The organism is Sinorhizobium sp. Y406 (assembly GCF_058732025.1).
On sequence record NZ_CM178974.1, the window covers coordinates 507,784 to 617,569 of the forward strand.

Below are 109,786 nucleotides of genomic sequence, written 5' to 3' on the forward strand. Positions count from 1 at the left end.
TTTCGGCAGCCGCATTGGCGCGCGGACATTCATCTCTGGCAACAGGTCCGGACGCGGTCATGACCGGCACGATCTCGCGCATGAAGCGACCGGCAGCCTCCGCCGAAACGGCGCGCCGATGGCTTTCAAGAGCAAACTGGTCCTGGCGCTCCCGGGAGATGGCGCAGTCGGTCGCGACATTTTCGGCGGCGACCCCCATGTCCGGATCGCCGATGAAATCGGGCGCCATGCGTGCGCGCTTCACCGGCTGTAGTTCCTCGCCTCGCGCAAGCGGCGGCCGCAGCCGAATATGGGCGCGGCTCGCGCTCTCCGCGCCGCCGGCGAGATAGAAGCGTCCGGCGCCGGCCTGGATTTGACGGGCGGCAAGCACGATGGCTTCGAGCCCCGAGCCGCATTGGCGATCGACCGTGACGCCCGGGACGGAGACCGGCAGATGGGCCTCGAGCGCGGCCAGTCGGGCAAGATTGCCGGCGCTGTTGGCGGCGTTGCCGAGGAGCACGTCGTCGATCTCGCCCCGATCTACGCCTGTATCGGCAATGATCCTTTCGATCAGCACGGCGGCAAGGCCCGCGGGCTCCACCGCGGCCAAGCTACCATTGACGCGGCCGATCGGCGTGCGCAGCGCAGCGATGATGACCGGTGTGCGGAACGGATCAGATGAGGCGCTCAAGGGCAGGGTGCTCCTCCGCGATCCATTGCCGAAGTTCCTTGACCGCGACCTTGCCAGAGGCGGTCATCGGCATCTGCCGGCAGAGCCAGATCTTCCGCGGATGCTTGTAGCGCGGCAGCGCGTCAGCAAGATGGCGAGCGAATGCGGCCGGATCGAAGCTGCCGTTCGGCTGGATGATCGCCGCCAGTTCGCTGCCGAGATCCGGGTGTTCGAGGCCGAAGACATGAACCGCCTCGACGCCGGCCACTGCCATGATTACCGTTTCCACTTCGGAAGGGTAGATATTGTTGCCGCCGGATAGCACCATGCCGCCGGCGCGGCCGATCAAATGCAGCGTACCCTCCGCATCGAGGAAGCCGAGATCGCCGACCGTGGCGAGGGGGCCCTGCCTTCGAAAACCCGCTCCGTCGCCGTCGCCCATATATCCGTCCGAGATCAGTTCGCTTTCGACGAAGATCGTACCGGTTTCGCCCTGGGGCAGTGCGGTGTCATGGTCATCGAGGATCGCCAGTCGAACGCCGGGGAATGCCCTGCCGACGGCTGTCGGGCCGTGCCTGTCCGCGGCACCGGAGACGGTGATGAAGCCGAGTTCCGATGCGCCGTAATATTCCGTAACCGCCGCAGAGGGGAAAGTGCGGTCCGCGGCCTGCCGGTCGCCGGGGGTCAGCTTGGCGCCGGCGACGGTGATCTTCTCGACCGAATTCCAGGCGAGCCCGCGCGCCTCGGCGCAGAGCCGCCGCAGCATGGTCGGCACGAGCACGAGCCGCTTGACGTTTCTCTCGGCGATCTCGTTCAGTGCCTGATGTGGATCGAAATGCCTTGCGCCGATGAATTCGGCGCCGGCCCAAAGGCACTCCGCAAGGGCGTAAAGCGTCAGCCCATGCGCCAGCGGTCCGGGCGCATAGGTCGTCGTCTCCGGCCCAATGCCGAAGAAGCTCTGGCCGGTTTCGAGGCTGATGCGCCACGAGCGGCGATCGCGGACGATCGCCTTCGGTTCGCCTGTCGTGCCGGAAGTGAAGACGACGAGGAACGGCTCCGCGCCATCGCCGCCCTGAAGCGGCGAGGAGCCGGCGAAGGCATCCAATGCGTGGCTTTGCCCGGCCGACGGCACTTCGAGGCGCAGCAAATCGCCATTGGGGAGGATGACGATCTCGGGACGCAGTTGCGCCTTCATCCGCCGGCGCGTGGCTTCCGGCAGGTGCGGATCGATGAGTGCGGCGCAATTGCCACCGGCCGTTGCGGCGATGAAGGCCGCGGCAAAAAGCGGGTGGTTGCCGATCTCGAGCGCGATGAGGCGCGCGCGGCCGGAAAGGACGCTTCGCTGGGTTGCCCGTGCGGCTGACCGCTCGATTGTATACAGAAGGCGGCAAGCGTCCGCGGACAACTCTTCGAAGCAGAAGAGCCGGTCCTCCATGCGGAAAGCCGGGGCATGCGGGCGCTCAGCCGCATGAAGCGCGATCGCGCTGGAAAGCGGCATCGGCTCAGGCGCGCGCCGGCAGCAACGGGTAGCCGGCGTAGACGGCACGCGCCGCCAGCGTGGCAATCGCGGCCTTTACGAGGTCGCCTGGAATGAAGGCCAGCGAACCGCCCGCGGCTGCGATGAGCGGCGTGCCCGTGACGAAGGAAAGCCACGGCACGCCGATTGCATAGAGCACGAGAATGCCGCCGACCACCGAAGCGAGAAAGAAGCCGATGAGCTGACGTCCTTCCGAAACACCCGGCCGAATGGCGCGCTCGGCGATGAGGCCGGTGACGTAGGCGGCGACCGCCCAGCCAAGTATGAAGCCGCCGGAAGGGCCGGCGAAGATGGCAAGGCCGCCGCGCCCGCCCGACAGGATCGGCAAACCGATCGCGACCAGGAGGACGAAGAGCAGGAAGGAAAGCGCCGCGCGCCTGGCGCCGATGATGCAGCCGGCAAGCATGACGCCCATCGACTGCGCCGTGATCGGAACCGGGATGAAGCCGAGCGTAATCGGTGGAATGAGGCCGAGTACGACGACGATCGCGGCGAAGAGCGCGATGAGGACGAGGTCTCTGGTGTTCATGTGGTCCTACCCTCTATTAGCAATCTCGAATTCATTGACGGCGAAACCCGCGGGCGTCAATGGCGGCCGCAATCGTATCCGCATCTTTCAACGTCAGGATGATCAGCGGACCGATGATCGTCAGCGGCCTGATCGGCACGCCGCGTGCGCGATGCGCCTCCCTGATGGCCTGGTAGCGGGCGAAGATATCGGGAACGAAGCGCAGCACGAGCCCGAGCGCGAGGCTGACATCGGCCGCTCGAACCAGGCCCAGGCGCTCGATCGGCCCCAAGAGAACCGTCACTTCGTCCATGAAGGCGCCGATTGTCGTCGTCGCCGTGACGGCCGCGGCAAAGAGGACGAGCGCCATGAGCCTGAGGACGAGGGCAAGCACCTCAGGGACGGGAACGAGGAAGAGATTGACGACGGCGAGCACCAGGATGGTGAAGAAGACGAAGCCGACGCGCGCGAATGCCTGGCGAAGCGTCAGGCCGAGCGAAAAATAGAGCCCGCCGCAGAGGAGAAAGGCCGGCAGCAGCAGCAATAAAGAGTTGGTCGTAAAGAGCGCGATGCTGAGGGCAAGGAGGGCAATCAGCTTTGCCCGCACCGGCGCGCGGTGAAACCAGGTCCGGCCCTCGACATAGAGGCTCGTCAGCATCCGGCGACCTCGTGATAGTGCCGGATGGTCTCGCCCGGGCTTCCATCGGCGATCAGTCTTCCCTCGTGAAAGAGCAAAAGCCGCTCGACGCCTTCGACGAGCCCGAGATCATGGGTGATGACGATCGTGTCCTCGTCGAGCGCCTCGATCGTCTCGGCGACCATGCGGCGATTGCGCAGGTCGAGTTGGTTGGTCGGCTCATCGAGGATGAGGATTTTCGGCCCGGTGACGACGACGCTCGCCATGGCGACGAGCTGCGTCTCGCCCCCCGACAGCTCGTGCACACGTCGCCTGGCGAGATGGCTGATGCCGAAGCGCGCCAGCACCGCCTCCGTTCGAGTTGAGATCTCTTTGGCCGGCAAACCGCGATTCTTGAGGCCAAAGGCGATGTCGTCGGAGACGATCGGCATGATCAACTGGTGCTGCGGGTTCTGGAAGATGAAGCCGGCCTCGGCGAGCACGGCCCGGTCGTCCTTGACCGTATCGAGTCCGTTGACCTCTACGCGCCCCGTCGTCGGCTTGACGAGGCCGTTGATCAGCCGCGCGAAGGTGGTCTTGCCGGAGCCATTGAGACCGATGATGCCGATGCGCCGTTCATGGAGGGCGAGGGTCAGCGGGTGAAGCGCCTCCCTATCGCCGAAGCGGACAGAACAATCGGTAAGGCGGATATCCAATCTTCGTATCCTCGCGCATTTCGTGCTCGCTCTATAGGCAAGTCGATCGGCAAGGGCAATGCGGCTTGCCCGGACGCAGGCGGCGAAAGGGGCATTTGAAAAAATGGGAATATAAGCCTATCCTCGGACGCATGACGATTCGCCTCTCCAATCGCGATGCCCGGCGCATCTTTCTTTCCAGGCAGGGACTCTCTGCCGCGCCGCACCGCGCGCTCGGCAAGGAGGGGCTGCTGCAGCTCATCCATGACATCGGCTTCGTGCAGGTGGACAGCATTGCGACGGTCGAGCGCGCCCATCACCAGATCTTGTTCTCCCGCAACCAGACTTATCGCCGGGAGCACCTGACGGAGCTTCTCGAAAAGGACGGCGAGCTCTTCGAGCATTGGACGCATGACGCCTCGATCATTCCGAGCAGGTTCTTCGTCTATTGGAAGCACCGCTTCAAATGGGAGGCCGAGACGCTTGGCGAACGCTGGCGCAAATGGCGCGGGGACGGTTTCGATGCGGGCTGCGACGAAACCTATGAACGGATCGCCAGCAACGGCGCGGTCATGGCGCGTGATCTCAAGGAGGAGGAGCACGCATCCGGCGGCTGGTGGAACTGGCACCCGTCGAAGACGGCGCTCGAAGTGTTGTGGCGGCAGGGCAGGCTTGCAATCGCCCGGCGCGAGAACTTCCAGAAGGTCTATGACCTCACCGAACGCGTCATTCCCGCGCATCATTACGACGGCGATGTCGGCCACGAGGAATTCGTCGACTGGGCCTGCCGCAGCGCGCTCCAGCGGCTCGGTTTTGCGACCCATGGCGAGATCGCCGCTTTCTGGGATCTCGTGTCTCCGGAGGAGGCCAAGGCGTGGGTGACAGCCCATCGCGACGAACTCTGCGACGTCGCCATCGAGACCGCCAATAGCGGAAAGCCGCGCCCGTCCTACGCCTTCGCAGGCTTTCCGGACACGCTCGGCGCGATCGCCGATCCGCCCGGCCGCATTCGAGTGCTGAGCCCCTTCGATCCTTTGCTGCGCGACCGCAACCGAACTGAACGTCTCTTCGGCTTCTTTTATCGCATCGAGGTTTTCGTGCCGGCTCCGAAGCGCGAATATGGCTATTACGTTTTTCCGCTGCTCGAAGGCGACCGCCTGATCGGCCGTATCGACATGAAGGCCGACCGCAAGCGCGGCAGCCTCGACGTGCGCCGCCTCTGGCTGGAGCCGGGCGTGCGGGCCGCGTCGGGTCGGATGGAGAAGCTTGCCGCCGAACTCGATCGCATCGCCCGCTTTGCCGGCGTCGGCGAGGTCGTGCTGCTCGACGGGTGGGACGCCGGCTTTTCCCCATGAGCTTTTTTCTTGGCTTGCGGCACCGCGCTCCCTAAATGGAGCAGGAATCCTTCTTGATGCGGAGCAGACGATGGACACCAACCTGATAAGCCTCTTCGACGCGGATGAGGTGACGGTCCGCAAGGTTCTCGCCGAGACGCTTTCCGGAGCCGATGACGGGGAGCTCTTCCTTGAGCACTCGCAGGCGGAGGTGCTCTCCTTTGACAATGGTCGCCTGAAGGGTGGTAGCTTCAATACCGACCAGGGCTTCGGCCTCAGGGCAGTCGCCGGCGATGCCGTCGGCTACGCCCATGCCGGCGAACTGTCGCTTTCGGCTTTGAAGCGTGCGTCGGACGCGGTCGGGCAGGTGACCCGCGGTTATTCCGGCAGCTACGCCGCGGCCCCGCAGCGCACCAACAAGAAGCTCTACGGCGACGAAAACCCCATCGGCGAACCGACCTTCGATGCCAAAGTCAGGCTGCTGCAGGAGATCGATTCCTATCTCCGCGCCAAGGACCCGAAGGTCCGGCAGGTGACTGCGACAGTCTCCGCCAGCTGGCAGGTGGTGGATATCCTGAGGGCCGATGGCCATCGCGTCCATGACGTGCGGCCGATGACCCGTATCAATATCTCCGTCGTCGTCGGCGAGGGCGACCGACAGGAAACCGGCACCTTCGGCTCGGGCGGGCGGCGCGGCTTCGGCGATCTGGTCGTCGAAGAAAACTGGAAGCGAGGCGCCGACGAGGCGTTGCGCCAGGCTCTCGTCAACCTGTCGGCGATCGACGCGCCGGCTGGCACCATGGATGTCGTGCTCGCCTCCGGCTGGCCGGGCGTGATGCTGCACGAGGCCGTCGGCCATGGCCTGGAGGGCGACTTCAATCGCAAGAAGACGTCCGCCTTCGCAGGCCTGATTGGCGAACAGGTCGCCGCCAAGGGTGTGACCGTCGTCGACGACGGCACTATAGAGGCGCGGCGCGGCTCGATCTCGGTCGACGACGAGGGCACGCCGTCGGGCTACAACGTGCTGATCGACGACGGCAAGCTCGTCGGCTATATGCAGGACCGGCAGAATGCCCGCCTCATGGGTATGGAGCCGACCGGCAACGGCCGCCGCCAGGGTTATGCGCATGTGCCGATGCCGCGCATGACCAACACCTACATGCTTGCCGGCGACCGCACGCCGGAGGAGATCATCGCCTCGGTGAAGAAGGGCATCTACGCCGTATCCTTCGGCGGCGGTCAGGTCGATATCACCTCCGGCAAATTCGTGTTCGGCTGCACCGAGGCCTATCTCATCGAGAATGGCATGATCGGCGCCCCGGTGAAGGGCGCGATGCTGATCGGCAACGGGCCCGATGCGATGCGGCGAGTGACGATGGTCGGCAACGACATGAAGCTCGACACCGGCATCGGCAATTGCGGTAAGGGAGGCCAATGGGTGCCCGTCGGCGTCGGCCAACCGCATCTGCGCATGGATCAGATCACCGTCGGCGGCACGCAGGCGTGAAAACGGAGACGCCCGCCCTGTTTGTTGGTGAGCGAGACATGCGGCATTCCGTTCGCGTGGATCAGCTGCGTCCGGGAAGCAGCAGGCAGTCGTAGGAATGCTTCTTCAGAACGTCGCAGGCCGAGGCTGCGGCCTCGCGAGTGGGAAAACCGACAAATCGCGCACGGTAACGGGTGGCCGAACCGGTCCCGGTTGCGTCCGTGTGGGGTGAAACGCCGAGCAGTGCTGCGCCTCCGTCGGACTGGGCCTCGATGAGGATTCGACGTGCGCCTTCCGCAGACGGCGTCGTGGAAATCTGGATCTGCCACTTGCCGCTCGGCTGTTCCGCATTCGCCACTTCCGTTACAGCGGTTGGCCTGTCCTGCGGAACCGCAATTGCGGTCGCTGCCATGATCGCTGATTCGGCCTTATCGAGCCTGTTGATTTCATTCGCGTAGGACAGCGAAACTCCAGGCAATGTCGGCACTTCTGCCTTACCGCTCGCCTTCGCTGCGGCAACCGTGGTCGCCACCTTCGGTGACGAAATTCTTCCAAGATGCTGGTCGAGGAGGGCCGCCATCTTGTTGTCGCGACCTTTTGCAGTCCGCCCGCCGAGTACCACACCGATAATGCGGCGATCGCCGTCGCGGACGGCGCTCACGAGATTGAAGCCGGACGCATTGGTATAGCCGGTCTTGATGCCGTCCATGCCGTCGTAGCGGTACATGAGATTATTGTGGCCGCGGATCGTGCGGTCGCGGAAAGTGAAGCTCTGCATCGAAAAAAGCCGGTATTCGGACGGAAAATCCCTGATGAGCGCGACGGCGAGCTTTGCCATATCGCGTGCCGTCGTCACCTGCTGGCTCGCGGGCAGACCTGATGCATTGACGAAGAAGGTCCGGTTCATGCCAAGCCGGCGGGCCTTCGTGTTCATCATCCGGGCGAAGTTCGCTTCAGAGCCGCCTAGTTTCTCGGCCATGGCTGCCGACGCATCATTGGCCGATTGCACGATCATGCCATAGACCGCGTCTCGGACGGTGATCGTGTCGCCAGCCTTGACGCGCAACTTCGTCGGCGGCTTGCGGGCAGCCTCCTGCGACATCGGTACTTTGGTTTCCCAGCCGATTTCGCCTCGGCGCAGTGCTTCGAAGGTGAGGTAGAGCGTCATCATCTTGGTAAGCGACGCCGGATGATTGAGGTCGTCGGCATTCTCGGCGGAAAGCACCCGGCCGCTGCGGGCGTCCAGAACGAGAGATGCGTTGCCGGCAAAGGCCGAAGCTGTGGCAAGGAGGAATGCCGCCAACGTCGCCAAGGCAATATGCAAGTTCTTCATCGAAGCCCCCATCGAGGCGGCTGCTTTGGCCGCTCGCGTGTCATTGTTCCATTATGTGCCAGCAGGGGGCTTTGCCGCAACATTGAGGCGAAAACCGGTCGGGGGACTGTCGGCGCCGCCAATTCAGGGCTGAGAGCGCTTGCGGCATGGTTTCTACGGTCGCGGCCGGACTTCCTGCGCCCGAATGATCCACAGGATTCAGCAAGACTTAACGCCGCCGGCTTAGCCTGCCGCCCGTGGTGGGGTGCCGCGACTTTTTAGCCGTCTCCCGCTTCGCGACTTGCAAGGCAGATCCCGACGGTCCCGTCTTTCGGCGCCGGTGCGGGTTCCGGATGGGATCGAGGGAAGATGAGACACGGCCTCGCGCGGCTGGTTCTAAACCATGTCAGACGCACCGCCATAACCGGCGGCCTCGAGACGGCACATCTTCTTTCGCGTGCCGGCCTGTTGGCGGAGGCCCGCGGGCGCGGCGCGATCTTCACGCTCCATCATGTACGCCCGGCCTGCAAGCGCGCCTTCGCCCCTAACGCGCACCTCGAAATCACGCCGGATTTTCTCGAGGAGGCGATTGTCGCGTTGCGGCATGCTGGTTACCGTTTCGTGGCGATCGAGGACCTGCCCATGCACCTCGCTGCTGGCGACACGCAACCGGTCGCCTGCTTCACGCTCGATGATGGCTATCGCAACAATCTCGTTCACGGGCTGCCTGTCTTCGAGCGGTACGCCGTTCCCTTCACTGTTTTCGTTACCGCCGGCTATGTCGACCGCACCCATACCCTCTGGTGGGAGACGCTCGCCGACTGGCTCTCCGCCTGCTGCGAAATCCGCTTTGATTTTGGCCAAGGCGAGGAGGAAATGGCGATTGCGTGCCTTTCCCGAAAACAGGCGGCATTCGACCGCATCGCCGCTCACATCCACAAGACGGAAGAGACGGGTGCGATTGCCGCATTGGACAGGACTGCGGCAAGGGACGGCATCGATGCGCTGGCGATCACGGAGCGGCTGACGATGGACGAGGCCGGTCTGCGCGCCTTGCTTGAAAGCCCGCTCGCAAGCCTCGGTGCACACACGGTCAGCCATCGCGCCCTGGCACGACTTGGCGACGACGAAGCGAAGCGGGAGCTTCTGATTTCCTCGGAGCGCGTCGAAGCGATCGCCGGCCGTCGGCCGCTCAGCTTTGCCTATCCCTACGGCTTCCGCCCCACCGTCTCGGCGCGCGATTGTCGCCTGGCCGCCGATCTCGGCTTCGCAGTTGCGGTGACGACGGAGCCGGGCACCCTCTCTTCCGGCGCAAACCTTCACGCTCTGCCGCGGATATCGCTCAACGGCTACTTCCAAAGCACCCGTTATGTTTCGGCGCTCGCATCCGGGATTCCGTTCCGGTTTGCCGTGGCGTAGCGCCCGGGACCTTCAGGGATACATGCGCACCTTCACCCAGCCGCCTTCCGGCGCCGGCCGGCTGAACTCGATGCGGTCGTGCAGCCGGAAGGGGCGGTCGTGCCAGAACTCGATCGAGGTCGGGCGAATGCGGAAGCCGGACCAATATTCCGGGCGCGGGATCTCGCCGATGGCGTAACGCGCGGTGAACTCAGCGACCGCCTTTTCGAGCGCCAGGCGGCCCTCGAGCGGGCGGGACTGCTTGGAAGCCCAGGCCCCGATACGGCTGCCGCGCGGCCGGCTCCTGAAATACTCGTCCGCCTCTTCTTCCGATACGGTCTCGACCGGACCGCGCAGGCGCACCTGTCTGCGCAGCGATTTCCAATGGAAACACATGGCGGCTTTGCGCGTCGCCAGGATTTCACGCCCTTTCCGACTTTCGAAATTCGTGTAAAAGGCAAAGCCGCGTTCGTCGAAACCCTTGAGCAGGACCATGCGCACATTGGGCATGCCATCCGGGTCGACGGTGGCGAGGGCGACGGCGTTCGGATCGTTGACTTCGCTTTCTTCGGCGTCCTTCAGCCATGTGCCGAAAAGGGAAAAGGGTTCGCTTGCATCCGTGAAGTCACTGCTTGTTAACTCATTCGAGGTCATATTGGCTTCCAATGCCCGTATATCTGGTGCGGGAACCCGTCGGGAATGATCCCGTTCCGGTGTTACCGCATTGAACTAGGTCAGAGCTGCCCTCGGGACTTCCCCAGCATCGGTTCGGCTCTGGCGACTCTGACAGGATTGCCGTGCAAGACATAGCAAAGTGGATCGAAGGCAAGAAGGATTTTTCCTTCGCACGGCTGCGCGGCACGGCCGTTTGCCTGATGATGCTCGTGCTTTCGGGCTGCATGGGCGGCGGCCTCGACATGTTCGGGAAATCGGATGTCGACCGCTCTGTCTCGACGGGAACCGTTCCGGTCGCCAAGACGTCGGACGGGCTCTCCGACGCCGTTACCGTTCGCAATGCGGTTTCCTCCGCCGACATCAGTCAGGGCGGCAACAATGCCATTCCGTGGGCAAACACAACGTCGGGAAGCGCCGGCGTCATCAGCAGCATCGAGGAAGACAGCGCATCGGGCGTTCTCTGCCGCCGCTTTACCACGACCCGCCACTCCTTCGAAGGCATAGCCAAGTTCGACGGCAAGACCTGCCGGCTCGAGAATGGCGAATGGTATCTGACGAGCTTCGGCCCACGCAGTTGAAATGGCCGGTTAACCACGTTTCTCGAAAGCCCTGGGCATCCGGCCCGCAAGGACAAGCCGAGCGTATCGCGGGCGCCGCCGACTAACCGATATTTAGCAACTTTCCCCGATCATCTCTCTAAGAATTGCAGCGACGGCGCGTCTGACCAGACACGCAGGGATCGCTGTCGGACTTTGAATTGCTACATGTCTCCTTAGGCCGAGATCGATCTATGGAGACATGCAGAAGGGCCTTTCTCGCGGTCTTCCTGCTGTCGCCACAGCATTGGCACGGGCAGTCGGGAAAGATCGTCGATCAAAATGGTGACAAGCCATGCGCGATCCTTATGCAATCCTCGGCGTGCGCCGAAATGCCAGGCAGGAGGAAATCAAGGCCGCCTGGCGTTCTGTCGCCAAGGCGATCCATCCGGATCACAACCAGAACGACCCTCTGGCCACGGAGCGCTTCGCCGAAGCAGGCAGGGCCTACGAACTTCTGCGCGATCCAGTACGCAGGAGCCGCTATGACTGGGCACGGCGCGAGGCGGAACTGCGACGCATGGAGGCCATGAAGGCGAAGATGCGCGGGACGGAGACGTTCGAAGAGTCGGTCGGTGCCGAAACGGCCGAGGACGCGGTCTCGCGGATCTTTGGCGTCGAGCCGCAGGCAAGCGGTCCCCGGCCGGAGCCGGCCGCGGCGCGCCCGACCGAGAAGGCGGCAGATCCAAAACCGGAGACGGCGGCGGAGGCAAAGCCGGAAAGTCCGAAAGCGGAACTCTCCGTCTCTCGGCGCTCCGCCGCGAATGCGACGGAACTGGTTGCAGCGATCGTCCGTCGCATTCGCGATCGCATCACGAGGTCGGCGGAGAAGGTGCCGGACCTGGTGGTCGACATCCCGGTGAGCGTCGACGAGGTCATGAACCGGGCACGCCTTTCCGTGGAGCTTCCCGACGGCGAAACGGCGAAGCTCGCAATTCCGCTTGGTGCGCGGGACGGAGAGGTGATTCGGTTGAAGGAGCAGGGCTACCGGGTCGCGGGCATGACGCGTGGCGACGTCGTCGTGACCTTGCGCATTGCCCAGGACGGCCCCTTCAGGACCCGGGGTCTCGATCTGGTCACCACACTGCCCGTCAGCCTCCAGGATGCGGTACTGGGTTGCGAGACGCCGATCGAAACGCCGAACGGACCCGTTGCGGTCATCGTGCCGGCCTGGTCGGGTTCCGACAGGGAGATCCGCATTGCCGGCAAGGGGATGAGGGGCGCCGACGGCGAGCGGGGAGATCTTGTTGTGGAACTCCGTCTCGTACTCCACGAAAAGCCAGACGACAGGATCACGGACCTGATGCGGGCGCAGCGTGACGGCCTGTATTTGTGAAAGTTCTCTGACAAACTGAACCAATATTACGGGGACTAACAGTTCCTGATCCGCGGCGCGCTTGAACCGCTTTGACGGCTATGCCATAGGCAATTCTCGACATTTTGCCGCACCTCGCGGGTGTGCGGAGTCGTTGAGTTTCAAGAACGGCAACCGGCACCCGCCGGTGCAGGCAGACAGTATTGGGGACATTCCATGGCTCAGGCATCGGGTCTGATGAATGGCAAGCGTGGCGTCATCATGGGCGTTGCAAACAATCGCTCGATTGCGTGGGGCATTGCCAAGGCTTTGTCGGAAGCCGGCGCTGAGATCGCGCTGACATGGCAAGGCGATGCGCTGAAAAAACGCGTCGAGCCGTTGGCGCAGGAACTCGGTGCCTTCATGGCCGGTCATTGCGATGTCACCGACCTTTCTACGATCGATGCGGTATTCTCAACATGCGAGGAGAAGTGGGGCAAGATCGATTTCGTTGTGCATGCGGTTGCCTTCTCCGACAAGGACGAACTGACGGGCCGCTACGTGGATACGAGCCGCGACAATTTCGCCCGCACAATGGATATCTCCGTCTATTCCTTTACGGCGGTCGCCGCCCGCGCCGAGCGCATTATGAATGATGGGGGCTCGATCCTGACGCTGACCTATTACGGCGCCGAAAAGGTGATGCCGCATTACAACGTCATGGGCGTTGCCAAGGCGGCGCTCGAAGCGAGCGTGCGCTATCTGGCGGTCGATCTCGGCAATCGCGGCATTCGCGTCAACGCCATATCGGCCGGGCCGATCAAGACGCTTGCCGCTTCCGGCATCGGCGACTTTCGCTATATCCTCAAGTGGAACGAATACAACGCGCCGCTGAAGCGCACCGTTTCGATAGAGGAGGTCGGTAACTCGGCGCTCTATCTTCTCTCCGACCTGTCTAGCGGCGTCACCGGTGAGGTGCATCACGTCGATTCCGGCTATCATACGATCGGCATGAAGGCCGTCGACGCACCGGACATTTCCGTTCTCAAGGACTGACCGCCACGCGTCTGTTCGGCGGCGATTACAGCGCCGTGCGTCTTATTAGCCAGACGCGCAAGGTCGCTGTAGCACATTGAATTTCTGCATGTCTTTGTCCTTTAATCGAGGTCGATTAAAGGAGACATGCAGTAGGCTGTGTCCGGAGTGAACACTGTGCTCATCTACATGGTTCGCCACGGCCAAACGGATTGGAACGCCGAGGGTCGTCTCCAGGGGCAAAAGGACATTTCCCTCAACGAAACCGGTCGTCGGCAGGCGACCGGCAATGGCCTGGCTCTCGCGGCGAAGCTCGGGCGCGAGGCCGCCGCTTACGACTTCGTGAGCAGCCCACTCGGCCGCACCCGCGAGACCATGCAGCGACTCAGGCAGGCGATGGGGCTCGATCCGCTTTCCTACCGTATCGATGAACGGCTGAAAGAGGTCTCCTTCGGCGATTGGGAGGGCTATACGCTGCCGGAACTGAAGCGCCGCGTGCCGGAGCGGATCGCCGCTCGCCGCGTGGCCAAATGGGATTTCATCCCGCCCGGCCCGGAAGCCGAAAGCTACGAAATCCTGTCCTGGCGCGTCGGCGCCTGGCTGAAGGATCTAAGGAAGCCCACCGTATGCGTCAGCCATGGCGGCGTCATTCGGGCGCTGTTCAAGCTGCTTGGGGAAATGGATGGCGACGAAGCGGCCGCGGCCGCGATCCCGCAGGACCGGCTCCTGAAAATCGCCGACGGCTCCATCCGCTGGCTCTGACCGGGTGCATAGCGCGACTACGGCGCCGCGCAAATTGCTGCGCGCTTTGTAAGCCCTGGCGCATCGGGCCGAAAATCGTATCCGATTTTCGGAAAAGATCGATCTACAGTTTCAAAGAGTTACAGCGATCCTCGCGCGTCTGAATGCGTCTGTCTGAAAAGACGCGCGGGGCTATAAGATATGCACGGGTGCAGTGGAGGATCACTGCACGATCTCAAGATCGTCGATGACGCGCTTGCCGTCGATCTCCGTATAGAAGACAACAACCTTGACGCCGGCCTTCAGCCCCTCGAAATTGAACTCCTCCGGTGCCTGGTAGCTCTTGCCGTCGTCGAGCGAGAGGCTCAATTTCTCCGTGTCAACATTGGTGATCACCGCCTCGACATCCGCGCTTTCGGCCCGGGCGGAAAGCGGCGACAGCAAGCCTGCAGTAGCCAAGAGCGCGGCGATGACGAATCGCATCTTTCCCACCTTCAATGATTTTGCGAACATTCCTGCCATCACCTTTGATCCCCGATTGTGGCAAAAGTAGCCATGTGCCGTCGCCAGCGCATCGGCCGAAAATCGTACCCGATTTTCGGAAAGCTCGATGCGCAGTTTCAAAAAGTTACAGCGACCTTTGCGCGTCTGAAAGCACGCGGCGCTGTAAGCAGGTTCCGCAAGAGTTCCCACGATCTTGCGATCAGAATCTGCGGCAACCCCAAGGAATCTAAGCAGATAAGCGTGAGTGAACCCATGAATATCTGCTTAGCCGCGCTTAGGGGAGAGTGAATGCGGCCTCGGCAGAATACAAGCGAACCATATCGTGAACCCTTCTTGCTGCAGTCGTCTCACCGGCTTTTCCCACTGCAAATTAAGGAGCGCAGACCTGCCGTCTCCGTCGCTCCGACGCTGAGGCATGGCGGCGCTGTGATTTTATCTTCAAATCGGTTCCGCTTTGGAGATTCATGCAGTAAGAGAGGGCGCGCGATTTTCGCGCGGGTTTTTCAAGAGCGGGATGGAAGCCATTCCTGTCCGGCTCTCGCTCAACATCCCGGTAGCCGTCATGTCGCACAATACCTTTGGTCATCTCTTTCGAGTCACCACCTGGGGCGAAAGCCACGGTCCGGCGCTCGGCTGCGTCGTCGACGGATGCCCGCCCGGGCTTCGCTTTACGCTCGCCGAGATCCAGGCGTGGCTCGACAAGCGCAAGCCCGGCCAGTCTCGCTTCGTCACTCAGCGTCGCGAAGACGATCTCGTCAAGGTGCTGTCCGGCGTCATGCTCGATGATGACGGCGAGACGATGATTGCCACCGGCACGCCGATCTCGATGCTGATCGAGAACACCGACCAGCGCTCCAAGGACTATTCCGAGATCGCCAAGCGCTATCGTCCGGGCCATGCCGACTACACTTATGACGTTAAGTACGGCATCCGGGATTATCGTGGCGGCGGCCGCTCTTCGGCGCGTGAGACCGCCGCGCGCGTCGCCGCCGGCGCCATTGCCCGCAAGGTCGTGCCGGGCCTCATCGTGCGCGGGGCTCTCGTCCAGATCGGCAAGCACAGGATCGACCGCGGCAATTGGGACTGGGCGGAAGTCGAGAACAATCCCTTCTTCTCGCCGGACCCGGCGATCGTTCCGGTCTGGGAAGACTATCTTGACGGCATCCGCAAGGCCGGCTCGTCGATCGGGGCCGTGGTCGAGGTGATCGCTGAGGGTGTACCCGCCGGTATCGGCGCGCCGATCTACGGCAAGCTCGACCAGGACATCGCCTCGAACCTGATGTCCATTAATGCGGTCAAGGGCGTGGAGATCGGCAACGGCTTCGCCGCCGCCGAGATCAGCGGCGAGGAGAATGCCGACGAGATGCGCATCGGCCCCGGCGGCGAACCGGTCTTTCTCTCGAACAACGCCGGCGGCATCCTCGGCGGCATTGCCACGGGACAGCCGGTCGTCGCCCGCTTCGCCATCAAGCCAACCTCTTCCATCCTGACCGAGCGCCGGTCGATCGACAGCGACGGCAATGAGGTCGATCTCCGCACCAAGGGCCGCCATGACCCCTGCGTCGGGATAAGGGCGGTGCCGATCGGCGAAGCCATGCTTGCCTGCACGATCGCCGACCACTATCTGCGCGACCGGGGCCAGACCGGCCGGCTGAAGTAATATGCGGGAGAGAAGCATGTCCTATGACCAGAAGCGTGTCGTCGACGCCATTCGCGCTTTCGAGGCCGGTGAGATCGTCGTCGTCACCGACGACGGCGGCCGCGAGAACGAAGGCGACCTGATCGTCGCGGCCGTTCACTGCACCCCGGAAAAAATGGCCTTCATCGTCCGCCACACTTCCGGCATCGTCTGCACCCCCATGCCGCGCGACGAAGCAAAGCGGCTCAATCTCAATGCGATGGTTGCCGAGAACGATTCCGCCCACACGACCGCATTCACGGTATCCGTCGATTTCAGGCATGGAACAAGCACCGGCATTTCCGCCGACGACCGGACGCTGACGGTGCGCAACCTCGCCAATCCGAATATCGGGCCGGGCGATTTCGTGCGGCCGGGCCATATCTTCCCTCTGGTGGCCCGCGAGGGCGGCGTACTCATGCGTTCCGGCCATACCGAGGCGGCCGTCGATCTTTGCCGGCTCGCCAGCCTGCCGCCGGTCGGCGTCATTTGCGAACTCGTCAATGACGACGGCACCGTCATGCGCGGTCCGCAGGTGGAGACCTTCGCCGAGACCCACGGTCTGAAACAGGTTTCCGTAGCCGATCTCATTGCCTACCGCCAGCGCAAGGAAACCCTGATCGAGAAGGGCAATTGCTTCGAAATCGAAACGCCCTACGGCAAGGCGAAGGGCCATGCCTATTCTCTGCCCTGGGACCCGATGCAGCATCTCGCCGTCGTTTTCGGCGACATCCGCGACGGTGTCGACATTCCGGTCCGCCTCCATCTCGAAAATGTCGGATCGGATGTTTTCGGCAGCGATCGTCCGGTCGACGAGGTCATGAAGCGCATCGCCGCGGAGGGCAGGGGCGTTATCGTCTATCTGCGCGAAGGTTCGGTCGGCGTCGGCATCTCGCAGACCGCGCGCAAGGGGAAGCAAGAGCGTGAAGTGCACGAGGAAGCGCAGGCGCGAGAAAGCGAATGGCTGGAAATCGGCCTCGGCGCCCAAATCCTCAAGGACCTCGGGATCACCTCCATCCGCCTTCTTTCCTCGCGCGAGCGCCATTATGTCGGCCTCGAGGGTTTCGGCATCAATATTGCCGCGACCGAGATTCTGTGAATCAACGGCGCGATCCCGGCTCTGGATCTGCAGTGAAAAAAGCCGCGCATCCAAGGAAGCGCGGCTTTTGATTCGGCAACTTCTGGCCGATCAGGGCAGCGCGTCGTACCCCTCGCCGAAGCCCTTGAGGTCGACCGGGATGCCGATGCCTTCTTCCGGAGACTGGAAGACGATGAAGGTCGCCGTCGCGCCGGCCCGGAACGTCTTCAGAAGTTCGTCCTCCAGCACGACTTCCGCATAGCAGCCATCGGTGAAACAGCGAACGAAATAGGCGCGGCCGATATCCTTGCCGTCGACGTTGAGTCCAAGGCCGTTGGGCAGAAGCACGCCGAGGGGGGCGAGAACCCGAAGGATCTTCGCTTTGCGGTCCGCCGTCTTCAGAACGACGACGGAAAGCCCGACCTCCGGCCGGTCTTCGGCGATGACGTTCTGCATCAGCGCGCATTGTTCGGTCGAGGCGCCCGCAGGCTTGTCGCAGACGATCGACCACGCGCCGTGGTTCGACTTCACCGTTCCCGGTGTTCCGCCGGATTGCTGGGCCATGCTTGCTGTGGAGAAGGCGCAGGCGGCAATTCCGAGGGCGGCCAGAACGGGCAGCCGGGAGAAGAGGGACAGGCCCATGTAAACCTCAAAACGTCGAATCAGTCGGGCTATTCTTGAAGCGCGGAGCGGCAAATGAAAAGCCCTGCCCACTACATTCCAATGCCATATGGCCGAAATTGGGCCCGAACTGCCCGGAACGACAAGTCCGAACCTGCTTTGGGCGTGCTTCGCCACTGTGCGTCGTATATAGAAGAGGAAACCATGCTCATGCGACGGGCTAGAGAGTTTGGTGCAGATCCCGGTGCGGCGGCCTGTGCGAAAAACCCCTCTTTGCGCAAAAATGCCGCACGAGGTTGCTTGGTCAGATGTTGCGGCGCTCACCAAACTGTGGTTTGAAGCGCTGCAGTATCGCAGGGATTCTGCGTTCCGGGTTTGATCCTGATCAAGCGCATTGGGGAGACGTCATTGTGAAGAATAAGGCCTATGCAGTTCTGGCAGCGCTTGCCTGTCTGCTCTTTGCTTCGAGCGCCTTTGCTGACAAGCCTGTCGACTGGCAGACCGGCTTTCAGCCGGCGGCGACGGGCATCATGGAAGCAATCACGTGGTTCGAGCAATACACACTGTGGTTCATCATTCCGATCACGCTCCTGGTCCTGCTGCTGCTGATCATCGTCGTGGTCAAATTCCGCGAGGGCGCCAATCCGGTGCCGTCGAGGACCAGCCATAACACGCTGATCGAGGTCATTTGGACCGTGGGTCCGGTGATCGTGCTCCTGTTCCTCGCCGTTCCGTCCTTCCAGCTTCTGACGGCGCAACTGACGCCGCCTGAGAATCCGGATCTGACCGTGAAGGCCACCGGCAACCAGTGGTACTGGTCCTATGAATATGAAGTGGGCGAGAATCCGCTTTCCTTCGACAGCCTTCTCTTGAAGGACGAGGATCGTGCAGGCCTCGGCAAGGAAGACAAGGCCGCGTATCCGCGCCTTCTCGCCGTCGATAACGAGGTGGTCGTTCCGGTCGGCAAGACCGTCCGCGTCCTGGTTACGGCTGCCGACGTGATCCACGCCTTTGCCATGCCGGCTTTCGGTGTGAAGATCGATGCCGTACCTGGTCGCCTCAACGAAACCTGGTTTAAGGCTGACCGCGAAGGCCTCTATTACGGCCAGTGTTCCGAGCTCTGCGGCAAGGATCATGCCTATATGCCGATCGCCATCCGTGTTGTATCGCAGGACAATTACGACGCCTGGCTCGCTGCCGCCGCCACCAATCTCGGCGAGGCGAACAAGGCGCTCATGGCGTCCATCGACGGCGCGGCCAAGGCCGTTGACGTCGCCGAAAACGCCGCACAGTAATCGGAAGGGGAGCTCGACCCATGGCTGGAACAGCCGTTCATCACGATCAACGGCATGATCATTCCGATCATGCCCATGCCGACCACGAACACAAGCCGCTGAGCTTCTTCCAGCGCTGGTTCCTCTCGACCAACCACAAGGACATCGGGACGCTCTACCTGATCTTCGCGATCATCGCCGGCATCATCGGCGGGACGCTGTCGGTGTTCATGCGTGCCGAGCTGCAGGAGCCGGGCATCCAGATCTTCCATGGTCTGGCGCAGATGGTCTACGGTTTCGAGGGTGATGCTGCCATCGATGGCGGCAAGCACATGTTCAACGTGTTCACGACCGCGCATGCTCTGATCATGATCTTTTTCATGGTCATGCCTGCGCTCATCGGCGGATTCGCCAACTGGATGGTGCCGATCATGATCGGAGCGCCGGACATGGCCTTCCCGCGCATGAATAACATCTCGTTCTGGTTGATCGTCCCGGCCTTCCTGCTGGTCTTGCTTTCGATGTTCGCCGAGGGCCCTGCAGGTGCCTATGGTGCGGGCGGTGGTTGGACGATCTATCCGCCATTCTCGACTTCGGGCATGCCGGGGCCGGCCATGGATCTTGCGATCCTCGGCCTGCATGTCGCCGGCGCTTCGTCGATCCTGGGTGCGATCAACTTCATCACGACCATCCTCAACATGCGTGCGCCGGGCATGACGCTGCACAAGATGCCGCTCTTTGCCTGGTCGGTGCTGATCACGGCATTCCTGCTGCTGCTCTCGCTGCCTGTTCTGGCAGGCGGCATCACCATGCTGCTCACGGATCGCAACTTCGGCACGACCTTCTTCGCGCCTGAGGGCGGTGGCGATCCGATCCTGTTCCAGCACCTGTTCTGGTTCTTCGGCCATCCGGAAGTGTACATCCTGATCCTGCCGGGCTTCGGCATCGTCAGTCACATCATCTCGACCTTCTCGCGCAAGCCGATCTTCGGTTATCTGGGCATGGCCTATGCCATGGTCGCGATCGGCGCCGTCGGCTTCATCGTGTGGGCGCACCACATGTATACGGTCGGCATGTCGCTCGAGACGCAGCGCTATTTCGTCTTCGCGACCATGGTCATCGCCGTTCCGACGGGCGTGAAGATATTCTCCTGGATCGCGACGATGTGGGGTGGCTCGATCCGCTTCTCGACGCCGATGGTCTGGGCGATCGGCTTCATCTTCCTCTTTACGGTCGGCGGTGTGACGGGCGTGCAGCTCGCCAACGCCGGTCTCGATCGTTCGCTGCACGACACCTACTACGTGGTCGCCCACTTCCACTACGTGCTGTCGCTCGGCGCCGTTTTCGCGATCTTTGCGGCCTGGTACTACTGGTTCCCGAAGATGAGCGGCTACATGTATTCCGAGTTCATCGGCAAGCTGCATTTCTGGGTGATGTTCGTCGGCGTGAACCTGATCTTCTTCCCGCAGCACTTCCTCGGGCTTGCAGGCATGCCACGCCGCTATATCGACTATCCGGATGCCTTTGCCGGCTGGAACATGGTTTCCTCCTACGGCTCCTACATCGCGGCCGTCGGCGTGCTGATCTTCCTCTTCGGCGTCGCCGAAGCTTTTGCGAAGAAGCGCGTTGCGGGCGACAATCCGTGGGGCGCGGGTGCAAACACGCTGGAATGGCAGCTGTCGTCGCCGCCGCCGTTCCATCAGTGGGAGCAGCTCCCGCGGATAAAGTGACGGACAGCGAACAGAAGCCGCCGGCATCGGCGGCTTCTCCCCGGCGACTTGCCGGCACGATATGGCCTTTGCGGCCGCGACAGGACCAGGGACCAGACATGGCGCTCATCAACAATCACGAAGCAGTCGGCATGGACGGTACGCCGCGCCTGTCCGAAGCCTCTGCGCGCGATTATTTCGAGCTGCTGAAGCCGCGCGTCATGTCGCTGGTCATTTTTACGGCCTTTGTCGGCCTCGTCCTTGCGCCAGGGCAAATCAATCCCGTTATTGGTTTCATCGCGATCCTCTGCATCGCCGTGGGCGCCGGTGCCTCCGGCGCGCTGAATATGTGGTATGACGCCGATATAGACGCCGTCATGAGCCGCACCGCCAAGCGCCCAATTCCTGCCGGCAAGGTCCTGCCGCAGGAAGCGCTCGCCTTTGGCCTGACGCTTTCGGCATTTTCGGTGACGATCCTCGGTCTCGCCGTGAACTGGCTCGCAGCCGGATTGCTCGCATTCACGATATTCTTCTACGTGGTCATCTACACGATGTGGCTGAAGCGCTCCACGCCCCAGAACATCGTCATCGGCGGTGCGGCCGGAGCCTTCCCGCCCATGATTGGTTGGGCCTGCGTGAGCGGCGGCGTGTCGGTCGAAAGCATCGTGCTGTTCCTCATCATCTTTCTCTGGACGCCGGCGCATTTCTGGGCCCTGGCGCTCTTTAAGATGGGGGATTACGAGGCCGTCGGCGTGCCGATGATGCCGAATGTCTGCGGCGAGGCGACGACCAAGAACCAGATCGTCGTCTATGCGCTGCTGACGGCACTGAGTGGTATCTGTCCTACCTTGCTCGGCTTTGCGAGCCTCGGCTATGGGGCATTCGCGACGGCCATGGGGCTCGGCTTCATCTGGTATTCGCTTGGCGTTTTGCGCATGGAGAGTGATGATAGACGGATGGTGCCGGCCAAGAAGCTCTTCGCCTTCTCTATCGTCTATCTCTTCGCGATTTTCTCGGCCCTGCTGGTCGACCATGTCGTCGTCGAGATGTGGCTCATTGCCGGAGGTACGATCTGATGGAAACCGTCGAACTCAGCGTCGCCCAAAAGAAGTCCCGCCGCAGCCGAAACATGGCTCTTGGCCTGGTGCTGGCCGGACTCGTCGCGCTTTTCTACGTCGTGACGCTGATCAAGTTCGGCGGCGGCGTGGCCCATTGAGGAGCGGCTCATGACAGATATTCCGCGCAAAGGCCCGAAGGAACGAGCGAATGGCGCCATTGTCGGCGCCTGCCTCGCCTTTGTCGTCGGCATGGTCGGCATGGCCTACGCGGCCGTGCCGCTCTACAACATGTTCTGCCGCGTAACCGGCTACAACGGCACTACGCAGCGGGTCGACCAGGCCTCCGACGTCGTCCTCGACCGGAAGATAAGGGTGACCTTCGATGCCAATGTCGCGCCGGGTCTGCCCTGGGAGTTCAAGCCCGTCCAGCGTCACGTCGACCTCAGGATCGGCGAAACGGTCAAGATAAACTACCGCGCCAAGAACCTATCGTCGAAGCCGACGACCGGGCAGGCGGCATTCAACGTCACGCCATTGGAAGCCGGAGCCTATTTCAACAAGCTCGAATGCTTTTGCTTCACCGAGACGACGTTGCAGCCCGGCGAGGAACTAGAAATGCCGGTCGTCTTCTTCGTCGATCCGGAAATCGTTAAGCCGGTCGAGACGAAAGACATCAAGACCTTGACGCTGTCCTACACCTTCTATGCGCGCGAGCCGTCCAAGCCCGTCGCGGCAGTGAAGGCGAAGGAAGGGCAGGATCAGAACAAACTTTGACATGCGGTCCATTTCGGCTATGCCGGACGGGCTAAAAGAGAGGACTATCGGGGATTACTGACATGGCCGGTGCGCATCAGAAGAATCACGACTACCACATCATCGATCCGAGCCCGTGGCCGCTGCTTGCCTCCATTGGCGCCTTCGTCCTGGCTCTCGGCGGCATCGGCTACATGCGCTATCTTTCCGGCGGCTCGTTCAAGATATTCGGAATGGAGCTTGCCAATCCGTGGATATTCCTGATCGGTCTCGCCATCATTCTCTACACCATGTTCGGCTGGTGGTCGGACACGATCAAGGAAGGGCGCGAGGGGCACCACACCCGCGTCGTCTCGCTGCACTTGCGTTACGGCATGATCATGTTCATCGCTTCGGAAGTGATGTTCTTCGCCGCCTGGTTCTGGGCCTTCTTCGATGCGAGCCTTTTCCCGGGAGAGGCTATTCAGGCGGCGCGCGCGGAGTATACGGGGGGAGTCTGGCCGCCGCAGGGCATTGAGGTGCTCGATCCCTGGCACCTGCCGCTCTACAACACGGTCATCCTGCTGCTGTCCGGCACGACCGTGACTTGGGCCCATCATGCTCTGCTGCACAACGACCGCAAGGGCCTCGTCTACGGCCTGATGCTGACGGTGCTGCTTGGCGTGCTCTTCTCCTTTGTGCAGGGTTACGAATACGCCCATGCGCCATTCGCCTTCAAGGACTCGATCTATGGCGCGACCTTCTTCATGGCGACCGGCTTCCACGGTTTCCACGTCCTGGTCGGCACGATCTTCCTGCTGGTCTGCCTGTTCCGTGCACTCGCCGGCGGCTTTACTCCACAGCATCACTTCGGCTTCGAGGCTGCCGCCTGGTACTGGCATTTCGTTGATGTGGTCTGGCTGTTCCTCTTCTTCTCCATTTACATCTGGGGTGGTTGGGGCGCGCCGATCGCTCACGGCTAAGACGGATATCTCGTGATGATGACGGGCGGTTGCGGCAACGCAGCCGCCCTTTCCGCTCGACAGCGATTGTGACGATTTGGACTATTCGACTACGGCTTCGTCGCCGCCGCGTCGACATTCTCGTCAATGCTTTCGTCGCATGCTGTGAATACGGCAGACAGGGTCTGGAACCGCCCGGACGGAACATGGAAGCTGCCGTAGAAGCGGCGCCGGTCCGGGGACAGACCAGGGTCATCGGCCAACCGGATCGCTTCGGCTGGCTGGCGCTCTTGACGCAGATGATCGATTGGACGGCGGGCTGTATAGACGTTACCGTTGGAGAGATGAACGAGATCGGCGATATGGTTCCCGACAATCCGGTGATGAGATCAATCCATGAATGACGACAAGGCCCTCTTTCCGCCGGTGGACCCGGTCATCACCGGTGCCAAGGGACTTTGCCCACGCTGCGGCCAAGGGCGCCTCTTCGACGGCTTCTTGAAGGTCCGGCCGTCCTGCACCGCTTGCGAACTCGACTACCGTTTTGCGGATGCGGGAGACGGGCCCGTCGTCTTCGTGATCCTGATCGTCGGCTTCCTTGTCGTTGGGGCCGCGCTCTGGATGGAGGTGAACGTCAATCCGCCTTTGTGGCTGCACTTCCTGCTCTGGGTCCCGCTCGCGACGGTCTTGAGCCTCGCGCTAACGCGGATACTCAAAGGCGTGCTGATCAATCTCCAGTACCGAAGCAATGCACGTCAGGGTGAGATCGATCGTGGCTGACGCGCGCAAGCCCGCGCCGGGCGGCGGTCGTCGGTTCCTTACAACCCTTGTTCTCGCGGGTCTCGCCTTCGCCGTTCTGATCGGGCTCGGTACCTGGCAGATGCAGCGGCTAGAGTGGAAGGAGGGGCTGATCGCCGCCATTGCCGAACGGCGGGCTGCGCCGCCCTTGTCGCTCGGCGAAATTGAGGCCATGGCAGAGGAAGGCACCGATATCGACTACCGTGCCGTAGGCATTACGGGAGTCTTCGACCACGGCAGGGAGCGCCATTTCTTCGCCACCCATCAAGGGCGTACCGGCTACTACGTCTTCACGCCGCTGATGTTGAGGGACGCCCGCGCGCTGTTCGTCAATCGCGGCTTCGTGCCCTTTGAAAAAAAGGACGCTTCGACTCGTCCCGAGGGCCAGCTTTCCGGAACCGTGACCATCACTGGCCTTGCACGGCCGAAGCTCGCGGAGAAGCCGTCTTCGCTCGTGCCCGACAACGACATCGCCAAGAACATCTTCTATTGGAAGGACCTCGACGCCATGGCGACGTCTGCGGGCATCACCGCCGATCACGTCCTGCCGTTCTTCGTCGACGCGGACGCCTCGCAGAATCCGAGCGGGTTGCCCATCGGCGGGGTGACGCAATTCGACCTGCCGAATAATCACCTGCAATATGCGCTCACCTGGTACGGCCTTGCTGCCGCGCTCGTCGGCGTCACGGGAGCTTTTCTCTACCGGCAGAATAGAGGGAGCCGTACGGGGCATTGAAATGGGGGTACTATCATTCGTTCTTATCGCGCTGACCGTCTTGCTGCATCTCGGGTTTCTTGTGCTCGAAATGCTTCTCTGGATGAAACCCGAGGGCAGGGCGGTCTTCCGCATGACGCCGGAACGGGCCGAGGCGACGCGGGTGCTCGCGGCCAATCAGGGCTCTATAACGGATTTCTGGCCGCGGGCCTCGTCTGGTCGCTCATCGAGGCGGACCCAATTTTCGCCTTCAAACTGAAGGTCTTCTTTCTTGTGTGCGTGGTCGTTGCCGCTATATATGGCGCATGGTCGGTCAAGCCCCACATCCTTCTCGTGCAGGGTGGACCGGCGATGCTCGCGCTCCTGTTCCTTCTACCGGCGTCCTGATCCATGGCCTTATCCACGGCAGCAAAATCCCCGATTATCATTCGTCTCTGCGGGCCGCGCGGCTTCTGCGCCGGTGTCGACCGGGCGATTCAGATCGTCGTGCTGGCGCTCAAGGAATTCGGTGCCCCGGTCTATGTTCGGCACGAGATCGTGCACAATCGCTATGTCGTAGAGGGGCTCGAAGCCAAGGGCGCGATTTTCGTCGAAGAGCTTGACGAGATCCCGCTGGAACACCGCAAGCAGCCGGTCGTCTTCTCCGCGCATGGCGTCCCGAAATCTGTGCCGGCCGACGCCGACATGCGCAACCTCTTTTACCTCGATGCCACCTGCCCGCTGGTTTCGAAGGTGCACAAGCAGGCAATGCGTCACCATCGTCAGGGGCGGCACGTCGTGCTGATCGGGCACGCCGGTCACCCCGAAGTCATCGGGACCATGGGGCAATTGCCGGAAGGCGCCGTCTCCCTTGTCGAGACGGTGGAAGATGCGGAAGCCTATGAGCCGTCGGACCCGGACAATTTAGGTTTTGTCACGCAGACGACGCTCTCGGTCGACGATACCGCCGGGGTGATCAAGCGGCTGCATGAGCGCTTCCCGAAGCTGACGGCACCGGCCGCCGATTCGATCTGCTATGCCACGACGAACCGCCAAGAGGCCGTCAAGCAGGCGGCGCCCGGCTGCGACCTTTTCCTGATCGTCGGTGCGCCGAACTCGTCGAATTCCAAGCGCCTCGTCGAAGTGGCTTTGAGAGCGGGGGCGAGGCAAGCCGTCCTCGTTCAGCGCGCCGCGGAAATCGACTGGGACCGGCTTGGCGAGATCTCGACGGTCGGTCTGTCGGCCGGTGCGTCGGCGCCGGAAGTGATTGTCAACGAGATCATCGAAGCATTCCGCGCGCGCTATGACGCGACGGTCGAACTCGCCGATACGGTCGAGGAACACGAGAACTTCCTCGTCAACCGCGAACTGCGCCATGTCGAACTGACCGCCGCGGACATGGCCTTCGTCAACGGCGAGTGAACCGGTCGGACGAACCCTTCTAAAGTGCATCGCTGGAAAGTAGCAAGCCTTGGCAGTTTACACCGATATCGCGGAAGACGATTTGACCCGCTTCCTTGCGGCCTACGACGTGGGCTCGCTGACCTCCTACAAAGGCATTGCCGAGGGGGTGGAGAACTCGAACTTTCTCCTTCACACCACAAAGGGCTCCTATATTCTCACGCTCTATGAGAAGCGGGTGAATGCGGACGACCTTCCGTTTTTTCTGGGGCTGATGCACCACCTTGCGGAGCGGGGTCTTTCCTGCCCGCTGCCCCTGCCGCGCACCGATGGCGCACTCCTGGGGACGCTATCCGGCCGGCCGGCCGCGGTGATTTCCTTTCTCGAAGGCATGTGGCTCAGAAAGCCCGAGGCGCAGCATTGCCGAGAAGTGGGGCGTGCGCTGGCCTCGATGCACAAGGCCGGAGAGGGATTCCCATTGAAGCGCGCAAACGCGCTTTCGGTGGAGGGCTGGCGGCCGCTTTGGCAGAATTCCGAGGCGCGTGCCGACGAGGTGCAAGCCGGATTGCGGGAGGAAATTGCGGCGGAACTCGCCTATCTCGAAGAGCACTGGCCGAAGCGTCTGCCGCAGGGCGTGATCCACGCGGACCTCTTCCCCGACAATGTCTTCTTTCTCGGAGACCGTCTTTCAGGCCTCATCGACTTCTACTTCGCGTGCAATGACTTTCTTGCCTTCGACATTGCGGTCTGCCTGAATTCCTGGTGTTTCGAGAAGGACGGATCCTACAACATCACCAAAGGAATGGCGCTGCTTTCGGGTTACGAGAGCGTGCGCAAGCTCACGACGGAAGAGGTTGTTGCGCTGCCGCTGCTCGCACGCGGCGCGGCACTACGCTTCTTCCTGACGCGGCTCTATGACTGGCTGACGACGCCAGCTGGCGCGCTGGTGGTCAAGAAGGATCCGCTTGAATATCTGACGAAGCTTCGCTTCCACCGCGCCGTGGTCTCGAGCGCCGAGTACGGCTTGAGACGCGAAGGGGCCTCGGCATGAAGCACGTCGATATTTTCACCGACGGCGCCTGTTCGGGAAATCCCGGCCCAGGCGGGTGGGGCGCGATCTTGCGGTATGGCGAAGTTGAAAAGGAGATGTCCGGCGGCGCGGCCGAGACGACCAATAATCGCATGGAATTGATGGCGGCGATTTCGGCGCTGAACGCCCTTAAACAGCCCTGCGAGGTCGACCTTCACACCGACAGCAAGTATGTGATGGACGGCATCTCCAAATGGATCCACGGCTGGAAGCGCAATGGTTGGAAGACCGGCGACAGGAAGCCCGTGAAAAACGGCGAGCTGTGGCAGGCGCTCGACGAAGCGAGGGGGCGCCATCAGGTGACCTGGCACTGGGTCAAAGGCCATGCCGGACACCCGGAGAACGAACGCGCCGACGAACTGGCGCGCATGGGCATGGAGCCGTTCAAGATAGCGCGGCGCTCTGATGCGATGCCGTCGGATAACTCGGGCTACTGACCCGCCGGAGCCAGGCCGCGAAACACTCGGAATTTGCCTTTGCTCCAAGCCCTCCTACAGGCGCGGAGAGGTGAGCGTGATTTGACGCGCGTCCCTTTGAAGCTGCCGGTCCAGCCGCAGCAGCTGCAGCGCAGCTGCTGCGGCGGCCTATCGGAAGATGCTACAGCCGTTCACGGAGCGTCGAGCTGCTCCAGCATCGTGGCGGCCCCGGAAACGATCGCCTGGCTCGGGGCGTCCTCGACGTTGAGGTTCTTGACGACGCCATCCTCCACCAGCATCGAGTAGCGCTTGGAGCGGATGCCGAGCGTGCCGGCGGAAAGGTCGATGTCCATGCCGAGCGCCTTGGTGAAGGCGGCGTTCCAGTCGGACAGGAAATGGATCTTGCCCATGCCGCCGGTCGCCGTTGCCCAGGCGCCCATCACATGCAGGTCGTTGACCGACACCACGGCGATGTCGTCGACGCCACGGGCGAGGATCGCGTCGCGGTGCTCGAGGTAGCCAGGTAGATGGTTGAGCGAGCACGTCGGCGTGAAGGCGCCCGGAACGGCAAAGAGAACGACGCGCTTACCCCTGAACAGATCGTCGGTGGTCACCTCCACCGGGCCGTCCGCGGTCTTTTCCTTGAAGGTTGCGCTGGGCAGTCTGTCTCCGACGGCGATGGGCACGGTTCTCTCCTCGTTTGGTGTGTCGCCTCGGGCAGGGCACGCGGGACTAAATGCGCGCCACCCGAAACTGTGCGGCGGTTTGGGGCAACGATATGCACACAACGCTGATCTACAGCATTTTGCTGCCAGGTGGAATCGCCTGAAATCGCACAACTCGTTCCTTTGCTTGGGACCGCCTCAGTTAATCGCAAGGGTCGCTTCCATGCTGCGCCCGCCGGCGCGGACCGTGAGCGTGATTGCCTTTCCGGCGAGGTCACGGTTCTTGCCAAAGCGCTTCACCGGGACCTCTACGTGGCGAATGTTGCCTGAACTGCCAGCGATGATCGGCTGACCGAAGTAGAATCCGGAGGGCCCGGCGAGGAAGAGATCGGGGTCACCGCTCCCCGCCTCTGCCGGCAGCCGGAGACCGAAGCGGATCAGCCCCGCACTCGCGTCGAACCGCGCCCCGTCCAGGCGGAAATCCTTTGAGGGCGGCTCAGGCAGCATCGTGAGCGCTTTTTCGATGCGGGCACCGTCGAGAGGGTCGTCGAACTCCCCGCTCTTGACCGTGAGTTCCAGGGTTCCCTGGACCGGGATACAGATACTCTCGCAGACGCCGAGGAAGACAGATGCCCGGATCCTCACGTCCTTTCGGTCGCCTCGGCGCTTCAGCTGCAACGGAAATGCGACGGGCGCATCGTAGCCGGCATAGCGATCCGCTCCGTCACCGAACGACTTCGGCGCAGGAAAGCGCATCGCCTCGAGCACGGCGTCTCCTCCCCGATCAAGCGTGATCTGCGGCGGGATTCCGCTTGCCCCGGGCTCGCGCCAATAGGTCTTCCAGCCGGGCTCGAGCTTGATTTCGAGAATGGCGGGAATGGAGCCGTCCGGCTCGGGCTGCAAGGCGACTAGACGGATCGCGCCGCCCTCAGCCCTGATCCATTCGCTGGAGGCGGCGTGAGACTCCCCCGTGAGTAAAGACGTAAGAGCCAGGGTCGCCGCCGCAATCTGTCGGCGCATTTTGGCGCGTGTCGTGCGTTTGCTCATGAGCGTAGCAGTAGCGCCTTTCTCGCCTGCGCTCCAGCGGCGCCAGCGCTCTTGACCAATCATATTTGCTTGAACGCTGCACATCTTCTTGAACGATCGCGTTTTTTTCGGCGGATGGCCGCTGGGAAAAGGTACGAATTCGAGTTGGCTTGTCCGAAATGCGCAGGGCTAACCGTCGTACGTGCATATTTCGGCGGCCGCCACGTAGAGACGCTTTTCATTTCGTGGCGAATTGATAGGCTATCTTCATTATGGCGACGAAGGTATTGGACAACACGCGCGAACGCGGATTCCTTGACGGTCAATTCCTGATCGCCATGCCGGGCATGTTCGATTCCAATTTTGCCCGCACGGTCATCTTCGTCTGCGCCCATTCCGAGGACGGTGCGATGGGTTTCGTTCTGAATCGGCCGCAACGCCTGACCTTCCCGGACGTTCTGCTGCACCTCCAGCTTCTCGATCCGGACGAAGCCATTCGGCTTCCCACGACGGCGCGCGAATTCCAGATCCAAGCCGGCGGTCCCGTGGAGACAGGGCGCGGCTTCGTACTGCACTCGGATGATTATTTGAGCGATTCCAGCATTCCCGTCAGCGACGACATTTGCCTGACGGCGACCCTCGACATCGTCAAGGCGATTTCCCGTGGTGAAGGGCCTCTCAGGGCGACCATGCTGCTCGGCTATGCGGGATGGGGCCCGGGGCAGCTCGAAAACGAAATCACCCAAAATGGATGGCTCACCTGCCCTGCGCGCGAAGAACTGATCTTCAGCCGCGACCTGGACGAAAAATACGACAAGGCGCTTGCGCTGATGGGCATTTCTCCCGCCATGCTCTCGCCGGACGCGGGTCACGCCTGATCAGGGCGAGACCACCCTCTCGACCTGTACCGATATTGCCCGAAATCGCCCGGCCCTTTCGATGGGCCGTCTGCTGGCCTGTCCCACGCAATCGGTCAACATCGGTGCAGGTTGGTATCAGGCCCGCTTCATGAGTGGAAACCGCTCCTTGAGCAGCCGCAGGGTTGAATCCGATCCAATCGGCGGACCGAAGAGGAAGCTCTGACCATAGTCGCAGCCCATCTGCGCGAGCTGGATCGCGTCTTCCTCGGATGCGATTCCCTCGGCGACCACCTGCATGTCGAGGTCACGTGCCATGGCGATGACGGAGCGCAGCACGACGGCGCGCTTGTCGCTGGGATCACGCACCAGCGCCTTGTCGATTTTGATCGTCTCGAAAGGAAAACGGGTGAGATAGGAGAGGGAGGAGTGCCCCGTGCCGAAATCGTCGAGCGCCAGGCGCAAGCCCGCTTCCTTCAGCTTTTCGAGTACGAGCCGCGCCTGTTCCGGGTTTTCCATAACCAGCGATTCGGTTAGCTCCATCTTGATCTGGGCGGGGTCGCAGCGGTTCTTGATGAGCAGCGCACGCACGTCCTCATACAGTTCGTTGTTCAAGAGCTGCGCGCTCGATAGGTTGACCGATACGAATATCGGCAGATCGCCGGTTTGCGTCTGCCATTCGGACAGATCGCTCGTTGCCCTGTCGAAGGCGAACATGCCGAGCTGGTTGATGATGTCGGAGTTCTCGGCGATCGGGATGAATTCCGTCGGCGAGATGTTGCCGCGCTTCGGGTGATCCCACCTCATGAGCGCCTCGAAGCCGGCGATCTCGCCATCGCTCAGGCGCACGATCGGCTGGTAGACGAGCGAAAGCTCTTTGCGCTCTATCGCCCGTTTCAGGTCCGCTTCGAGTTGCAGGCGATCCGATCCGGAGGTGCGGAAGGATGGGCGGAACGGTTCGACGCGGTTTCCACCTTCCTTCTTGGCGCGGAACATTGCGAGTTCCGCATCATCGAGCAGGCCCGGTGCACTCTGCTCCTGGTCGAGCCAGGAGACGAGACCAATCGACGCGGTGAGGTTGATTTCGCGATTGCCGTAGTTGAGCGGAACCATGATCGCTTTGCTGACGGCGTCGGCGAAGTCGGCGATCTTCGTCGGATCGCGCTCGGACATGAGGATAAGGCCGAACTGGTCGCCGCCGAGGCGCGCCAGCGTATCCTGCGGGCGCAACAGCCGCCGCAGCCGCCGGGTCAGCGCGATCAGGACGTTGTCGCCGGCGGCGATGCCGAGCAGTTCGTTGACCTGTTTGTAGCGGTCGATGTCGATGGCGAGCACCGTCGGTCGCGTTGCATTCGTCCCGTCGGACATCAGCAGGATCGCCTGCAGACGGTCGAGGAACACCTGCCTGTTCGGCAGGCCGGTCAGATTGTCGAGAAGCGCATTGTGCAGGAGACGTTCGACGGAGTTGCGCTGTTCCGTAATGTCGACGATGGTTCCGACGCAGCGGATGATCTCGCCGTTGGCACCGAGTACCGGCCGCGCCCGGATCGACAGCCAGTGATAATGCCCGTCCTCGGCGCGCACGCGGAATTCATGGTTCAGACGCCCCCGCCGATGTTCCAGCAGAACATCAAGGGTCGCGCGGAAGCGGTCGCGGTCGTCCGGGTGCAGCCGCGGCACCCAGTTGCGCACCGGCCCGTTCATCGTTCCAAGGGAAAGCCCGAGCTGGTGCGAGACATCGGGGAGGGTGATGACGCGGTCACGCGCCACGTCCCAGTCCCAGACAGTATCGCCCGAACCGGTCAGCGCCAGAGCCTGGCGTTCGAGGTCGGAGAAGAGTCCTTGCTGGTAGGCGCCGCCGGAAAAGGCGTGCTGCATGACCGTGAAGCCGATCAGAAGCACGATCAGCACGAGGCCGCCGCCAAGCGCCGGCTGGACAATGTCGTTGGCGAGTTGCCCCGTCACGGCAAGCCACGCTCCGAAGAGCCAGACGAGGATCAGCAGCCATGCTGGAACGAGAAGGATGGCACGGTCGTAACGATTGAAGCCGAGATAGGCAATGAGCACAATGCCCGCCGTTGCCGTCAGCGCGAAGGAGAGGCGCGCTATGCCCGCGGCGATCGCCGGATCGTAGATGGCAACGCCGAAGAGCAGCGCCAGGCCGAGTATCCAGGCGAGCGTCGCATAGCCGAGATGCTGATGCCAGCGGTTGAGGTTGAGATAGGTGAAAAGGAAGATCACCAGACCGGCCGCCAGGAAGACTTCGGTTCCGGCGCGCCATATGCGCTCGTCATCAGCCGTCATGCTGATCAGCTTGGACAGAAAGCCGAAATCGACGCAGATATAGGCGAGCACCGCCCAGGCAAGCGCCGCCGTTGCCGGCAGCATCGAGGTACCCTTGACGACGAAGAGAATGGTCAGGAACACCGCCAAGAGGCCGGCAATGCCGAGTACGATGCCGCGATAGAGCGTGAAGGCGTTGACCGTGTCCTTGTAGGCCTCGGGTTGCCAGAGATAGATCTGCGGCAGATCGGGCGTCGCCAGCTCGGCCACGAAAGTGACGACCGCACCGGGATTGAGGGTGATGCGGAAGACATCGGCTTCCTCGCTCGGCTGCCGGTCGAGCGAGAAGCCCTCGCTGGGCGTGATCGAGAGAATGCGCCGGGAACCGAGGTCGGGCCAGAACAGCTTGGAGTTCACCAGGCGAAAATGCGGTGCGACGATTACCCGTTCGAGTTGCTCCTCCGACACATTGGCCAGCGCGAAGACGGCCCAGTCGCCCTGATGGTTTTCCGTGCTCGAGCGCACTTCGATGCGGCGCACGATACCGTCCGTGCCGGGAGCCGTGGAAACCTGGAACGCTTCTCCATGGCCGCTATAGATTTCCGTCGTGGCGGTGAGATCGAGTGCAGTGTCCTCGCGCGAGATCTTCACCGGTTCGAGCGCATGCGCCACGCCGCCGGCAAGGCTGAGGACGAAGACGGCAAGTGCGACCAGAAACGCTGCCAGCCTTGCGGCTGGCCATGCGAACGGCTTCAAGGTCAGGGGCATCAAAGGGGCATGTTCCTGTTCGGTACGGCATCCGTGGCGAGCCGCGAAAACATCAGGTGATCCCGCCACTGCCCGTTTATCTTCAAGTACTGTCTCAAGTAGCCTTCACGCTCAAAGCCGACCTTTTCAAGGAGACGGATGCTCCGCGCGTTTTCCGGAATACAGGCTGCCTCGATACGGTGCAACTCAAGCGTCGAAAAGATGTAGGGGATTGTCAGCTTCAGTGCGCCGCACATGTGGCCGTGACCGGCATATTTCTGGCCCATCCAGTAGCCGATCATGCAATTCTGAGCTGCCCCTCGGCGGATGTGACCGATGGTGAGGCCGCCGAGCAGGGTTTCATCGGATTTACGGAAAAGCAACAAAGGCACGGCCTGACCGGATGCATATTCCTGTTCGTTGCGGTTGACGCGGTTGCGAAACGCGCTTTCCGTCATCTCGTCGGTGCGCCAGCTCGGCTCCCAGGGCTCCAGGAAAGTGCGGCTGTCGCTGCGCAACCGGTACCATTGCCGATAATCGGAATATCGGGGCAGGCGCAGCAGGTAATGCTCGCTGGCGATCTCGACCGTCTCGGGCTGCCGCGACAGGAACCGAAAAACCGATCGTGCCATATATGCCTCCGCGCCAAGCTCACGAGCCGGGCAATGACAAAAGCAAATGCCGTCTCATTTCGAAACGTCGCACAAGTTTACGTCCAAATCGAATCCGATTTTAGAAATTGTGCAAGAAAATCACGGCGTACGGCCGCCGATCGCATCAGCCGCAGCGGCAGCAGCCTGCGTCAGCCTGCCATGGCCTTTACCGCGGCCGGCTTCGCGCTCAACGAAGAGAGGAGATCGTTCATCGAGGCGAGGTGCTCGAGAGGGCCGATCGCCGAAAGTGTGGGCACGGTGTCGAAGAAAAGCCGACCGGCGAGATCCGTCAGGCGCTCGATCGTGATGCCGGACAAACGCTCCATGAGTTCGTCGTTCGGAATCGGCCGACCATAGAGCATCATCTGCCGGGCAATCTGGCCGGCCCGGGCCGCGGGGCTCTCCTGACCCATCAATAATTGTGCCCGGATCTGCGCGCGAGCGCGCTCGATCTCCTGCTGTTCGATGTTCGTCGAAGACTTCCGCAACTCCTCGACTATGACCGGCATCAGTTCGGGCAGGTTTTCGCCACCGGTCGCGGCATGGATGCCGAAGATACCGGTGTCGGAAAAGCCCCAATGGAAGGCATAGACGGAATAACAGAGGCCGCGATGCTCGCGCACTTCCTGGAAGAGGCGTGACGACATGCCGCCGCCAAGGATATTGGCGAGAATTTGCGAGCAATAGAAATCGCGAGCATGATAAGCCCTGCCTTCGAAGCCGAGCAGGATTTGCGCGTCCATGAGGTCGCGGGTCTCACGACTGTCGCCGCCGGTATAGCGGGCCGTATCCAGCACGGGAGATTCAAGCGGCGAGGCGGGCAAGGTGGAGAAACGCTCCTCCACCTGACGCACGATCGTATCGTGGTCGATGGCGCCGGCGGCGACGATAAAGGTCCGGTCGGTTGTGTAATTGCGGCCGAGATAGTGGCGAATCTGGCGGGGCGTAAACGACATAACCGTTTCCGGCGTCCCGAGGATCGGCCGGCCAACCGTCTGATCGCGATAGGCCGTCTCGGCAAAGTGGTCGAACACCACGTCGTCCGGCGTGTCGTCCGCAGCGCCGATCTCCTGCAGGATCACGTGCTTCTCGCGGCGGAGCTCGTCCTCCTCGAAAGTCGATTCCGTCAGGATATCCGCCAGGATATCGATCGCCAACGGCACGTGGTCCTTGAGCACGCGGGCATAATAGGAGGTCGTCTCGGTGGAGGTGGCGGCATTGACCTCGCCGCCGACATTCTCGATCTCTTCGGCGATCTGGCGGGCGCTGCGCCGCCTCGTGCCCTTGAAAGCCATGTGCTCCAGCAAATGCGCAATGCCGTGTTCCTCCACGGTCTCATTGCGCGAACCGGACTTGATCCAGACCCCGAGCGCCACGCTCTCGAGATGCGGCATTTGCTCGGTAACCACGGTCAGCCCGGAAGGCAGCCGGGTGCACTCAACTTTCATCATCCGCTTCTTTCGTTCTAATCCCGAACGCGCGTGCGCTCGCCGATGAAGGTTTCGACGATCTTCAGTTCCGGATCCAGAATATCGAAACGCTCCGCCCTACTCATGAGATCAGCAAGCCACGATGGAAGCGCCGGGTCAATACCGCTGGCCGATTTTACCGCGTCGGGAAATTTGGCCGGGTGGGCGGTCGCAAGCGTCACCATCGGTGCTTGAAGCTTCTCATGCCCGGCCGCAACAAAAACGCCGATTGCCGTATGCGGATCAAGGAGATAGCCGGCTTCTTCATAGGTTTTTCGGATCGTCTCCGACACCTCTTTCTCCGAGGCGCTGCCGGCGCGGAATTCCTTGCGGATTTTTTTGAGCGCGCCCTCGCCGATGGAGAACGAGCCGGACTGGTTGAGCCCTGCCATCGCCGCGCGCACCGCAGCCGGATCCCGATCATGGGTCTCGAACAGAAGCCGCTCGAAATTGGAGGAAATCTGAATGTCCATCGACGGGGACGTCGTGGCCTTCACCTCGCGCATTTCATAGCGGCCGGTCTTCAGAGCCCGTGCGAGAATGTCGTTCTCATTCGTGGCGATGATCAGCTTGTCGATCGGCAGTCCCATGCGCTTGGCGACGTAGCCCGCGAAGATATCGCCGAAATTGCCGGTCGGCACAGTGAAGGAGATCTTCCGGTCCGGGCCGCCGAGCGTGATCGCGGTCGTGAAATAATAGACGATCTGCGCCATGATGCGCGCCCAGTTGATCGAGTTGACGCCGGAAAGCTTCACCCGGTCGCGAAATGCCTCGTCGTTGAACATGGCTTTGACGAGGTTCTGGCAGTCGTCGAAATTGCCGTTGACGGCAATCGCATGCACATTGCCGGCCGTCGCGGTGGTCATCTGCCTCTGCTGCACCGGCGACACCTTGCCGTGCGGGAAGAGGATGAAAATATCGGTACGCTCGCGGCCGGCAAAGGCATCGATCGCCGCTCCGCCGGTGTCGCCCGACGTCGCGCCGACGATCGTCGCGCGTTCGCCTCGCTCGGCAAGCACATGGTCCATCAGCCGCGCCAGCAACTGCATGGCGACGTCCTTGAAGGCGAGCGTCGAGCCGTGGAAGAGTTCCATCACGAAGGAGTTCGGGCCCGTCTGGACCAGAGGTGCCACCGCGGGGTGGCGGAAGGTGGCGTAAGCCTCGTCGATCATTTCGCGGAACATCGCGGCCGGGATCTCGCCATTGGTGAATGGTTCGAGCACGGCGAATGCAACGTCCTGGTAGGACTTGCCGCGCAGCCGCCGGATTTCCTTCTTCGAGAAGCTCGGCCACTCCTTCGGAAGATAGAGGCCGCCGTCGCGGGCAAGTCCCGCCAAAAGCGCATCGCAGAATCCGAGCGGGGTCGCTTCTCCGCGCGTCGATATGTACTTCACCGTCTTCATCCCTCGTTACCCATATCCCATGGCTGGAGTGCCAACGGGCGACCGGCCCGCGCACTCTTCTCGATCCGCGTTCTCCCGCCGCATCCCTCGAGAGGCGCATAGCCCCGGTTGTAGCAAGCAGGCGTTGCGGAGGTCGTGAGCGACGCCCGCGGCCCTTTTTGCGTCAGTCCCCCGAAAAACGCGCGGCCATTCTTGTTACCATGGCAATTTCGCGCCCTTTTCGGAATTTTCGGTTCAACAGGGCCACCCCGTCGATTTTTCGATTTCGCGCTGCTATAGACGATGCCCGAAGGCCGTGAAAGGCCTCTGTCGATCGTGAGCGCACCGAAAGCGGCGGTCCCGCATGATTTCGGTCCGAGCATCGCAACGGGCCGCGACGACTACGGCTGCTTGAGGCCGCGGTCACAGCGATCCCGAGTTTTGAACTGGTTCTGAAGAGGTTGTGCAACGTGTCTGCCAATGTGTCTCGCCATCTTCTCGCAATGTCCGTCCTGCTGGCCGTCGCCGGCTGCAACAAGACGCAGACGGGAGGGGCAATCGAAGCGGGCGGCAGCGCGAGCGCGCCGACGCCGGCCGTCGTCCAGGCGTCTTGCCCGCCTGTAACGCTCAGGGATGGAACCGCCTCCTACCGCACCTATGCGAAGGGTGGAAAGGACGATCCGACCAAGGTCGTCTATCAGGCGTCGCTTGCCGATACCACGCGCCAGTGCGTACAGAGCCAAGACAGCCTCAAGGTGACGGTGGTCGCGCAGGGTCGCGTCGTGGCCGGGCCCGCCGGCGGGCCGGGCAAGCTGTCCATGCCGATCCGCGTTGCCGCGACCGACGGGGAAAAGACGCTTTATTCCGAGCTGACGCAATTCCCGGTCGAGGTTCCGCCGGGCAGCACCAATGCGCAGTTCGTCTTCACCAAGGCCGACGTCACCCTGCCGGCGGGCGCCGGGGCGGACGCCAAGATCTTCATCGGTTTCGACGAGGGGCCGTATCGGACGCAGTAGGCCTCACGGTCACCTGTACAGCGCCGCGCGTCGTTTCAGACGCGCATAGGGTCGCTGTAACTCTTTGAACCTGCGCCGATCACTCGGCGGGCACGCTGTTGCCGGCCTCCCATTTGTAAAGCGAGAAGCTCGGCGAGGTCAGATCGCCGGATTCGCCATAGGTCAGTTTGCCGATCACCGTATCGATCTCGTCGCCGGACTTAATCGCTGTTGCGACCGCGGTCGGATCGTCGGGGGAGCCCGTCTTCTCGATGCCGGCCTTGATCACCTGTACGGCGGCGTAGGCGTTGAGCGTGAAGGCTTCGGCCGGAATGTTCTTCGCCTTGAGAGCCTCAATCACCGGCGCAGCGGCGGGGTTGCGGGTGGCGTCGCTGGCATTGGTGTAGATCGTCTCCTCGGCCGCATCGCCGCCGATTGCCCAGAACTCTGTGTTGGAGAGGCCGTCGCCGCCGATCAGCTGTGCGTCGACGCCCTGGTCGTGCATCTGACGGACAAGCAGGCCGCCCTCGGCGTGATAGCCGCCGAAATAGACCACGTCGACATTCTCGGCTTTAAGGCGGGTGACGATGGCGCTGTAGTCCTTCTCGCCCGGGGTCAGTCCTTCATAGACGACCTCATCGATGCCGCCTGCATTGATGGCGGCCTTGAAGCCGTCGGCAAGGCCCTTGCCGTAGGCACCCTTGTCATGAAGGACGGCGATGCGCTTGTCCTTGAGTTTCTGCAAGACGTAATCGGCGGCGACCACCGCCTGCTGATCATCGCGGCCGCAGGTGCGAAAGACGTTCCAGAGCCCGCGGGTGGTGAGATTCGGCGTGGTCGCCGTCGGCGTGACCATCAGGATGCCGTTTTCAGCCAGCACGTCGGAGGCCGGCATCGCCGTACCCGAAAGAACCGGGCCGACCACATAGCGCACGCCTTCGCCTGCAAGCTGGTTGGATACGGACACGGCCTGCTTCGGTTCGCCGCCGGTGTCGACGATCCTGATGACGACCTTCTCGCCACCGACGCCGCCTTTTTCATTGATCGCGGCTACGGCGGCCTCGGCGCCGTTCTTGACCTGCTCGCCGAAGGCCGCGACCGCTCCAGTGAGCGGGGTGATCACGCCGAGCGTGACGTCGGCATGGGCGAGCGGAGCAAAAGCGATACCGGCCGCAAAGGTCAATCCAGACAACAATGAAACACGCATGGCGTTTTCTCCTCCTTGGAAAGTCCCCTTGAACCTGTTGATATAGTCCTCTTGCGCGGCCGGGAAACTGGGTTCGTTGACGGAAAGCGCACGCATTTGGTTGCGCACTCCGTTGAGGACGAGTTTCCAGTCGGTTCAGGCCGGGAAAAGCTGTCAGGCCGTCAGCGATTCCGACCATTCGGCAAGCGCAGCGACCACGCCGGGCAGGGACGCCATGCGTGAGATGACTGTTTCCGCGCCGGCATCCGTCAGCCTGTCGGCATGCGATGGATAGGTATGCTTCCCACCGGTGAAGCCGACGACGCGCATCCCGGCCGCCCGCGCGCCGTGGACGCCGTGGACGGAATCCTCGATGACGAGGACGCGCGAGGGGTCGCGGCCGAACTGAGCGGCTCCGTGCAGGAAGATGTCCGGCTTCGGTTTCACCCGATCCGGCCCGAGGTCACGCGCGGAATAGATATGGGGACCGAAATGATCGCGGATGCCGACCTTGCCAAGCATCGTGGCGAGACGCTCCGAGGTGGAGTTGGAGCAGATGCAATGCGGCAGCGTGAGCTGCATCAGCACCGGCAGGACGCCGTCGATGATTCTGACGTCGCGGGCCAGTCGCTGGTCGAGAATGGTGTCGACCTTGTCGATCAGCGAGGCCGAGAGCGGAACATTGGCCTCCTTTTCGATCGTCAGCAGGGTGTCGCGCCATGTCATGCCGGCGAAGCGTTCATTCATCTCGTCGATGCTGATCGGATAGCCTGCCTCGCTCACCAGCGCAGCCTGAACTTCCGAGGCTATGATTTCCGAATCGACGAGAACGCCGTCGCAATCGAAGATGATGAGGTCGATACCGGTCATGATAATTCCTTGGGGGAAACGCCGCTGGCAGGGAGGCTCTGAAATGCGGACGGAAAATGGTCCCGGCAGATTTATACGATGGCGGTTCAAAGCTCAACCTTGAGCGGGACGAGGAAAAGTGCGAAGCGGTTTTCCGCCCGGGCTGGAACAGCGCGCGTGCCCGCATTACGCGCGGCTCAACCTCTGGAAATCGTCGGGAGATCGCCGCAGCTTGCTCGACAGGCACCGGCTGCGCCTCTATCTGTGATGCATGACGAAGGAACGGGACGACACGCTTGCCAGCCGCATCAGCCGGGCTCTCGCCGAGAGGATCATCTCCGGTCAGCTCGCGCCGGGCGAAAGGCTGCGCCAGGATCATGTTGCCGAGGAGTTCGGCGCCAGCCATGTACCGGTCCGCGAAGCCTTCCGCCGGCTCGAGGCCCAGGGGCTTGCCGTTAGTGAGCCCCGCCGTGGCGTCCGCGTCGCGGCCTTCGATCTTAAGGAGGTGCGCGAGGTTGCCGAGATGCGCGCGGTCCTGGAGGTGCTGGCCCTTCGCCACGCCATGCCCCATCTGACGCGCGCCATTCTCGATCGGGCCGAGGTGGCGACGGCCGCCGCCGACAGTTCCCGTGACGTGCGCAGCTGGGAGGCGGCAAACCGTGCCTTTCATCGCCTGATCCTCGAACCTTGCGCCATGCCCCGCCTGCTCGCCGCAATCGACGATCTTCACGCGGCAAGCGCTCGCTTCCTCTTCTCCACCTGGCGGTCGAGCTGGGAGGCGCGCACCGATCACGATCACCGGGCGATCCTCGCGGCGCTCCGCCAGGGCAAGTGTGAGGAGGCCGCGGCCATTCTCGAGCGGCATGTCGGCTGGATTGGCCGGTCGCCTGCGAAAACCGCGGGCGGCGAGATCCGCGGCGCCTTTTCCATCGTCGGATAGGTGCGTCTTTTCAGACGGCGCAAAGATCGGTGCACGCGCCTCGCCGCAGCGGTTTGGGGCGACGCTGGTCGACGCCGGCACCGGCGCGCGTCTATAGCGGAAAGTGCTCCAGGAAAGCCTTCTCGCCCGCGTCGGTGAAGCGGATGGCGCGGCTGTCCTTCACGCGCTTCGCCCAGCCCCTGTCGATGAAGTGCGCAAGCAGCGCCTCGCCGAGCGAGCCGGCGAGATGTGATCGGCGTTCGCTCCAGTCGAGGCAGGTTCTGCAGATCGGCCGGCGGGACGCCCTGAGCGCCGCATAGTCGATGCCGAGCGCCTCGACGCGTTCGCGGCCGGCATTGGTCAGCGCCACCTCTTCTCCCTCCATTTCGATCTGCTTGGCGCCAATGAGGCTATCCAGCATCCGCACACCATAGTCACCGGCCAGGTGGTTGTAGCAGACCCGCGCCTTGCGCAGTGCCGGATCCTTCGGCCCCGGCCGGTGTCGCGTGAGGCCGCGGCTTGCGGCAAAACCCATGAGACCTTCGAGCATGAGCCCGACCTCGTCTTCGCTTAGCGCGTAATAGCGATGCCGCCCCTGCTTGCGTTGCGTCACCAATCCGCCGGCCTCGAGCTTGGCAAGATGCGAACTCGCGGTCTGCAACGTCACGCCGGCATGACCGGCAAGCTCTGTCGGCGTCAGCGCCTGGCCGCCCATTAGCGCGGTCAGCATATTGGCGCGTGCGGGGTCTCCGATCAGCGAACCGATCAGGGCAATGTCAGGACCTTCCTTCATAGTTCGATGGTAATCGAAGCATTGAAGCAGGGCAAGCGGGCATGGTGGGCGGGGTCCGATATATGTTGCCCATGAGTGTGCAGCGTTTTCGGATGACGACATGCATGAACAAGAATAGGAAAAACCATGATCACCTGTTTCATCCGCTACGAAATTGATCCGTTCCGCAAAGAAGATTTCGCGACCTATGCCCGTAATTGGGGCGAGGCGATCCCGCGCTGCGGCGCCGATCTCATCGGCTATTTCGGGCCGCATGAGGGCTCGGCGACGACGGCCTATGGCGTCTACAATATCGACAGCCTTGCATCCTATGAGGCCTACCGTGCGCGGCTCGCCGCCGACCCGCTCGGCCGCGAAAATTATGAATTTGCCCGACGCGAGCGCTTCATTCTCAAGGAAGACCGGATCTTCCTGAAGAACGTCTCCCTGCCAACGGGAGGAGCACGCCGATGATCGCCGTGATCTTCGAAGTGCTGCCGGCAGACGGAAAGCGTGACACCTATCTCGGCCTCGCCGCCGACCTGCGTCCGCTACTGGAAGGCATCGAAGGCTTCATCTCGATCGAGCGCTTCCAGAGCCTTGCCCATCCGAACAGGCTCTTGTCGCTTTCCTTCTGGCGCGACGAGGCGGCGGTCAAGGCCTGGCGCAACAGCGCCGAGCACCGCGCCGCGCAGGAGGCGGGTCGCCGAGGCGTGTTCGCGGACTACCGCCTGCGGATCGCCTCCGTCGTTCGCGATTACGGCCTCAAGGAACGGGATGAGGTGCCGCCGGACAGTCAGCAATGGCACGAGAAGACGGAGACCGGCCGATCCTGAGAAGCGCGACCCGGCTTCGCGCCGAGTTTGGGGCAGGGAAGTCGGGGCGATTTATCGGGACCGTCTTCAGCCTTTGGTAACCATCTTCGGTAACCATAAGTGCTATAGTCAGTCCCGAGTAAGCGTATTTGCGAGTTGTCCCATGCCTTCTCCCATCTCTTCTGTTGTTTCGCTTGCCGAAATCTCCCGCGCCGCCCGTCCATTGAGCTGGATGGATAGCATCATCAAGGGGGATTGCGTGGCCGCGCTGAACGCGCTTCCCGACAATTCGGTCGATGTCGTCTTCGCCGACCCGCCCTACAATCTCCAACTTGGCGGCACGCTCCACCGGCCGGACCAGTCGCTGGTCGATGCCGTCGATGACGAGTGGGACCAGTTCGCGTCCTTCGAAGCCTATGACGCCTTCACCCGCGCCTGGCTGCTTGCCTGCCGCCGGGTCCTCAAGCCGACCGGCACGCTGTGGGTGATCGGCTCCTACCACAACATCTTCCGGGTCGGCGCGATCCTTCAGGACCTGCATTTCTGGATCCTAAACGACATCATCTGGCGCAAGACCAATCCGATGCCGAACTTCAAGGGCCGTCGTTTCCAGAACGCCCATGAGACGCTGATCTGGGCGACGCCGAACGCCAAGGCCAAAGGCTATACCTTCAATTACGAAGCGATGAAGGCGGCGAACGACGACGTTCAGATGCGCTCCGACTGGCTGTTTCCGATCTGCTCCGGCTCTGAGCGGCTGAAGGACGAAGACGGCAAAAAGGTGCATCCGACGCAGAAGCCGGAAGCCCTGCTCGCCCGCATCCTGATGGCGTCGACCAAGCCGGGCGACGTCGTGCTCGACCCGTTCTTCGGTTCCGGTACCACCGGCGCCGTCGCCAAACGCCTCGGCCGGCATTACGTGGGCATCGAGCGCGAGCAGGACTATATCGACGCCGCCGCCGAGCGCATCGCCGCCGTCGAGCCGCTCGGCAAGGCGATGCTTTCGGTTATGACCGGCAAGAAGGCCGAACCGCGCGTCGCCTTCAACACGCTCATCGAAAGCGGGCTGATCAAGCCCGGCACGGTCCTGACCGATGCGAAGCGCCGCTACAGCGCGATCGTGCGCGCCGATGGCACCTTGGCATCCGGCGGCGAAGCGGGGTCGATCCACCGCCTCGGCGCCAAGGTCCAAGGCCTCGACGCCTGCAACGGTTGGACGTTCTGGCATTTCGAAGAGGGGAATAGCCTGAGGCCCATCGACGAACTCAGATCCGTCATTCGAAACGACCTGGCAAAACTGAACTGATCAACCAGTTCCGCGCAGGTCTTCGAAAAGCGCTCCCTCCGGTTTTCGTACCTTCAGTCCCGGAAGGAGAGCTTTAAACGCCCGGAATCCGCGAGGATTCCGGGCGCTTGTATTTTGCACCCCTCGTGATTACGGACCTGCTCCGCGACAGGATGCCGTGCCTCGACCATCGCCCCTTACAGCGCCGCGCGTCTTTCTAGACGCGCTAGGTGCACGCCGTGGGCCGCAAGATCCGCCCTCAATTTCTGCGCATCGGCAAAATGAACGGCTTGCCAGCCGGCAGTCCGGGCGCCCTCGACATTGGCCATGCTGTCATCGATGAAGAGCGTTGCGGCGGGATCGAGGCCGAAGGTCTGGGCGTGGGTTCTGTAGATCTCGATATCCGGCTTGATAAGGCCGACATCGCCAGAGACCGTCACGCCACGCGGCAGCGCCAGAAACGGAAAGCGCTTCAGGGCCTCTCGAAACGTGTCGGAGGCGAAATTGGTGAGCATCGTCACGTCGCGCTCTTCAGCAACCAGACTTTCGAGGAGCATGACCGTCTCGGTGTAGGCATGTGGCACCATCTCGTGCCAGTGCCGCCGGAAGGCGCGGATATGATCTTCCCGCTCGGGATGGCACTCGATCAGCAGTGACTCGGCCTCTTCCCAGGAGCGCCCACGATCCTGCTCGACATTCCAGTCGTGTGTGCAGACATTGGCGAAGAACCAGTCGCGCTCCGCCTGGTCGGGGATGAGGCGCCGATAGGGAATCTGCGGATCGTAATGGATCAGCACCTTGCCGATATCGAAGACTATGTGGCGGATTTCGATGGTGCTCATAACAAGTTCCTGACGGGCATGAAGATAGAGGCGATCCGAGATCAGCCGGGCTTGAAAGCATGCGGTATAGCCTTCGCGATTGCTTTTTTCATGACGGTCGGCAGCGCCTGCCTCTTCAGTGACGCGATCGGCTCCCACCAGCCGCCGACAGCGGGCGGTGCATCGGCGACATTGGCGCGGTAGACGGAAAGGCGCAACTCGAAATGCGTGAAGACGTGGGTAATCGTGCCGCAGGATTCCCAGGGCGCTACGAAGGGTCGCGCGTCGACGGAGGTCTCGCCATCGCGGCGTGCGCTCCAGTCCGTGCCGGGAACCTCCGTCATACCGCCGAGCAGGCCGGTTTCAGGCCGCTTGCGCAGATAGACGGCGTCGGCGCCATCGATCGCCACGAACGCAGCACCGAGGCGCACCGGCTTCTCCTTCTTCGCCGCCTTTATCGGAAATGTTTCCGGAACCGCCGAGGAAAGAGCCATGCACTTCATGCGGAAGGGACAGAGTGCACAGGTCGGTCGCTTCGGCGTGCAGATCGTGGCGCCGAGATCCATCATCGCCTGCGCGAAGTCGCCCGGTCGGTCGGCGGGTGTCAGCCGGGATACGCGTTGCCGCATTTCGGTCTTGGCCGCAGGCAGCGGCGTTTCGATCGCGTACAGCCGTGAAATGACGCGCTCGACATTGCCGTCCAGCACAGCGCTCCTGCGATTGAAGGCGATCGCCGCGATCGCTGCGGCGGTATAGGCGCCCACGCCGGGAAGCGCCTTCAAGCCTTCCTCCGTATCCGGAAAGCGTCCGCCGTGGCCGCGGGCCACTACCTCCGCGCATTTCTTCAGGTTGCGCGCGCGGGCGTAATAGCCGAGCCCGGCCCATGCCTTCATCACATCGTCCGTATCGGCGGCCGCGAGATCCTCGACCGTCGGCCAGAGCCTCAGAAACTTGTCGAAATAGGCCTTTACCGCCTGAACGGTGGTCTGCTGCAGCATGACCTCCGAGAGCCAGACGTGATAGGGATCGGCGACGACGCCTTGCCGTGCCATGGGCGGCGAAACTCGCCAGGGCAGGTCGCGGTGGTGGCGATCATACCAGGTGAAGAGAAGGGCGGCGTCATCCGCCGTCAGGGTTTCGCACGTCATTTGCCGGGAAGTCCTTTTCCGGCCTATACTTGGCCGATGCCCGCCCGAGCTTCAAGGCTCGATCCGAATTGCAAACAGAAAGTCGCATGCGTGCGTGAACAAAAGCCCCGCAAGGGTGTGGTCCAGATCAGCGAAGTTGCCAACGGGCTGATCGATCCGGTGCTCGCCAAGCGCGCGGGCATCAACACCATGCTGCTCGGCTCCTGGGACGAGATCGCCGGCGCGGATTTTGCCGACTGCACCCGGCCGGAAAAGATCGCCTGGCCGCGCCGCGCCTCGGAAATCGGTGCCGAGGGCGGCTACCAGCCGGGCGTGCTCACCATTGCCTGCGAAGGCACGCGGGCGCTCTTTCTCACCCACGCGCAAGGCGAACTGATCCAGCGGATCAACGGGTTCTTCGGTTTCCACGCAATTGGTCAGTTGCGGATCGTACAGAAGCCGGTTGCCCCGCCCCCCAGGCGCCGCGGGCCGCCGCGGCCACTTACGGGTGAGCCCGCCCGCCGGCTCGAATCCATGATCGATGGCATCGAGAGCGAGACGCTGAAGGCGGCGCTGACGCGGCTCGGTACCGCCGTGTTGTCGTCACGGCGGAAATGACCGATCATCTACAGCGCTGCGCGTTGAATTGCTGCATTCCGTTGAATCGAGGTCGATTGATGAGACATGCAGTAGGGTCACAATTCTTTGAACTCAGTTGAGATACCGCCCCTTGCCGCCATTGATCGGGCAAGTTATCGAATTCCCACTTCGAATTTTTCCCTCACAGAAAACGGGTCCTCTCCATGTCCGCTTCCGATACGAGCCTGTCGAAACGCCTGCTGAGTGGCGTCGCCATTGCGGTGATCGCCCTGGTCATCGCCGCTTGCAGCGATGAGAAGAAGGAGGCTGCTTCCACCACGCCGGCCGAAACGGCGACAAGTGCGGATGCGACGACCACCGCATCAACGGCTGAAGCGCCCGCCGCCTCGACCGAGATGAAACCCGCGGCGGGCACCGAGGTGGCCCAGGCATCCACACCCGCGGCCGAGGTCGAACTGCCGAAGTCGGAAGGCAGCGTGGACGTGCAGAAGCTGATGGAGCCGGGTCCGCTGCCGGAAATGGCGCTGGGGAAGGCCGACGCGCCGGTGACGATCGTCGAATATATGTCGATGACCTGCCCGCATTGCGCTGCCTTCCACAACAATACCTTCGAGGCCATCAAGGCCAAATATATCGACACCGGCAAGGTGCGATTCATCGTCCGCGAGTTCCCGTTCGATCCGCGCGCGGCAGCCGCCTTCATGCTGGCGCGCTGCGCGCCCGAAGGACAGTATTTCCCGATGATTTCCATGCTGTTCAAGCAGCAACGACAGTGGGCGGCCGCGGAAAACGGCCGCGATGCACTGCTGCAAATGTCGAAACTCGCCGGTTTTACACAGGAGAGCTTCGAGGCCTGCTTGACGAACCAGAAACTTCTGGATGATGTGAACGCAGTGATGCAGCGCGGTGCCAAGGAATTCGGCGTGCAATCGACGCCGACCTTCTTCGTCAATGGAGAGCACTATTCGGGGGACATGTCGGTTGACGTTATGTCGGCCCTCATCGACGGAAAGCTCTGATCCTTCGCTTTTCCTGAGAGCGGGCGACGGCGGTAGCCGTGCGCCCGTTTTTGGTGTTTGGACAGCCGACCCTCTCTGGCCTGCCTGCCATCGCTCCAGAGGAGGATATTTCCTCCCATGAGGTTCACCAAACTCCGCCTGCTCGGCTTCAAATCCTTCGTCGAACCGACGGAGTTCATCATCGAGCGGGGCCTGACCGGCGTCGTCGGGCCGAATGGATGCGGCAAGTCGAATCTTGTCGAGGCGCTGCGCTGGGTGATGGGGGAGAACTCCTATAAGAACATGCGCGCCTCCGGCATGGATGACGTGATCTTTTCCGGGTCGGGCAACCGTCCGGCGCGCAACACCGCGGAGGTGGGCCTTTACCTCGACAACGGCGACCGCACCGCGCCGGCCGCCTTCAACGACAGCGACGAGATCCAGGTGACGCGCCGGATCGAGCGCGAGCAGGGTTCCGTCTACCGTATCAATGGCAAGGAGGCGCGCGCCAAGGACGTACAATTGCTCTTCGCCGACGCTTCGACGGGGGCCCGCTCGCCATCAATGGTCGGGCAGGGCCGGATCGGCGAACTGATCGCCGCCAAGCCGCAGGCGCGTCGGCAATTGCTCGAAGAAGCGGCCGGCATCTCCGGCTTGCATTCCCGCCGGCACGAGGCGGAACTCAGACTGAAGGCGGCGGAAACCAATCTCGAACGGCTCGACGACGTCACTTCGCAGCTCGAAAGCCAGCTCGAGAGCCTGAAGCGACAGTCGCGCCAGGCCAACCGCTTCAAGATGCTGTCGGCGGAAATCCGTCGCCATGAATCGATCCTTTTCCATATCCGCTGGGTGCAGGCGAAGGAAGCGGAGGCCGAAGCCACGAGCCAGTTGAACCAGGCCACCGCGCTCGTCGCGGAGAAGGCGCAGGCTCAGATGACGGCAGCCAGGGACCAGGCGATCGCAAGCCTCAAGCTGCCGGATCTGCGCGAGAACGAGGCGAAGTTCGCGGCGGCGCTTCAGCGCCTGCAGATCGCCCGCGCGCAACTCGAGGAAGATGCGAGCCGGATCCTGCGCCGTCGTGACGAATTGCAGCGGCGGCTGGCGCAGCTCGCCGAGGACATCGCCCGTGAGGAACGGCTCATCGCTGACAATGCCGGCATCCTTTCCCGCCTCGACGAGGAAGAGGCGGAGCTGAGCGGCATGCTGGCGAAGGCGGACGACCGTGCCGCCGAGGCTCGCGAGAGGCTGGAGGCGGCAAACGAGACGCTGTCCGAAAGCGAAGCCGATCTCGCGCGGCTGACGGCCGAGCGGGCCGAGGCGCAGGCCGCTCGCAACCAGATCGAGCGGGCGCTTCGGGATCTGTCGGACCGGCAGGCGCGCCTTGCCCGTCAGCTCTCCGACCACGCCCGTGACTTCGACGAAATCGACCGCCAGGTGGCCGCGCTTCCGGACCCTCACGAAAAGCGGGGACAGGTCGAAGCCGCGGCAGCGGCCCTGGAAGAGGCCGAAGCGACCGTCATTGCCATCGAAGAGGGGCTTGTAGAGGCGCGCGCCAGAGAAGCCGATGCCCGACCGCCGGTCGACCGGGCGCGTGCGCGGCTGAACGGCATCGAGACCGAGTCGCGCACGATCCGCCGGATGCTGGAGGCTGCGGGCGCCAGCACCTACCCGGCCGTGGTCGAGGAGATGAAGGTCGATCGGGGTTTCGAGACGGCGCTTGGCGCAGCGTTCGGCGACGACCTCGACTCGCCCCTGGACCATGCCGCACCGTCGCATTGGCGCATGCCTGGCGACCATGCCCATGATCCCGCCCTGCCGGATGGCGTTCCGGCCTTGATGAACTACGTGCGCGCGCCGGAGGCGCTCGGCCGAAGGCTGCGCCAGATCGGCATTGTGGAGGACGACATAGAGGCGGCGCGCCTGCTGCCGTTCCTCAAGGCCGGCCAGCGGCTGGTGACCAGGCGGGGTGCGGTCTGGCGTTGGGACGGCCACGTCACCGGGTCGGAGGCGCCAAGCGCGGCGGCGTTGCGGCTTGCGCAGAAGAACCGCCTGGCGGAACTCGAGGGCGAAGCGGAAGATGCCGCCGAGGCCCTCGAGCGGGCGGAGGCGGAGCTTGCCACCGCCGGACAGCGCATTCGCGCCGAGGACGAGCGGCTGCGGCTTTCGCGCGATGCGCACCGGATGATCGTCCGGCAATTGAGCGAGGCGCGCGAGGCGCTCGCCGCCGCAGAGCGCGCCTCCGGCGATCTCGCCCGCCGTCGCGCCGTGCTCGCGGAGACAAGCTTGCAGCTTCAGGCGCAGCTCGAGGAGATAGCCGAGCAGGTCGAAGCGGCGAACGATACCCTTGTCGAGGCGCCCGACCTTTCCGAGCTCGACCTCCGCCTGCGCAGCCGGATGGCCGAGGTCGCCGCCGATCGGGCGGCCATTGCCGAAGCGCGGGCAGCCCATGACGGCCTCGCCCGCGAAAACGAGGCGCGAATGCGCCGGCTTGCCGCGATTGCAGGAGAGCGCGAGACCTGGCTGGCGAGGGCCGCGAGCGCCGACGAGCACATCACCACGCTGCGCGAACGCGAGGTGGAGGCGCGCGAAGAGGTCGAGGAACTCGTCGACGCGCCGGACGAGTTCGAAGACAAGCGCCGCGCCCTGATGAACGAATTGCAGAAGGCCGAGACGGCGCGCCGTCAGGCGACCGATATTCTCGCCGAGGCGGAGAACCGCCAGCGCGAGGCCGATCGCATCGCCGCGACCGCGCTTTCGAAGCTGGCGGAAGGACGCGAGAACCGCGGTCGGGCAGAAGAGCGGCTTGTCTCGGCACGCGAGCGGCGCGTTGAGATCGAAGCCCGCATCCTCGAGGCTCTGTCCTGTGCCGCGCACGAGGTCATACGCCTGACCGGCCTTGCGGCAGACGAGGCGCTGCCGGACATGCGCGCGGTCGAGCGGGAACTCGAGCGGCTGAAGATCGAGCGCGAGCGGCTAGGCGCCGTCAACCTGCGGGCCGACGAGGAACAGAAGGAGCTCGCCGAACGGCTGGCGGCACTGCTCAAGGAGCGCGACGACGTCATCGAGGCGATCCGAAAGCTTAGAAGTGCCATCCAGAACCTCAATCGCGAGGGGCGCGAACGCCTGATCGCCGCCTTCGACGTGGTCAACGCACAATTCCAGCGGCTCTTCACGCATCTCTTCGGCGGCGGCACGGCCGAGCTGCAGTTGATTGAGAGCGACGATCCGCTGGAGGCGGGGCTTGAGATCCTTGCGCGTCCGCCGGGCAAGAAGCCGCAAACGATGACACTGCTTTCCGGCGGCGAACAAGCCTTGACGGCGATGGCGCTGATCTTCGCCGTGTTCCTCACCAATCCGGCGCCGATCTGCGTCCTGGACGAGGTGGACGCGCCGCTCGACGACCACAATGTCGAGCGCTATTGTAATCTGATGGACGAGATGGCCGCCTCGACCGAGACGCGCTTCGTTATCATCACTCACAACCCGATCACTATGGCGCGCATGAACCGTCTGTTCGGCGTCACCATGGCTGAGCAGGGCGTCTCTCAGCTCGTCTCCGTCGATCTCCAGACGGCGGAGCGCATGCGCGAAGCTGTCTGACAAGTCTCGTTCTGCTTACAGGCCACGCGCTGCCGCAATCTTGATGCACTGCAGCAAAAAACTTGGCCGAGTGCATTTTCAGCCCGAAACATATACTGTAGATCGTCACCAGAGCTGTTTTGGGGTGGAGAACAGGCATGACGAAGTGGGTTTACACCTTTGGTGGCGGAAAGGCCGAAGGCCATGCGGGACACCGCGACAGGCTTGGCGGCAAGGGCGCCAACCTTGCGGAGATGTGCAATCTCGGCCTTCCCGTGCCGCCGGGGCTCACCATCGTCACCGATGCCTGCAACAGCTATCTGGCAAACGGCCGAACCATGCCGGAGGGCTTGCGCAGCCAGGTGCGCGAGGGCATTTCCCGGATGGAAGAAGTCACCGGCCGCCTGTTCGGCGATACCACCCGCCCTTTGCTTCTTTCCGTTCGTTCGGGGGCTCGCGCCTCCATGCCCGGCATGATGGACACGGTTCTCAATCTCGGGCTCAACGATCAGTCGGTGCATGCGCTTGGCCACGATGCCGGCGATGCGCGATTCGCCTGGGACAGTTACCGCCGCTTTATCCAGATGTACGGCGATGTCGTCCTGGGCGTCGACCATGATGTCTTCGAGGAGATCCTGGAAGAAGAGAAGGCGCGGCTCGGGCACGAGCAGGATACGGAGCTTTCTGCCGTCGAATGGCAGCACGTGATTGCCCGCTACAAGGAAGCGATCGAGGAGGTTTTGGGCGAGCCCTTTCCACAGGACCCGGAGGTCCAGCTCTGGGGCGCGGTCGGAGCCGTCTTCTCGAGCTGGATGAATCCGCGCGCGATTACCTACCGCCATCTCCACGGCATCCCTTCAAGCTGGGGCACGGCGGTCAATATCCAGGCGATGGTCTTCGGCAATCTCGGCAACTCGTCGGCGACCGGCGTCGCCTTCACGCGCAATCCCTCGACCGGCGAGAGGGAACTCTATGGCGAATTCCTCGTCAATGCCCAGGGTGAGGATGTTGTTGCGGGCATTCGCACGCCGCAGAACATCACCGAAGCAGCGCGGATCGCTTCCGGCTCCGATAGGCCGTCGCTCGAGAAGCTGATGCCCGAGGCCTTCGCCGAATTCGAGCAGATATGCAGCACGCTCGAGCGGCATTATCGCGACATGCAGGATCTCGAATTCACCATCGAGCGGGGCAAGCTCTGGATGCTGCAGACCCGCTCCGGCAAGCGGACCGCCAAGGCGGCGCTGAAGATCGCCGTCGACATGGCGGAAGAGGGGCTGATTTCGAAGGAAGTGGCGGTGACGCGCATCGATCCCGCCTCGCTCGACCAACTCCTGCACCCGACCATCGACCCGCATGCGCGCCGCGACATCATCGGATCCGGCCTGCCGGCCTCGCCGGGGGCGGCGACCGGTGAGATCGTGTTCAACTCGGAGGAGGCGGTCCAGGCGGTCAAGGAAGGTCGCAAGGTTCTCCTGGTGCGCGTCGAGACGAGCCCGGAGGATATCCATGGCATGCACGCAGCCGAAGGCATCCTGACCACCCGCGGCGGCATGACGAGCCATGCGGCGGTCGTCGCCCGCGGCATGGGCACCCCTTGCGTGTCCGGCGCCGGCAACATCCGTGTCGACTATCGCAGCGAAACGCTGATCACGGCGAGCGTGACGCTGAAGAAGGGCGATGTCATCACCATCGATGGATCGTCCGGGCAGGTGCTGAAGGGCGAGATCCCGATGCTACAGCCGGAACTGTCGGGCGATTTTGGCAAGATCATGCAATGGGCCGATCAGAGCCGCCGCATGACGGTGCGCACCAATGCGGAGACACCGGCCGACGCGCGTGCCGCTCGCTCCTTCGGCGCCGAGGGTATCGGCCTCTGCCGCACCGAGCACATGTTCTTCGAGGACGACCGCATCAATGTGATGCGCGAGATGATCCTCGCCGAAGACGAGGACGGCCGGCGCGCGGCGCTCGCAAAACTGCTGCCGATGCAGCGCTCCGACTTCGCCGAGCTCTTCTCGATCATGCATGGCCTGCCGGTGACGATCCGCCTGCTCGATCCGCCGCTGCACGAGTTCCTGCCGAAGACGGACGCGGAAATCCACGAGGTCGCAAGCGTTCTGTCGCTCGATCCCGCGCATTTGCGCCAGCGCGTCGAAGCGCTGCACGAATTCAATCCTATGCTCGGTCATCGCGGTTGCCGGCTGGCGATCTCCCATCCGGAGATCGCCGAAATGCAGGCCCGCGCCATTTTTGAGGCTGCGGTCGAGGCCGGCCGGCAGACGGGCGCTCCCGTCGTTCCCGAGATCATGGTGCCGCTGGTCGGGCTGCGCGCCGAGCTCGACTACGTCAAGGACCGGATCGACGCCATCGCCAAGGAGGTGATCGGCGAGGCGGGCATGAAGATCGATTATCTGGTTGGGACGATGATCGAATTGCCGCGGGCGGCACTCAGCGCCGCGACGATCGCCGAGTCGGCGGATTTCTTTTCTTTCGGCACAAACGACCTGACGCAGACCACTTTCGGTATCTCGCGCGACGATGCGGCGATGTTCCTCGCCACCTATCAGCAAAAAGGCATCATCGAGCAGGATCCGTTCGTCTCGCTTGACTTTGACGGTGTCGGCGAGTTGATCCAGATCGCCGCTGAACGCGGACGCCGGACCAAGAACGGTCTGAAGCTCGGGATCTGCGGCGAGCATGGCGGCGATCCCGACTCGATCCGCTTCTGCGAAGAAACCGGCCTCGACTACGTCTCGTGCTCGCCCTTCCGAGTGCCGATCGCGCGGCTGGCGGCGGCACAGGCGGCGATCAACGGCAATGCCAAGGTGGAGGCGATGGCCGCGAGCTGACAGCCGCCCTATTGGATTACGGATTCTGCCGCACGGTCCCCGCGGCTCGACGGCGACCGGGCGGTCGCAGCCCCGCTCTGGCTACGCCTCTAACATTCGCGGTCGCCCACCATGTCTGCTGCTGAACGAATGGCGCCGTTTTCGTGCGAGTCAGGTGATCCGCCGGGCGCAATTCGATTGACGCCGCGCCGCCGTGGGGGGTGTCAATTCTCGGGCAATTACATACGCTCGAGCACGCCGACAAAGGCTTCGGCGAAATTCCTGAGCCCGGCGGTCCTTTCCCCCGACTCTTCGGCGCGAACCGTGCTTCCATCCGCGTCGAGACAGACGAAAAGGATCGTCGGGGGCTCGTCTGCCCCGGCGCCGAGACGCAGGACGGCGATGCTCAGGCAATCATCGATCAGGCCGGAGGCGGGCAAGGCGAACAGGAACTCGCCGCCGACGTCCTTGGCGACCGTGCGTACGAAGTCGTCGAAATCGTCCTCGTCGCCGGAGAAGTGGTCAAGCGAAAGCTCGAGTTCGAGCAGCGCCATCGGGATGGCCGCTTCGCCGGTCTGGCGCGCGGCGACGGGGCGGGTGAGCTCAATGCTGTTCTCCGATGCGGCCATGATACCTCTCCGTGAAGGCCCGCGCCGTCTGGCAGGCGCCGGCCGTTCGCCTCCAAGTCTCGCATCGCGGCGCAACTGTGCCGTTGGAAGCGAGTCTGGTAAATAACTGGTTAAGGAGAATGGCGAATTTGCGGCATTGACACAACTGGAGCGGTCACGCCCCGCCGAGGGCCGCCAGCCAGGTTCCCAGCGACACCTCCATCGGTTAAGAAGATTGCTCTGTTCCGTCGCGGGGAATGATTCCGTTCATGGTTGTTCGCTACGAGCGTCCCTATTCCTATGCCGCCCATTGGGCGCGCCGGCTTGCCCGCATAGGCTTCCTCATCTTCGTGCTGTCGCTTGCCGCGCATCGCTTCGGTCCGCTGACGACGCCACATTTTCTGGTGCTGGCTTTCGCCGCCGCCGCCTTGGCCGCCGCCGGCGTGCTGCTCGCGGCGGTCGGGCTCGCGCGCTTGTGGCAGATGGCGGCCATGGGCGGCAAGGCGTCCGTGTCGGCGCTCTTCTATGCGGCGCTTCCGATCGCGTTCCTTGGTTATTGCGCTGCGCAATACCTGATGCGCCCCGCGATCTATGACATCAGCACCGATACGGTGATGCCGCCGCCCTGGATCAGGGCACCCAAGGCCGAGGAGAATTGGATGAAGCGCAGGCCGATCGTGACGCCCGAGGATCGCGAGGCGCAGATCGTCGCCTATCCCGGGCTCACTGGCCGGCGCTATGAAGGTGCTCTCGACCGGGTGTTCCAAGGCGTGCGTAAGGTCGTCGACGAAACGGGCATGAGCCCCACCGCCGAACTCGGCGTGGAAAATGCGCGCGCCGACCTCGAGGACCTTGCCGTTCGCCCCGGCGCCGGCGTGGATACCAGCACGGAACTGCAAGTGATTCCGGTACCGGCCGTGCGTCCGGCCCCACCAGGCGTGGATGGCGGCATACCGGGACGGCGCCCCGGCGACGTGGTGCTGCAGGGCGAGTGGCGCACTTTGATCGTCGGCTTTCGCTTCGATGTGCTGGTTCGTCTGCGTGAGGAGGCGGAAACCACCTTCGTCGACCTCCGCGTCGCCTCGCGCTACGGCCCGCACGATCTCGGTATGGGCGCAGCCTTCGCCGAGGAATTCCTGCGGACGCTCGATGCCGAACTCCTCGGGATCGCGGGGGATTGACGGTCCCGTGGCGCTCTACGCAGCCGTTCGCCACCTCCTCCTGCGGGGAATTTGGCGTCGGTGCGACGAAATCGCGGGCGCTCTTTATCTCAGAGGACGAGCCGAAACTCCCCGAACAGCGAGGGCGGGCCGTCGGTCTCTATGCGACCGTGCTCGATCAGGTCCTCGATATGCGCGAGTACCGAAAGTGCCGCCGCACCGTGCAGGCGCGGGTCGGTCGACGCGTAGATCACCTTCACCATGTCCGGGATCATCCGGTCGCCGGCGCGCAGTCGTTGGAGAACGGCGCGCTCGCGCATCTTCCGGTGCGCCTTCAGCGCGCGGACGAAGGAGTCGGGCGCTGTGACGGGGCCGCCATGGCCGGGCAGGTAGAGCCGGTCCTCGCGGGCAAGCAGCTTGTCGAGCGAGGCCATATAATCGGCCATCGCTCCGTCCGGCGGCGCGACGATACTCGTTGCCCAGGCCATGACGTGATCTGCGGAGAAAAGGATGCCGGTGCCGTCGAGCGCGAAGGCCATGTGGTTGGCGGTGTGCCCCGGCGTTGCAACCGCGGTCAGCCTCCAGCCGTCGCCCTCGATCCGCTCACCATCGGCAAGCGCGATGTCTGGCGCAAAATCCGTGTCGGAGCTTTCGGCGAAAGGATTGCTCTCGCCTTCATGCAGGGGTCGCGCTGCCCGGTGGGGCCCTTCACCAAAGATGACCGCGCCAGTCGCCTCTTTCAGCCGACGGGCAAGGGGCGAATGGTCGCGATGCGTGTGGCTGACGGCGATATGTGTCACCTCGCGGCCCTTGAGCGCTGTCATTAGCGCCCGGAAATGCGCCTCGTCCTCCGGCCCCGGATCGATCACTGCGACCGAGCCGCGGCCGACGATATAGGTGTTGGTGCCGTGGAAGGTGAAAGGGCCGGGATTGTTGACGGTGATCCGCTGCACGTCGCCGGCGACCGGCACCGCCTCGCCATGGGCAGGTTTGAAATCGAGGTCGAAGTCCGGGCCCTGCATTCGTCTTGCCTTCACTTGTACTCGATCTCGATGAAGGACATGGTCTCGCTGCCGGCCTTGACGACATTGTGTGCCACACCCGCGTCACGCCGATAGGCGGCGCCCTTGGCGACATCGATCCGGCGGGTGCCAACTTCCTCTTCCACCAAAAACTGACAGTCCGTCATAGGTACCACGACGTAGCCAAGCCCGTGGACGTGATGTCCCGTATCGGCACCGGGTTCGAAGTCCCAACGGATGATCCGGACGACGGCGTCGTCGGTGAGCACCGTCGGGACGGCAGGCGGACGTGCGCGAAACTGGCTCATGGCGTTCTCCATTTGCGGGCGACAATAGGACAAAGGACGGACGGAGGAAACGGCATTGTCCATGCTCTCGGCCTAGTGGAAGGCGTCCGTTGGACGGTGCGGCTGCATGCGTAAGGCAGGGCATATGGTCAACAAAATCTGCGGGCAATGCGAAGTTAAGCATTGTGGCGATGCACGAGCTTTGCTAATCAGGCGCACGATTTGGCGCGGCAGTATCCCGCCGGCCTGAGTTGGGGCGTAGCCAAGCGGTAAGGCAGCGGTTTTTGGTACCGCCATTCCCTGGTTCGAATCCAGGCGCCCCAGCCACTCGTTCTCTTCGAGCATTGGCATCCGCAGTACGCCGCTTAGTCGGGCAACTTGTATTTTTTCCGGATACGACCCTCGGGGCCGAGGTCTAAATGAAGGCGTGGAAATCCTGCGAGTCCGCTGCATAGAAGCGGTGGGAAGGGGCATAACACGACAATGGATCTGGTGATTCGCAGTGCGTCATGAAGGGCAGGGGTCGCCATGGAGCCAACGGGGCAAGAGCGAAGCCATGGCGATCTGCATAGCGCTTTCCGACGTGGATGAGCTTGAGGAAAAACGCGATGATCTACACGAGCTCGTCTATCCAGCGCAAATGCATGGCCACGATCTCGTAATGGCTGCCCTTGAAACCGGTGATCACGTCGCTATCGCTCGCCATCGACACGGACACGGTTGACATCAACGAGTTCGCCGCGGACCCGAGCCGGAAAACCCTCCCGAAATCGCGGGCACAAAGCGGTCTTTTCAGAACAGCGGGATAGAGTGATAGCTGGACGAGGCAGATATTAAGCCTCGCCTCATGGGTCCGCCATGAAACAAATCCCGCCGACTTTCGTCAGCGGGTTCGATTGCACATTGGCCGATCACTCCGCCTTCGCGCCCCCCAAGAACTCCTCACACCAACTCGGGCCGCCTTCGCGCTTCCGGTCGCCGAGGACGCGGATCGAGCGGATGACGTAGTCGGAGGAGACGGTAAGCTGGACGGAGCAGCTCAAATATTCGGTACGCGCGGCGGAGATGCGCTTGCCGCGCTTGCCGTCAGCGGTTTTTTCGTACTGGGCCGGGACCTTGCGGGTCTTGTAGCCGCCCTTCCAGCTATAGACGGTATCGCTGCCGGACTCGACGTCGGAAATCGGGGGGCCGAATTCGGCAAAGAAGGGGCCGGCCGATTGGCCGAGCCAGCGTTTCTCGACCGCGTTTCTAGCCACGCCTGTCGTCGTCGTGCAGCCGGCGATGACCAGCGCGAGGCCGGCCGCCGCCATCAAGCGGAAATTCATGTTTCTGTCCCTTTGACCTGTCCTGAAGCTCGCGGCGTCGAAGACCCGACTCCCGGGTTTCCCCACCTCTCGTCGAGGCTCTAGCGCCAAAGCCGGCGAAAGAAAATCGGCCGGCACTCGGCGGATCAAGGAAAATCCAAAGCGTTGCAGAAACGCCCTATTTCCCTCGCGCGCCAGCTTTTCCACCGGTCCGACTTTTTTGGCGAAGCCGCTTTCTTTTTTGAGATCGCCGCTTGTGCAATCGCGAAGGCTGTTCTATAGAGGCGCCGCTGGTCACGGAGTGTAGCGCAGTCTGGTAGCGCACCACGTTCGGGACGTGGGGGTCGCAAGTTCGAATCTTGCCACTCCGACCAGCCGACCCCCCTTGATACTGCTGTTTTCGTTTTCGTTTTGCGTCTGCCGGCGCATTCGTTCTCAGGCCGACAGGCGGGGGTTAAGCCCCGTGGCCGTGGAACCGGCGTGCGGCATCCAGCAGCGCATCCTCGTCGCTGACGCCCTGCCTGAGTTCACCCACGAGGAAGCGGGCGAGATGTTCTGTCTGCTCACCTTGGGCGGCGATCCCGTATTCGGTGCAGAGCTTGCCGAAAACGGTCCGAAGCAGATCGATTTCGTTTTCCTGGAGTTCTGCCGTCAGGTGACTGGGGAAGGCGTCCATGAGATCTTTCCGAAGTACCCTTTGGCACCTTGTGGATGCGCAGCGATCGTCCGGAGTTCGGGGCGGAATGGATGCAAATCGAGCCGGCGACCCGCGTTCCATGCAATCCACATCATGTGAGATAAACGAACGGGAGTAAAGGTGCCGCCTGCGGCGCTGCGCCCGATCAGACGATCAGGCGCGCAATGTCGTCTCAGTACTTTGAACAGCCGCATGGCTTTGTCTTCAAATCGAAAAACCTGCGGCAAAACTCAGAGGCGCCGCAGGTGTTATCGAGGGCGCTGCGCCTTTTTCGGTGCCGGCAAGAGCCCTTCGCGCTGGAGCCGTTTTCGGGCAAGCTTGCGCTGCCGGCGCACGGCCTCGGCCTTCTCGCGGGCCCGCTTCTCCGACGGCTTTTCATAGCTGCTTCGGGCGCGCATTTCGCGAAAAAGCCCCTCGCGTTGCATCTTCTTCTTCAGCACCCGAAGGGCCTGCTCGACATTGTTGTCTCGAACCGTGACTTGCAAATATACCTCCATGGTGTCGCACCGACGGGTGCCTTGGTTGGTGGCGGAAACGACAGCGCCGCGCGTCCTTTCAGACGTGCTAACGTCTGACTGTCGTGGCGAGGGGCGTCACCCACGCGCCCCCATCGCGCGCGTCGCCTTCAACGCCTGCCGGCACGGCGCGAAAGGATTTTTCGTTGTCAACGTCGGACTCGGCGATGCACCGCTCGAAGTTCTCGCCCTCGAAGCGAACGCGGTATTGCGGGCCGTTGAGGGATGCCGGCAGCAAGGCGACGATTCGGCACGGACCTTTCTGGCTGACGAAACGGACCGGTGCCTCGTTGAGAACGACTCGGTCGCCGATCTTGTATCGATGTGCAGTCATATGTTCTCCAGTTCGGTTCGCCGTCGGTCCGGCGCGCAATGCGCCTCGCCTTTGCCCGAAACAAAAAAGGCCGGGAGAACCCGACCTTCCTCATCGCCTCACCTGGCCAGTGCCAGTACATCCGTGGTCAAAAGCCGGGAGGCGATAATAACATGCGCCGTTCGATCAGAGGGATCGGAGATTTTCTGCCGACGTCTTGCCTGTGCGGCGGTCCTGGGCAAGCTCGAAGCCGACCTTCTGACCTTCCTTGAGGGAAGACATGCCGGCGCGCTCGACGGCGGAGATGTGCACGAACACGTCGGCCGCGCCATCTTCCGGCTGAATGAAGCCAAATCCCTTCGTGGCGTTAAACCACTTTACGGTTCCAGAATTCACGATGATCCCTTTCAATCGCATGGGAAAACAAACGTCGCCCAGAGGCGATGTATTAGACCGATCTTGTGAGGATTTTCGTGACGATGCGCCAGGCGCGGTAACAAATATCGTCGATCAATATCGATGTGAGCTATATAGGGTAGCCCACCGTTATTTACAAGAATTATTTTCTGACGGCTGAAATAGCGAAGAATGCGCCCAGCCAAGGAGCTGGAAATTCTTTGTTTTACGCGTTCGAAATCTCGCATTATCCAGGCGTGCGGTTCGTATAACCGCGTAAATCGGGCAGGTGATCGCTTTTGAAGTGTTGAGAGCGGGAGGCCGGTGCACTTTCCGCAAGCGGGCTGTCCCGCAAGCGTCCGAAAACGGCGGAACAGCACGATCGATCATCATTTCCGACGAGCCACTCTAAACACCGTTCGCCGGTCGAGAGGTCTGGACGAGGACAAGTCGGCGGCAAGCTTAAATCTCGGTTTGCGATCGCCCAGCCGATGGGAACGATCCACCGGCCTTGAACGAAGAAGCGGCCGCTACTGCAACAAGGACGAAGACGTGCTGCAATTCAAAGTGCACGGCGACATCGGTTACTCGTCGATGGCGTCGATCGCCTCGATTGCCTTGGCGGCGTTGACGCGGCGGATGTCGACGTCCTCGCGGCGGCTGGCGAAGATCTCCGTCGCCATCAACTGATCGGCGAGATCGGCCGGGAGCGACATGATGACGCGGTGCTCCTCGGCATGGATGCCGCCGATCGTCGCGCGCCTTGCGTTGATCATGCCGCCGGCCACCGTGTTGTTGGTGTCCGGGTCGATCAGGATGAAGGCACCGGTCGTGCGGTTCTGCTCGTAGGTGTCGAAGATCGCCTGCTCATCGAAGGTCAGATGCACCTTGCCGATGGCGTTCATCGGCAGCTCGTCGGCGTGGTTCCACTTGCCGGACTTGAGCTCGAGCTGGCTGATGGGCTGCACCTGCACGCGCTGACGGCGGCTGCCGGACTTCAGCCAATAGCGCTTGCCCGGCTGGATGCCCTCCGGCTGCAGCGCGACGATGTGGGCGTCGAAGGCAAGCCCGGTCATCGGCTGGCTATCGATCGCCGCGATCATGTCGCCGCGCGAGACGTCCACCTGCCGGTCGAGCACGAGCGTGATCGCGTCGCCGGCGACGGCTGCGTTACGCACAAGATCGAAGGTAACGATCTTCGTCACGTTCGCGACCATGCCGGACGGCAGAATTACGACGGAATCGCCGGGCTTCACCGATCCGCCGGCAACCGTGCCCTGATAGCCACGGAAGCTTTCGCCCGGGCGGGACACGCGCTGCACCGGCAGGCGGAAACCGACTGTCTGGGCCGAACGGGTCGTCGCCAGTTCCAGCACCTCGATCAGCGTCGGGCCCTCGTACCAGGGCATTGAGGCGCGGCCGTCATAGACGACGTTCTCGCCCTTCAGCGCCGAAACCGGGATCGCCGTCACCTGGCGCACGCCGAGCGACAGCGCCAGTTCCCTGAACTCATGCGAGATCTGCTCGAAACGGGAACGGTCGTAGTTCGTCAGGTCGATCTTGTTGACGGCGAGCACGAACTGACGGATGCCCATCAGCGTTGCGATCGTCGCGTGCCGGCGGGTTTGCTCGAGCAGGCCGACGCGGGCATCGACGAGCAGCACGGCGAGATCGGCGGTCGAGGCGCCGGTCGCCATATTGCGGGTATATTGCTCGTGGCCGGGCGTATCGGCGACGATGAAGGAGCGCTTGTCGGTCGAGAAATAGCGATAGGCGACGTCGATGGTGATGCCCTGTTCGCGTTCAGCCTGCAGCCCATCGAGCAGCAGCGCGAAGTCGGGCAGGCCGAGGTCGTTCTGTTTGCCGCTGGAATCGCGCTGCAGGCTTGCCGCCTGGTCTTCCTTCACCGCCTTGGTATCCCAAAGCAGGCGGCCGATCAGCGTCGACTTGCCGTCGTCGACGCTACCGCAGGTAATGAGGCGCAACGGCCGGGAATCACGAGTGGCTCGCGCCGGTTCCTGTGAGGGGAGGGCAACGGCGATTTCGTCCAGGGCTGCGTTTGCTACTGCCGGTGCAGTCATCAGAAATATCCTTCGCGTTTCTTCTTTTCCATCGAGCCGGCCTGGTCGCGGTCGATCGCACGTCCCTGGCGTTCGGAGACGGTCGCGGTTTCAAGTTCGGAAATGATGTCGTCGAGCGTCGTGGCGCTGGAGCGGATCGCGCCCGTGAGCGGGAAGCAGCCGAGCGTGCGGAAGCGGATGACCTCTTCGCGCTTGGTCTCGCCCGGAAGCAGCTCGAGGCGCGGATCCTCGGCGAGGATCATCATGCCGTCGCGCTCGACGATCGGCCGCTTCTCGGCGAAATAGAGCGGCACGATCGGGATTTCTTCCGCCTGGATGTAGCGCCAGATGTCGACCTCGGTCCAGTTGGAGAGCGGGAATGCGCGCACGCTTTCGCCCCGGCGGATCATGCCGTTATAGAGATTCCAGAGTTCCGGGCGCTGATTGCGCGGATCCCAGCGGTGGTCCGGCGTGCGGAAGGAATAGATGCGCTCCTTGGCGCGGCTTGCTTCCTCGTCGCGGCGCGCGCCACCGAAAGCGGCGTCATACTGGCCGGCGTCGAGCGCCTGGCGCAGGGCTTCGGTTTTCATGATGTCGGTATAAAGCGCCGAACCATGCGTAAACGGTGTGACGTTCTCGACGGCACCGCGCGGATTGGTGTGGACGACGAGGTCGAGGTCGTACTTCTCCACTATCTCGTCGCGGAAAGCGATCATCTCGCGGAACTTCCAGCCCGTATCGACATGGAGCAGCGGGAAGGGCACGCGGCCGGGATAGAAGGCCTTGCGCGCCAGGTGCAGCAGAACGGAGGAATCCTTGCCGATCGAATAGAGCATCACCGGACGCTCGAATTCGGCGGCGACCTCACGGAAGATGTGAATCGCTTCGTTTTCCAGTGCCTTCAGATGCGGGTCGAGCGGCGGCCTGGTGCTCTGCGGGTTGTGCAATTCCGTTTCCGGATGGGTGTGGGGCATTTCGAACTCCGGGGAGGATACGTGTCTCGTTGGTGCGGGCGCCCGGCCTTCAGGCGGCGCTGCTTGCGTTCGGGATGCTGGACGAAGCGGCTTCCGCAACGTGGAGGCCGCATTCGCGCTTCTCGTCGTTTTCCCACCACCAGCGCCCGGCCCGCTCGGGCTCGCCTGGCTTGATGGCGCGGGTGCAGGGCTCGCAGCCGATCGACGGATAGCCGCGGCTGTGCAGCGGATTGACCGGAATGGCCTCGGCCGCGACATGGGCGTGGATCGCGTCGATGTCCCAGTCGGCAAGTGGGTTGACCTTGATCAGCCCCCGCTCGAGGTCAGCTTCGGCGAAGGGCGTGGTGGCGCGGTTGCCCGATTGGCCGCGGCGGAGTCCCGTGATCCAGTAGTTTGCCCCTTCAAGCGCGCGCGCAAGCGGCCTCAGCTTGCGCACGCCGCAACAGGCATGCCGGGCCTCGACGCTGTCGTAGAAGCCGTTCATGCCGTATTGCGCCACATAGGCATCGATATCGGCCTTTTCCGGGTGGAAGCGCCTGATTGCGATGCCGTAGGTTTCCTCGGTCTCGCCGATCAGTGCGGCCGTTTCGTTGAAGAGACGGCCGGTCTCGAGAGTGACGACATCGATGTTGAGGCGGTTGGTGCCGATGGCCGCGGTGATAACCTGGTCCTCGATTCCGAGCGAGGTCGTGAAAACGGCACGGCCGTCGAGACCGGCGACAAGCGCCAGCCGTCCGGCAAGATCCAGGGCTCCCAGCTCTTCGTTCAGCGCTTGCGCCTTGGTTTCGAGGGATTGCGTGGTCATGGCTCGATCCTGTTCCATTGAGCACGGAATATCGCAGCCGTTCGTGACAAAGGACAGAAATAGCGGTTTCTAATGCCGCGCTATCGGAGCAAATATCTCTCTCTTCGCCGAAAGCCTTGAAAAATGGCGTCGGGCGAGCGGGCTTGGCGCGTCATTGCGCGGCGGCCTGGCTTTTGGCGCCGCTTCGGCGCAGCAGGATACTCTGCGCGACGAAGGTCCGCGAAAGGCCGTGATAGAGCGGCTCCGGCGAAATCAGCCGCGATGTGACATAGCCGAGCATCGAGGCGGCCATCAGCGGGATGACGCCCTGGTGGTGGCCGGTCATTTCCATGACGATGACGAAGGCCGTCATCGGTGCCTGGACGATACCGGCGAAGTAGCCGGCCATACCGAGCACGGCACCGAGCGCGATGCTGGCACCGAGGAGCGAACTCAAGCTGCTGCCGAGGCCGGCGCCGATGGCAAGGGACGGTGCGAAAATGCCGCCGAGAATGCCGGAGCTCATCGCCGCGAAGCCTGCAAGCAGTTTGCCGATGAAGAAGAAGAAGGGCAGGGGCTCGCCGCCGACGGCGGCATGGGCCTGCTCGTAGCCCGTCCCGAAGGTGGCGCCGCCCGAAACGACGCCGATTACGGCCGTTGCCAGGCCGCAGCCGCCGGCGAGCATCAGCATGCGTTTCAGCGGCTCCGGCTGGGCCCAGCGGCGGATGCGCCGCGTCAGCCGGAGGCTTGCAACGCTGAATCCCGCACCCAGCATGCCGCCGCCGACGCCACAGACGGCGATGAGCAGAAAGTCGCGGGCGCCGCTTGCCGTCACCGAGGCGGTGCCGAAATAGGTGTAGTTTCCCGAAAGGCCGAGCGCTGCGAGCCCCGACAGGATGACGGCCGTCAGCGCAAGTCCGTTGGCGCGTGGCGAAGACAATGCCGGCAAGCGGCGTGTTGAAGGCGGCCGCGATGCCGGCGGCGGAGCCGGCTAGGATCAGGCCGCGCGCCTGCGCCATGCCGCCCCAGCGGGCGGCCTCGAGCATGATCGAGGCGCCGACCTGGACCGTCGGCCCTTCGCGCCCGATCGAGGCCCCACCGAAAAGACCGAGCACCGTCAGCAGGATTTTTCCGAAGGCAAGCCGCAGCGACAGGAGCCTCGCACGGTCCTGCGGACCATGGAGTTCGCGCGCGGCGATCGCCTGCGAAATGCCGCTGCCTTGCGCATTCGGAAAGAAGCGGATGGCGAGCCAGGCCGAGAGCACGAAGGCGGCCGGCGTCATCAGAAGCGGCAGCAGGAAGCCCCATCGACCGCTCTCCGTCAGTTCGTGAAACGCGTGCTGCGCCCAATCGGCGAAATTGGCGAAGACGACGCTGATGATCCCGACCGCGATGGCCCCTGCCCAGAAGACGAGTCTCGGCCGCCAAACGTCGTAGGAGCCCCATAGGACCTTGGCATTTCACGAAGTTGGAAGGCATGTCGTCTTCTTAGCGGCGATCTTCGCCGAGCACAAATCCGAGATGCCGCATTCTGGCGAGGCGATTGGGGGGAGAGGTGGCGCAACGTCCACACCCTTTTCGCGCCGCCGGAGGGCGCCTCGCGTTCAACAATCGGTGAACCTGCTGTTCTTCTCTCGGCCGCGCTCCAAGTTCAGGAAATCAATCTGGACAGGGAAGGAAAGACAATGTTGTCGACACGCATTCCCATAGCCGGCTTGCTCGGCCTGCTCCTCGTCTCGGGAGCCTATGCGCATCACGGCTGGTCCTGGGCGGAGGCCGATCAGGTCGAGCTTTCCGGCGTGATCCGCGAAATCTCCATGGCGCCGCCCCATCCGACGCTGCGGGTGGAGACGGAAAATGACGGCGTCTGGCGCGTGGAACTCGGCAATCCGCGGCTCACTCAACGTTCGGGTTTCGTCGAAGGCGTCGCGAAGGTCGGCGATCCGATCGTGGTGCTCGGCAATCGCTCTCTCGACCCGAACGAGAAGCGGATGAAAGCCGTGCGGATCACCGTCGCCGGAAAGGTCTATGACATCTATCCGGACCGGATCCAGACGAACTGATGGAAGCGGTGGCGACACTGGAGTGGATCGCAGGGCTGCCGGTCGCCGTCGCGCTCCGGCGCTCCGCAACTTTCTACATCTTCGTGAACGCCGCCCATATCCTGTCGATCGGGATCATCATCGGCACGATCCTGCCGCTGGACCTAAGGCTCTTGGGTATAATCCGGGCAGTTCCGGTCGCAGTGATCGGACCGTTCCTGTCGCGCGCCGCAGCCGTCGGCGTCGCGCTGGCGATCGCCACCGGCTTCTGCCTCTTCAGCGTCAATCCGCTTGAATATGCCGGCAATCCAGCGTTTCTGACCAAGATGTCGCTGCTCGCTCTCGGCGTCGCCAATGCGACTCTATTGCACCTCGCGCCGCAATGGCGCGCCGCCGTAAATGGCGGACCGCTTTCCTGGCGGGTCCGCCTTTCAGGCTTGCTTTCGTTAGCGATCTGGACCGGGGCGGTTGTTGCCGGCCGCTGGATCGGGTTCCTCTTGGAGTAGAATCACCGGTCGCTGACCGCCCAGCGCGGATTGATCCAGGGCTCCTGGTTGGAGCGGGCAAGCGGCTGCTTGCCAAGGATATGGTCGGCAGCTTTCTCGCCGGTCATGATCGAAGGGCCGTTGAGATTGCCATAGGTGATATGCGGGAAGATCGAGGAGTCGGCGACACGCAGGCCGTCGACGCCGATCACCCGCGTCTCCGGATCGACGACAGCCATCGGATCGTCCTTAGAGCCCATCTTGCAGGTGCCGCAGGGGTGATAAGCGCTTTCCAGGTGCTCGCGCAGAAAGGCGTCGATCGCCTCATCCGTCTGCACGTTTTCGCCTGGCTGGATTTCTGGCCCGCGATAGAGGTCGAAGGCCTTCTGGCCGAAGATTTCGCGCGTCAGCCGTACGCAGTGGCGGAATTTCTCCCAGTCCTCGGGATGGCTCATATAATTGAAGCGGATCACCGGATCGGCCTTCGGCTCTGAGGAGCGGAGAGTCACGGCGCCGCGCGATTTCGACAGGTTATAGCCGACATGCACCTGGAAGCCGTGCGAGTTCGCCGCTGCCTTGCCGTCATAGCTGATCGCCACCGGCAGGAAGTGGTACTGGATATCGGGCTGCTTGACACCGGGCGCAGAGCGCAGGAAGGCGCAGGCTTCGAACTGGTTGGAAATGCCGAGGCCGGACTTGAAGAACATCCATTGCGCACCGGCAACACCCTGCCAGAACCAGGGCAGCCAGGAATAAAGCGACACCGGCTTGGTGCTGATCTGCTGGAAATAGAACTCCATATGGTCCTGGAGGTTCTGGCCGACGCCCGGACGGTCGAGCTTCACCTCGATGCCCATCTCCTTCAGATGATCGGCCGGGCCGATGCCGGAGAGCATCAAGAGCTTCGGCGAGTTGAAGGACGAGGCGGAGACGATCACTTCGCGATTGGCCTTGACTACTTCTATACGGCCGCCGCGCTCGATCTCGACGCCGGCGGCCCGGCCGTTCTCGATTAAGACCTTGCGGGCGAAGCAGCGAACGAGTTCGACGTTCGGGCGCTTCAGCGCCGGCTTCAGATAGGCGGACGCCGCCGACCAGCGCCGGCCTTTCCACGTCGTCTGTTCCATTAGCCCGAAACCTTCCTGCTTCGAGCCGTTGTAATCCTTCGTCAGTTCGAACCCGGCCTGCTTTCCGGCTTCGATGAAGGCGTGGAAGAGCGGGTTCTTGACCGGTCCGCGCTGGACATGCAGCGGCCCGTCGGTGCCACGCCAGCCCTCCTCTCCGCCATGCGAGGTCTCCATCCGCTTGAAATAGGGCAGCACGTCCGCATAGGCCCAGCCCTGGGCTCCGAGTTCTTCCCAGCGGTTGAAGTCTTCCGCATGCCCGCGCACATAGACCATGCCGTTGATCGAGGAGGAGCCGCCGATCACCTTGCCGCGCGGTGCGGTGATGCGGCGGTTGTTCAGCTGCGGCTCCGGCTCAGAAAGATAGCCCCAATTGTAGCGGTTCATGCTCATCGGCCAGGCAAGTGCTGCCGGCATCTGGATGAACGGACCGAAGTCGGTGCCGCCGAACTCCAGCACGATAACCGAATGCTTGCCGTCTTCCGACAGGCGATAGGCGAGCGCCGAGCCTGCCGAACCGGAACCGACGATGACGAAATCTGCCTGCATAATGGTGGTCTTCCTGTATCCCTGATGGCCCCTCATCCGGCTGCCCTTCCTCCGCCGTAGCTGCGCTACGGCTGCGGAAGATGACCGGCACCCGCCCGTATCCAGTCACCTCTCCCGCGAGCGGAAGGTGAATCACATCAATACGGCGCCTCGACCGGTCCCATGCCGACATAGACGGTCTTGAGCTCGGTATAGTGGTTGAGCGCCGCGACCGAATTCTCTCGCCCGAAGCCGGATTGTTTCGATCCGCCGAAGGGGATCTCGACCGGGCAGAGATTATAGGTGTTGATCCAGAGCGTGCCGGCCTCAAGCCGGTCGACGACGCGGTGGGCGCGCGTGAGGTCGGCGGTGAAGACGCCGGCCGAGAGGCCGAATTCGGTCGCGTTCGCCCGGGCGACGACCTCCGCCTCTTCGTCGAAATCGAGGACGCACATGACCGGGCCGAAGATCTCTTCGCGTGCGATCGTCATCTCATCCGAGACGTCGGCAAAGACTGTCGGCTGGATGTAGGTGCCTTCGCCGCTCACATGGTTCGGAATGCCACCGCCGGTCAGGAGCCGCGCGCCTTCCGCCTTTCCCTTTTCTATATAGGAGAAGACCTTGTCGCGCTGCGCCCTGGAGACCATCGGCCCGAGCTGCGTCGCCTCGTCCATCGGGTCGCCGATGACGATCGTCTCGGTGCGTTCCTTCAGCCGCGACAGGAAGGAGTCCTTGATCCTCCTCTGCACGAAGACGCGGGTTCCGTTTGAGCAGACCTGGCCGGTCGAGTAGAAGTTGCCGAGCATGGCGCCGCCGATGGCGCTTTCGAGGTCGGCATCGTCGAAGACGATCAGCGGCGATTTGCCGCCGAGTTCCATGGTGACGTGCTTGAGTTCGGCCGCGGCGGCGCCCGCCACTCGTTTGCCAGTCGGCACCGAACCGGTGAGCGAGACCTTGGCGATACCCGGGTGATTGACAAGCAGGGGCCCGGTCGAGCGGTCGCCCTGGATGACGTTGAAGAGCCCCTTGGGCAGGCCCGCTTCGATCAGGATCTCGGCGATCTTCAGGGCGCCAAGCGGTGTGTTCTCCGACGGTTTGAACACCATGGCATTGCCAGCGACAAGAGCCGGCGCGGCCTTCCAACAGGCGATCTGCTGCGGGTAGTTCCAGGCGCCGATGCCGACGCAGACGCCGAGCGGCACCCGCTTGGTATAGGCGAAGTCGCCGCCGAGGGGGATATAGTCGCCGTTGAGCGCGGCGGGCGCGACGCCGCCGAAGAATTCCAGGCTGTCCGCGCCGGACGTGGGGTCGGCGACGATCGTCTCCTGTATCGGCTTGCCGGTGTCGAGCGTCTCGAGTTCGGAAAGCTCGCGGTTGCGCTCGCGCATGATCTCGGCGGCTCGCTTCAGGACGCGGCCACGCGCCGTGGGGCTCATCGCCGCCCATCCGGGCTGTGCCCGCTTCGCGGCTGCGATTGCCTTCTCGACGATCGCCGGCGTCGCGGCATGCAGCCGCGCAATTACCTCGCCGGTCGCCGGATAGATGCTCTCGATCATCGTGCCGGCCGCGTCCTCGACATATTCGCCATCGATGAAGTGCGACGCTTTGGGTTGTGCTCTCATTTTATTCTCCCCGCGGACAGCGTTTGGATTCGGTTTTGCGTTCAGCTTCTCTGTTGTTCAGGACCGAGGCAAACGGCCCCTTATCCTCCATTCGGCCGCAAATGCGCGCTCACGTAATCCTCCGTCAGCGCGATCGAGGCCTCTATGCTGATCGGCGCCGATTTCAGGCTTTGCCGGATGTAAAGCCCGTCGATCATGGCTGCCGCCCCTTCGGCAATGCGCTCCGCGTCGGCTGCGGGGCAAAGCGCCCTCAAACTTGCAAGGAGATTGGAGCGCAGCCGTCGCGCATAGACGACGAGCAGCCGGCGAACGTCTTCGGAGCGCTGCGCCTCGGAATAGAAGGCGAGCCAGGCGGCCACCGTCTCCGGCGCGAATTGATCGGCCCGGAAGCTGACGCGGATGAGGGCGCTCACCTTTTCTCGCGGTGTATGCGCCGCCTTGAGTGCCGCGACGGCGTCCCGGCGTAATTGACCGAGCAGGCTGCGGATCGTCGCGATCAGCAATTGCTCCTTGCTGCCGAAATAGTGATGCGCGAGCGCCGGCGAGACGCCCGCCGTCCGGGCGATCTCGGACATGGTCACGGCCAGTGTGCCTTGACCGCCGATCACACGCAGCGCCGCATCGACCAGCGCCTTGCGGCGCACCGGCTCCATCCCGACCTTGGGCATCCTAAGACTCCTTTGACGATTATCAGTCTATTGTTGATTGACGCGTCAATCAACAAAAATCGTCATGCCCTTTCCGCTTTCTTTTTGTCCGGAAATCCGGCTCAATCATGGGATAGCGCACGCACCATTGCCGGACTGGAGGTTGAAGTATGGCTGCCAACAGGTTCGAAGCTGGCGACGGGGAGACCGTCGCAGGGAAATGGGCGTGGTTCGTCGCGCTCGGTGTGCTTTTGATCATGGCCGGCGGTATTGCCTTCGGTAATCTGCTGATGGCGACGGTTGCCTCCGTCTACTATGTCGGCGTCATCATGCTGATCGGCGGCTTGCTCAATCTCGGCCAGGCCTTCCGCGTCAAGGACTGGGGAGGTTTTATCTACTGGATGCTGAGCGGCGCCTTCTATGCGGCGGCAGGACTTTTCACCTTCGTCAATCCGCTGCTCGCCTCCTCGGTGCTGACCCTTCTGCTGGCGATCGCGCTGATCGCAGCCGGCGCCTTCCGTGTCTGGGTCGGTTATAGGCTCAGCCCCCTTGCTGGCTGGGGTTGGGTCCTGATCGGCGGCCTGATCACCCTCGTGACCGGTCTCGTCATCGCCGCCGGTTGGCCGATCGACAGCCTCTGGATCCTGGGCCTGTTGCTGTCCATCGACCTCGTCATGCAGGGACTCGCGCTCATCGCCTTCGGCGTCCTTGTGAAGAGCTAGCCCGCGATACAATCGTTGGGCGGATGGCGATGTCCTGCTCACCGTCCGGACGTTGCAATGTTCACAAAAGCTTCACAGTCGCGAAAGACTTCGTTGACGCTTGCCGTCGATGCTGGTGGACGGTCCGACCCGTCCCATAATGGAGCCCGGCATGTCCGCCGTCCCCGCAGAAACGCTGCCGTTTCGTGGCTTCGGCGACGACCAGATCATAACGCTCGCGAAACTCGTCATCGAGAATGCCTTTCAGCCGATCGTCGAAACGACGACGGCGCAGTCTTCGGTTATGAGTCGTTGATGCGCGGCTTCGACAGGCTGGGCTATGCTTCGCCGCTCGAACTGCTCGACAAGGCGGAAGAGGTCGGGCAGCTTCTGGCGCTGGAGCACCTGATTAACAGCCGTGCCGTCGCAGCCTTTGCGACACTTCCGGATTTCTCCACCCGCACATTGTTCCTCAACTTCGATTTCAAGGCTGGTTGGCGGGGAGGGGGATGTCGTCGAGCGCCTCGTCAATCACCTCAAGCGTGTCAACATCGCCCCGTCCTCGCTCTGCTTCGAGCTGTCGGAGAGGTTCGACAACGGCAAGGTGCCGGATTTTTCGGCGTTTGTTCGGCAATTGCGGCTTGCCGGCTTCAAGCTGGCGATCGACGATTTCGGTGCCGGCTTCAACGGGCTGAGAATGCTCTGCGACCAGCCTGTCGATTATGTGAAGATCGATCGGCATTTCATTACCGGCATAGATAGGGATTCTCGCAAGCGCCACCTTGTGCGCCACGCCGTCAACATGGCGCATGTGCTCGGGACGCGGGTGATCGCCGAGGGTGTGGAAACGGAAGTCGAGTTCCTGGTGTGTCGCGATCTCGGCTGCGATCTGGTGCAGGGCTATTTCGTTGCCCGGCCGACGACGCATCTCAATGAGTTGCGGCCGGTCTATGCGCATCTCGAGTTGGGGGGGCGCACGGAGCCATTCATCGACTCTCGACAGCATTCTGATCCGCAAGGAGGTGGAGCAACTGCCGGCGGTCCGGGAGAGCGACGATCTCGACTCGGTGTTCGATCACTTCCGGCTCAACCCGCGCCAGCCCTTTTTTCCGGTGTTGATCGCCAATGGGGAGCCGCGCGGCATTCTGCATGAATATCATGTGAAGGAGATGATCTATCACCCCTTCGGCCGTGACCTGCTGAAAAACCGCATCTATCGGCGCCGCATTTCGCACTTCGTGACGCCTGCGCCCATCGCCGATCTGGACACGCCGGCCGATGAAATGCTGAAGATCTTTGCCGGCATGGATGGCAGCGATTGCGTTATCCTGACAGAGAACATGCGCTATGCCGGCATTCTTTCGGCTGCGTCGCTTCTGAAAATCATCAACGAGAAGCAGTTGAAGATGGCGCAGGAGCAGAACCCCTTGACCGGCCTTCCGGGCAACCGCGCCATACGCGACTATGTCCAGCAGGCGATTCTCGACGGCGACCAGACGCGCTATTTCTGCTATTGCGACTTCGACGACTTCAAGCCTTTCAACGATACCTATGGCTTCCAGAAGGGCGATCTTGCAATCGCGCTGTTTGCCGCGCTTTTGCGGCGCCACTTTATCGGTGAGGAGAAGTTTCTCGGCCATATCGGCGGCGACGACTTCTTCGTCGGCGTGAGCGGTCTTGGCGAAGGGGAAGTCCGCGCCGTCCTCACGCGCCTTCTCGATGATTTCCGATCCGACGTCCGGCAGCTCTATTCTCCGGAGCATCAGGCGGGTCGCATCAGCGGTTACAGCCGCGACGGCGGTGCCAAGGACTTTCCGCTAATGCGCTGTTCGATCGCGGTTCTGGCGCTGCCGGAAAGCTTGATCTTTTCGGATACCCAAGCGGTAAGCAAAAGGATCGCCGAGATCAAGGGGCGCGCCAAGGCGAGCGAATCCGGATTGGTCGTGGAATTGCTCGACAATCGATGACCGATGCATGAACGACGCTCTTTCCGGCGTGGCGAGTGAGCGGTAGTTATAGGCTGACTGCCTTTGCGAGGATGCCGCCATGCCGACCGATATGCTCCCGAACGAAATGACCCATGTGGACCTCCGGAGCCCCGGCGGCGCTGAAAACATGGTGCTGGCGCGCGGTCGGCTGCCGGAGGTCGGTCCCGGCGACATTCTTATCCGCGTCGAGGCCTTCGGCGTCAACCGGCCGGACGTTCTGCAGCGCAAGGGCGATTATCCTCCGCCGCCCGGCGCAAGCCCCATTCTCGGTCTGGAAGTGGCCGGCGAAGTGGTCGCGCTTGGAGATGGCATCACGGGTTTCTCGGCCGGCGACAGGGTCTGCGCACTCGCCAATGGCGGCGGCTATGCCGAATATTGTGCCGTGCCGGCAACGCAGGCGCTGATCTTTCCGAAGGGCTACGACGCTGTGAAGGCGGCGGCGCTCCCGGAGACCTTCTTCACCGTCTGGGCCAACGTCTTCGACATGGCCGGTCTGAAACGGGGCGAAACGATCCTCGTCCACGGCGGGTCGAGCGGCATTGGCACCACCGCGATCCAGCTTGCCAGAGCCTTTGGCGCCGAGGTTTTCGCCACGGCCGGCAGCGCCGCGAAATGCACGGCTTGCGAAACGCTCGGGGCGAAGCGGGCGATCAACTACCGTGAGGAGGATTTCAAGGAGGTCGTGCTCGACGAGACCGGCGGGCGCGGCGTCGATGTCATCCTCGACATGGTCGGCGGCCGCTATTTCGGACGCAATCTCACGACCCTTGCCCAGGACGGGCGCCTGTCGATCATCGGTTTCCTCGGCGGCGCGCGGGTCGAAGACGCCAATATCGCGCCGATCCTGACCAGGCGGCTGCACGTGATGGGGTCGGCCCTGAGGCCCCGCAGCGCGGCGGAGAAACAGGCGATCCGCGATCGGCTCGCCGAAAAGGTCTGGCCGCTTCTGGAGGCGGGCGAGGTGGCGCCGGTCATTCACGCCGTCATGCCCCTCGAGGAGATCGCCGATGCCCATCGGCTGATGGAGGAAGGTGAGCATATCGGCAAGATCGTGATGCGGATCGCCTGAAAGCGAGCTGCGAAACCGCCACGCGCTCCTCAGTCTGGATTGGCCATTAGACGATAGTATCCCTTGTATCGGGGCACAAACCGCTTACCTTAGCTTCATCGGCAACAACAGAAAGGAAGGTGATCCAATGTCTAGTGAGATTTCGGTCTTGGTGATGGGCATGGGAGAGGTGAAGGAGTCGAGGCAACCCTCGGCCTGACGCCACCTTCCTTTGGGCCTCACGGCCCGCCTATCATGAAGCCAAAGCTCATGGAAGGGTCGCCAAGCGCGGCCCTTTTCCTTTCCAGGCCTTCGCCTTGCAGCACCGCGAGTCTTTCAGACGCTCAAAGTGGCTGTAACTCTTTGAACCTGCCCAGCGAATCTGCGCAGCGAGCGAAAATCAGAACCGATTTTCGGGCCAATGCGCTAGATTCCCAGGCGTCCCACCGCCGGTACCTTGATTCCCGGCCTTGCAATGTCGATGCCGGCCACCAGTCCCATGAAATGCAGTTCCACTCCGCTACGCCAGCCGGCAGAGATGCCGGCCAGCCCATAGAGCGTCGCATGCAGATCGCGGCCGTCGGCATCGATCTGGAAGAGTTTGCCGTCCGGCAGATAATCGCGCCCTACGGCGTCGGGCGGAAGCACTGCCCCGAGTTCGGGCACCGAGCGCAGGACATGGGCGACGAAGGTGTTGGAGTTCGGCCCCGGCCACAGGCGGTAGGCGCCGGGCGCGGAATAGGGATAGGCGGCGATCGCCTGCTCGACCTTCGGTATCAGCCGCTCGGCGTCCTCGCCGGTAACGGCTACGACGATGCGCGGGTCGTTCGAATACCAGCGGCTATCGGCCTGATAGGCATTCTTGCGGATCGGCTTGCCCCAGCCGACTTTCTCGTAACGATCATAGGTCGGCGCCCCCTCGTTCTTGGTGACGATCCACGCATGGCTTGCAACCGCGCCCTTCATGCCGCCGGTCGTGGCCGAGAAGACATAGATCGCCGCCTCCGGGCTCTCCGTCGCTGGCGGCAGTACGCCGGCGGAGGACCAGTCCGCGTCGCGCCAGCTCTGCGGCCGCTCCTTCAAATACCAAAGCCCCGCCGACGAAAGCGCCGGAAGCAGGTAGATGACGGCAAAGGCGAACAGGAGGCGGCGAAGTATTTTCATGGATGTCTTTGTTGCTATGGAATAGCTGATAGAAGCATCGCCGATGATGGAATTTTGAGGGCAGGAAATGTCGAATCCCGTTTTGGTTGAAGTGACGCGTGGAGATCTTGTCGAGAGCCGCCACCGCGGTGCCGTCATCGCCGTCGATGGCGACGGCAGGACGCTCTTCGCCCTCGGCGAGACGGAAGCGCCCGTGTTTCCGCGCTCGGCCTGCAAGGCGATGCAGGCCCTGCCGCTCGTGGAAAGCGGTGCGGCGGACGCCTACGGCTTCGGCGCCAAAGCGTTGGCGCTTGCCTGTGCCTCCCATTCGGGCGAGCCGGAGCACGTGGCACTCGCGTCCGAGATGCTGGCGGCCGCCGGCCGCGACGTCGGTGCGCTCGAATGCGGCGGGCATTGGTCGAACGACCAGGCGACGCTGATCGAACAGGCGCGCACGTTGGAAAAGCCGAACGCGCTCTACAACAATTGCTCCGGCAAGCATGCGGGCTTCATCTGTGCCTGCTGCCATTCCGGCACGGATCCTGCCGGCTATGTCGGCTATGATCATCCGATCCAGCGGGAGATCCGCGGCGTGATGGCAGATCTCACGGGCGCCATTGCCGGTCGGGACAATTGCGGAATAGACGGCTGCTCGATCCCGACCTATGCGGTGCCGCTCAAGGGGTTGGCCGGCGGCTTCGCCAAAATGGCGACGGGGATCGGCCTCGAGCCCCTGCGGGCGAGCGCTTCAAAGCGCCTGATCGACGCCTGCATGGCTGAACCCTTCTATGTGGCGGGCACCAAGCGCGCCTGCACGCGGATGATGAAAACGGCGCCGGGCAGGATTTTCGCCAAGACCGGTGCCGAGGGCGTCTTCTGCGCCGCGATCCCGGAAAAGGGGATAGGCATCGCGCTCAAATGCGAGGATGGCGCGACCCGCGCCGCGGAAGCAATGGTCGCGGCGACGCTTGCGCGCTTTTTCGCGGACGAGCCGGAGATCCATGCGGCGCTGATGGCGCAGGCCAACCGTCCGCTGCGCAACTGGAAGAGGATCCATGTCGGCGGTGTGCGCGTGGGGGACGCGTTCGGCCCATGAGCGAAGATCGGCGGACCGCGGCCGGCGCGGCTTGACAGCCTTTCCGCCTTCGAGATGAATTGCGACAGTTTCCGAGGAGGCACGATGATGCTGAAGCTCTACTATACGCCCGCCACCTGCTCGCTCGCCTCGCATATCGCGCTCGAGGAAGTGGGCGTCGTCTATGAAGCGCACCGCGTCGACTTTTCGAAGGCCGAGCAGACCAAGCCAGAATATCTCGCCGTCAATCCCAAGGGCCGCGTGCCGGCGTTGGTGACCGATCGCGGCACGCTGACCGAAACGCCGGCGATCCTTACCTATATCGCTCAAAGCTTCCCCGAGGCCGAACTGGCGCCGCTTGACGATCCTTTCGAATTCGCGCGGCTGCAATCCTTTCTGAGCTATCTCTGCTCGACGGTTCACGTCGCGCATGCCCATGCCCGCCGAGGAGCGCGCTGGGCGGACGATCCGGCGGCGCAGGAGGCGATGAAGGCGAAGGTGCCGAAGAACATGGCGGATTGCTTTTCTCTGATCGAGAGCTCGATGCTTTCCGGCCCCTTCGTCATGGGCGAGAACTATACGATTGCCGACCCTTATCTCTTCACCATTGCGGGCTGGCTGGAGGCCGATGGGGTCGACCCGGCGCAATTCCCCAGAGTTCTCGAGCACCGCAACCGAATGGCCGAGCGTCCGGCCGTCGCCAAGGCGCTGGCGGCGGCTCAAGGCTGAGCTCAGCAGCCGGGCCAAACGTCGTGCGCTATCTCCTGCAATATCTATCGCGAAGGAGCGCGACAAATCGAATCCAAATCGTATTCTTCATTCGCGCGAAGCTCTTGCCTTTGACGACCCGTGCTGGCGCGATCAGCGGCAGTCGCAGGTATTGTCTGCGGAAGTGCGCGGCCAGGGCCATCCCGGAAACGGCAGGTCGGCGAGCTCGCGTTCCTCCATCCTCATAAGGTCTGGATGCTGTAGCGGGTCGCGCAGCCAATTCACCGCCTCATGACAAGGGTCGCTGATCGGGTCGCCTTTGGGTCTCAGCATGGAGAAAAACTTAATCATGACGGCCCCCTTTCGACGCTGCAAGCATTGCCCTCTTTGATGTCCAAGCGCGATGCAGGTCTCCTGCAGCAAAGCGCGTTGAAGACGAGAATCCGTCCAACTGCATATAAATGCAATTGAGTTTCCTGGCGGCCAAGTTTAGAAAAACTAAATGAGAGAGCTCAATACGGTGCATCTGAACGGATTGCGTGCGGTCGAGGCTGCTGCCCGGCTGGGCTCGCTTGCGGCCGCTGCCGACGAACTGGGCGTAACCCCCGGTGCGGTCAGCCAGCAGATTGTGAAAACGGAAGCGCAGCTTGGGCGCCGGCTCTTCGAACGCTCGCCGCGCGGGCTCGCCGTCACCGACGCGGGCCGGCCGCTTTTGGCGCGCCTTTCGCGGGCCTTCGCGGAGCTTGCGCAGGCGGTGGCCGAGACGCGGCACCGCGACGACTCGGTGCTGACGGTTTCTGTCGCGCCGATCTTTGCCGCCCGCTGGCTTGTCTACCGATTGAACGGCTTTGCCGAGCGCCATCCAGACGTCCGGCTGAGGATCGATGCGACAACCAGGCTCGTCAGCCTTGACGCCTCCGACGTCGATCTCGGCATTCGCGTGGGAGCGGGGCGCTGGTCGGGAGTGCGTTCGGAATTGCTCCTGGAGCAGGAGGTCTTTCCCGTATGCTCGCCGGCCCTCGCCGCGGAACTACGCGAGCCGGCGGACATCCTGAGACTCCCTGCGGTCGTGGACGAGCATGCGATGTTTTCCTGGGATGTGTGGCTGAAGGCCGCCGGGCTCGCTGGCGCCGAGATCAGCGTGCGCCACAGCTTCAATGACGCCTCGCTCGCACTCGATGCCGCTATCGCGGGGCAGGGCGTCATGCTCGCCTGGCAAACACTGGCCGGTTACGCGGTAATGAAGGGCAGCCTTGTCGCGCCCTTCGGCGTCCGCGCGAAAACCGGCTTTGGACATTATTTCGTGACGTCCGCCTCGCGACGTGAAAGCAAGGCGGCGCTCGCCTTCAAGCAATGGGTGCGCGAAGAAGTGGAGGAAGGAATGCGGCAGCTTGCGGCTATGCCGGTTCCTTCAGCCGTTCCTCCATCATAGCCTTGAAGGCGGGACGCGACTGGCAGCGCGCGAGCCAGGTCTTGATGTGCGGGTGCCGATCGAAGAGCGCGGTCTGGCTCATGGCATAGCGGAAGACCTCGGCGAGGTTCAGGTCGGCAACGGTGAAGCGATCGCCGATCACGTAGTCGCGATCCTTCAGATGCGCCTCCAGTACGGCAAAGGCCTTCTCAAGCGACTGCGCGCAAGCGGCGATGCGTTCGCGGCCCTCCGGCGTTTCTTCGATGCCGTCGTCATAGGCGAGCACAATGTTGACCGCATGCGGCTCGACTTCCGTTGCCGCCCACATGGTCCAGTTGCCGATCAACCCTTCCTCGACAATATCGACCGGCGCCAGCGGGCCCCCATATTTGCGGGCGAGATAGAGGTTGTTGGCAAGGGACTCGGTCAGGATCAAACCGCCGTCGTCGATCGCCGGGATGAGCCCCATCGGATTGACGGCAAGGAAGCTCGATGACCGGGTGTTGAGGGGCGCATCGGCAGCCAGGGGATCGGCGAGGCGGCGTGCCTGGATCACCGCTACGGACTTGAAGGGAACGCCAAGTTCGCGTGCCATCCAGTAGTTGCGGGATGCGCGCGAGCGATAGACGCCGTAAATCGTCAACATCACCAATCCTCCTCCAAAGAGCGGCGGCCTCTTCAGGAGCGCCTCCATACTGCAGCGATCGCCCGTTGTCATAGGGCGTCGCCGCTCACCACGAAAGCCGGCGGCGTTGATAGGCTCATGAAATCTTTTGATGTGGAGCGGATCCGGATGCCCTCCGCAGCCTCTCAATTTGGAAAGTCTAACCTCCTCTCGTCAGACCGTGCTCGGCCGCGGCTGTCCGACGTTCATCGGCTGCCGCTCATTGGCTGCTTGTCGGCATGCAACAATTCAAAGTGTGCCACAGCGATGTCTTCGCGTCTGAAAAGACGCACGGCACTGGCGGACGATGCCGTGATCGTGATCGCAAGTTGGGCTGACACAGGCGAGCAGCGGCCGTAAATACAAGTTCGGAGTGAAATCGAATTTCCAGCACGCTCCGCCCTCCGCCCCGCGATTTGAGCGGAGTTGGAATTGTTCGACGCAAGGCCATCGTGATCTGGTAGCAAGGAGCGGGACAACGCGAATCACCATTGTGCCGCTCCTTCATTACGCTGCACTTAAACCGATAGAGTTCGATGTCATCGCTACCTTTGTTCTCTCGCCGCCGTTTTCTGCGCGGCTCCGGGCTCGCAATCGCCTCCGTCGGGCTTGCAGGCTGCACGTCCTCCATGAATACCGACCGTTTCCGCCAGCAAACGATGCCGGTCTTCCGCAATCCTGCGCTTGAGGAGCACTGGATCGAACCGGGGGCCGCGATTATCGAGGGGCCGGTGCCCACCGGCCTTCCGCCGCAGGATGCCTATTATGCGGATGTCTACGCGGCAAAGGAGGATGGCGGCTTTCTGCTTCCAGCCGTGCCCTATCGCCAGATCGACCCGCGTTTCTATCGTCAGGAGGTCAATGATCCCTTCGGCGAAGCCCCGGGCACGATCGTCGTCGACACGGCCGATCGCTATCTCTACCACGTCCAGCCGGGCGGCCGTGCCACGCGCTATGGGGTCGGTCTCGGCCGCGAGGGTTTCGCCTGGTCTGGGCGCGGTGTGATCCAGTGGAAACAGAGGTGGCCGAAATGGACGCCGCCGGAATCGATGATCGCCCGCCAGCCGGTGCTCGCAAAATATTCCGCCGACAAAGGCGGCATGCCGGGAGGGCTCGACAACCCGCTCGGGTCACGCGCGCTCTACATTTTCCAGAACGGCCAGGACACGCTTTACCGGGTGCACGGCACGCCGGAATGGCAATCGATCGGCAAGGCCGTTTCGTCCGGTTGCGTGCGCATGCTCAATCAGGACGTCATCGATCTTTATGACCGGGTGCGCGGAAAGGCGCCGATCCTCGTCGTCTGATAGGCCGTCAAGGACGTCGTCAATCTTCGCTGCGTGTCTCGGCGAGACGCTGTGTCAATCGGTGCAGCGCCTCACGCAATTCGCCCACTTCCTCGAGGCTGCAGCCGGTCGCCTTGCCAATCTCCGCAAGGATGGTGAAGGCCTCGGTCTTCAAGGTTCGCCCGTTTTCAGTCAAGCCGACTATCACCTGGCGCTCGTCGGCGGGGTCGCGCAGGCGGCGGACATAGCCCGCCGCCTCCAACCGCTTCAGGAGCGGCGACAGCGTGCCCGAATCGAGACCTAGTTCCTCGCCGATCCGCTTTACCGTCATGGCGTCCTGTTGCCACAGCGCCAATAGGACGAGATATTGCGGATAGGTAAGGCCAAAGCGGTCGAGCAAAGGCTTATAGGCGCGATTGAAGGCGTGAGTGGCGGAATAGACGGCGAAGCAGAGCTGCTGGCCAAGCGCCAGCGCCTCATCGGGCAAAGCATCGGATTTGGCCGTTTTGGTCATGGTGGCATTGTCTCAAATTCGGCTGAGAAATGCAATTTGCAAAATTAATTTGCGTGCAATTTAATTTTGCGCTATCTAGATGTCATCGGTAACCAGACGAGAAGGAGAATGCAATGCCCATCCTCTACCGCACCACCGCATCCGCTACCGGCGGCCGCTCCGGCCAGGCCAAGAGCGCCGACGGCGTCCTCGATGTCACCCTCACCGTGCCGAAGGAACTCGGCGGCGATGGGGCTCGCGGCACCAATCCGGAGCAACTTTTCGCTGCCGGCTACTCCGCCTGCTTCCTGGGTGCGCTGAAAGCCGTCGCCGGCAAAGAGAAGGTAAAGCTTTCCGAGGGCACGAAGGTCACGGGTACCGTCGGCATCGGCCCGCGCGAAGACGGCACGGGCTTCTTCATCGATGTGGCACTCGAAGTCTCTTCGCCCGATGTCGACAAGGCCGTTCTCGAGGATCTGGTCCAGAAGGCGCATATCGTTTGCCCCTACAGCCACGCGACGCGGGGCAATGTCGACGTGAAGCTGTCGGTGGCCTGATCGCCATACAGCACCGTGCGTTCCTCGGCACATGCGAAGATGCGGCAGAGACCTGAACGCCGAAGCCCGCGATGTGATTGCGGGCTTCAGTTGGCAGTTCGATATCGTGTCAGGCCTTCTTGAGGAACTCGGTGCGGAGCACTAGTCCCTTGATCTTTTCGACGCGGCATTCGACCTCGTCGGGATTGTCCGTGAGCCGGATGCCCTTCACCAGCGTGCCGCGCTTCAGCGTGGTGGAGGTCCCTTTCACCTTCAGGTCCTTGATCAGCGTAACATTGTCGCCATCCATCAGGATGGCGCCGTTCGAGTCCTTGACGTCCATCGTCGATCCTTTTCCGAGCACCGACGGTCCTTCGGCGACATTACCAAGGTCGAGGCCCACCGGCCTCCATAATCTGGAGGGAGGCACAGGCGCAAGCGCAATCGCGGTCGCTTGTCGGTTCCTATCGCTTCAGACTGCCCAGAATGCCGCGAACGATCGCCCGGCCGACCTGTGTGGCGACCGTGCGGGCGACCGATTTCAGCGCCGCTTCCACGATCGTTTCTCGCTGATAGCCGGAGGAGCGTGGCCGGGCGCGGCGGCCCGATGACGCCTCGTCCGTATCGTCGCCGAAACCGGGCAGGGTCCAGCGGCTGCGGCCGGAGGGCGCTTCGGCGGCCTGCTCTTCCGCCTGCCGCGCCGCCTCTGCTGCCTTGGCCGTCCGTTCGGCCAGGATCTCATAGGCCGATTCCCGGTCGAAATCCTCGTCATAGAGCCCGCGCACCGGGCTGACATTCAACGTGTTCTGCCGCTCGGCCTCCGTCAGCGGCCCGAGGCGCGAAGACGGCGGGCGGATCAGGGTCCGCTCGACCACCGACGGCGAACCCTTGCCTTCGAGCGTGGAGACCAGCGCTTCGCCGGTGCCAAGCGTGGTGATCACCGTGGCGCAGTCGAAGTCCGGATTGGGGCGAAACGTATCGGCCGCCGTCTTCACCGCCTTCTGTTCGCGCGGGGTGTAGGCGCGTAGCGCATGCTGCACGCGGTTGCCAAGCTGCGCGAGCACGGTTTCCGGCACGTCGAGCGGGTTCTGGGTGACGAAATAGACGCCGACGCCCTTTGAGCGGATCAGGCGAACCACCTGCTCGACCCGTTCGACCAGCACCTTCGGCGCATCGTTGAAGAGCAGGTGCGCCTCGTCGAAGAAGAACACCAGCCGCGGCTTCTCCGGATCACCGATCTCCGGCAGTTCCTCGAACAGTTCGGAGAGCAGCCAGAGCAGGAATGTCGCGTAGAGCCGCGGATTCATCATCAGCTTGTCGGCGGCAAGCACCGAGATCGCGCCGCGCCCGTCATTGGTCGTGCGCATGATATCGGTGATCTTCAATGCTGGCTCGCCGAAGAAATGATCGGCGCCTTGCTGCTCCAGGATCAACAGTTCGCGCTGGATCGAGCCCAGGGAGGACTTGGAGATGAAGCCGAACTGGTTCGAAAGTTCGCTGGCATTCTCGCCCATGTACTTGAGCAGCGCCTGCAGGTCTTTCAGATCGAGCAGCGGCAGACCGCCTTCATCGGCGATCTTGAAGGCGATGTTCAACACCCCTTCCTGCGCATCGGTGGCGTTCATCAGGCGCGATAGCAAGAGCGGCCCCATCTCCGACATTGTCGTGCGGACCCTATGGCCTTTCTCGCCGTAGAGATCCCAGAAGATTACCGGAAACTCCTGGAAGTCGTACGGGGAAAGGCCGATCTGCTCGGCGCGCTTCAAAAGAAAGTCCTTCGGCTCGCCGATCGCACCGATCCCGGACAGATCACCCTTGACATCGGCACAGAAGACGGGAACGCCGGCATTCGAGAAGCCCTCGGCAAGGATCTGTAGCGTCACGGTCTTGCCGGTGCCGGTCGCACCGGTGATCAGACCATGGCGATTGCCGAATTTTAGATCGAGATACTCGCCCTTGTTGATCGAATCGTCCGGCTTGCGGCTGGTGCCGATATACAGCTTGCCTTCCTGCAGCATGGGAGCCTCATTTCCGTTCATCAATTTTGCCAATGGAAGCGGACATTTGCCGCCAATCGCCATCGAAATGTCGTCGGTTTTGTTATAGGAGGTGAGGCTCTGTCCGGCAACAAAACTTGCGCGGACTGAAAGACTTGCAGACGGGGCCTACGAGATCTTCGGATGCGGACCGGCCGTCCGGTGCTATTGTCATTTCGAAATCGATCATTTACCTTGACGTTCACGTCAAAAAACGGAGGAGATTTTCATGAGCGAATTGGTCACGCGCGTGGCGGACAATGTCGGGATCGATCCCGCAACGGCCGAAAAGGCGGTTGGGATGATCCTCGGCTTTCTGCAGCGCGAAGCGGCGGACGGGCCGGTCGCCAGGATGATCGAGGCCATTCCCGGCGCGCCGGAACTGGTCGCGCAATATAGCGGAGAGGGCGGCAATGGCGGGCTGCTTGGCGGGCTGATGTCGGCAATGGGTGGTGGCGGCGTCATGGCGCTCGGCCAGCAGTTAATGAGCCAGGGACTTGGCATGGGCGAGATCACGGCACTTGCGAAGGAGACCATCGCCTACGCCAAGGAAAAGGCGGGCGACGAAGTCGTCGACGAGGTCGTCGCCTCGGTGCCGGGTCTTAGCCAGTTCGTTTGAGGAAGTAATAATCTCTTCTGGCCCGCCGGCTCTCCCAAAAGAGGGGGGAACAGATGGGGCATCCATCTGCGTCGCCGCAGGGTGTTCCGCATGCAAAGCGTTTTGCCGGACCGAAGTGGCCGGCCGCACATAATTCTCCCCCCTTGTGGGGGAGATGGCCGACAGACCACACGGGGTAGCGGATCGTTGCTTTCACCTCACACGTCCCACTCGGGAGCCAGTCCCGCCGGGTTGACGATGCGGCCATCCGGCTTTGCCAGTCCGCGGATCGCCGCCATCTCTTCCCGTGTTAGCGCGAAATCGAAGATCGCGAAATTTTCCTTGAGCCGCGCCTCCGTTGCCGTTTTCGAAAGGGCAATCACGTCCTGCTGCTGCACCAGCCACCGAAGCGCCACTTGCGCGGCTGTCTTGCCGTGACGGGCGCCGATCTCGGCCAGGTGCCGGTCCGAGGGTGTGCGGCCATTGGCCATGGCGTAATAGGCGGTGAGCGAAATGCCGTGCCGACGGGCCGCGTGCAGTACCTTGCTCTGGTCGAGGTAGGGGTGGAACTCGACCTGATTGGTCGCGATCGGCGCCTCGCTCAGCCGCACTGCTTCCTCCATCTGCGCCGTGTTGAAGTTGCTGACGCCGATGTGGCGCACCTTGCCGGCTCTCAGCACGTCATTGAGGGCACCGAGCCGCTCCGCCATCGGCACATCGCTGCCCGGCCAGTGCAGGAGCAGGAGGTCCACGTAGTCGGTCCTGAGTTTCCTGAGGCTGTCGTCGACCGAGGCGATGAAGGCGTCATGCCGATAATTGTCGACCCAGACCTTCGTCGTCAGAAAGATATCCGGCCGCGGAATGCCGGACATGTGCATGGCCTTCCCGACCTCGGCCTCGTTGCCGTAGATCTGCGCCGTGTCCACGTGGCGAAAGCCGATCTTCAGCGCTTGCGGCAGAATTCGAAGCACTTCCTCTCCGGACATGCGAAAGGTGCCGAAGCCGAGGGCGGGAATATTGGCGCCGTTGGAATTGACTGCATGCATGGAGGGCTCCTCGAACGACGAAAGGGACACCCCTATACTTGTCGCCGCGTGACGAAGGTTCAAGCGGATCCCGGACTTCAGCCGCCCTTCGTTGCGACGACGAAAAGGCGGGGGAAGCGCAACAGCACACGCCCGTCGGCCATCGCCGGATAGGCCTTGCGGATCTTCTCGGCATAGGCGGCGAGATATTCCGTTCGCCTTTCCGCCGGCAGCGCATCGAGATAGGGACGCAATCCCGTTCCCTTCACCCACTCGACTACGGCATTCGCATTGGCGAGTTGATGGTAATACACGGTATGCCAGACCTCGATCCGCGCCGCCTTGGCGGCAAGCTTCTCGACATAGGTCTTCGGCGCGGGAAGGGGAACGCGCGCCATGATGCGGTCGCGGAACGTCTGTTCAAAAGCGCGCTCCTCGGCCGTCTCCTGCATCAGCGCATGGGATGGCTCGTCGAGATTGTCGGGCATCTGGATCGCGAGCACGCCGCCGGGCGCGAGCGCCGTCAGGAGCCGCTCGAGAACGTCAATGTGTTTCGGCAGCCATTGGAACACCGCGTTTCCAAAGAAGAGCGCAGCCTTTGCCGGCGGTGCCCAGCCGGCGAGATCGACCTTTTCGAAGCGCAGATCCGGCAGGCGCTGACGGGCGGCGGCCAGCATGCCATCGTCATTGTCGAGGCCGACGAGGTCGTTATCCGGAAAACGGGCGCGGATCAGTTCCGTCGAGTTCCCCGGTCCGCAGCCGAGATCGAAAGCCGTACCGGCAGGAAGGTTCGGCACCTGCGCCAGTAGGTCTCGTGCCGGCCGCGTCCTTTCCTCCTCGAACTTCACGTATTGCGCTGCCGACCACGTCATCGCATGTCCCTTCATATGCCGAACTGCAGGCTTTCGAGCGAGGGGAGGATGAGCGACGGCCCGTAGTCTCTGTATTCGTCCGGCATGTCGTGACGGTTTATCCAGACTGTGCGAAAGCCGAATTTGGTCGCGCCGGCCACGTCCCAGCGATTGGACGACTGGAAGGAGACCGCATTCGGATAGAGGCGGTACTGCGTCGTCACTATATCATAGACCGCAGGCGCCGTCTTGAAGGCCTTGACCACATCGACCGAGAATACGTCGTCGATCACGATGTCGAGCGCCGCGTTCTTGACGGCGGAGGCGAGCATCGCCGGCGATCCATTGGAGAGAATTGCAATGCGGGCGCCGCGCTCCTTCAATCCCCGTAGCACGGCCGGCACTTCCGGATAGCAGTCGAGTGTCCAATAGGCGTCGAGCAGTTTCTTCCTGAGCTTGGGATCGGCCGAGGGGAAGCGTTGGAACGCGAAATCCAGCGATTGTTCGGTCAATTGCCAGAAATCGACATAGGCGCCCATCAGCGCGCGCACCCAGGAATATTCAAGCTGCTTTGCACGCCAGAGCTCGGAAAAGGCTCGCCCGTCCGGACCGATTGCGTCGGCATGCCGGCGCACGGCCGCGTGCACGTCGAAGAGCGTGCCGTAGGCGTCAAAGACATAGGCCGCGTAGGACATAGAGTTCTCCCGTCATTCCCGCCTCGGCCGACGCTCCGCGAACAGCCTTTCGGGCAGGTCGTGCGGCGAAAGGCGCGCCGCTTCTCCATTTGTTTTGGAGAGATCATGTCAAATTTTTGTGCGCCGCACAACGTGGCCGTGCCAGGTGACGATTTGTCAGCCTTTCCAGGTCTTTGCCGGAAAGCGAAGCGCCTGTCTGGCAAGCCTGCCTTTGAGCCCGAGCGCCGTATCGCAGAGGCCGACCACCTGTCGGTTTGGTTTGGCCTCCGGGCGAAGCGCGTGCAACGCTGCGGCCGCCTGCTCGGGTGCCATGTAGCGCGCCAGGATGCCGAGCGTCAGCGCCGTCGAGCGCCCGATCCCTCTGAGGCAATGGATCAGAAGATGCGCATGCTCCGGCAGCCGGTCGATGAAGGCGAAGGTCGCCTCGATCGCCTCGGCGCGCGCGGCATCGGGCGCTTCGGGATCGACGGCATCGCCGAAATGAAGCTCCAGATGCCGCTCCGGCGGCAGTTCTATCATCGACAGAAGCCGGGTTGCCGGCGCTCGGATCGAGATCAGATGCGTGGGCGCCCAAAGCGCCCGGTTATGCCGCGCCTCCGTCTGCGAAGCGACGATCACGCGCACCGGCCAGCCATTCGGATGCACCGGATTGCGGTCGAGAACGGGCCGGTAGAACTGGCCTTCGCAGGCCTGAGCCGCAAGCGCCATGACGGGTCCTCGCTGATTCGTCGTCCTCATGACGAGGATAGCAGCGCGGGGCTGGGTTCGGAATCCCCTCGGTGGGGGCCAGAGGCTATTGCAAGCATTCCAAGCGGGGCCAGAAGGTCCGCCCGGCCGTTTCGAGCGTTCTCACCTCGCTTTACAGGATCGGACTCATCTCCACCGCCGACGGCGGCAAGACCTTCGCCTGGCGCCGGGCGGCGTGATCCGAGCCCTTGCCACTCCCCGGCAAGACCCCTCCCCAATCCCTCCCCACAAGGGGGAGGGGCTTCGGTGCCCGCTGCTCCCGACTACCACTTTCTGAGCGCATGCCGCTTCGACCAATAGAGGACCGCGAGGGCGCGGCAGGTTACGCCCCTCCCACCTGTGGGGAGGGGTTGGGGAGGGGTCTTCGAGCGGCCCTGTGGGACGAGGCAGTCGCGACGCCCGCACCTCGCATCAAAAATGCGTTATCACGCTGATGCCGAGTTCCGTCGCGCGGTCCATCGCCACCAGCGCCGGCACCGCCTCTTCCAGCGAAATGTTCCGACCGATCAGCTGTGTGGGATCGAGCTTGCCGGCCACGATCATCTCAAGCATCGCGTCGTAGCGCCAGGCCTGCATGCCGTGGCTGCCGTAGATCTCGAGTTCGTGGCCGATCACCTGGGCCATCGGGATCTGCGGCGTGGCGTGTTCGGCCAGCATCAGGCCCACCTGGACGTGGCGGCCGCGGCGGCGGAGGTTCTTGATCGAATTGAAGCAGGTGACGGGCGAGCCCAGCGCATCGATCGAAACATGCGCGCCGCCTTGGGTGATTTCCCTGACGGCGGCGACGACGTCGTCGGTCTCGCCCGCGTTGATAGCCGCGACGGCACCGATTTTCCGGGCGAAGGCCAGCTTGTCGGCGGAAATGTCGATAGCGATCGGCTTGGCGCCGAGCGCGGCGGCGATCATGATCGCCGAAAGGCCGACGCCGCCGCAGCCATGCACGGCCACCCATTCACCACCCTTGACGCGCGCCTGGTCGGTGACGGTCCGGAAGGAGGTGGCGAAGCGGCAGCCGAGGCTGGCGGCGGTCGCGAAATCCATGCTCTCCGGCAGGTGAACGAGGTTCTGCTCGGCGAAATCGATCGCCACATATTCGGCGAACGAGCCCCAATGGGTGAAGCCCGGCTGGAATTGTGCTTCACAGACCTGTTGGTTGCCGGAGCGGCATTCGCCGCAACGACCGCAGCCGGATACGAAAGGCACGGTCACGCGGTCGCCGACCTTGTAGCGCATCACCCCGCGGCCGGCGGCTGCGATCGTACCCGCCAGCTCGTGGCCCGGAACATGCGGCAGGCGAATGTCCGGGTCGTGCCCCATCCAGCCATGCCAATCACTCCGGCAGAGCCCGGTGGCCTCGACCTTGATGACGACGCCGTTCTCCGTCGGTGACGGATCGGGCAGAACCCTGATCTCCGGCGTCTTCTCGAAGGCGTCGTAATACATTGCTCTCATCGATGCGAACTCCCATTCCGTCTCGATAGTTTTCGGGGCAGCCCCTGTCGTTCCTCGGACCGGCTACCACGCTGCTCCAGAATGGACCTCATGACAATTTTTGATATACCCATTCACCCCAGTTCTGCTTTTTCCCGCTACACCACGATGGTGCACGTCGAGACGAGAAGGAGACGCCGATGGCCGTCGATACATCCCCCCGCACCACCACCTGGACCTATGTCGATGGCGAATGGCTTTCCGGCAACCCGCCGCTGATCGGACCGACATCCCATGCGATGTGGCTCGGCTCGACGGTGTTCGACGGCGCGCGCTGGTTCGACGGCATCGCGCCGGATCTCGACTTGCACTGCCAGCGCGTCAACCGTTCTGCGGAAGCGCTCGGACTGAAACCGGCCATGGCCGCCGAAGAGATCGAGGCGCTCACCTTGGAGGGCGTGAAGAAATTCGACGGCAAGACGGCGATCTATGTAAAGCCGATGTACTGGGGCGAGCATGGTTCCTGGAGCGTCGTCGCGGTAGATCCGGAATCGACCCGCTTCGCCCTCTGCCTGTTCGAGGCTCCGATGGGCAATGCCCATGCGGGCTCGGCCCTGACGCTCTCGCCCTTCCGCCGGCCGACGCTCGAATGCATGCCGACCGATGCGAAAGCCGGCTGCCTCTATCCGAACAACGCCCGCATCCTCACCGAAGCCCGCTCGCGCGGCTTCGACAACGCGCTGGTGCGCGACATGCTCGGCAATATCGCAGAGACTGGCTCTTCCAACGTCTTCATGGTCAAGGATGGCGTCGTCTTCACGCCGGCCGCGAACAGGACCTTCCTCGCCGGCATCACCCGCGCGCGCATCATCGGGCTTCTGCGATCGGCGGGCCACGAGGTCGTCGAAACGACGCTGACGATGACCGATTTCGAGGGGGCGGACGAGATCTTTACCACCGGCAATTATTCGAAAGTCCTGCCGGTGACGCGTCTCGAGGAGCACAACTTCCAGGCCGGCCCGGTCACGGCGAGGGCGCGCGACCTCTACATGGATTGGGCGCATTCGAGCGGCAACGCGTAACGGCGGCGAGACCCCTCATCCGGCCTGCCCGTCCTCCGAAGCAACTGCGGAGGGTGGACCGGCCACCTTCTCCCCGTAAGCGGGGCGAAGGAGACTCGCGGCGCACTGTCTCTGTCCCCTCTCCCCGCGTGCGGGGAGAGGGTTAGTCCTCGGGCTAAACCCGAGGAGAGGGGCTTTTAAAACATGTTCATTCCTCGATCGGCCGAACCACCACGTCGGCGGAGGATCGCGTCGTCGGACCGTGATGGACCGCTTCGATGTTGTTGCCGTCCGGGTCGAGGAGAAAGCCGGCATAATAGCCCGGATGGTAAGGCCGCTCGCCTGGAGCGCCATTGTCCGTGCCGCCATTGGCGATGCCCGCATTATAAAACCGATGGACGGCGTCGCGATCGGCTGCCTGGAAGGCGAGATGAACCTGGCTCTGATAGTCCTCCGCTTTGTCGACGAAGAATTCATCGAAGGCGAAAAACGCATCGGTCTCGTGGGTCGGCTGATGGCCGAGCGCGCCAAGTACTGCGACGTAGAAGCGCTTGCTGACGGCGAGATCCTGCACGCGCAGGTGCACATGGTCGATGAGACGTCCCTGGTGAAACTCCATCCTGGTCTCCTGCAACTCCTGTGCGACGGAGGCGACGCCGTTATGTAACGATGCTGCACGAGGAAAGTTGCGCGTCGCCTTCTCCAAGGACCGATCGGTGGCGTCCGCAAAGGAAGCATTTTTCGTGACTTAGGGAAATTTTGGCACCACATCGGTTGCCTCCCGCCGAGGCGGTGCCTATGTTCCCGATCACAGATTTCCGTCACCAAATCCCATGCCAAGAGGAGATGCCACAATGGCTTTCGAATTGCCGAACCTTCCCTATGACTATGATGCGCTCGTGCCCTATATGTCGCGCGAAACGCTCGAGTACCATCACGACAAGCATCACCTCGCCTATGTGACGAACGGCAACAAACTTGCCGAGGAAGCCGGTCTTTCCGACCTGTCGGTGGAAGAGATCGTCAAGAAGTCCTATGGCACGAACCAGCCGCTGTTCAACAATGCCGGCCAGCATTACAACCACATCCACTTCTGGAAGTGGATGAAGAAGGGCGGTGGCGGCACCAGTCTGCCGGGTAAGCTCGATGCCGCGATCAAGTCCGACCTCGGCGGCTACGACAAATTCCGCGCCGATTTCATCGCTGCCGGAACGGGCCAGTTCGGCTCCGGCTGGGCCTGGCTTTCGGTGAAGAACGGCAAGCTCGAAATCTCGAAGACGCCGAACGGCGAAAACCCGCTCGTTCACGGTGCATCGCCGATCCTCGGCGTCGATGTCTGGGAGCATTCCTACTACATCGACTACCGCAACGCCCGCCCGAAATATCTCGAGGCCTTCGTCGACAACCTGATCAACTGGGACTACGTGCTCGAAATGTACGAGGCGGCGACGAAGTAAGCGGCTTCACGAGTCGCGATGGAAGGTGGGCCCGGCTCTTGCGCCGGGCCTTTTCGTAGGGGTCAAATACCCACCTACGTCTTCCACCCTGCCATCCATGCTTGCCGCAGCCTGTCGCCCTCTCCGCGGAAGAAGGCTTCGACCGGCTCGCAGTGCTCCACGCGGTCGGCGCGGAAATTGCGGATCGCTTGGCGCAATTCGCACCAGGCGACCATCATCGCCTGTTCCGAATAATAGATCAGGGCCAGCGGCCTGACCGTGCGTTCAGTCGCCCGGCCGAACTCGTCGCGGTAGTCAAGTGCGAGTTTCTGTTCGTCGCGGATCGCGCGCCGAATGAGGGCGAGGTCGACCGCTGTTGGGGCCGCCGCGATTGATCCCCAGGCGTGGAGCGCCTGCGATTGGAAGACCTGGCGCAACGGTTCCGGAACGGCCCCGGTGATCTTCTGGCCCACGCGGCTAGCGGCGACTTTCAGTTCCCGGTCGCCGGTGCGCTCGAGCAGCGCGAGCGCGAGCACGATCGCCTCCGTTTCCTCGATGGAGAACATGAGCGGCGGCAGGTCGAAGCCGGGCCTCAATATATAGCCGATGCCGCGTCCGCCCTCGATCGGCACCCGCATGGCCTGCAAGGCCACGATGTCGCGATAGATCGAGCGCGACGTTACCTCCAACCGTTCGGCCATATCGGCCGCCGTCACCGGCCTTCGGGCAAGACGCAAGATCTGGATGATCTCGAAAAGCCGCGATGCCTTACGCATCGGTTTCCCTCCATGGCCGCGAAGGCTCCTGACACGACCCTGTCAGTTGGGCAGAGATATAGCAATGCGGCAACGGATTGAAAAATCTGCAGTCCGGTCCATTGTCCCTCGAAATTATCCACGAGCAACTGACATGACATACGCGGAAAACCTCTGGCTGTTCTTCACTCTCCTGTTCGGTATCATCATCGTGCCCGGCATGGATATGGTCTTCGTCCTCGCCAATGCCGTCACCGGCGGACGCGCCTCCGGGCTCGCTGCGACCGCCGGCATCATGGCGGGCGGCGTCCTGCACACCCTTTATGCCGCGCTCGGTGTCAGCGTGGTGCTGCATCTGATGCCCGAACTCTTCAATGCGCTTCTGGTTGCCGGCGCGGGCTATATCGCCTGGATCGGCTTCTCGCTCCTGCGCAGTTCCGTCACCATCGGCGGCATCGAAGGCGGGATGATGCGGTCGCGCTGGACGAGCTTCCGGCAGGGGGCGCTGACGAGCCTCATGAACCCCAAGGCCTATCTCTTCATGCTGGCGGTCTATCCGCAATTCCTGAAGCCGCAATTCGGGCCCGTCTGGTCGCAGGCCGCCGTCATGGCAATCATGATCGCCTCGACGCAGTTGGCCGTTTATGGCGGTCTCGCGCTTGCAGCCATCCGCGGTCGCGATCTGCTGGTCGGCAGTCCCGCCGTGACGGTCGCAGTCGGCAGGTCCGCGGGCCTTGTCCTCGTGTTGATCGCGGGCCTGACCATTTGGCAGGGGTGGAGCGATGTTCGGCTATAAACATGACCTTACTATTCATGTTATTTGCTGAGCTGGAGCTGAATGTATTTCGGTCAAATTGCGTTGCAGCGACAAGCACTTCAAAAAAATGTTACTTCCGTCGAAAAGCCAAAATGCCATCATGCCGGCGCTTTCAACACGAAGCCGCTCAAGCGGATTCGCACGACCGGAGATGATGATGAAGATGAGAGCTTTTGCGCTTGCGGCCGTCCTTGCAGGGCTGGGTGTCACCGCCGTGACCGCTGCGGACGAGCCGCAGGAGGTTCGCCAGCAGCTGATGAAGAAGGTCGGGCAGGCTGCCGGCGCCCTCAGTGGGATAGCCAAGGGCGAAAAGCCGTATGACGCGGAAGTCGTCAAGGCATCGCTGACGACGATCAGCGATACCGTAAAGGTCTTTCCGAATCATTTCCCTCCGGGTTCGGAAACCGGCATGGAGACTGAAGCGAGCCCGAAGATCTGGCAGAATATGGAGGACTTCAAGGCGAAGGCCGCCAAGCTCGGCGGCGATGCGGCGATGTTCCTCGCCGAGTTGCCATCCGATTCTGCCGGCGTCGGCGCCGCGCTGGGTGTTCTCGGCAAGGACTGCGGCAGCTGTCACGAGACCTATCGCCTAAAGAAAGAGTGACGAAGGACCTCTTTGTCCTGCCAGGAATGCGCCGGTTCGACCGGCGCTTTCCTTTCCGGCCCCTGCAGGGCCGTCCGAACAGGCGCACTTACGAGCAGTTGGGGAGATCATGAGGCAGCGCACGAATTGGCTTCTGTCCGGTCTGGTCCTGCTGGCTCTCGCAGGCGCCGGCGTTCTCTGGTGGCTGACGAAACCGAGACCATGGGACGAGGCGCATTGGAAGGGACTGGGTCAGCCGGATCTAGCCAATGGCGAACAGGTCTTCTGGGCCGGCGGCTGCACCGGCTGCCACGCGGCTCCCGGCGCCAAGGATGATCAACGGCTCGTGCTGGCGGGCGGTCGGCCGCTGAAAAGTCCATTCGGTACTTTCTACGCGCCGAATATCTCGCCCGACAAAACGGCTGGAATCGGTGGCTGGACGCTCGCCGAGTTCGGCCATGCCATGACGCGCGGCGTCGGCAAAGACGGCGAACACCTTTATCCGTCTTTTCCTTACGGCTCCTACGCGCGCATGACCGCCAAGGATATCAACGACCTGTGGGGCTTCCTGCAAACGCTGCCGAAAAGCGCCACCGTTGCACCGCCGCATGATCTGCCCTTTCCCTACAATATCCGCCTGGCACTCGGCGGCTGGAAGCTCCTGTATTTGACCGACGATCAGAGGGTCGCGCTCGATACGGCCGAGCCAAAGCTGGCCCGTGGACAATATCTCGTGGAAGGTCCCGGCCATTGCGGAGAGTGCCACACCCCGCGCGACGCGCTCGGCGGCTTCGAGCCGGAGAGGTGGCTTGCCGGAGCGCCGAACCCGGAAGGAGAGGGTCGCATTCCCAATATCACGCCGGGCTCGAAGAGCATCGGCGGTTGGAGCGCGTCCGACATTGCCTCCTATCTAGAGACCGGATTCACGCCGGATTTCGACACGGTCGGCGGTTCGATGGTCGAGGTGCAGAAGAACTTGGCGAAGCTTCCCTCGGAAGATCGGGAGGCGATCGCCGCCTATTTGAAGGCGCTGCCGCCGCTGTGATCCATGTCGCCCGGAGCGTGCAGGGTTTTCGGGACAACGACATGTCTAGGGGGCCATTCAGGTGAGCCGGTGCTCCTCGGCATAGAGCGCGAGGTAGGCGTCGAGCGCCTCGGAGCCGAGGCCGAGCGCGTGAAAGACTTCAGCCGCGAAGCTTACCGGTGCGGTGCCTGCGGCCGTCACGAGGCGACCGCTGCGAACCGCCCGCGGCTGGTCGCGATAGTGGCTCTGGCCTTGATAGTCGGGAACCGCCGCAAGGCTTCCGGCCGAGTTGCCTGTGTGATCGGCCCCATTGAGGATGCCGCTTGCGGCAAGCGCCAGCGTGGCGCCGCAGATTGCCGCAACCACGCGCTCTGCCGTGTGGAAGGCACGGATCGTATGCGACAGGTCGGGTGCCGCAGCGGTTTCCCAGATGGTGCCGCCGCAGAGCACGAGCCCGTCGAACTCCGCCGGGGCGAGCGTCTTCGTCGGCAGGTGCGGCGTGATGTGCAGGCCGCCCATGGAGGTTACCACGGTGCCGCCGGGCGAGGCGACGAGAAGATCCACTCCCAGCTCGGCGCGCGCCGTCGCCATCAACAGCGCGCATTCCCAGTCGGCAAAGCCTTCCGTCAGCACGATAGCAACGCGCATCGAGCCCTCCTCTTCAGCCTATCCTCTGAATATAGCGCATGCCGGTCACCGGGCGAGGCTCGAAGCGCTCGGATTCATAGAAACGATGCGCCTGGAAATTGCCGGTCGCGGCGCTGACCGAGAGGTAATTGCAGCCCGCCATTTTCGCCTGCTCCCGTGCCTTGGCGATGAGATGCCGGCCGATGCCGGTGCCGCGGTGACCGGGCCGCACGAAGAGGTGATGCAGTTCCATACCGCGCACGCCCTCGACCGCCCTGTACTGGGGAACCAGTATGGCATAGCCGATCAACTGACCACCGGCTTCGGCGACGAGAGCGGTGATCCACGGTGTGCGGCCGAAGAGATCGCGCTCCAGCTGTTCGGATGTGACCGGGGCAGCGTCGCCATGATGGGCGGAAAGCTCGGCGATCATTTCGCGCAGTTCGGCAACGTCGCGCGGCTTCGCGCAACGGATCGTCACCATGGGCGCTCTGGCCGACGGCACGGGGTGAAGGCTAGGTATGGCGGTCTGCAGCATTCTCGGCTCCTATGGTTCTGCCGCCATCAGGTGCCGTGAAAAACAAAAGCCGCCTGATGGCGGCCTTGTTGAATATGATCAGCAAGCCGCTCCTATCGGAACAGCCAAAAATACGCGCGGAAAATGGGTGCGTTCTTGATCATGCGCGTAGATTCTCCATTTCCCGGATTTTGTCAACGGAGATTCTTTTGGGCGGTCAGTATTCGCCCTCGCACTGGCAATGGTCGGCGAGCGCGCGGATGGCCTTTTTCGCTCGTACAATCTCTCGTGGCACGCCGGTACCCACGTTGAGCGAGCACAAGACCGCCACATTCGGCTCGTAGCGAGTCGTGGACAGTGCATAATTGTATTCAATATCAATAATTTAGTGGTCTGATGTGGATGCGTCGGCCGAACGGAGGGAATAGACGATGCCCCTGCTTATCAGTCGCCGCAGCGTGTTGTTTGCAACCGCCACACTCTTTCCGGCGTTCACCTTGCCGGCTCCTGCGCTGGCTTTCTCCCGAGCGGAGGATGACGTTGCGAAGCAGCTAGAAGAGCTTGAAAAGCGCACCGGGGGCCGTCTTGGCGTCTCCGTGCTCGACACCCGGACCAATATTTCCTTCGGTCATCGGGAGACCGAACGCTTCGCCATGTGTTCGACCTTCAAGGCGCTCGCGGCGGCCTGTGCGTTGGCGCGCGTCGATCGGGGAGAGGAGGCGCTCGACCGGCGTATTGCGTTCGGCAGGGACGTGTTGCTGCCGCATTCTCCAGTCACCGGGAAGCATGTCGGCGGCAATGGGATGACGGTCTCCGCGCTCTGCGAGGCGGCGATCACGATCAGCGACAACGCCGCCGCCAACCTACTGCTGGAAAGCTTCGGCGGTCCGGCCGGGCTGACATCGTGGCTGCGGTCGATCGGAGACGAGGCGACGCGTCTCGACCGGATGGAACCCGAGCTCAACGAAGCCGCGTTCGGCGACCCGCGCGATACGACGACGCCTGCGGCGATGCTGGAAACGCTCCGCAAGCTGGCCTTCGGTTCGGTGCTGTCGGAGAGTTCGCGCCAGCGGCTTGTCGGCTGGATGGTCGCGAACAAGACAGGCGGCGCACGGCTGCGGGCCGGCCTTCCAAGGGACTGGCGGATCGGCGACAAGACCGGGACAAGCATGGCCGGCGCCGTCTCGGATATCGGCTTCGCTTGGCCGGACGGGCGTGGACCCATCCTGGTCGCTGTCTACACCGGTGAGGCGAAAGCGCCGCTCGACGCCCTGAATCCGGTCTTTGCCGAGATCGGCAGGATCATCGCCGGAATGGCCTGAAAACCGTCCAAATCGTTTCGCCGCAGCCCGTGTCTCTGCGGACCCTTCAAGTGCCGCAGAAGGTTTGCAGCACTTCTTCACCGGGCTTCGGCGGTTCCGCATGGGCGGCATGTTGCGGCTGGTCTTCGTAAGGCATTGAGGTCACGTCGACGAGGGCCTCGAAGAGGGAGAAGTCTGCATCCCGGACTGCCGCATCGATCGCCTGCTCTACCCGATGATTGCGCGGAATGAAGGCCGGATTGACCGCCCGCATGGCGGCGGCACGCTCGTCCGGCGCCCGCGGTTCGCGCCCGAGCCGGCCCCGCCAGTCCGCGAGCCAGGGCAAAAGCGCCTCCGGATTTTGGAACAGGCCGGCAAGCTGCGCGTCCGAAGCGTCGTCCTCGACACAGGCCGCAAGCTGGCGGAAGGTGAGGCTGAAGTCCGCATTGCCCTTGTGCATCAGGGTCAGGAGCGTCTGTATCCGTTCCAGGTCTCCGTCTTCTGCCGTCGCAAGCCCGATCTTTCGCCGCATGCCCTCTAGCCAGTGCTCCTGGAAGACCGACCCGTATCCGGTGAGGACCTCATTGGCGAGATCGACCGCCTTATCGGCGGCAGGATCGAACAATGTCACCAGTGTCTCGGCCAGGCGTGCCAGGTTCCACTGCCCGATGGCCGGCTGATTGGCGTAGGCGTAGCGGCCGAACTGGTCGATCGAACTGAACACCTTCTTGGGATCGTATGTATCCATGAAGGCGCAGGGCCCGAAGTCGATCGTTTCGCCGGAAACCGTCATGTTGTCGGTGTTCATCACGCCATGGATGAAGCCGACATGCAGCCAGCGCGCGATCAAAGCGGCTTGGCGCTCCGTGATCGTCTTGAAGAGTGCAAGATAGGGCCGTCCGTCGCCCTTGATCTCCGGATAGTGCCGATCGATCACGTAATCGGCGAGCGCCCTGACCGCCTCCATATCACCGCGCGCGGCGAAGAACTGGAAGGTGCCGACGCGAATGTGGCTGGCCGCGACGCGGGTGAAGACGGCGCCGGGCAGTATCTCCTCGCGATAGACGGGCTGGCCGGTGACGGTTGCCGCAAGCGCGCGGGTGGTCGGGATGCCTAGCGCATGCATCGCTTCGCTGACGATATATTCGCGCAAGACCGGGCCGAGCGCCGCACGCCCGTCGCCACGGCGCGAATAGGGCGTCTTGCCCGTTCCCTTGAGCTGGATGTCGCGGCGCTTCCCGTTTCGGTCGATAACCTCTCCGATGAGAATGGCGCGTCCATCGCCGAGCTGAGGGACGAAGGTGCCGAACTGGTGGCCGGCATAGGCCATGGCGAGCGGCTCCGCACCCGCGGGGACGCGGTTGCCGGAGAAGATCGCTGCGCCGTCACGCTCCAGCGCTTCGACGTCAAGCTGCAGCTCTTCGGCAAGCGCCCTGTTGAGCTTGATCAGCCAGGGCTCGGCCACCGGTGTCGGCTCGACGCGCGCATAGAACTGTTCAGGCAGCCGCGCAAAGCTGTTGTCGAAACGGAACGGGCCGGTCTCTGAGGCCGTCGGGGGCGTGTATTCCATCATGCTCCAGCGGCCGTAATGCGAGCTGCCGACCGCCCTTTCATGACGAGTCTACACGAGCCACCCCCTTTTCGCGAGGGGGCTACACTTCACTACAGCGGGCAAGGGCTGCTGCAGCACGTGGATGGCCGCACGTGCAACATGTCCTTGGGAAAGCGCCCCGCACGGGCGCAATCCGATCAGGCGCTGAGCGCCGGCGGCGGCAAACAGGCCTCGCAGATCGCCTCGATGTGGCGGTGATCGGTGCCGCAGCAGCCGCCGAGGATGCGTAGATGCGGCATGCGGCCGGTCAGCGCACGGTAACGCTGAGCGAGGTCGCGCATATCGCCGACGTCCAAGGTCTCGCTTTCGTCGAGCTCGGCATGGCTCTTCGCGGAGGCATTGGCGCGGATGCCGCCGATCCGCCGGACCCAGGCCTGAGTCTGGTCCAGGCTGCCCTCGAAATGGCTCGGATGTGCGCAGTTGACCATGTAATAGTGCGGATAGCTTTCGGTTGCCGCGTCTGCGGTTTCGATCGCTTCCTGAAGCGAGCGGCCGGTGACGAGCCTCCCATCGGTCTCCACGGTGAAGGAGATGGCGCAGGGCATGCCGTGGTTCCGCGCCGCGCGGGCAATTCCGATCGCTTCGTCGATATTGGTCAGGGTGTAGGCGGCGACCATGTCGGCTTCGCTGGCGGCAAAGGCCGCCACCTGCGCCGCATGATAGTCTTCCGCTTCTTCGGCCGACATCCGACCGGCCTTGTAACCGTCGCCGCGCGGACCGATTGCGCCGCTGAGGACGATCGGCGCTTGCGGGCGCTCGTATTCCGCACGCAGTTCCGTCAGCAGGTACACCGCGTCGCGATTGACCTGGTCGAGCGCCTCGGCGTCATAGCCGAGCTTTGCGCCCCAGTCGGCATTGGCGCGCCAGGTGGCGGTGTCGAGAATGAAGCCGGTCCCGTGGCGTCGGGCAATGTCGAGATAGCGTGTATAGTAGCGAAGGAGTTGCTGGCGCCCTTCCGAGGACGACAGCAGGACGAAGGAGGCGAAGTGCGGCAGTGCCATGCCTTCGTGAAAAATCAGCGTCGTTTCCAGTCCGCCGTCGCTCAGGAATGCGCCTCCGCGCAGGAGCGGCAGGTCGTGTCGGTATTTGGTGATTTCGCGTTCCACCCTTTCCTCCTCTTTTGCTGCAGACCAGGGTGAGGTCGCCAGGCGCCCCCCATCCCGCTTCAATGCTGGCTTTTCTGCCTTTTTATCGGCAGCTAAACTAGCGGTCTTGCGGTATAGTATTGCTGGAATAGCCGCATATCGCTGTCACATCAGGAACTTGCCGTCGGGATTGGCGACGGGAGACCCGGCTGACGCCGCCTCTTCGAACTCAAAACTGTACTTGCGGTATAGGAGTGGACCATGCGAAAGGGCGAGGAAACCCGCGCAAAGATCCTCGATGCCGCCGAAGTTGCGGTACTGGCGAAGGGTTTCGGCGCGACGTCGATCGATGAGTTGATCGTCGAAATCGGCATCACCAAAGGCGGGTTCTTCTATCATTTCCGCGACAAGAACGAACTCGCCAAGGCGCTGCTCGAACGCTACATCGAAAATGACGAGCGCATCTACGACGAGATATTCGGGCGGGCACGTGAACTCGCGGACGATCCGCTGCAGTCCTTCCTGACAGGCCTGAAGCTGCTGTCCGAGTTGCTCGCGGACCTGCCGAACGGCCATCCCGGCTGCCTGGTCGCCACCATGTGCACGCAGGAGCGTGCGTTCGATCGGGAGATCCAGGCGATAAACCGCCAGGCAGCGTTGATGTGGCGCAAGCGTTTCGGCGCCATGTTCAGGGAGATCATGCTGACCTACCGCCCGCGCGAGCCGCTCGAGGCCGATCAACTGGCCGACATGGTCTCGACCGTTCTCGAGGGCGGCATCGTGCTCTCAAAGGCGCTGAAGGAGCCGAAGAGCCTTCCCGATCAACTCCTCGTTTTTCGCAGCTTCGTGCGACTGCTGTTCCAGCCGAAGAACCAGTGATATGAGGGCGAGGTCAGGAACTCTCGTCCTCCATGGCGGCGGCGAGTTCCGCAAGCTTGCGCACAGTATTGAGGTTGCGTGCCGTGCCGGCCTTCAGTGCCGGCAGCTTGAGCTTCGAGCGGCCGGATCCGTTCGGATAATGGATGAAGATCTCCCGGCCATCGATCTGCGCCTCCTCTCCACCCGGCGCCACGAGATCGTCGAGTGCATCGGCAGGAGGTGGTTTCCGTAGGAAGGTGACGAGCAGGAAATTCGGCCTGGCCCCAGGAAACGGTGCCCTGGCCAAGACGTCTTCAAGCGCGCGTCGGCTGCGCAGGATCACGCCCGGCGCCTTGCCCATCCTGGCAGCGAGCGCGTCCTCAAGCCTCCGCCGCGCTTCGGTTTCCGAGAGCTCGGAGCGGAAGAGGACATTGCCGCTCTGGATGTAGGTCCTGACGTCGGTGAAGCCAAGGCCCTCGCAGATCGACCTCAGCTCCGCCATGGCAAGCGTTCCGGTGCCGCCGACATTGACTGCCCTCAGCAGAGCGATGTGGACCGGCACCGCGCTACCTCCTACGCCTTGCCAGCGACCTTGATGGCAAAGGCATATTCGAAGGCGATCTCCTCGAGGCGCTGGAAGCGCCCGGATGCGCCGCCATGGCCGGCATCCATGTTGGTCTTCAACAGGATAGGTTCGCTGCCGGTCGTCTTTTCGCGCAGCCTCGCCACCCACTTCGCCGGTTCCCAATAGGTAACGCGCGGATCGGTCAAACCACCAAGCGCCAGGATCGCCGGGTAAGGCCTGGCCTCCACATTGTCATAGGGAGAGTAGCCGGCGATGATGTCATAGAATTCTTCGCTTTCGATCGGGTTTCCCCATTCGGGCCATTCCGGCGGCGTCAGCGGCAAGGTGTCGTCGAGCATGGTGTTCAGCACGTCGACGAAGGGGACCGCGGCGATGATGCCGCGGAACTTCTCCGGCGCCATATTGGCGATCGCGCCCATCAGCATGCCGCCTGCCGAGCCACCTTCGGCGATGATGTTGGAGTAGGAGGTGAACTTCTCCTCATTCAGAAAGTCGGCCGCGGCGATGAAGTCTTTGAACGTGTTGATCTTCTTCGCCATCTTGCCGTCTTCGTACCATTGAAAGCCCCTATCCTTGCCGCCGCGGATATGGGCGATGGCGTAGACGAAGCCGCGGTCCACGAGCGACAGGCAATTGGTGTTGAAGCCCGCCGGAATGGTGATGCCGTAAGCCCCGTAGCCGTAGAGCAGGCAGGGTGCGGAGCCGTCGAGCGGCGTGTCCTTGCGATAGAGAAGCGTGACCGGAACCGGGGCTCCATCCGGAGCGGGTGCGAAGACGCGGCGGGTGACGTAGTCGTCCGGATTGTGCCCGGACGGCACTTCCTGGGTCTTGAGCAGCGTCCGCTCGCGCGTCGCCATATTGTAGTCGAAGAGTTGCGACGGGGTCGTCATCGAGGAATACGAGAAGCGGATAACTTCGGTGTCGTATTCGGCGGCGCCCGAGAGCCCCAGGGAGTAGGCCTCCTCGGCGAAGGCGATCGCGTGTTCCTCGCCGGTCTTGCGGTCGCGGATGACAATTTCCGGAAGCCCCTCGCGCCGCTGCAACCAGACGAGATGGCGCGCATAGGCCATATGGCTGAGGATAAGCGTGCCCGGCCTGTGCGGAACCACTTCGCGCCAGTTTTCCTTTTGCGGCGCTGCGACGGGCGATTCCATGATCTTGAAGTCCTTTGCGCCGTCGGCATTGGTCAGGATATAGAAAACGTCGCCACCTTCGGTCATGGAATATTCGAGGCCGGTGACGCGTTCCGCCACGAGCTTCGGCTCGGCCGCGAGGTCCGTGGTCGGGATGATGCGATATTCGCTGGTCTGGTGGTCGTGGATGTCGATGAAGATGAAATCGTCGATAAGCGACCCGCCGACCGACATGAAGAAGCCTGGATCCTTTTCCTCATAAACGAGCCGGTCGTCCGACTGCCGCGTGCCCACGACGTGATGGTAAATCTTCGATGGCCGATGGTTCTCGTCGAGCACCGTGTAGAAGAAGCTCTTGCCGTCCGGTGCCCAGGCGCCGCCGCCGCCGGTATTCTCGACCACATCGGCGAGATCGCCACCGGTCGCAAGGTCGCGCACCTTCAGCGTGTAATATTCCGACCCCTTTTCGTCATAGCCCCAGATGCCACGGGCATGGTCGCTCGAATGATTGAGGCCGGCAATGCGGAAATAGGCTTTTCCCTCGGCTTCCTTGTCGCCGTCGAGCAGCACCTGCCGGATCGTCTCGTCGCCGACCGCTCCTTTGCGTGGGATCCGGAAGTAACGCGGATGTTCGCCGCCTTTCACGTAAAAGGTGCCGTAGGCGAAGGCGCCGTCCTTCATCGGAACGGAGGAATCGTCTTCCTTGATGCGGCCGCGCATTTCGGCAAACAGCGTCTTTTGCAGATCCTTGGTGTCCGCCATGGCGGCGTTCATATATTCGTTTTCGGCTTCGAGATGCTTGCGGATCTGCGGATCCAGGATCGACGGGTCCTTGAACATGGCCTGCCAGTTGTCGGCCCTGAGCCAAGCGTAGTCGTCGGTCCGGGCGATGCCGTGGCGCGTGTCCGTGACCGGCTTTTTCGGAGCGACGGGTGCGGCGGGCAGGTTCTTGAAAACGGACAAGTCGGGTCTCCGGGAGCTATTCTGCGAGAGACCATGAGATAGAGAGCGCCTGCACGGCGATCAAGCGGAAAGCGCGGGCGCGGTTTAGGTGCTGCCCTTGATCAGGCCGACAATGCCGCGGCATTGTCCTTCGCGTAGGTTTCGAGGGAGCGGGGCTTCTTGCCGGTCAGTCTTTCCACGTCGGCGGTCACCCTGTCCATGCGGCCTTCCCGGACGGGCCGAAAAACGCCTGCGACGTAACGAGCATAATTTTCCGGGACGCCGGCGGTCGCCAGCATGCCGACGAAGGTCTCCTCGTCGACCGGTTTATAGACGATGGGCCTGCCGATGGCCTGCGAAAGGATTGCCGCCGCTTCGTGATAGCTCAATGCCTTTGGGCCGGTGAGATCGAAGGCCAGGCCGCTGAAGGCGTCGGTTGTCAGTGCTGCGGCGGCACATTCGGCGACGTCGCGCACGTCGATGAAGCCGGTTTTGCTATCCGCCGCCGGCACGGCAATGACGCCATGACGAATGCCCTCCAGCCAATGGCTGTGAAAGTTGTCGGCGAAGGTGTTGGGGCGGAGGATGATGAATTGTGCTCCGGTTTTTTCGAGGAAGAGTTCTACTCGACGATAGGGATGGTCCTCGTCGGCGTCCGCGCCGATGACGCTCATCAGGACGTTCTTGACGCCGCGGGCGGCAGCCGCGTGGATCATTGGCGTCAGCAGCGCCCCCGGGTCCGTATAACCGTCCGGGGCCATCACGAAAACACGGTCGACACCCTCGAGCGCGTGGCCATAGGTCGAACAGTCCCGGTAGTCGAAGGCAATCGCTTCGGCGCCCTCGGCAGGTGTGGCCCCGCGGCTTGCCGCCTTCACGCGTTCGCCCCTTTCGACGAGAGAGCGCACCAGTTTGCTGCCGACCCTGCCGCCGGACCCGAGAACGAGAATCTTGCCGCCCATCGCCTTGCCTCCCAGCCTGTCGTTCAAACGATAACGATAGAACTGGATGAAATTGCGGAGGTCGAGATCGGCAAGGCAAGGCGATGCGGGCGCAAAAGCGCACTCTACGCGGCAAGTGTGAGGCCGATTCCCCAGGGATCGACGAGACTGTGAAGGTCTCCTTCGCGGCGCACCGGTATTCCGGCCTCCTCGAGCCTGTCCGCCATGGCCGTTAGATTCTTCGGATCCCTAAGGCGAAGCGTGTATTCCCTGAGGCCAGTCATCCTGCCCTCGCGTTTCGGGCCTCCTCGCGAATTCCAGATATTGGCTGCGATATGATGGTGGTACTTGCCCGTCGCGAAGAAACTTGCCCCCGGATAGCGAGCCATGAGGTCGAGTCGCAGCAAGTCGCGGAAGAATGCATCCGCCTGCGGCAAATGCGAAACCTGAAGATGGATATGGCCGATCGTGCTGCCTTCGGCGAGGCCGCTCCACTCGTCTTGCCGTGCCTCGTCGTAGAGCGCCTGGAGGTCGAGTGGCAGCGTCTTCATCTCGACGGTGCCGTGCGGATGATAGGTCCACTCCTTACGCGGGCGATCGCGGTAGACTTCGACACCGTTTCCTTCGGGATCGGAGAGATAGATCGCTTCGCTGACGAGGTGGTCGGACGCGCCCTGCAGGCGAATGCCATCGTCCAGGGCATGCGCCAGCCAGCGACCGAGTTCACGGCGATCCGGTACGAGATAGGCGACGTGAAAGAGGCCGGGCGCGTTGCGCGGCGCCCTTGCGGCATTTCCAGCGCTGGTGAGTGTGAGGAGGGGCCGTCCCGCGACGCCGAGCACCGCTCCACTCGCGCTCGTCTCTAGCGCCGCAAGGCCCATGATCCGCTGATACCAGGCCAGGACCATCGGAAGGTCCTCGACGACGAGATGCGCTCGCTCGACATAGGTCGGCATCGACACGGCGTGATCGGCAGGAAAGTCGACCGCTGGGTCCGAGGTCGTTAGGTGTTCCTTCATCATCATCATCCTTCCGGACCGCGGCCATCCATCATTTGTCCCGGTCCCAGCCTCGAAGTTTAGCCCAATATGATCACGTGATCCCGTTCGGGAAAGCCATTATATTCCTTGATGTTGTGTTCGATGAGCGTTGACAGTCGTGGCTGTCGCCCTAACTCCTGATGTGGGCGATGCGGGCGCGAGGGTGGTGCTGATTGATCTCAATCAATGCCGGAATCACCACTGCCGCTCAGTCTCGGCCCGGAGCGGGAAGACGGGGTGGCCCAGCTGCCTCCGATCCGGGCCCAACGCATCGGCTCCGATTGGGGAGCCGGCGACCGGGAGTCCAACCGAAGGAGCGTGTCTGTATGTACAAGAAGATCATCGTCCCGATCGCCATGGATCAGCTGGAGCACGGCGAGTCCGTCCTCAGCATAGCAGAGAAGTTGATTGACGAGGGCGGGGAGATCATCCTGCTCAACGTGGTCGAGGACCTGAACGCCTACGCTCAAGGCTACATGATCGTCGACTTTCCATTGGAGATGATCGAGGAATCGCGCAAGCATGCAGTCAAGACGCTCGAGGCGCTGAAGGCCAGGCATGGCATAAGGGGGCGCGTCGAAATCCGCACGGGCGGGGCAGCCGGCACTATCAACGCCCTCGCAAGAGACGAGAACGCGGACCTCGTGATCATAGCGTCACATCGTCCGGGCCTGATCGACTATTTCATCGGTTCGACTGCAAGCCGTGTCGTCAGCCATTGCCCATGTGCCGTTCTCGTCGATCGATAGCACGACAACAAGAATAAGAAAACGCGGCGCGGGTATCGTTGCGCCGCAGCCCAGGGAGCTTGTAATGGACAAGTACTTGCTTGACGATTTTCGCGAACAGCTTCTAAGCCGCAAGCGCGAACTCTATGGCCGGCTGGTGAAGATCGAGGAAGATCTCGAGCAGCCGATGAATGCCGATGTGCCGGATCGCGTCACGGAACGCGAAAACGACGAGGTGCTGGAAGGGCTCGGCCTCGCAGGGCAGGGGGAGATCCGTGCGATCGACGCGGCGCTCGACCGCATCGCGGCCGGGACATTCGGCATCTGCGTGCGCTGCGGCGATCCGATTTCACAGGAAAGGCTGAACGCGGTGCCGCATGCGCCTCTCTGCCAGACCTGCGCCGCGGAGATAGCCTCCCGCACGCGCTAATGTAGGTCGGAACAGGGACCTGCAGCGCGTCGCGCGAATGCGTCGAAGGCGGCGCGCTTTAAGAGCGCGCCAGTTTCGGATTTGATCTCCGCTATGGCGAGCCGCCGGCCCGGCGCAACGTGGTCGCAGGGATTTCCGCGAATGTTGTCATACGTCTCGAAAATTGATTCGTTCCGCCGAATGGAAGCTTTGCCGGATAAGGGCTGTATGGCAGGATGGTAGCAGAACGGGCGCTGTCGGTTCGGCTCTCTCCGTTCTTTTCTCAAACGGGTGGTGGAGCAGCCCCGTGGATTTGAGTGGCGTCAAATGGGACTACGACCGGGCTGAACTCATTGCCGACGGCATCGTCCACGGTATCGGCCTGTCTGCCGCGCTTATCGGCGTCACGGCATTGATTTTCTACGCAACCCTCTGGAGCACGTCGGGCCAACTCGCCGCAGCCTGTATCTACAGCATCGGATTGGTCCTCACCCTGTCCGTCTCGTTCCTCTACAATCTCTATCCGATCTGCCGGACGAAATTGTATCTCCGCCGCGTGGACCATTCTGCGATCTTCGTGCTGATAGCTGCAACCTATACGCCGTTTCTCCAGCGCGGATGGGACGATCCATTCCTCTTCTGGATGCTGTTTGGTATCTGGACGGTCGCCTTTGCCGGCATCGCCATGAAGTGTCTGCTTCCGCTGCGCTTCGATCGATTGGCAATCCTGCTCTATCTAACCATGGGCTGGGGCGGGATTCTTGCCGCCCGTTCGCTGTTCACGGCCTTGAGCACGACGACGCTCGTTCTCATCATCGTCGGCGGCGTCATCTATTCGGCCGGCATTGTTTTTCATGTTTGGGAGCGGCTGCGCTACCAGAACGCCATCTGGCACGGCTTTGTCGTTGCTGGATCGGCTGTCCACTATTCGGCCGTCGTCACCTGCATCAGCGGTGCTGCGTCGTCCTGAGTCGCAACCGTTTGCCGAATTCAAGCGTCAATCCGGCGGCTGGCAGCCTTCGGAGGGCCTCAGTGCCGCTGCCATGCGCGAGATCACGCCGTCAAAACTCGTCAGCCTCGACTTGCGGTATTGGAGTCGAAAATACGCGGCGCTGCCGTCGCAAAGCGCGATGGCCCGCGCATAGAAGACCTCGCCGTCGCGCGCGCCCGAGTAGCTCGCCCAGTCAGGCGTGACGCGTGAAAAGAGTATTCTCCAGTGATCCTCTTTCTCGTAGCTGATCCGTTCAGCGACGTCGATTTCAAACTCTCCGCCCGGGGGACGGGTACCGAAGATGATCAAGGTCGCACCGTTGTCGTCGGCGTGAAAACTTGCGCCATCGCCAATGCCGGCTTGCTTCCGCATCTCGAATCCGGGCGGAATGTCGACTGTGTAGCCGAAGCGGGGATTGGCGTAGGGGTGCCAATCATCTACCGCCGCCGCGGGCAAGGCAAGCCCCGGCAGAAGAGCGATCGCGAAAACGCCGCGGCGCATGGGAAATATCCTTGTGGCTTCGATCTGCCCACGTCCATCGTAGCGTCGCGCCATTCTTCCGACGCGTAAAGACGTCCTCGCGATTTTTACAGCGCAGCATGACTTTTCAGACGCGCAAAGGAGCCGACGCTTCCAAATCGATCGTACGACGCGTTTCAGTCCTCTTCAAAGGTCATTGCCGTTCTGTTGAGGCAGTAGCGCAGGCCCGTTGGCGGCGGTCCGTCGGGGAAGACATGGCCGAGATGGGCGTCACAATCGGCGCAGCGGATTTCCGTTCTCACCATGAAATGCGAGCGGTCGACATGTTCGGCGATCGCATTTTCGTCGACCGGCGCGAAATAGCTCGGCCAGCCGCACCCGGAATCGAACTTCGTGTCGGACCGGAAGAGGGCCCGGCCGCAACAGACGCACCTGTGCCCTGTTGCTTGTTGTTGAGGAACGGCTCGGTGAAGGGGTAAAATCTCGTTGGATTGCTGCGATAATATAGAAGGGCGATCGCGCCGTCACAAAGGGGTTGCTCGGCCGGATCGTTGTTGAATATCGCCGCTGCTGTTTGCCCGAATATGGGGAACGAAAGGCGATCACGTTGCAGCTTTACACAGTATTGCCGTCCCTGCGCTTCCTTTTGCCGCCGATTTCTCTTGAGGCGAGCCGGCCCATCTTCTATGTCCGGTAGCCAACCTGACCGACGAACGAAGCAGCGAAGGAGCGTGGCAAGGCGATGGACATGGCGGCCCTGACATTTCTGGCCCTCGGTCTTCCCTTTTTCGCGGCGCTCGTCGCGCCGGTGTTGGCGCGTCTGCTCGGCCACAATGCCGCGTGGGTCCTGGCGCTCGCCCCGGCAGGGGTTTTCGCGCATTTCCTGCGTTTCGTCCCGGATGTCGGAAACGGCGAGGTCGTGACCGGCGGCTATGCCTGGATACCGTCTTTCAATGTCAGTTTCTCCTGGCTGGTCGACGGACTATCGCTGACTTTCCTGCTACTGATTTCGGGGATCGGGGCACTGATCGTGCTCTATTCGGGCGGCTATCTGAAGGGCCATCCGCACCAGGGCCGCTTCTTTTCCTTCATCCTGATGTTCATGGGATCGATGCAGGGTCTCGTCGCATCGGACAGTTTCCTGATGCTGTTCGTTTTCTGGGAGCTGACGTCGATCACATCCTTCTTGCTGATCGGCTTCGATCATCGCCGCGAGGCGGCGCGCCGCGCCGCGCTGCAGGCCCTGGTCGTGACCGGGGGCGGCGGGCTGCTGCTGCTTGCGGGGCTGCTGATACTGTGGAACGTCAGCGGCGTTACCCAATTCTCGCTGCTCCTCTCCTTCGGCGCCGAGCTCAAGCAAAGCCCGTTTTATCTGGCGGCGCTCCTTCTCGTGGTCGGCGGCGCCTTCACCAAATCGGCACAGTTTCCCTTTCACTTCTGGCTGCCGAACGCCATGGAGGCGCCGACGCCCGTATCGGCCTATCTGCATTCGGCCACGATGGTGAAGGCGGGCGTTTATCTGTTGATGCGGCTCAACCCGGTTCTCGGCGGCACGCCGGAATGGCAGGTGATCTTGCCGCTTTTCGGCGCCGCCACGCTGATGGCGGGCGCTTTGCTTGCCGTGCGCCAGACGGATCTGAAGCTGATGCTCGCCTATACGACCATGTCGTCTCTGGGCCTCCTGGTCATGCTGACGGGTCTCGGTCTGCCGTACGCGATCGAAGCGGCGACCCTCTATCTGGTGGCGCACGCCCTGTTCAAAGGCGCCTTGTTCATGGTGGCTGGCATTATCGACCATGAGACTGGCACGCGCGATCTCACCCGGCTCGGCGGCCTCCGGTCGGCTATGCCGCTGACCTTTGCAATCGCGCTCGCTACGGCGCTTTCGATGGGAGGGCTGCCGCCCTTCTTTGGTTTTCTCGCGAAGGAGGAGATTTATGCGGCGCTGTCCGGCTTCGAGCTTCGCTCCGCGACCTTTGCCCTTCTTACCATCTTCGCCAACGCGCTCATGTTCGCGGTTGCCTTCGCGATCGCACTGATGCCGTTCCTGGGTCCGAAGGTCGGCACTCCGAAGCACCCCCACGAAGCGCCTGTGCTGCTGTGGCTCGG

General features: G+C 62.7%; 109 protein-coding genes, 2 tRNA genes and 4 pseudogenes (2 of these 115 running past the window's edge). 58 read left to right on the forward strand and 57 right to left on the reverse strand.

Annotation, left to right across the window (positions count from 1 at the left end):
- The 5 genes in view from AC4P1R_RS02410 to AC4P1R_RS02430 are tightly spaced (at most 31 nt apart) and all read right to left on the reverse strand, a layout consistent with a single transcriptional unit that may run on beyond the window.
- A protein-coding gene (locus AC4P1R_RS02410; protein WP_069460389.1) for a thiolase family protein crosses the window boundary here: on the reverse strand, positions 1-670 show its 5' portion. It extends 524 nt beyond the left edge of the window; only the first 670 of its 1,194 coding nucleotides appear in the window; the start codon lies at positions 668-670; its stop codon lies beyond the left edge, outside the window.
- Positions 654-2,147, reverse strand: coding sequence for a class I adenylate-forming enzyme family protein (locus tag AC4P1R_RS02415; RefSeq protein WP_492177379.1), 1,494 nt, complete (start codon positions 2,145-2,147; stop codon positions 654-656). The genes AC4P1R_RS02410 and AC4P1R_RS02415 overlap by 17 nt, the downstream gene beginning before the upstream one ends.
- Before the next feature lie 4 nt (positions 2,148-2,151).
- On the reverse strand, positions 2,152-2,715 hold the full coding sequence (locus AC4P1R_RS02420; RefSeq protein WP_069460391.1) for a biotin transporter BioY: 564 nt from the start codon (positions 2,713-2,715) through the stop codon (positions 2,152-2,154).
- Positions 2,716-2,746: 31 nt separating this feature from the next.
- Positions 2,747-3,352, reverse strand: coding sequence for a CbiQ family ECF transporter T component (locus tag AC4P1R_RS02425; protein WP_069460392.1), 606 nt, complete (start codon positions 3,350-3,352; stop codon positions 2,747-2,749).
- Positions 3,346-4,026, reverse strand: a complete 681-nt coding sequence (locus AC4P1R_RS02430) for an energy-coupling factor ABC transporter ATP-binding protein (RefSeq protein WP_225190632.1) — start codon at positions 4,024-4,026, stop codon at positions 3,346-3,348. The genes AC4P1R_RS02425 and AC4P1R_RS02430 overlap by 7 nt, the downstream gene beginning before the upstream one ends.
- 131 nt (positions 4,027-4,157) lie before the next feature.
- On the opposite strand from AC4P1R_RS02430, the gene AC4P1R_RS02435 reads away from it, so the two are divergent.
- On the forward strand, positions 4,158-5,360 hold the full coding sequence (locus AC4P1R_RS02435) for a winged helix-turn-helix domain-containing protein (protein ID WP_492177380.1): 1,203 nt from the start codon (positions 4,158-4,160) through the stop codon (positions 5,358-5,360).
- Positions 5,361-5,430: 70 nt separating this feature from the next.
- On the forward strand, positions 5,431-6,846 hold the full coding sequence (gene tldD / locus AC4P1R_RS02440) for a metalloprotease TldD (protein ID WP_069460395.1): 1,416 nt from the start codon (positions 5,431-5,433) through the stop codon (positions 6,844-6,846).
- A gap of 61 nt (positions 6,847-6,907) precedes the next feature.
- Here the strand turns inward: tldD and AC4P1R_RS02445 are convergent, their stop codons facing one another.
- Positions 6,908-8,158, reverse strand: coding sequence for a serine hydrolase (locus AC4P1R_RS02445; RefSeq protein ID WP_492177381.1), 1,251 nt, complete (start codon positions 8,156-8,158; stop codon positions 6,908-6,910).
- 348 nt (positions 8,159-8,506) lie between these two features.
- Between AC4P1R_RS02445 and AC4P1R_RS02450 the strand changes: the two genes are divergently transcribed.
- Complete coding sequence (locus AC4P1R_RS02450; RefSeq protein ID WP_492177382.1) at positions 8,507-9,556, forward strand: polysaccharide deacetylase family protein; 1,050 nt, start codon at positions 8,507-8,509, stop codon at positions 9,554-9,556.
- A gap of 12 nt (positions 9,557-9,568) precedes the next feature.
- Here AC4P1R_RS02450 and pdxH read toward each other — a convergent pair whose 3' ends face one another.
- Positions 9,569-10,189, reverse strand: a complete 621-nt coding sequence (pdxH, locus tag AC4P1R_RS02455) for a pyridoxamine 5'-phosphate oxidase (RefSeq protein ID WP_069460397.1) — start codon at positions 10,187-10,189, stop codon at positions 9,569-9,571.
- Positions 10,190-10,332: 143 nt separating this feature from the next.
- On the opposite strand from pdxH, the gene AC4P1R_RS02460 reads away from it, so the two are divergent.
- The 4 genes from AC4P1R_RS02460 to AC4P1R_RS02475 all read left to right on the forward strand — a co-directional run bounded on the left by AC4P1R_RS02460 (position 10,333) and on the right by AC4P1R_RS02475 (position 13,897).
- Complete coding sequence (locus AC4P1R_RS02460; protein WP_069460398.1) at positions 10,333-10,788, forward strand: RT0821/Lpp0805 family surface protein; 456 nt, start codon at positions 10,333-10,335, stop codon at positions 10,786-10,788.
- 313 nt (positions 10,789-11,101) lie between these two features.
- Positions 11,102-12,142 carry a DnaJ C-terminal domain-containing protein gene (locus AC4P1R_RS02465; protein WP_069460399.1) on the forward strand — a complete coding sequence of 347 codons (1,041 nt, stop codon included), beginning with the start codon at positions 11,102-11,104 and terminating at the stop codon, positions 12,140-12,142.
- Between the two features lie 195 nt (positions 12,143-12,337).
- Positions 12,338-13,156, forward strand: coding sequence for an enoyl-ACP reductase FabI (gene fabI, locus AC4P1R_RS02470; protein WP_069460400.1), 819 nt, complete (start codon positions 12,338-12,340; stop codon positions 13,154-13,156).
- A gap of 156 nt (positions 13,157-13,312) precedes the next feature.
- Complete coding sequence (locus AC4P1R_RS02475) at positions 13,313-13,897, forward strand: histidine phosphatase family protein (RefSeq protein ID WP_069460401.1); 585 nt, start codon at positions 13,313-13,315, stop codon at positions 13,895-13,897.
- A 201-nt stretch (positions 13,898-14,098) separates the two neighbouring features.
- Here AC4P1R_RS02475 and AC4P1R_RS02480 read toward each other — a convergent pair whose 3' ends face one another.
- A complete protein-coding gene (locus tag AC4P1R_RS02480; RefSeq protein ID WP_069460817.1) occupies positions 14,099-14,359 on the reverse strand; it encodes a DUF1344 domain-containing protein in 261 nt (86 codons plus the stop codon).
- A gap of 583 nt (positions 14,360-14,942) precedes the next feature.
- On the opposite strand from AC4P1R_RS02480, the gene aroC reads away from it, so the two are divergent.
- Complete coding sequence (aroC, locus tag AC4P1R_RS02485) at positions 14,943-16,040, forward strand: chorismate synthase (RefSeq protein WP_069460818.1); 1,098 nt, start codon at positions 14,943-14,945, stop codon at positions 16,038-16,040.
- Positions 16,041-16,056: 16 nt separating this feature from the next.
- A complete protein-coding gene (gene ribB / locus AC4P1R_RS02490) occupies positions 16,057-17,157 on the forward strand; it encodes a 3,4-dihydroxy-2-butanone-4-phosphate synthase (RefSeq protein WP_151610923.1) in 1,101 nt (366 codons plus the stop codon).
- 90 nt (positions 17,158-17,247) lie between these two features.
- Here ribB and AC4P1R_RS02495 read toward each other — a convergent pair whose 3' ends face one another.
- On the reverse strand, positions 17,248-17,868 hold the full coding sequence (locus tag AC4P1R_RS02495; protein ID WP_425353248.1) for an invasion associated locus B family protein: 621 nt from the start codon (positions 17,866-17,868) through the stop codon (positions 17,248-17,250).
- Between the two features lie 299 nt (positions 17,869-18,167).
- Here AC4P1R_RS02495 and coxB point away from each other — a divergent pair, with 299 nt between their 5' ends.
- The 13 genes and pseudogenes from coxB (at position 18,168) to rnhA (ending at position 27,912) form a co-directional block, all read left to right on the forward strand.
- Positions 18,168-19,052, forward strand: a complete 885-nt coding sequence (coxB, locus tag AC4P1R_RS02500) for a cytochrome c oxidase subunit II (protein ID WP_069460404.1) — start codon at positions 18,168-18,170, stop codon at positions 19,050-19,052.
- A gap of 20 nt (positions 19,053-19,072) precedes the next feature.
- Positions 19,073-20,761, forward strand: a complete 1,689-nt coding sequence (ctaD, locus tag AC4P1R_RS02505) for a cytochrome c oxidase subunit I (protein WP_069460405.1) — start codon at positions 19,073-19,075, stop codon at positions 20,759-20,761.
- Between the two features lie 98 nt (positions 20,762-20,859).
- Positions 20,860-21,816, forward strand: a complete 957-nt coding sequence (locus tag AC4P1R_RS02510; protein WP_069460406.1) for a heme o synthase — start codon at positions 20,860-20,862, stop codon at positions 21,814-21,816.
- Positions 21,816-21,956, forward strand: coding sequence for a cytochrome c oxidase system small membrane protein (locus tag AC4P1R_RS02515; protein WP_106407922.1), 141 nt, complete (start codon positions 21,816-21,818; stop codon positions 21,954-21,956). The genes AC4P1R_RS02510 and AC4P1R_RS02515 overlap by 1 nt, the downstream gene beginning before the upstream one ends.
- A 10-nt stretch (positions 21,957-21,966) precedes the next feature.
- Positions 21,967-22,572, forward strand: coding sequence for a cytochrome c oxidase assembly protein (locus AC4P1R_RS02520; protein ID WP_069460407.1), 606 nt, complete (start codon positions 21,967-21,969; stop codon positions 22,570-22,572).
- Between the two features lie 62 nt (positions 22,573-22,634).
- The gene (locus tag AC4P1R_RS02525) at positions 22,635-23,513 is read left to right on the forward strand and encodes a cytochrome c oxidase subunit 3 (protein ID WP_069460408.1); all 879 of its coding nucleotides are present in this window, start codon (positions 22,635-22,637) and stop codon (positions 23,511-23,513) included.
- A gap of 185 nt (positions 23,514-23,698) precedes the next feature.
- Positions 23,699-23,896 carry a hypothetical protein gene (locus AC4P1R_RS02530; RefSeq protein ID WP_069460409.1) on the forward strand — a complete coding sequence of 66 codons (198 nt, stop codon included), beginning with the start codon at positions 23,699-23,701 and terminating at the stop codon, positions 23,894-23,896.
- On the forward strand, positions 23,889-24,272 hold the full coding sequence (locus AC4P1R_RS02535; RefSeq protein WP_069460819.1) for a DUF983 domain-containing protein: 384 nt from the start codon (positions 23,889-23,891) through the stop codon (positions 24,270-24,272). Before AC4P1R_RS02530 ends, AC4P1R_RS02535 begins: the two co-directional genes overlap by 8 nt.
- Positions 24,241-25,026: an SURF1 family protein gene (locus AC4P1R_RS02540; protein WP_069460410.1), complete on the forward strand. Its 786-nt coding sequence runs from the start codon at positions 24,241-24,243 to the stop codon at positions 25,024-25,026. The genes AC4P1R_RS02535 and AC4P1R_RS02540 overlap by 32 nt, the downstream gene beginning before the upstream one ends.
- Position 25,027: 1 nt before the next feature.
- Positions 25,028-25,392 (forward strand): annotated as a pseudogene (locus AC4P1R_RS02545) (DUF1304 domain-containing protein).
- 3 nt (positions 25,393-25,395) lie between these two features.
- A complete protein-coding gene (ispH, locus tag AC4P1R_RS02550) occupies positions 25,396-26,406 on the forward strand; it encodes a 4-hydroxy-3-methylbut-2-enyl diphosphate reductase (protein ID WP_069460411.1) in 1,011 nt (336 codons plus the stop codon).
- 49 nt (positions 26,407-26,455) lie between these two features.
- Complete coding sequence (locus AC4P1R_RS02555; RefSeq protein WP_069460412.1) at positions 26,456-27,436, forward strand: homoserine kinase; 981 nt, start codon at positions 26,456-26,458, stop codon at positions 27,434-27,436.
- Positions 27,433-27,912, forward strand: coding sequence for a ribonuclease HI (rnhA, locus tag AC4P1R_RS02560; RefSeq protein ID WP_069460413.1), 480 nt, complete (start codon positions 27,433-27,435; stop codon positions 27,910-27,912). The genes AC4P1R_RS02555 and rnhA overlap by 4 nt, the downstream gene beginning before the upstream one ends.
- 170 nt (positions 27,913-28,082) lie before the next feature.
- Here rnhA and AC4P1R_RS02565 read toward each other — a convergent pair whose 3' ends face one another.
- Both AC4P1R_RS02565 and AC4P1R_RS02570 read right to left on the reverse strand, forming a co-directional pair.
- Complete coding sequence (locus AC4P1R_RS02565) at positions 28,083-28,577, reverse strand: peroxiredoxin (RefSeq protein ID WP_069460414.1); 495 nt, start codon at positions 28,575-28,577, stop codon at positions 28,083-28,085.
- Positions 28,578-28,754: 177 nt separating this feature from the next.
- On the reverse strand, positions 28,755-29,576 hold the full coding sequence (locus tag AC4P1R_RS02570; protein ID WP_225190641.1) for a protein-disulfide reductase DsbD domain-containing protein: 822 nt from the start codon (positions 29,574-29,576) through the stop codon (positions 28,755-28,757).
- Between the two features lie 278 nt (positions 29,577-29,854).
- Here AC4P1R_RS02570 and AC4P1R_RS02575 point away from each other — a divergent pair, with 278 nt between their 5' ends.
- Complete coding sequence (locus tag AC4P1R_RS02575; protein WP_069460416.1) at positions 29,855-30,460, forward strand: YqgE/AlgH family protein; 606 nt, start codon at positions 29,855-29,857, stop codon at positions 30,458-30,460.
- Positions 30,461-30,577: 117 nt separating this feature from the next.
- On the opposite strand, the gene AC4P1R_RS02580 is transcribed toward AC4P1R_RS02575, so the two are convergent.
- The 4 genes from AC4P1R_RS02580 to thrC all read right to left on the reverse strand — a co-directional run bounded on the left by AC4P1R_RS02580 (position 30,578) and on the right by thrC (position 36,994).
- Positions 30,578-33,490, reverse strand: a complete 2,913-nt coding sequence (locus AC4P1R_RS02580; protein ID WP_069460417.1) for an EAL domain-containing protein — start codon at positions 33,488-33,490, stop codon at positions 30,578-30,580.
- On the reverse strand, positions 33,490-34,101 hold the full coding sequence (locus AC4P1R_RS02585; protein WP_069460418.1) for a GNAT family N-acetyltransferase: 612 nt from the start codon (positions 34,099-34,101) through the stop codon (positions 33,490-33,492). Before AC4P1R_RS02585 ends, AC4P1R_RS02580 begins: the two co-directional genes overlap by 1 nt.
- 170 nt (positions 34,102-34,271) lie before the next feature.
- Positions 34,272-35,573 (reverse strand): M16 family metallopeptidase, encoded by a 1,302-nt coding sequence (locus AC4P1R_RS02590; protein ID WP_083265422.1) that lies wholly within the window; start codon positions 35,571-35,573, stop codon positions 34,272-34,274.
- 14 nt (positions 35,574-35,587) lie between these two features.
- Positions 35,588-36,994 (reverse strand): threonine synthase, encoded by a 1,407-nt coding sequence (thrC, locus tag AC4P1R_RS02595; RefSeq protein ID WP_492177384.1) that lies wholly within the window; start codon positions 36,992-36,994, stop codon positions 35,588-35,590.
- A 449-nt stretch (positions 36,995-37,443) separates the two neighbouring features.
- Between thrC and AC4P1R_RS02600 the strand changes: the two genes are divergently transcribed.
- Entirely contained in the window at positions 37,444-37,989 is a 546-nt protein-coding gene (locus AC4P1R_RS02600; RefSeq protein WP_069460419.1) for a hypothetical protein, read from the forward strand.
- A gap of 79 nt (positions 37,990-38,068) precedes the next feature.
- Here the strand turns inward: AC4P1R_RS02600 and AC4P1R_RS02605 are convergent, their stop codons facing one another.
- A complete protein-coding gene (locus AC4P1R_RS02605; protein ID WP_492177385.1) occupies positions 38,069-39,175 on the reverse strand; it encodes a branched-chain amino acid ABC transporter substrate-binding protein in 1,107 nt (368 codons plus the stop codon).
- A 153-nt stretch (positions 39,176-39,328) separates the two neighbouring features.
- Positions 39,329-40,024, reverse strand: a complete 696-nt coding sequence (locus AC4P1R_RS02610; RefSeq protein ID WP_069460420.1) for an HAD family hydrolase — start codon at positions 40,022-40,024, stop codon at positions 39,329-39,331.
- Positions 40,025-40,274: 250 nt separating this feature from the next.
- Here AC4P1R_RS02610 and AC4P1R_RS02615 point away from each other — a divergent pair, with 250 nt between their 5' ends.
- On the forward strand, positions 40,275-40,943 hold the full coding sequence (locus AC4P1R_RS02615; protein ID WP_071014199.1) for a GntR family transcriptional regulator: 669 nt from the start codon (positions 40,275-40,277) through the stop codon (positions 40,941-40,943).
- A 91-nt stretch (positions 40,944-41,034) separates the two neighbouring features.
- Here the strand turns inward: AC4P1R_RS02615 and AC4P1R_RS02620 are convergent, their stop codons facing one another.
- The gene (locus AC4P1R_RS02620) at positions 41,035-41,715 is read right to left on the reverse strand and encodes an ArsR/SmtB family transcription factor (protein ID WP_069460422.1); all 681 of its coding nucleotides are present in this window, start codon (positions 41,713-41,715) and stop codon (positions 41,035-41,037) included.
- Positions 41,716-41,841: 126 nt separating this feature from the next.
- On the opposite strand from AC4P1R_RS02620, the gene AC4P1R_RS02625 reads away from it, so the two are divergent.
- The 3 genes from AC4P1R_RS02625 to AC4P1R_RS02635 all read left to right on the forward strand — a co-directional run bounded on the left by AC4P1R_RS02625 (position 41,842) and on the right by AC4P1R_RS02635 (position 43,815).
- On the forward strand, positions 41,842-42,168 hold the full coding sequence (locus AC4P1R_RS02625; RefSeq protein WP_069460423.1) for an NIPSNAP family protein: 327 nt from the start codon (positions 41,842-41,844) through the stop codon (positions 42,166-42,168).
- Positions 42,165-42,530 carry an antibiotic biosynthesis monooxygenase family protein gene (locus AC4P1R_RS02630; RefSeq protein WP_069460424.1) on the forward strand — a complete coding sequence of 122 codons (366 nt, stop codon included), beginning with the start codon at positions 42,165-42,167 and terminating at the stop codon, positions 42,528-42,530. The genes AC4P1R_RS02625 and AC4P1R_RS02630 overlap by 4 nt, the downstream gene beginning before the upstream one ends.
- A gap of 154 nt (positions 42,531-42,684) precedes the next feature.
- Complete coding sequence (locus tag AC4P1R_RS02635) at positions 42,685-43,815, forward strand: site-specific DNA-methyltransferase (protein WP_069460823.1); 1,131 nt, start codon at positions 42,685-42,687, stop codon at positions 43,813-43,815.
- A 176-nt stretch (positions 43,816-43,991) separates the two neighbouring features.
- Here the strand turns inward: AC4P1R_RS02635 and AC4P1R_RS02640 are convergent, their stop codons facing one another.
- Complete coding sequence (locus AC4P1R_RS02640; RefSeq protein WP_069460425.1) at positions 43,992-44,636, reverse strand: HAD family hydrolase; 645 nt, start codon at positions 44,634-44,636, stop codon at positions 43,992-43,994.
- A gap of 41 nt (positions 44,637-44,677) precedes the next feature.
- Positions 44,678-45,763, reverse strand: a complete 1,086-nt coding sequence (gene mutY / locus AC4P1R_RS02645; RefSeq protein ID WP_069460426.1) for an A/G-specific adenine glycosylase — start codon at positions 45,761-45,763, stop codon at positions 44,678-44,680.
- A 90-nt stretch (positions 45,764-45,853) separates the two neighbouring features.
- Between mutY and AC4P1R_RS02650 the strand changes: the two genes are divergently transcribed.
- The 4 genes from AC4P1R_RS02650 to ppdK all read left to right on the forward strand — a co-directional run bounded on the left by AC4P1R_RS02650 (position 45,854) and on the right by ppdK (position 53,768).
- The gene (locus AC4P1R_RS02650) at positions 45,854-46,360 is read left to right on the forward strand and encodes a DUF721 domain-containing protein (protein WP_069460824.1); all 507 of its coding nucleotides are present in this window, start codon (positions 45,854-45,856) and stop codon (positions 46,358-46,360) included.
- A gap of 185 nt (positions 46,361-46,545) precedes the next feature.
- The gene (locus AC4P1R_RS02655) at positions 46,546-47,361 is read left to right on the forward strand and encodes a DsbA family protein (protein WP_492177386.1); all 816 of its coding nucleotides are present in this window, start codon (positions 46,546-46,548) and stop codon (positions 47,359-47,361) included.
- A 117-nt stretch (positions 47,362-47,478) separates the two neighbouring features.
- A complete protein-coding gene (locus tag AC4P1R_RS02660) occupies positions 47,479-50,940 on the forward strand; it encodes a chromosome segregation SMC family protein (RefSeq protein ID WP_069460428.1) in 3,462 nt (1,153 codons plus the stop codon).
- Positions 50,941-51,077: 137 nt separating this feature from the next.
- Positions 51,078-53,768, forward strand: a complete 2,691-nt coding sequence (ppdK, locus tag AC4P1R_RS02665) for a pyruvate, phosphate dikinase (RefSeq protein ID WP_069460429.1) — start codon at positions 51,078-51,080, stop codon at positions 53,766-53,768.
- 218 nt (positions 53,769-53,986) lie between these two features.
- On the opposite strand, the gene AC4P1R_RS02670 is transcribed toward ppdK, so the two are convergent.
- Positions 53,987-54,376, reverse strand: a complete 390-nt coding sequence (locus AC4P1R_RS02670; RefSeq protein ID WP_069460430.1) for a hypothetical protein — start codon at positions 54,374-54,376, stop codon at positions 53,987-53,989.
- Between the two features lie 248 nt (positions 54,377-54,624).
- Here AC4P1R_RS02670 and AC4P1R_RS02675 point away from each other — a divergent pair, with 248 nt between their 5' ends.
- On the forward strand, positions 54,625-55,536 hold the full coding sequence (locus tag AC4P1R_RS02675; RefSeq protein ID WP_069460825.1) for a DUF1499 domain-containing protein: 912 nt from the start codon (positions 54,625-54,627) through the stop codon (positions 55,534-55,536).
- An 89-nt stretch (positions 55,537-55,625) separates the two neighbouring features.
- Here the strand turns inward: AC4P1R_RS02675 and AC4P1R_RS02680 are convergent, their stop codons facing one another.
- Positions 55,626-56,537: an MBL fold metallo-hydrolase gene (locus AC4P1R_RS02680; protein ID WP_069460431.1), complete on the reverse strand. Its 912-nt coding sequence runs from the start codon at positions 56,535-56,537 to the stop codon at positions 55,626-55,628.
- Positions 56,538-56,548: 11 nt separating this feature from the next.
- On the reverse strand, positions 56,549-56,845 hold the full coding sequence (locus AC4P1R_RS02685; protein ID WP_069460432.1) for a cupin domain-containing protein: 297 nt from the start codon (positions 56,843-56,845) through the stop codon (positions 56,549-56,551).
- Between the two features lie 231 nt (positions 56,846-57,076).
- Between AC4P1R_RS02685 and AC4P1R_RS02690 the strand changes: the two genes are divergently transcribed.
- Positions 57,077-57,151: transfer RNA gene (locus AC4P1R_RS02690), tRNA-Gln, on the forward strand.
- A gap of 584 nt (positions 57,152-57,735) precedes the next feature.
- Here AC4P1R_RS02690 and AC4P1R_RS02695 read toward each other — a convergent pair.
- Positions 57,736-58,149 (reverse strand): hypothetical protein, encoded by a 414-nt coding sequence (locus tag AC4P1R_RS02695; RefSeq protein WP_069460433.1) that lies wholly within the window; start codon positions 58,147-58,149, stop codon positions 57,736-57,738.
- A gap of 276 nt (positions 58,150-58,425) precedes the next feature.
- Here AC4P1R_RS02695 and AC4P1R_RS02700 point away from each other — a divergent pair.
- Positions 58,426-58,502: transfer RNA gene (locus AC4P1R_RS02700), tRNA-Pro, on the forward strand.
- Positions 58,503-58,582: 80 nt separating this feature from the next.
- Here AC4P1R_RS02700 and AC4P1R_RS02705 read toward each other — a convergent pair.
- From AC4P1R_RS02705 to AC4P1R_RS02740, 8 genes and pseudogenes are all read right to left on the reverse strand, one after another.
- Positions 58,583-58,804, reverse strand: coding sequence for a hypothetical protein (locus AC4P1R_RS02705; protein WP_069460434.1), 222 nt, complete (start codon positions 58,802-58,804; stop codon positions 58,583-58,585).
- A gap of 269 nt (positions 58,805-59,073) precedes the next feature.
- Positions 59,074-59,310: a 30S ribosomal protein S21 gene (gene rpsU, locus AC4P1R_RS02710; protein WP_069460435.1), complete on the reverse strand. Its 237-nt coding sequence runs from the start codon at positions 59,308-59,310 to the stop codon at positions 59,074-59,076.
- 79 nt (positions 59,311-59,389) lie between these two features.
- The gene (locus tag AC4P1R_RS02715; RefSeq protein WP_069460436.1) at positions 59,390-59,674 is read right to left on the reverse strand and encodes a hypothetical protein; all 285 of its coding nucleotides are present in this window, start codon (positions 59,672-59,674) and stop codon (positions 59,390-59,392) included.
- 165 nt (positions 59,675-59,839) lie between these two features.
- On the reverse strand, positions 59,840-60,049 hold the full coding sequence (locus AC4P1R_RS02720) for a cold-shock protein (RefSeq protein ID WP_069460437.1): 210 nt from the start codon (positions 60,047-60,049) through the stop codon (positions 59,840-59,842).
- A gap of 584 nt (positions 60,050-60,633) precedes the next feature.
- A complete protein-coding gene (gene cysN, locus AC4P1R_RS02725; protein ID WP_151610931.1) occupies positions 60,634-62,130 on the reverse strand; it encodes a sulfate adenylyltransferase subunit CysN in 1,497 nt (498 codons plus the stop codon).
- Positions 62,130-63,083, reverse strand: a complete 954-nt coding sequence (gene cysD, locus AC4P1R_RS02730) for a sulfate adenylyltransferase subunit CysD (RefSeq protein ID WP_069460439.1) — start codon at positions 63,081-63,083, stop codon at positions 62,130-62,132. The genes cysN and cysD overlap by 1 nt, the downstream gene beginning before the upstream one ends.
- Before the next feature lie 49 nt (positions 63,084-63,132).
- Positions 63,133-63,888, reverse strand: coding sequence for a phosphoadenylyl-sulfate reductase (locus AC4P1R_RS02735; protein ID WP_106407924.1), 756 nt, complete (start codon positions 63,886-63,888; stop codon positions 63,133-63,135).
- A 151-nt stretch (positions 63,889-64,039) separates the two neighbouring features.
- Positions 64,040-65,324, reverse strand: a pseudogene (locus AC4P1R_RS02740) (chloride channel protein); the annotation flags it as partial.
- Between the two features lie 228 nt (positions 65,325-65,552).
- Between AC4P1R_RS02740 and AC4P1R_RS02745 the strand changes: the two are divergent.
- Together AC4P1R_RS02745 and AC4P1R_RS02750 are read left to right on the forward strand one after the other, a co-directional pair.
- The gene (locus AC4P1R_RS02745) at positions 65,553-65,930 is read left to right on the forward strand and encodes a DUF6152 family protein (protein ID WP_151610932.1); all 378 of its coding nucleotides are present in this window, start codon (positions 65,553-65,555) and stop codon (positions 65,928-65,930) included.
- Positions 65,930-66,415 carry a DUF6644 family protein gene (locus AC4P1R_RS02750; protein WP_492177387.1) on the forward strand — a complete coding sequence of 162 codons (486 nt, stop codon included), beginning with the start codon at positions 65,930-65,932 and terminating at the stop codon, positions 66,413-66,415. The genes AC4P1R_RS02745 and AC4P1R_RS02750 overlap by 1 nt, the downstream gene beginning before the upstream one ends.
- Before the next feature lie 2 nt (positions 66,416-66,417).
- Here AC4P1R_RS02750 and betA read toward each other — a convergent pair whose 3' ends face one another.
- From betA to betI, 3 genes are all read right to left on the reverse strand, one after another.
- Complete coding sequence (gene betA, locus AC4P1R_RS02755; protein WP_069460443.1) at positions 66,418-68,067, reverse strand: choline dehydrogenase; 1,650 nt, start codon at positions 68,065-68,067, stop codon at positions 66,418-66,420.
- A 137-nt stretch (positions 68,068-68,204) separates the two neighbouring features.
- Positions 68,205-69,668 carry a betaine-aldehyde dehydrogenase gene (gene betB / locus AC4P1R_RS02760; protein ID WP_151610933.1) on the reverse strand — a complete coding sequence of 488 codons (1,464 nt, stop codon included), beginning with the start codon at positions 69,666-69,668 and terminating at the stop codon, positions 68,205-68,207.
- An 80-nt stretch (positions 69,669-69,748) separates the two neighbouring features.
- On the reverse strand, positions 69,749-70,336 hold the full coding sequence (gene betI, locus AC4P1R_RS02765) for a transcriptional regulator BetI (protein WP_069460445.1): 588 nt from the start codon (positions 70,334-70,336) through the stop codon (positions 69,749-69,751).
- Between the two features lie 149 nt (positions 70,337-70,485).
- On the opposite strand from betI, the gene AC4P1R_RS02770 reads away from it, so the two are divergent.
- The 3 genes and pseudogenes from AC4P1R_RS02770 to AC4P1R_RS02780 all read left to right on the forward strand — a co-directional run bounded on the left by AC4P1R_RS02770 (position 70,486) and on the right by AC4P1R_RS02780 (position 74,073).
- Positions 70,486-71,037 carry an HdeD family acid-resistance protein gene (locus tag AC4P1R_RS02770; RefSeq protein WP_151610934.1) on the forward strand — a complete coding sequence of 184 codons (552 nt, stop codon included), beginning with the start codon at positions 70,486-70,488 and terminating at the stop codon, positions 71,035-71,037.
- Between the two features lie 151 nt (positions 71,038-71,188).
- Positions 71,189-72,983, forward strand: a pseudogene (locus tag AC4P1R_RS02775) (GGDEF domain-containing protein).
- Between the two features lie 79 nt (positions 72,984-73,062).
- Positions 73,063-74,073 (forward strand): NAD(P)H-quinone oxidoreductase, encoded by a 1,011-nt coding sequence (locus tag AC4P1R_RS02780; RefSeq protein ID WP_192803737.1) that lies wholly within the window; start codon positions 73,063-73,065, stop codon positions 74,071-74,073.
- A 405-nt stretch (positions 74,074-74,478) separates the two neighbouring features.
- Here AC4P1R_RS02780 and AC4P1R_RS02785 read toward each other — a convergent pair whose 3' ends face one another.
- Complete coding sequence (locus tag AC4P1R_RS02785; RefSeq protein WP_492177388.1) at positions 74,479-75,216, reverse strand: DUF3750 domain-containing protein; 738 nt, start codon at positions 75,214-75,216, stop codon at positions 74,479-74,481.
- Between the two features lie 67 nt (positions 75,217-75,283).
- Here AC4P1R_RS02785 and AC4P1R_RS02790 point away from each other — a divergent pair, with 67 nt between their 5' ends.
- The 3 genes from AC4P1R_RS02790 to AC4P1R_RS02800 all read left to right on the forward strand — a co-directional run bounded on the left by AC4P1R_RS02790 (position 75,284) and on the right by AC4P1R_RS02800 (position 78,410).
- On the forward strand, positions 75,284-76,291 hold the full coding sequence (locus AC4P1R_RS02790) for an asparaginase (protein WP_151610936.1): 1,008 nt from the start codon (positions 75,284-75,286) through the stop codon (positions 76,289-76,291).
- Between the two features lie 87 nt (positions 76,292-76,378).
- Positions 76,379-76,999 carry a glutathione S-transferase family protein gene (locus AC4P1R_RS02795; RefSeq protein WP_151611933.1) on the forward strand — a complete coding sequence of 207 codons (621 nt, stop codon included), beginning with the start codon at positions 76,379-76,381 and terminating at the stop codon, positions 76,997-76,999.
- 481 nt (positions 77,000-77,480) lie between these two features.
- Positions 77,481-78,410: a LysR substrate-binding domain-containing protein gene (locus tag AC4P1R_RS02800; protein ID WP_151610937.1), complete on the forward strand. Its 930-nt coding sequence runs from the start codon at positions 77,481-77,483 to the stop codon at positions 78,408-78,410.
- Here AC4P1R_RS02800 and AC4P1R_RS02805 read toward each other — a convergent pair.
- Positions 78,376-79,035, reverse strand: a complete 660-nt coding sequence (locus AC4P1R_RS02805) for a glutathione S-transferase family protein (RefSeq protein WP_151610938.1) — start codon at positions 79,033-79,035, stop codon at positions 78,376-78,378. The two genes, AC4P1R_RS02800 and AC4P1R_RS02805, sit on opposite strands and share 35 nt — an antisense overlap.
- Before the next feature lie 554 nt (positions 79,036-79,589).
- Here AC4P1R_RS02805 and AC4P1R_RS02810 point away from each other — a divergent pair.
- The gene (locus tag AC4P1R_RS02810) at positions 79,590-80,360 is read left to right on the forward strand and encodes a L,D-transpeptidase family protein (RefSeq protein WP_069460452.1); all 771 of its coding nucleotides are present in this window, start codon (positions 79,590-79,592) and stop codon (positions 80,358-80,360) included.
- A 19-nt stretch (positions 80,361-80,379) separates the two neighbouring features.
- Here AC4P1R_RS02810 and AC4P1R_RS02815 read toward each other — a convergent pair whose 3' ends face one another.
- The gene (locus AC4P1R_RS02815) at positions 80,380-80,853 is read right to left on the reverse strand and encodes a MarR family winged helix-turn-helix transcriptional regulator (RefSeq protein WP_069460453.1); all 474 of its coding nucleotides are present in this window, start codon (positions 80,851-80,853) and stop codon (positions 80,380-80,382) included.
- 113 nt (positions 80,854-80,966) lie between these two features.
- Between AC4P1R_RS02815 and AC4P1R_RS02820 the strand changes: the two genes are divergently transcribed.
- Positions 80,967-81,389: an organic hydroperoxide resistance protein gene (locus AC4P1R_RS02820; RefSeq protein WP_069460454.1), complete on the forward strand. Its 423-nt coding sequence runs from the start codon at positions 80,967-80,969 to the stop codon at positions 81,387-81,389.
- 109 nt (positions 81,390-81,498) lie between these two features.
- On the opposite strand, the gene AC4P1R_RS02825 is transcribed toward AC4P1R_RS02820, so the two are convergent.
- The gene (locus tag AC4P1R_RS02825) at positions 81,499-81,711 is read right to left on the reverse strand and encodes an alkylphosphonate utilization protein (RefSeq protein WP_069460828.1); all 213 of its coding nucleotides are present in this window, start codon (positions 81,709-81,711) and stop codon (positions 81,499-81,501) included.
- 121 nt (positions 81,712-81,832) lie between these two features.
- Positions 81,833-83,386 (reverse strand): helicase HerA-like C-terminal domain-containing protein, encoded by a 1,554-nt coding sequence (locus AC4P1R_RS02830; RefSeq protein ID WP_151611934.1) that lies wholly within the window; start codon positions 83,384-83,386, stop codon positions 81,833-81,835.
- Positions 83,387-83,633: 247 nt separating this feature from the next.
- Between AC4P1R_RS02830 and AC4P1R_RS02835 the strand changes: the two genes are divergently transcribed.
- Positions 83,634-84,023 carry a DUF2780 domain-containing protein gene (locus AC4P1R_RS02835; RefSeq protein ID WP_069460456.1) on the forward strand — a complete coding sequence of 130 codons (390 nt, stop codon included), beginning with the start codon at positions 83,634-83,636 and terminating at the stop codon, positions 84,021-84,023.
- 197 nt (positions 84,024-84,220) lie between these two features.
- On the opposite strand, the gene AC4P1R_RS02840 is transcribed toward AC4P1R_RS02835, so the two are convergent.
- From AC4P1R_RS02840 to AC4P1R_RS02855, 4 genes are all read right to left on the reverse strand, one after another.
- On the reverse strand, positions 84,221-85,048 hold the full coding sequence (locus tag AC4P1R_RS02840; protein WP_151610939.1) for an aldo/keto reductase: 828 nt from the start codon (positions 85,046-85,048) through the stop codon (positions 84,221-84,223).
- A 77-nt stretch (positions 85,049-85,125) separates the two neighbouring features.
- Positions 85,126-85,899 carry a trans-aconitate 2-methyltransferase gene (gene tam / locus AC4P1R_RS02845; RefSeq protein WP_069460829.1) on the reverse strand — a complete coding sequence of 258 codons (774 nt, stop codon included), beginning with the start codon at positions 85,897-85,899 and terminating at the stop codon, positions 85,126-85,128.
- 11 nt (positions 85,900-85,910) lie between these two features.
- Positions 85,911-86,573 (reverse strand): haloacid dehalogenase type II, encoded by a 663-nt coding sequence (locus AC4P1R_RS02850; RefSeq protein WP_069460458.1) that lies wholly within the window; start codon positions 86,571-86,573, stop codon positions 85,911-85,913.
- Between the two features lie 156 nt (positions 86,574-86,729).
- Entirely contained in the window at positions 86,730-87,281 is a 552-nt protein-coding gene (locus tag AC4P1R_RS02855; protein WP_492177389.1) for a phosphatase, read from the reverse strand.
- Between the two features lie 71 nt (positions 87,282-87,352).
- Here AC4P1R_RS02855 and AC4P1R_RS02860 point away from each other — a divergent pair, with 71 nt between their 5' ends.
- Positions 87,353-87,499: a hypothetical protein gene (locus AC4P1R_RS02860; protein ID WP_192803738.1), complete on the forward strand. Its 147-nt coding sequence runs from the start codon at positions 87,353-87,355 to the stop codon at positions 87,497-87,499.
- A 232-nt stretch (positions 87,500-87,731) separates the two neighbouring features.
- Here AC4P1R_RS02860 and AC4P1R_RS02865 read toward each other — a convergent pair whose 3' ends face one another.
- The gene (locus AC4P1R_RS02865) at positions 87,732-88,772 is read right to left on the reverse strand and encodes a zinc-dependent alcohol dehydrogenase family protein (protein ID WP_151610941.1); all 1,041 of its coding nucleotides are present in this window, start codon (positions 88,770-88,772) and stop codon (positions 87,732-87,734) included.
- Positions 88,773-88,951: 179 nt separating this feature from the next.
- Here AC4P1R_RS02865 and AC4P1R_RS02870 point away from each other — a divergent pair, with 179 nt between their 5' ends.
- Entirely contained in the window at positions 88,952-89,833 is an 882-nt protein-coding gene (locus tag AC4P1R_RS02870; protein ID WP_492177390.1) for a branched-chain amino acid aminotransferase, read from the forward strand.
- 187 nt (positions 89,834-90,020) lie between these two features.
- Here AC4P1R_RS02870 and AC4P1R_RS02875 read toward each other — a convergent pair whose 3' ends face one another.
- The gene (locus AC4P1R_RS02875) at positions 90,021-90,431 is read right to left on the reverse strand and encodes a VOC family protein (RefSeq protein WP_069460462.1); all 411 of its coding nucleotides are present in this window, start codon (positions 90,429-90,431) and stop codon (positions 90,021-90,023) included.
- A 235-nt stretch (positions 90,432-90,666) separates the two neighbouring features.
- On the opposite strand from AC4P1R_RS02875, the gene AC4P1R_RS02880 reads away from it, so the two are divergent.
- A complete protein-coding gene (locus AC4P1R_RS02880) occupies positions 90,667-91,269 on the forward strand; it encodes a superoxide dismutase (RefSeq protein WP_069460463.1) in 603 nt (200 codons plus the stop codon).
- A 74-nt stretch (positions 91,270-91,343) separates the two neighbouring features.
- Here the strand turns inward: AC4P1R_RS02880 and AC4P1R_RS02885 are convergent, their stop codons facing one another.
- Entirely contained in the window at positions 91,344-92,024 is a 681-nt protein-coding gene (locus AC4P1R_RS02885) for a helix-turn-helix transcriptional regulator (protein WP_069460464.1), read from the reverse strand.
- 133 nt (positions 92,025-92,157) lie between these two features.
- On the opposite strand from AC4P1R_RS02885, the gene AC4P1R_RS02890 reads away from it, so the two are divergent.
- The 3 genes from AC4P1R_RS02890 to AC4P1R_RS02900 all read left to right on the forward strand — a co-directional run bounded on the left by AC4P1R_RS02890 (position 92,158) and on the right by AC4P1R_RS02900 (position 94,448).
- Entirely contained in the window at positions 92,158-92,799 is a 642-nt protein-coding gene (locus AC4P1R_RS02890; RefSeq protein ID WP_069460465.1) for a LysE family translocator, read from the forward strand.
- 178 nt (positions 92,800-92,977) lie between these two features.
- Positions 92,978-93,424 (forward strand): c-type cytochrome, encoded by a 447-nt coding sequence (locus AC4P1R_RS02895; RefSeq protein WP_225190650.1) that lies wholly within the window; start codon positions 92,978-92,980, stop codon positions 93,422-93,424.
- A 109-nt stretch (positions 93,425-93,533) separates the two neighbouring features.
- A complete protein-coding gene (locus AC4P1R_RS02900; RefSeq protein WP_492177391.1) occupies positions 93,534-94,448 on the forward strand; it encodes a c-type cytochrome in 915 nt (304 codons plus the stop codon).
- 57 nt (positions 94,449-94,505) lie between these two features.
- On the opposite strand, the gene AC4P1R_RS02905 is transcribed toward AC4P1R_RS02900, so the two are convergent.
- Positions 94,506-95,075 (reverse strand): DJ-1/PfpI family protein, encoded by a 570-nt coding sequence (locus tag AC4P1R_RS02905; RefSeq protein ID WP_069460467.1) that lies wholly within the window; start codon positions 95,073-95,075, stop codon positions 94,506-94,508.
- A 13-nt stretch (positions 95,076-95,088) separates the two neighbouring features.
- Entirely contained in the window at positions 95,089-95,592 is a 504-nt protein-coding gene (locus tag AC4P1R_RS02910) for a GNAT family N-acetyltransferase (protein ID WP_151610945.1), read from the reverse strand.
- Between the two features lie 410 nt (positions 95,593-96,002).
- Here AC4P1R_RS02910 and bla point away from each other — a divergent pair, with 410 nt between their 5' ends.
- Complete coding sequence (gene bla, locus AC4P1R_RS02915; protein ID WP_225190651.1) at positions 96,003-96,893, forward strand: class A beta-lactamase; 891 nt, start codon at positions 96,003-96,005, stop codon at positions 96,891-96,893.
- 46 nt (positions 96,894-96,939) lie between these two features.
- Here the strand turns inward: bla and AC4P1R_RS02920 are convergent, their stop codons facing one another.
- Both AC4P1R_RS02920 and AC4P1R_RS02925 read right to left on the reverse strand, forming a co-directional pair.
- Complete coding sequence (locus AC4P1R_RS02920) at positions 96,940-98,442, reverse strand: protein adenylyltransferase SelO (protein WP_225190652.1); 1,503 nt, start codon at positions 98,440-98,442, stop codon at positions 96,940-96,942.
- Between the two features lie 179 nt (positions 98,443-98,621).
- Entirely contained in the window at positions 98,622-99,578 is a 957-nt protein-coding gene (locus tag AC4P1R_RS02925; RefSeq protein WP_225190681.1) for a homocysteine S-methyltransferase family protein, read from the reverse strand.
- Positions 99,579-99,830: 252 nt separating this feature from the next.
- On the opposite strand from AC4P1R_RS02925, the gene AC4P1R_RS02930 reads away from it, so the two are divergent.
- Entirely contained in the window at positions 99,831-100,448 is a 618-nt protein-coding gene (locus tag AC4P1R_RS02930; protein ID WP_225190653.1) for a TetR/AcrR family transcriptional regulator, read from the forward strand.
- A gap of 13 nt (positions 100,449-100,461) precedes the next feature.
- Here the strand turns inward: AC4P1R_RS02930 and AC4P1R_RS02935 are convergent, their stop codons facing one another.
- The 4 genes from AC4P1R_RS02935 to AC4P1R_RS02950 all read right to left on the reverse strand — a co-directional run bounded on the left by AC4P1R_RS02935 (position 100,462) and on the right by AC4P1R_RS02950 (position 105,057).
- On the reverse strand, positions 100,462-100,989 hold the full coding sequence (locus AC4P1R_RS02935) for a DUF1697 domain-containing protein (protein ID WP_069460472.1): 528 nt from the start codon (positions 100,987-100,989) through the stop codon (positions 100,462-100,464).
- Between the two features lie 11 nt (positions 100,990-101,000).
- Positions 101,001-103,109, reverse strand: coding sequence for a S9 family peptidase (locus tag AC4P1R_RS02940; protein ID WP_492177393.1), 2,109 nt, complete (start codon positions 103,107-103,109; stop codon positions 101,001-101,003).
- A 101-nt stretch (positions 103,110-103,210) separates the two neighbouring features.
- Positions 103,211-104,050, reverse strand: coding sequence for an SDR family oxidoreductase (locus AC4P1R_RS02945; protein ID WP_492177394.1), 840 nt, complete (start codon positions 104,048-104,050; stop codon positions 103,211-103,213).
- A gap of 104 nt (positions 104,051-104,154) precedes the next feature.
- On the reverse strand, positions 104,155-105,057 hold the full coding sequence (locus AC4P1R_RS02950) for a VOC family protein (RefSeq protein WP_492177395.1): 903 nt from the start codon (positions 105,055-105,057) through the stop codon (positions 104,155-104,157).
- 338 nt (positions 105,058-105,395) lie between these two features.
- Between AC4P1R_RS02950 and AC4P1R_RS02955 the strand changes: the two genes are divergently transcribed.
- The 3 genes from AC4P1R_RS02955 to trhA all read left to right on the forward strand — a co-directional run bounded on the left by AC4P1R_RS02955 (position 105,396) and on the right by trhA (position 107,176).
- The gene (locus AC4P1R_RS02955; protein ID WP_069460475.1) at positions 105,396-105,818 is read left to right on the forward strand and encodes a universal stress protein; all 423 of its coding nucleotides are present in this window, start codon (positions 105,396-105,398) and stop codon (positions 105,816-105,818) included.
- Between the two features lie 64 nt (positions 105,819-105,882).
- Complete coding sequence (locus AC4P1R_RS02960) at positions 105,883-106,227, forward strand: TraR/DksA family transcriptional regulator (protein ID WP_069460476.1); 345 nt, start codon at positions 105,883-105,885, stop codon at positions 106,225-106,227.
- Positions 106,228-106,513: 286 nt separating this feature from the next.
- Positions 106,514-107,176, forward strand: a complete 663-nt coding sequence (gene trhA / locus AC4P1R_RS02965; RefSeq protein ID WP_069460477.1) for a PAQR family membrane homeostasis protein TrhA — start codon at positions 106,514-106,516, stop codon at positions 107,174-107,176.
- A gap of 27 nt (positions 107,177-107,203) precedes the next feature.
- Here the strand turns inward: trhA and AC4P1R_RS02970 are convergent, their stop codons facing one another.
- Both AC4P1R_RS02970 and msrB read right to left on the reverse strand, forming a co-directional pair.
- A complete protein-coding gene (locus tag AC4P1R_RS02970; protein ID WP_492177397.1) occupies positions 107,204-107,698 on the reverse strand; it encodes a hypothetical protein in 495 nt (164 codons plus the stop codon).
- A 155-nt stretch (positions 107,699-107,853) separates the two neighbouring features.
- Positions 107,854-108,152: pseudogene (gene msrB / locus AC4P1R_RS02975) on the reverse strand (peptide-methionine (R)-S-oxide reductase MsrB); the annotation flags it as partial.
- A 267-nt stretch (positions 108,153-108,419) separates the two neighbouring features.
- Between msrB and AC4P1R_RS02980 the strand changes: the two are divergent.
- Positions 108,420-109,786 carry the 5' portion of a putative monovalent cation/H+ antiporter subunit A gene (locus AC4P1R_RS02980; RefSeq protein ID WP_492177398.1) on the forward strand. Its footprint extends 1,009 nt past the window's final position, so 1,367 of the gene's 2,376 nt are visible here — the first part of the coding sequence; the start codon lies at positions 108,420-108,422; the stop codon falls past the right edge of the window.

Bases quoted from the DNA above. Each gene is read 5' to 3' on its own strand.
- cysD (WP_069460439.1), bottom strand. From the start codon at position 63,083: ATGCCCCACACCCATCCGGAAACGGAATTGCACAACCCGCAGAGCACC.
- AC4P1R_RS02960 (WP_069460476.1), top strand. From the start codon at position 105,883: ATGGACAAGTACTTGCTTGACGATTTTCGCGAACAGCTTCTAAGCCGC.
- AC4P1R_RS02905 (WP_069460467.1), bottom strand. From the start codon at position 95,075: ATGCGCGTTGCTATCGTGCTGACGGAAGGCTTTGCCGACTGGGAATGC.
- AC4P1R_RS02850 (WP_069460458.1), bottom strand. From the start codon at position 86,573: ATGTCCTACGCGGCCTATGTCTTTGACGCCTACGGCACGCTCTTCGAC.
- betA (WP_069460443.1), bottom strand. From the start codon at position 68,067: ATGCAGGCAGATTTCGTCATCGTCGGTTCCGGTTCGGCAGGCTCGGCG.
- AC4P1R_RS02585 (WP_069460418.1), bottom strand. From the start codon at position 34,101: ATGGCACGATCGGTTTTTCGGTTCCTGTCGCGGCAGCCCGAGACGGTC.
- AC4P1R_RS02900 (WP_492177391.1), top strand. From the start codon at position 93,534: ATGAGGCAGCGCACGAATTGGCTTCTGTCCGGTCTGGTCCTGCTGGCT.
- AC4P1R_RS02770 (WP_151610934.1), top strand. From the start codon at position 70,486: ATGGCTGCCAACAGGTTCGAAGCTGGCGACGGGGAGACCGTCGCAGGG.
- AC4P1R_RS02795 (WP_151611933.1), top strand. From the start codon at position 76,379: ATGCTGAAGCTCTACTATACGCCCGCCACCTGCTCGCTCGCCTCGCAT.
- AC4P1R_RS02670 (WP_069460430.1), bottom strand. From the start codon at position 54,376: ATGGCCGCATCGGAGAACAGCATTGAGCTCACCCGCCCCGTCGCCGCG.
- AC4P1R_RS02810 (WP_069460452.1), top strand. From the start codon at position 79,590: ATGTCATCGCTACCTTTGTTCTCTCGCCGCCGTTTTCTGCGCGGCTCC.
- ribB (WP_151610923.1), top strand. From the start codon at position 16,057: ATGTCCTATGACCAGAAGCGTGTCGTCGACGCCATTCGCGCTTTCGAG.
- AC4P1R_RS02920 (WP_225190652.1), bottom strand. From the start codon at position 98,442: ATGGAATACACGCCCCCGACGGCCTCAGAGACCGGCCCGTTCCGTTTC.
- AC4P1R_RS02910 (WP_151610945.1), bottom strand. From the start codon at position 95,592: ATGCTGCAGACCGCCATACCTAGCCTTCACCCCGTGCCGTCGGCCAGA.
- AC4P1R_RS02895 (WP_225190650.1), top strand. From the start codon at position 92,978: ATGAAGATGAGAGCTTTTGCGCTTGCGGCCGTCCTTGCAGGGCTGGGT.
- AC4P1R_RS02590 (WP_083265422.1), bottom strand. From the start codon at position 35,573: ATGATGAAAGTTGAGTGCACCCGGCTGCCTTCCGGGCTGACCGTGGTT.
- AC4P1R_RS02680 (WP_069460431.1), bottom strand. From the start codon at position 56,537: ATGCAGGGCCCGGACTTCGACCTCGATTTCAAACCTGCCCATGGCGAG.
- AC4P1R_RS02870 (WP_492177390.1), top strand. From the start codon at position 88,952: ATGGCCGTCGATACATCCCCCCGCACCACCACCTGGACCTATGTCGAT.
- AC4P1R_RS02950 (WP_492177395.1), bottom strand. From the start codon at position 105,057: ATGATGATGATGAAGGAACACCTAACGACCTCGGACCCAGCGGTCGAC.
- AC4P1R_RS02420 (WP_069460391.1), bottom strand. From the start codon at position 2,715: ATGAACACCAGAGACCTCGTCCTCATCGCGCTCTTCGCCGCGATCGTC.
- AC4P1R_RS02415 (WP_492177379.1), bottom strand. From the start codon at position 2,147: ATGCCGCTTTCCAGCGCGATCGCGCTTCATGCGGCTGAGCGCCCGCAT.
- rnhA (WP_069460413.1), top strand. From the start codon at position 27,433: ATGAAGCACGTCGATATTTTCACCGACGGCGCCTGTTCGGGAAATCCC.
- AC4P1R_RS02575 (WP_069460416.1), top strand. From the start codon at position 29,855: ATGGCGACGAAGGTATTGGACAACACGCGCGAACGCGGATTCCTTGAC.
- ispH (WP_069460411.1), top strand. From the start codon at position 25,396: ATGGCCTTATCCACGGCAGCAAAATCCCCGATTATCATTCGTCTCTGC.
- AC4P1R_RS02465 (WP_069460399.1), top strand. From the start codon at position 11,102: ATGCGCGATCCTTATGCAATCCTCGGCGTGCGCCGAAATGCCAGGCAG.
- AC4P1R_RS02685 (WP_069460432.1), bottom strand. From the start codon at position 56,845: ATGAGCCAGTTTCGCGCACGTCCGCCTGCCGTCCCGACGGTGCTCACC.
- AC4P1R_RS02835 (WP_069460456.1), top strand. From the start codon at position 83,634: ATGAGCGAATTGGTCACGCGCGTGGCGGACAATGTCGGGATCGATCCC.
- AC4P1R_RS02815 (WP_069460453.1), bottom strand. From the start codon at position 80,853: ATGACCAAAACGGCCAAATCCGATGCTTTGCCCGATGAGGCGCTGGCG.
- AC4P1R_RS02885 (WP_069460464.1), bottom strand. From the start codon at position 92,024: ATGCGTAAGGCATCGCGGCTTTTCGAGATCATCCAGATCTTGCGTCTT.
- AC4P1R_RS02675 (WP_069460825.1), top strand. From the start codon at position 54,625: ATGGTTGTTCGCTACGAGCGTCCCTATTCCTATGCCGCCCATTGGGCG.
- betI (WP_069460445.1), bottom strand. From the start codon at position 70,336: ATGCCCAAGGTCGGGATGGAGCCGGTGCGCCGCAAGGCGCTGGTCGAT.
- AC4P1R_RS02655 (WP_492177386.1), top strand. From the start codon at position 46,546: ATGTCCGCTTCCGATACGAGCCTGTCGAAACGCCTGCTGAGTGGCGTC.
- AC4P1R_RS02605 (WP_492177385.1), bottom strand. From the start codon at position 39,175: ATGCGTGTTTCATTGTTGTCTGGATTGACCTTTGCGGCCGGTATCGCT.
- ppdK (WP_069460429.1), top strand. From the start codon at position 51,078: ATGACGAAGTGGGTTTACACCTTTGGTGGCGGAAAGGCCGAAGGCCAT.
- AC4P1R_RS02640 (WP_069460425.1), bottom strand. From the start codon at position 44,636: ATGAGCACCATCGAAATCCGCCACATAGTCTTCGATATCGGCAAGGTG.
- AC4P1R_RS02445 (WP_492177381.1), bottom strand. From the start codon at position 8,158: ATGAAGAACTTGCATATTGCCTTGGCGACGTTGGCGGCATTCCTCCTT.
- AC4P1R_RS02510 (WP_069460406.1), top strand. From the start codon at position 20,860: ATGGCGCTCATCAACAATCACGAAGCAGTCGGCATGGACGGTACGCCG.
- AC4P1R_RS02785 (WP_492177388.1), bottom strand. From the start codon at position 75,216: ATGAAAATACTTCGCCGCCTCCTGTTCGCCTTTGCCGTCATCTACCTG.
- AC4P1R_RS02660 (WP_069460428.1), top strand. From the start codon at position 47,479: ATGAGGTTCACCAAACTCCGCCTGCTCGGCTTCAAATCCTTCGTCGAA.
- AC4P1R_RS02425 (WP_069460392.1), bottom strand. From the start codon at position 3,352: ATGCTGACGAGCCTCTATGTCGAGGGCCGGACCTGGTTTCACCGCGCG.
- AC4P1R_RS02890 (WP_069460465.1), top strand. From the start codon at position 92,158: ATGACATACGCGGAAAACCTCTGGCTGTTCTTCACTCTCCTGTTCGGT.
- cysN (WP_151610931.1), bottom strand. From the start codon at position 62,130: ATGACTGCACCGGCAGTAGCAAACGCAGCCCTGGACGAAATCGCCGTT.
- AC4P1R_RS02750 (WP_492177387.1), top strand. From the start codon at position 65,930: ATGGAAGCGGTGGCGACACTGGAGTGGATCGCAGGGCTGCCGGTCGCC.
- AC4P1R_RS02830 (WP_151611934.1), bottom strand. From the start codon at position 83,386: ATGCTGCAGGAAGGCAAGCTGTATATCGGCACCAGCCGCAAGCCGGAC.
- AC4P1R_RS02820 (WP_069460454.1), top strand. From the start codon at position 80,967: ATGCCCATCCTCTACCGCACCACCGCATCCGCTACCGGCGGCCGCTCC.
- AC4P1R_RS02570 (WP_225190641.1), bottom strand. From the start codon at position 29,576: ATGCGCCGACAGATTGCGGCGGCGACCCTGGCTCTTACGTCTTTACTC.
- AC4P1R_RS02745 (WP_151610932.1), top strand. From the start codon at position 65,553: ATGTTGTCGACACGCATTCCCATAGCCGGCTTGCTCGGCCTGCTCCTC.
- tldD (WP_069460395.1), top strand. From the start codon at position 5,431: ATGGACACCAACCTGATAAGCCTCTTCGACGCGGATGAGGTGACGGTC.
- AC4P1R_RS02630 (WP_069460424.1), top strand. From the start codon at position 42,165: ATGATCGCCGTGATCTTCGAAGTGCTGCCGGCAGACGGAAAGCGTGAC.
- AC4P1R_RS02855 (WP_492177389.1), bottom strand. From the start codon at position 87,281: ATGGCGCTTGCGGCTCAGGCCTGCGAAGGCCAGTTCTACCGGCCCGTT.
- aroC (WP_069460818.1), top strand. From the start codon at position 14,943: ATGTCGCACAATACCTTTGGTCATCTCTTTCGAGTCACCACCTGGGGC.
- AC4P1R_RS02840 (WP_151610939.1), bottom strand. From the start codon at position 85,048: ATGCATGCAGTCAATTCCAACGGCGCCAATATTCCCGCCCTCGGCTTC.
- AC4P1R_RS02955 (WP_069460475.1), top strand. From the start codon at position 105,396: ATGTACAAGAAGATCATCGTCCCGATCGCCATGGATCAGCTGGAGCAC.
- thrC (WP_492177384.1), bottom strand. From the start codon at position 36,994: ATGAAGACGGTGAAGTACATATCGACGCGCGGAGAAGCGACCCCGCTC.
- AC4P1R_RS02930 (WP_225190653.1), top strand. From the start codon at position 99,831: ATGCGAAAGGGCGAGGAAACCCGCGCAAAGATCCTCGATGCCGCCGAA.
- fabI (WP_069460400.1), top strand. From the start codon at position 12,338: ATGGCTCAGGCATCGGGTCTGATGAATGGCAAGCGTGGCGTCATCATG.
- AC4P1R_RS02825 (WP_069460828.1), bottom strand. From the start codon at position 81,711: ATGGACGTCAAGGACTCGAACGGCGCCATCCTGATGGATGGCGACAAT.
- AC4P1R_RS02875 (WP_069460462.1), bottom strand. From the start codon at position 90,431: ATGGAGTTTCACCAGGGACGTCTCATCGACCATGTGCACCTGCGCGTG.
- AC4P1R_RS02715 (WP_069460436.1), bottom strand. From the start codon at position 59,674: ATGACTGCACATCGATACAAGATCGGCGACCGAGTCGTTCTCAACGAG.
- AC4P1R_RS02530 (WP_069460409.1), top strand. From the start codon at position 23,699: ATGGAAGCTGCCGTAGAAGCGGCGCCGGTCCGGGGACAGACCAGGGTC.
- AC4P1R_RS02540 (WP_069460410.1), top strand. From the start codon at position 24,241: ATGCACGTCAGGGTGAGATCGATCGTGGCTGACGCGCGCAAGCCCGCG.
- bla (WP_225190651.1), top strand. From the start codon at position 96,003: ATGCCCCTGCTTATCAGTCGCCGCAGCGTGTTGTTTGCAACCGCCACA.
- AC4P1R_RS02780 (WP_192803737.1), top strand. From the start codon at position 73,063: ATGCCGACCGATATGCTCCCGAACGAAATGACCCATGTGGACCTCCGG.
- AC4P1R_RS02525 (WP_069460408.1), top strand. From the start codon at position 22,635: ATGGCCGGTGCGCATCAGAAGAATCACGACTACCACATCATCGATCCG.
- AC4P1R_RS02580 (WP_069460417.1), bottom strand. From the start codon at position 33,490: ATGCCCCTGACCTTGAAGCCGTTCGCATGGCCAGCCGCAAGGCTGGCA.
- AC4P1R_RS02625 (WP_069460423.1), top strand. From the start codon at position 41,842: ATGATCACCTGTTTCATCCGCTACGAAATTGATCCGTTCCGCAAAGAA.
- ctaD (WP_069460405.1), top strand. From the start codon at position 19,073: ATGGCTGGAACAGCCGTTCATCACGATCAACGGCATGATCATTCCGAT.
- AC4P1R_RS02735 (WP_106407924.1), bottom strand. From the start codon at position 63,888: ATGACCACGCAATCCCTCGAAACCAAGGCGCAAGCGCTGAACGAAGAG.
- tam (WP_069460829.1), bottom strand. From the start codon at position 85,899: ATGACGTGGTCGGCAGCGCAATACGTGAAGTTCGAGGAGGAAAGGACG.
- AC4P1R_RS02535 (WP_069460819.1), top strand. From the start codon at position 23,889: ATGAATGACGACAAGGCCCTCTTTCCGCCGGTGGACCCGGTCATCACC.
- AC4P1R_RS02705 (WP_069460434.1), bottom strand. From the start codon at position 58,804: ATGGACGCCTTCCCCAGTCACCTGACGGCAGAACTCCAGGAAAACGAA.
- AC4P1R_RS02790 (WP_151610936.1), top strand. From the start codon at position 75,284: ATGTCGAATCCCGTTTTGGTTGAAGTGACGCGTGGAGATCTTGTCGAG.
- AC4P1R_RS02800 (WP_151610937.1), top strand. From the start codon at position 77,481: ATGAGAGAGCTCAATACGGTGCATCTGAACGGATTGCGTGCGGTCGAG.
- AC4P1R_RS02480 (WP_069460817.1), bottom strand. From the start codon at position 14,359: ATGCGATTCGTCATCGCCGCGCTCTTGGCTACTGCAGGCTTGCTGTCG.
- AC4P1R_RS02520 (WP_069460407.1), top strand. From the start codon at position 21,967: ATGACAGATATTCCGCGCAAAGGCCCGAAGGAACGAGCGAATGGCGCC.
- AC4P1R_RS02620 (WP_069460422.1), bottom strand. From the start codon at position 41,715: ATGAAGGAAGGTCCTGACATTGCCCTGATCGGTTCGCTGATCGGAGAC.
- pdxH (WP_069460397.1), bottom strand. From the start codon at position 10,189: ATGACCTCGAATGAGTTAACAAGCAGTGACTTCACGGATGCAAGCGAA.
- AC4P1R_RS02435 (WP_492177380.1), top strand. From the start codon at position 4,158: ATGACGATTCGCCTCTCCAATCGCGATGCCCGGCGCATCTTTCTTTCC.
- AC4P1R_RS02615 (WP_071014199.1), top strand. From the start codon at position 40,275: ATGACGAAGGAACGGGACGACACGCTTGCCAGCCGCATCAGCCGGGCT.
- AC4P1R_RS02450 (WP_492177382.1), top strand. From the start codon at position 8,507: ATGAGACACGGCCTCGCGCGGCTGGTTCTAAACCATGTCAGACGCACC.
- AC4P1R_RS02945 (WP_492177394.1), bottom strand. From the start codon at position 104,050: ATGGGCGGCAAGATTCTCGTTCTCGGGTCCGGCGGCAGGGTCGGCAGC.
- AC4P1R_RS02805 (WP_151610938.1), bottom strand. From the start codon at position 79,035: ATGTTGACGATTTACGGCGTCTATCGCTCGCGCGCATCCCGCAACTAC.
- betB (WP_151610933.1), bottom strand. From the start codon at position 69,668: ATGAGAGCACAACCCAAAGCGTCGCACTTCATCGATGGCGAATATGTC.
- AC4P1R_RS02515 (WP_106407922.1), top strand. From the start codon at position 21,816: ATGGAAACCGTCGAACTCAGCGTCGCCCAAAAGAAGTCCCGCCGCAGC.
- AC4P1R_RS02865 (WP_151610941.1), bottom strand. From the start codon at position 88,772: ATGAGAGCAATGTATTACGACGCCTTCGAGAAGACGCCGGAGATCAGG.
- AC4P1R_RS02695 (WP_069460433.1), bottom strand. From the start codon at position 58,149: ATGAATTTCCGCTTGATGGCGGCGGCCGGCCTCGCGCTGGTCATCGCC.
- AC4P1R_RS02970 (WP_492177397.1), bottom strand. From the start codon at position 107,698: ATGCGCCGCGGCGTTTTCGCGATCGCTCTTCTGCCGGGGCTTGCCTTG.
- AC4P1R_RS02610 (WP_069460420.1), bottom strand. From the start codon at position 40,024: ATGACCGGTATCGACCTCATCATCTTCGATTGCGACGGCGTTCTCGTC.
- AC4P1R_RS02880 (WP_069460463.1), top strand. From the start codon at position 90,667: ATGGCTTTCGAATTGCCGAACCTTCCCTATGACTATGATGCGCTCGTG.
- mutY (WP_069460426.1), bottom strand. From the start codon at position 45,763: ATGACGTGCGAAACCCTGACGGCGGATGACGCCGCCCTTCTCTTCACC.